This is a genomic window from Nocardiopsis sp. NPDC057823, assembly GCF_042797335.1.
In the GTDB taxonomy this organism is placed as follows: domain Bacteria; phylum Actinomycetota; class Actinomycetes; order Streptosporangiales; family Streptosporangiaceae; genus Nocardiopsis; species Nocardiopsis changdeensis.
Genome location: NZ_JBHVLR010000020.1, coordinates 1 through 112061, shown reverse-complemented (window position 1 = coordinate 112061; position 112061 = coordinate 1). Strand labels below are relative to the sequence as shown.

The 112061-nt window shown below is 74.8% G+C and carries 103 protein-coding genes and 1 pseudogene (1 of these 104 running past the window's edge); 60 read left to right on the top strand and 44 right to left on the bottom strand.

Translation table 11 applies throughout. The annotated features are described in order from the left end of the window. From ACFVNO_RS26135 to ACFVNO_RS26095, 9 genes are all read left to right on the top strand, one after another. A protein-coding gene (locus ACFVNO_RS26135; protein ID WP_355257203.1) for a gala protein crosses the window boundary here: on the top strand, positions 1–416 show its end. Its footprint begins 721 nt before the window's first position; only the last 416 of its 1137 coding nucleotides appear in the window; its start codon lies off the left edge, out of view; the stop codon is at positions 414–416. Beyond that, positions 413–2155, top strand: coding sequence for an ankyrin repeat domain-containing protein (locus ACFVNO_RS26130; RefSeq protein ID WP_378896418.1), 1743 nt, complete (start codon positions 413–415; stop codon positions 2153–2155). The genes ACFVNO_RS26135 and ACFVNO_RS26130 overlap by 4 nt, the downstream gene beginning before the upstream one ends. Then, complete coding sequence (locus ACFVNO_RS26125) at positions 2152–3855, top strand: ankyrin repeat domain-containing protein (protein ID WP_378896415.1); 1704 nt, start codon at positions 2152–2154, stop codon at positions 3853–3855. Before ACFVNO_RS26130 ends, ACFVNO_RS26125 begins: the two co-directional genes overlap by 4 nt. A 9-nt stretch (positions 3856–3864) precedes the next feature. Next, on the top strand, positions 3865–5565 hold the full coding sequence (locus tag ACFVNO_RS26120; RefSeq protein WP_378896412.1) for an ankyrin repeat domain-containing protein: 1701 nt from the start codon (positions 3865–3867) through the stop codon (positions 5563–5565). Between the two features lie 9 nt (positions 5566–5574). Next, entirely contained in the window at positions 5575–7275 is a 1701-nt protein-coding gene (locus tag ACFVNO_RS26115; RefSeq protein ID WP_378896409.1) for a hypothetical protein, read from the top strand. Positions 7276–7522: 247 nt separating this feature from the next. After that, on the top strand, positions 7523–7696 hold the full coding sequence (locus ACFVNO_RS26110) for a hypothetical protein (RefSeq protein WP_378896406.1): 174 nt from the start codon (positions 7523–7525) through the stop codon (positions 7694–7696). A gap of 137 nt (positions 7697–7833) precedes the next feature. Further along, on the top strand, positions 7834–9603 hold the full coding sequence (locus ACFVNO_RS26105; protein ID WP_378896403.1) for a hypothetical protein: 1770 nt from the start codon (positions 7834–7836) through the stop codon (positions 9601–9603). Positions 9604–9784: 181 nt separating this feature from the next. Next, entirely contained in the window at positions 9785–11344 is a 1560-nt protein-coding gene (locus ACFVNO_RS26100) for an MFS transporter (RefSeq protein ID WP_378896400.1), read from the top strand. A gap of 169 nt (positions 11345–11513) precedes the next feature. Continuing rightward, a complete protein-coding gene (locus ACFVNO_RS26095) occupies positions 11514–12281 on the top strand; it encodes a hypothetical protein (RefSeq protein WP_378896397.1) in 768 nt (255 codons plus the stop codon). Between the two features lie 30 nt (positions 12282–12311). Here the strand turns inward: ACFVNO_RS26095 and ACFVNO_RS26090 are convergent, their stop codons facing one another. Together ACFVNO_RS26090 and ACFVNO_RS26085 are read right to left on the bottom strand one after the other, a co-directional pair. After that, positions 12312–13403: a HAMP domain-containing sensor histidine kinase gene (locus ACFVNO_RS26090; protein WP_355257226.1), complete on the bottom strand. Its 1092-nt coding sequence runs from the start codon at positions 13401–13403 to the stop codon at positions 12312–12314. Then, the gene (locus ACFVNO_RS26085; RefSeq protein WP_378896393.1) at positions 13396–14127 is read right to left on the bottom strand and encodes a response regulator transcription factor; all 732 of its coding nucleotides are present in this window, start codon (positions 14125–14127) and stop codon (positions 13396–13398) included. The genes ACFVNO_RS26090 and ACFVNO_RS26085 overlap by 8 nt, the downstream gene beginning before the upstream one ends. 86 nt (positions 14128–14213) lie before the next feature. Here ACFVNO_RS26085 and ACFVNO_RS26080 point away from each other — a divergent pair, with 86 nt between their 5' ends. Both ACFVNO_RS26080 and ACFVNO_RS26075 read left to right on the top strand, forming a co-directional pair. Continuing rightward, entirely contained in the window at positions 14214–14951 is a 738-nt protein-coding gene (locus ACFVNO_RS26080; protein WP_378896390.1) for a M15 family metallopeptidase, read from the top strand. Positions 14952–15070: 119 nt separating this feature from the next. Continuing rightward, positions 15071–16057: an endonuclease/exonuclease/phosphatase family protein gene (locus ACFVNO_RS26075; protein WP_378896454.1), complete on the top strand. Its 987-nt coding sequence runs from the start codon at positions 15071–15073 to the stop codon at positions 16055–16057. 20 nt (positions 16058–16077) lie between these two features. Here the strand turns inward: ACFVNO_RS26075 and ACFVNO_RS26070 are convergent, their stop codons facing one another. Both ACFVNO_RS26070 and ACFVNO_RS26065 read right to left on the bottom strand, forming a co-directional pair. Beyond that, positions 16078–16656 carry a dihydrofolate reductase family protein gene (locus ACFVNO_RS26070; protein ID WP_378896387.1) on the bottom strand — a complete coding sequence of 193 codons (579 nt, stop codon included), beginning with the start codon at positions 16654–16656 and terminating at the stop codon, positions 16078–16080. Between the two features lie 143 nt (positions 16657–16799). Beyond that, positions 16800–17339 (bottom strand): class IV adenylate cyclase, encoded by a 540-nt coding sequence (locus ACFVNO_RS26065; protein WP_378896384.1) that lies wholly within the window; start codon positions 17337–17339, stop codon positions 16800–16802. Between the two features lie 199 nt (positions 17340–17538). On the opposite strand from ACFVNO_RS26065, the gene ACFVNO_RS26060 reads away from it, so the two are divergent. The 6 genes from ACFVNO_RS26060 (at position 17539) to ACFVNO_RS26035 (ending at position 26665) form a co-directional block, all read left to right on the top strand. After that, on the top strand, positions 17539–19269 hold the full coding sequence (locus ACFVNO_RS26060) for an ankyrin repeat domain-containing protein (protein WP_378896381.1): 1731 nt from the start codon (positions 17539–17541) through the stop codon (positions 19267–19269). Then, on the top strand, positions 19266–20984 hold the full coding sequence (locus tag ACFVNO_RS26055; protein WP_378896378.1) for a hypothetical protein: 1719 nt from the start codon (positions 19266–19268) through the stop codon (positions 20982–20984). Before ACFVNO_RS26060 ends, ACFVNO_RS26055 begins: the two co-directional genes overlap by 4 nt. Continuing rightward, complete coding sequence (locus ACFVNO_RS26050) at positions 20981–22744, top strand: ankyrin repeat domain-containing protein (protein WP_378896375.1); 1764 nt, start codon at positions 20981–20983, stop codon at positions 22742–22744. The genes ACFVNO_RS26055 and ACFVNO_RS26050 overlap by 4 nt, the downstream gene beginning before the upstream one ends. Then, positions 22741–24168: an ankyrin repeat domain-containing protein gene (locus ACFVNO_RS26045; RefSeq protein ID WP_378896372.1), complete on the top strand. Its 1428-nt coding sequence runs from the start codon at positions 22741–22743 to the stop codon at positions 24166–24168. The genes ACFVNO_RS26050 and ACFVNO_RS26045 overlap by 4 nt, the downstream gene beginning before the upstream one ends. A gap of 117 nt (positions 24169–24285) precedes the next feature. Further along, positions 24286–25476, top strand: a complete 1191-nt coding sequence (locus ACFVNO_RS26040; RefSeq protein ID WP_255646987.1) for an AAA family ATPase — start codon at positions 24286–24288, stop codon at positions 25474–25476. A gap of 4 nt (positions 25477–25480) precedes the next feature. Further along, a complete protein-coding gene (locus ACFVNO_RS26035; protein ID WP_255646986.1) occupies positions 25481–26665 on the top strand; it encodes a VWA-like domain-containing protein in 1185 nt (394 codons plus the stop codon). A gap of 43 nt (positions 26666–26708) precedes the next feature. Here the strand turns inward: ACFVNO_RS26035 and ACFVNO_RS26030 are convergent, their stop codons facing one another. Then, positions 26709–29483, bottom strand: coding sequence for a glycoside hydrolase family 3 C-terminal domain-containing protein (locus ACFVNO_RS26030; RefSeq protein WP_378896368.1), 2775 nt, complete (start codon positions 29481–29483; stop codon positions 26709–26711). 196 nt (positions 29484–29679) lie between these two features. On the opposite strand from ACFVNO_RS26030, the gene ACFVNO_RS26025 reads away from it, so the two are divergent. Genes ACFVNO_RS26025 through ACFVNO_RS26015 form a run of 3 tightly spaced genes read left to right on the top strand, consistent with a single transcriptional unit; the run spans position 29680 to position 33234 of the window. Beyond that, entirely contained in the window at positions 29680–31335 is a 1656-nt protein-coding gene (locus ACFVNO_RS26025) for an extracellular solute-binding protein (RefSeq protein WP_355257253.1), read from the top strand. Beyond that, positions 31328–32326: a sugar ABC transporter permease gene (locus tag ACFVNO_RS26020; RefSeq protein WP_255646985.1), complete on the top strand. Its 999-nt coding sequence runs from the start codon at positions 31328–31330 to the stop codon at positions 32324–32326. The genes ACFVNO_RS26025 and ACFVNO_RS26020 overlap by 8 nt, the downstream gene beginning before the upstream one ends. Further along, positions 32323–33234 carry a carbohydrate ABC transporter permease gene (locus tag ACFVNO_RS26015; RefSeq protein WP_220564498.1) on the top strand — a complete coding sequence of 304 codons (912 nt, stop codon included), beginning with the start codon at positions 32323–32325 and terminating at the stop codon, positions 33232–33234. Before ACFVNO_RS26020 ends, ACFVNO_RS26015 begins: the two co-directional genes overlap by 4 nt. Before the next feature lie 42 nt (positions 33235–33276). Here the strand turns inward: ACFVNO_RS26015 and ACFVNO_RS26010 are convergent, their stop codons facing one another. From ACFVNO_RS26010 to ACFVNO_RS25995, 4 genes are all read right to left on the bottom strand, one after another. Next, positions 33277–33576 (bottom strand): type II toxin-antitoxin system RelE/ParE family toxin, encoded by a 300-nt coding sequence (locus tag ACFVNO_RS26010; RefSeq protein ID WP_378896363.1) that lies wholly within the window; start codon positions 33574–33576, stop codon positions 33277–33279. After that, entirely contained in the window at positions 33573–33854 is a 282-nt protein-coding gene (locus tag ACFVNO_RS26005; protein ID WP_378896360.1) for a type II toxin-antitoxin system Phd/YefM family antitoxin, read from the bottom strand. Before ACFVNO_RS26005 ends, ACFVNO_RS26010 begins: the two co-directional genes overlap by 4 nt. Before the next feature lie 123 nt (positions 33855–33977). After that, positions 33978–36680: a cellulose binding domain-containing protein gene (locus ACFVNO_RS26000; RefSeq protein ID WP_378896357.1), complete on the bottom strand. Its 2703-nt coding sequence runs from the start codon at positions 36678–36680 to the stop codon at positions 33978–33980. 71 nt (positions 36681–36751) lie between these two features. Next, positions 36752–39055 carry a glycoside hydrolase N-terminal domain-containing protein gene (locus tag ACFVNO_RS25995; RefSeq protein WP_378896354.1) on the bottom strand — a complete coding sequence of 768 codons (2304 nt, stop codon included), beginning with the start codon at positions 39053–39055 and terminating at the stop codon, positions 36752–36754. 84 nt (positions 39056–39139) lie between these two features. Between ACFVNO_RS25995 and ACFVNO_RS25990 the strand changes: the two genes are divergently transcribed. Then, entirely contained in the window at positions 39140–41173 is a 2034-nt protein-coding gene (locus ACFVNO_RS25990) for a beta-galactosidase (RefSeq protein WP_355257264.1), read from the top strand. A gap of 46 nt (positions 41174–41219) precedes the next feature. Next, positions 41220–42377, top strand: a complete 1158-nt coding sequence (xylA, locus tag ACFVNO_RS25985) for a xylose isomerase (protein WP_355257267.1) — start codon at positions 41220–41222, stop codon at positions 42375–42377. A gap of 256 nt (positions 42378–42633) precedes the next feature. Here the strand turns inward: xylA and ACFVNO_RS25980 are convergent, their stop codons facing one another. Further along, positions 42634–44625: a TIM-barrel domain-containing protein gene (locus ACFVNO_RS25980; protein WP_378896350.1), complete on the bottom strand. Its 1992-nt coding sequence runs from the start codon at positions 44623–44625 to the stop codon at positions 42634–42636. Positions 44626–44759: 134 nt separating this feature from the next. Further along, positions 44760–45746: a LacI family DNA-binding transcriptional regulator gene (locus ACFVNO_RS25975; RefSeq protein WP_355257930.1), complete on the bottom strand. Its 987-nt coding sequence runs from the start codon at positions 45744–45746 to the stop codon at positions 44760–44762. Between the two features lie 201 nt (positions 45747–45947). Here ACFVNO_RS25975 and ACFVNO_RS25970 point away from each other — a divergent pair, with 201 nt between their 5' ends. The 4 genes from ACFVNO_RS25970 to ACFVNO_RS25955 are packed head-to-tail and all read left to right on the top strand — an operon-like array spanning position 45948 to position 47935. Further along, the gene (locus tag ACFVNO_RS25970; protein ID WP_378896348.1) at positions 45948–46484 is read left to right on the top strand and encodes a hypothetical protein; all 537 of its coding nucleotides are present in this window, start codon (positions 45948–45950) and stop codon (positions 46482–46484) included. A 30-nt stretch (positions 46485–46514) separates the two neighbouring features. Beyond that, on the top strand, positions 46515–46934 hold the full coding sequence (locus tag ACFVNO_RS25965) for a hypothetical protein (RefSeq protein ID WP_220564489.1): 420 nt from the start codon (positions 46515–46517) through the stop codon (positions 46932–46934). Beyond that, a complete protein-coding gene (locus tag ACFVNO_RS25960; RefSeq protein WP_355257275.1) occupies positions 46931–47284 on the top strand; it encodes a hypothetical protein in 354 nt (117 codons plus the stop codon). Before ACFVNO_RS25965 ends, ACFVNO_RS25960 begins: the two co-directional genes overlap by 4 nt. 9 nt (positions 47285–47293) lie before the next feature. Beyond that, a complete protein-coding gene (locus ACFVNO_RS25955) occupies positions 47294–47935 on the top strand; it encodes a hypothetical protein (protein ID WP_378896345.1) in 642 nt (213 codons plus the stop codon). Positions 47936–48008: 73 nt separating this feature from the next. Here the strand turns inward: ACFVNO_RS25955 and ACFVNO_RS25950 are convergent, their stop codons facing one another. The 5 genes from ACFVNO_RS25950 to ACFVNO_RS25930 form a co-directional block, all read right to left on the bottom strand. After that, positions 48009–50495, bottom strand: coding sequence for a PEP/pyruvate-binding domain-containing protein (locus ACFVNO_RS25950; protein WP_378896342.1), 2487 nt, complete (start codon positions 50493–50495; stop codon positions 48009–48011). 200 nt (positions 50496–50695) lie between these two features. Then, positions 50696–51064, bottom strand: coding sequence for an STAS domain-containing protein (locus tag ACFVNO_RS25945; RefSeq protein WP_220564485.1), 369 nt, complete (start codon positions 51062–51064; stop codon positions 50696–50698). A gap of 273 nt (positions 51065–51337) precedes the next feature. Then, the gene (meaB, locus tag ACFVNO_RS25940; RefSeq protein ID WP_378896338.1) at positions 51338–52471 is read right to left on the bottom strand and encodes a methylmalonyl Co-A mutase-associated GTPase MeaB; all 1134 of its coding nucleotides are present in this window, start codon (positions 52469–52471) and stop codon (positions 51338–51340) included. Positions 52472–52571: 100 nt separating this feature from the next. Then, positions 52572–54782, bottom strand: a complete 2211-nt coding sequence (scpA, locus tag ACFVNO_RS25935) for a methylmalonyl-CoA mutase (protein ID WP_378896335.1) — start codon at positions 54780–54782, stop codon at positions 52572–52574. Further along, positions 54779–56641, bottom strand: coding sequence for a methylmalonyl-CoA mutase family protein (locus ACFVNO_RS25930; protein WP_378896332.1), 1863 nt, complete (start codon positions 56639–56641; stop codon positions 54779–54781). The genes scpA and ACFVNO_RS25930 overlap by 4 nt, the downstream gene beginning before the upstream one ends. A 253-nt stretch (positions 56642–56894) precedes the next feature. Here ACFVNO_RS25930 and ACFVNO_RS25925 point away from each other — a divergent pair, with 253 nt between their 5' ends. After that, positions 56895–57596, top strand: a complete 702-nt coding sequence (locus ACFVNO_RS25925; protein WP_378896329.1) for a DUF4184 family protein — start codon at positions 56895–56897, stop codon at positions 57594–57596. Positions 57597–57606: 10 nt separating this feature from the next. Here ACFVNO_RS25925 and ACFVNO_RS25920 read toward each other — a convergent pair whose 3' ends face one another. Next, a complete protein-coding gene (locus ACFVNO_RS25920; protein WP_378896326.1) occupies positions 57607–57924 on the bottom strand; it encodes a hypothetical protein in 318 nt (105 codons plus the stop codon). Positions 57925–58221: 297 nt separating this feature from the next. Here ACFVNO_RS25920 and ACFVNO_RS25915 point away from each other — a divergent pair, with 297 nt between their 5' ends. Then, the gene (locus ACFVNO_RS25915) at positions 58222–59208 is read left to right on the top strand and encodes an L-threonylcarbamoyladenylate synthase (RefSeq protein ID WP_378896323.1); all 987 of its coding nucleotides are present in this window, start codon (positions 58222–58224) and stop codon (positions 59206–59208) included. Positions 59209–59250: 42 nt separating this feature from the next. Here the strand turns inward: ACFVNO_RS25915 and ACFVNO_RS25910 are convergent, their stop codons facing one another. Both ACFVNO_RS25910 and ACFVNO_RS25905 read right to left on the bottom strand, forming a co-directional pair. Next, positions 59251–59487, bottom strand: a complete 237-nt coding sequence (locus tag ACFVNO_RS25910) for a hypothetical protein (protein ID WP_220564470.1) — start codon at positions 59485–59487, stop codon at positions 59251–59253. 149 nt (positions 59488–59636) lie between these two features. Beyond that, positions 59637–59927: a hypothetical protein gene (locus tag ACFVNO_RS25905; protein WP_378896320.1), complete on the bottom strand. Its 291-nt coding sequence runs from the start codon at positions 59925–59927 to the stop codon at positions 59637–59639. An 89-nt stretch (positions 59928–60016) separates the two neighbouring features. On the opposite strand from ACFVNO_RS25905, the gene ACFVNO_RS25900 reads away from it, so the two are divergent. From ACFVNO_RS25900 to ACFVNO_RS25850, 11 genes are all read left to right on the top strand, one after another. Further along, positions 60017–60778 (top strand): Scr1 family TA system antitoxin-like transcriptional regulator, encoded by a 762-nt coding sequence (locus ACFVNO_RS25900; protein WP_355257305.1) that lies wholly within the window; start codon positions 60017–60019, stop codon positions 60776–60778. Beyond that, the gene (locus ACFVNO_RS25895; RefSeq protein ID WP_220564468.1) at positions 60775–60942 is read left to right on the top strand and encodes a DUF397 domain-containing protein; all 168 of its coding nucleotides are present in this window, start codon (positions 60775–60777) and stop codon (positions 60940–60942) included. The genes ACFVNO_RS25900 and ACFVNO_RS25895 overlap by 4 nt, the downstream gene beginning before the upstream one ends. A gap of 112 nt (positions 60943–61054) precedes the next feature. Further along, positions 61055–61228, top strand: coding sequence for a DUF397 domain-containing protein (locus ACFVNO_RS25890; RefSeq protein WP_355257308.1), 174 nt, complete (start codon positions 61055–61057; stop codon positions 61226–61228). Positions 61229–61347: 119 nt separating this feature from the next. Then, on the top strand, positions 61348–61515 hold the full coding sequence (locus ACFVNO_RS25885) for a DUF397 domain-containing protein (RefSeq protein WP_355257311.1): 168 nt from the start codon (positions 61348–61350) through the stop codon (positions 61513–61515). Positions 61516–61622: 107 nt separating this feature from the next. After that, positions 61623–61796: a DUF397 domain-containing protein gene (locus ACFVNO_RS25880; protein ID WP_220564465.1), complete on the top strand. Its 174-nt coding sequence runs from the start codon at positions 61623–61625 to the stop codon at positions 61794–61796. A 112-nt stretch (positions 61797–61908) separates the two neighbouring features. After that, entirely contained in the window at positions 61909–62082 is a 174-nt protein-coding gene (locus ACFVNO_RS25875; RefSeq protein WP_378896314.1) for a DUF397 domain-containing protein, read from the top strand. 112 nt (positions 62083–62194) lie between these two features. Further along, a complete protein-coding gene (locus tag ACFVNO_RS25870; protein ID WP_355257319.1) occupies positions 62195–62368 on the top strand; it encodes a DUF397 domain-containing protein in 174 nt (57 codons plus the stop codon). A gap of 40 nt (positions 62369–62408) precedes the next feature. After that, positions 62409–62642 (top strand): DUF397 domain-containing protein, encoded by a 234-nt coding sequence (locus tag ACFVNO_RS25865; protein WP_378896311.1) that lies wholly within the window; start codon positions 62409–62411, stop codon positions 62640–62642. Between the two features lie 85 nt (positions 62643–62727). Next, entirely contained in the window at positions 62728–62895 is a 168-nt protein-coding gene (locus ACFVNO_RS25860) for a DUF397 domain-containing protein (RefSeq protein ID WP_378896308.1), read from the top strand. Between the two features lie 338 nt (positions 62896–63233). Beyond that, entirely contained in the window at positions 63234–63725 is a 492-nt protein-coding gene (locus ACFVNO_RS25855) for a hypothetical protein (protein WP_378896305.1), read from the top strand. Then, positions 63722–64153 carry an ATP-binding protein gene (locus tag ACFVNO_RS25850; RefSeq protein WP_378896301.1) on the top strand — a complete coding sequence of 144 codons (432 nt, stop codon included), beginning with the start codon at positions 63722–63724 and terminating at the stop codon, positions 64151–64153. Before ACFVNO_RS25855 ends, ACFVNO_RS25850 begins: the two co-directional genes overlap by 4 nt. A 66-nt stretch (positions 64154–64219) precedes the next feature. Here ACFVNO_RS25850 and ACFVNO_RS25845 read toward each other — a convergent pair whose 3' ends face one another. Beyond that, the gene (locus ACFVNO_RS25845) at positions 64220–64792 is read right to left on the bottom strand and encodes a DUF3592 domain-containing protein (RefSeq protein ID WP_378896298.1); all 573 of its coding nucleotides are present in this window, start codon (positions 64790–64792) and stop codon (positions 64220–64222) included. 57 nt (positions 64793–64849) lie between these two features. Beyond that, entirely contained in the window at positions 64850–65620 is a 771-nt protein-coding gene (locus ACFVNO_RS25840) for an MBL fold metallo-hydrolase (RefSeq protein WP_378896296.1), read from the bottom strand. A 622-nt stretch (positions 65621–66242) separates the two neighbouring features. Between ACFVNO_RS25840 and ACFVNO_RS25835 the strand changes: the two genes are divergently transcribed. Continuing rightward, positions 66243–67430, top strand: a complete 1188-nt coding sequence (locus ACFVNO_RS25835; protein WP_378896293.1) for a calcium/sodium antiporter — start codon at positions 66243–66245, stop codon at positions 67428–67430. 39 nt (positions 67431–67469) lie between these two features. Here the strand turns inward: ACFVNO_RS25835 and ACFVNO_RS25830 are convergent, their stop codons facing one another. The 3 genes from ACFVNO_RS25830 to ACFVNO_RS25820 all read right to left on the bottom strand — a co-directional run bounded on the left by ACFVNO_RS25830 (position 67470) and on the right by ACFVNO_RS25820 (position 70062). Beyond that, positions 67470–67868 (bottom strand): spore-associated protein A, encoded by a 399-nt coding sequence (locus ACFVNO_RS25830; protein ID WP_378896290.1) that lies wholly within the window; start codon positions 67866–67868, stop codon positions 67470–67472. A 23-nt stretch (positions 67869–67891) separates the two neighbouring features. Then, a complete protein-coding gene (locus ACFVNO_RS25825) occupies positions 67892–69508 on the bottom strand; it encodes a serine/threonine-protein kinase (protein ID WP_378896287.1) in 1617 nt (538 codons plus the stop codon). 311 nt (positions 69509–69819) lie between these two features. Beyond that, positions 69820–70062: a hypothetical protein gene (locus tag ACFVNO_RS25820; RefSeq protein WP_378896284.1), complete on the bottom strand. Its 243-nt coding sequence runs from the start codon at positions 70060–70062 to the stop codon at positions 69820–69822. 373 nt (positions 70063–70435) lie between these two features. Between ACFVNO_RS25820 and ACFVNO_RS25815 the strand changes: the two genes are divergently transcribed. The 5 genes from ACFVNO_RS25815 (at position 70436) to ACFVNO_RS25795 (ending at position 75433) form a co-directional block, all read left to right on the top strand. Next, positions 70436–72814, top strand: coding sequence for a serine/threonine protein kinase (locus tag ACFVNO_RS25815; RefSeq protein WP_378896281.1), 2379 nt, complete (start codon positions 70436–70438; stop codon positions 72812–72814). Between the two features lie 465 nt (positions 72815–73279). Further along, positions 73280–73714: a hypothetical protein gene (locus ACFVNO_RS25810; protein WP_355257355.1), complete on the top strand. Its 435-nt coding sequence runs from the start codon at positions 73280–73282 to the stop codon at positions 73712–73714. A 52-nt stretch (positions 73715–73766) separates the two neighbouring features. Further along, entirely contained in the window at positions 73767–74117 is a 351-nt protein-coding gene (locus ACFVNO_RS25805; protein ID WP_355257358.1) for a hypothetical protein, read from the top strand. Positions 74118–74135: 18 nt separating this feature from the next. Further along, positions 74136–75008 carry a hypothetical protein gene (locus ACFVNO_RS25800; RefSeq protein ID WP_355257361.1) on the top strand — a complete coding sequence of 291 codons (873 nt, stop codon included), beginning with the start codon at positions 74136–74138 and terminating at the stop codon, positions 75006–75008. 17 nt (positions 75009–75025) lie between these two features. After that, on the top strand, positions 75026–75433 hold the full coding sequence (locus ACFVNO_RS25795) for a hypothetical protein (RefSeq protein WP_378896276.1): 408 nt from the start codon (positions 75026–75028) through the stop codon (positions 75431–75433). Between the two features lie 73 nt (positions 75434–75506). Here ACFVNO_RS25795 and ACFVNO_RS25790 read toward each other — a convergent pair whose 3' ends face one another. From ACFVNO_RS25790 to ACFVNO_RS25735, 12 genes are all read right to left on the bottom strand, one after another. Continuing rightward, positions 75507–75986, bottom strand: a complete 480-nt coding sequence (locus ACFVNO_RS25790) for a DUF4913 domain-containing protein (RefSeq protein ID WP_355257367.1) — start codon at positions 75984–75986, stop codon at positions 75507–75509. A 71-nt stretch (positions 75987–76057) separates the two neighbouring features. Next, on the bottom strand, positions 76058–77602 hold the full coding sequence (locus tag ACFVNO_RS25785) for a hypothetical protein (RefSeq protein WP_378896273.1): 1545 nt from the start codon (positions 77600–77602) through the stop codon (positions 76058–76060). Between the two features lie 40 nt (positions 77603–77642). After that, complete coding sequence (locus tag ACFVNO_RS25780; RefSeq protein ID WP_355257373.1) at positions 77643–78608, bottom strand: hypothetical protein; 966 nt, start codon at positions 78606–78608, stop codon at positions 77643–77645. Positions 78609–78690: 82 nt separating this feature from the next. After that, positions 78691–79893 carry a hypothetical protein gene (locus ACFVNO_RS25775; protein ID WP_355257376.1) on the bottom strand — a complete coding sequence of 401 codons (1203 nt, stop codon included), beginning with the start codon at positions 79891–79893 and terminating at the stop codon, positions 78691–78693. A gap of 3 nt (positions 79894–79896) precedes the next feature. Further along, positions 79897–81732, bottom strand: coding sequence for a type IV secretory system conjugative DNA transfer family protein (locus tag ACFVNO_RS25770; protein WP_355257379.1), 1836 nt, complete (start codon positions 81730–81732; stop codon positions 79897–79899). A 3-nt stretch (positions 81733–81735) separates the two neighbouring features. After that, positions 81736–83283: a hypothetical protein gene (locus ACFVNO_RS25765; RefSeq protein ID WP_220564443.1), complete on the bottom strand. Its 1548-nt coding sequence runs from the start codon at positions 83281–83283 to the stop codon at positions 81736–81738. 9 nt (positions 83284–83292) lie between these two features. Beyond that, complete coding sequence (locus ACFVNO_RS25760; protein ID WP_355257385.1) at positions 83293–84762, bottom strand: SCO6880 family protein; 1470 nt, start codon at positions 84760–84762, stop codon at positions 83293–83295. Then, positions 84763–86397 carry a hypothetical protein gene (locus ACFVNO_RS25755; protein WP_378896267.1) on the bottom strand — a complete coding sequence of 545 codons (1635 nt, stop codon included), beginning with the start codon at positions 86395–86397 and terminating at the stop codon, positions 84763–84765. It abuts the gene before it with no gap. Between the two features lie 65 nt (positions 86398–86462). After that, on the bottom strand, positions 86463–87326 hold the full coding sequence (locus ACFVNO_RS25750) for a hypothetical protein (RefSeq protein WP_378896264.1): 864 nt from the start codon (positions 87324–87326) through the stop codon (positions 86463–86465). A 31-nt stretch (positions 87327–87357) separates the two neighbouring features. After that, positions 87358–87699 carry a hypothetical protein gene (locus tag ACFVNO_RS25745; protein WP_355257394.1) on the bottom strand — a complete coding sequence of 114 codons (342 nt, stop codon included), beginning with the start codon at positions 87697–87699 and terminating at the stop codon, positions 87358–87360. Continuing rightward, on the bottom strand, positions 87699–88037 hold the full coding sequence (locus ACFVNO_RS25740) for a hypothetical protein (RefSeq protein ID WP_355257397.1): 339 nt from the start codon (positions 88035–88037) through the stop codon (positions 87699–87701). The genes ACFVNO_RS25745 and ACFVNO_RS25740 overlap by 1 nt, the downstream gene beginning before the upstream one ends. Positions 88038–88046: 9 nt before the next feature. Next, on the bottom strand, positions 88047–88565 hold the full coding sequence (locus ACFVNO_RS25735; protein ID WP_355257400.1) for a hypothetical protein: 519 nt from the start codon (positions 88563–88565) through the stop codon (positions 88047–88049). A gap of 491 nt (positions 88566–89056) precedes the next feature. Between ACFVNO_RS25735 and ACFVNO_RS25730 the strand changes: the two genes are divergently transcribed. From ACFVNO_RS25730 to ACFVNO_RS25700, 7 genes are all read left to right on the top strand, one after another. After that, entirely contained in the window at positions 89057–89710 is a 654-nt protein-coding gene (locus tag ACFVNO_RS25730; protein ID WP_355257403.1) for a hypothetical protein, read from the top strand. After that, a complete protein-coding gene (locus tag ACFVNO_RS25725; RefSeq protein ID WP_378896259.1) occupies positions 89707–91224 on the top strand; it encodes an NlpC/P60 family protein in 1518 nt (505 codons plus the stop codon). The genes ACFVNO_RS25730 and ACFVNO_RS25725 overlap by 4 nt, the downstream gene beginning before the upstream one ends. 52 nt (positions 91225–91276) lie before the next feature. Then, on the top strand, positions 91277–91672 hold the full coding sequence (locus ACFVNO_RS25720) for a hypothetical protein (RefSeq protein ID WP_220564438.1): 396 nt from the start codon (positions 91277–91279) through the stop codon (positions 91670–91672). A 114-nt stretch (positions 91673–91786) separates the two neighbouring features. Continuing rightward, complete coding sequence (locus ACFVNO_RS25715) at positions 91787–92758, top strand: MoxR family ATPase (RefSeq protein WP_220565464.1); 972 nt, start codon at positions 91787–91789, stop codon at positions 92756–92758. Continuing rightward, the gene (locus tag ACFVNO_RS25710) at positions 92758–93885 is read left to right on the top strand and encodes a DUF58 domain-containing protein (RefSeq protein ID WP_378896256.1); all 1128 of its coding nucleotides are present in this window, start codon (positions 92758–92760) and stop codon (positions 93883–93885) included. Before ACFVNO_RS25715 ends, ACFVNO_RS25710 begins: the two co-directional genes overlap by 1 nt. Then, positions 93873–96128 (top strand): DUF3488 and transglutaminase-like domain-containing protein, encoded by a 2256-nt coding sequence (locus ACFVNO_RS25705; protein WP_378896253.1) that lies wholly within the window; start codon positions 93873–93875, stop codon positions 96126–96128. Before ACFVNO_RS25710 ends, ACFVNO_RS25705 begins: the two co-directional genes overlap by 13 nt. A gap of 55 nt (positions 96129–96183) precedes the next feature. Beyond that, positions 96184–98319, top strand: coding sequence for a hypothetical protein (locus ACFVNO_RS25700; protein ID WP_378896251.1), 2136 nt, complete (start codon positions 96184–96186; stop codon positions 98317–98319). A 3-nt stretch (positions 98320–98322) separates the two neighbouring features. On the opposite strand, the gene ACFVNO_RS25695 is transcribed toward ACFVNO_RS25700, so the two are convergent. The 4 genes from ACFVNO_RS25695 to ACFVNO_RS25680 all read right to left on the bottom strand — a co-directional run bounded on the left by ACFVNO_RS25695 (position 98323) and on the right by ACFVNO_RS25680 (position 103434). After that, positions 98323–98751, bottom strand: a complete 429-nt coding sequence (locus ACFVNO_RS25695; protein WP_378896249.1) for a spore-associated protein — start codon at positions 98749–98751, stop codon at positions 98323–98325. Further along, positions 98751–101072: a fibronectin type III domain-containing protein gene (locus ACFVNO_RS25690; RefSeq protein ID WP_355257421.1), complete on the bottom strand. Its 2322-nt coding sequence runs from the start codon at positions 101070–101072 to the stop codon at positions 98751–98753. The genes ACFVNO_RS25695 and ACFVNO_RS25690 overlap by 1 nt, the downstream gene beginning before the upstream one ends. A gap of 162 nt (positions 101073–101234) precedes the next feature. Beyond that, positions 101235–102701: a PQQ-binding-like beta-propeller repeat protein gene (locus tag ACFVNO_RS25685; protein ID WP_378896246.1), complete on the bottom strand. Its 1467-nt coding sequence runs from the start codon at positions 102699–102701 to the stop codon at positions 101235–101237. Positions 102702–102813: 112 nt separating this feature from the next. Continuing rightward, positions 102814–103434 carry a YigZ family protein gene (locus ACFVNO_RS25680; RefSeq protein ID WP_220564431.1) on the bottom strand — a complete coding sequence of 207 codons (621 nt, stop codon included), beginning with the start codon at positions 103432–103434 and terminating at the stop codon, positions 102814–102816. A 92-nt stretch (positions 103435–103526) separates the two neighbouring features. On the opposite strand from ACFVNO_RS25680, the gene ACFVNO_RS25675 reads away from it, so the two are divergent. From ACFVNO_RS25675 to ACFVNO_RS25665, 3 genes are all read left to right on the top strand, one after another. Next, complete coding sequence (locus ACFVNO_RS25675) at positions 103527–104192, top strand: helix-turn-helix transcriptional regulator (protein ID WP_378896244.1); 666 nt, start codon at positions 103527–103529, stop codon at positions 104190–104192. 33 nt (positions 104193–104225) lie between these two features. Beyond that, on the top strand, positions 104226–104693 hold the full coding sequence (locus ACFVNO_RS25670) for a DUF3291 domain-containing protein (RefSeq protein WP_378896242.1): 468 nt from the start codon (positions 104226–104228) through the stop codon (positions 104691–104693). Positions 104694–104771: 78 nt separating this feature from the next. Further along, entirely contained in the window at positions 104772–105389 is a 618-nt protein-coding gene (locus ACFVNO_RS25665; RefSeq protein WP_378896240.1) for a superoxide dismutase family protein, read from the top strand. A gap of 336 nt (positions 105390–105725) precedes the next feature. On the opposite strand, the gene ACFVNO_RS25660 is transcribed toward ACFVNO_RS25665, so the two are convergent. Beyond that, positions 105726–106445: a YidC/Oxa1 family membrane protein insertase gene (locus ACFVNO_RS25660; protein ID WP_355257434.1), complete on the bottom strand. Its 720-nt coding sequence runs from the start codon at positions 106443–106445 to the stop codon at positions 105726–105728. Positions 106446–106548: 103 nt separating this feature from the next. Continuing rightward, complete coding sequence (locus ACFVNO_RS25655; RefSeq protein WP_378896238.1) at positions 106549–106827, bottom strand: DUF6412 domain-containing protein; 279 nt, start codon at positions 106825–106827, stop codon at positions 106549–106551. 229 nt (positions 106828–107056) lie between these two features. Between ACFVNO_RS25655 and ACFVNO_RS25650 the strand changes: the two genes are divergently transcribed. Next, a complete protein-coding gene (locus ACFVNO_RS25650) occupies positions 107057–107374 on the top strand; it encodes a hypothetical protein (RefSeq protein ID WP_220564426.1) in 318 nt (105 codons plus the stop codon). On the opposite strand, the gene ACFVNO_RS25645 is transcribed toward ACFVNO_RS25650, so the two are convergent. Further along, the gene (locus tag ACFVNO_RS25645) at positions 107364–108305 is read right to left on the bottom strand and encodes a sugar kinase (protein ID WP_378896235.1); all 942 of its coding nucleotides are present in this window, start codon (positions 108303–108305) and stop codon (positions 107364–107366) included. The genes ACFVNO_RS25650 and ACFVNO_RS25645 overlap by 11 nt on opposite strands. Next, the gene (locus ACFVNO_RS25640) at positions 108302–109924 is read right to left on the bottom strand and encodes an amidohydrolase family protein (protein ID WP_378896233.1); all 1623 of its coding nucleotides are present in this window, start codon (positions 109922–109924) and stop codon (positions 108302–108304) included. Before ACFVNO_RS25640 ends, ACFVNO_RS25645 begins: the two co-directional genes overlap by 4 nt. A 265-nt stretch (positions 109925–110189) precedes the next feature. Here ACFVNO_RS25640 and ACFVNO_RS25635 point away from each other — a divergent pair, with 265 nt between their 5' ends. The 4 genes and pseudogenes from ACFVNO_RS25635 to ACFVNO_RS25620 all read left to right on the top strand — a co-directional run bounded on the left by ACFVNO_RS25635 (position 110190) and on the right by ACFVNO_RS25620 (position 111898). Further along, positions 110190–110570 (top strand): RidA family protein, encoded by a 381-nt coding sequence (locus tag ACFVNO_RS25635; RefSeq protein ID WP_220564423.1) that lies wholly within the window; start codon positions 110190–110192, stop codon positions 110568–110570. Between the two features lie 184 nt (positions 110571–110754). Beyond that, a pseudogene (locus ACFVNO_RS25630) lies at positions 110755–111105 on the top strand (GvpL/GvpF family gas vesicle protein); the annotation flags it as partial. Further along, positions 111102–111404 (top strand): gas vesicle protein, encoded by a 303-nt coding sequence (locus ACFVNO_RS25625; RefSeq protein WP_355257464.1) that lies wholly within the window; start codon positions 111102–111104, stop codon positions 111402–111404. The pseudogene ACFVNO_RS25630 and the gene ACFVNO_RS25625, both read left to right, overlap by 4 nt. A gap of 29 nt (positions 111405–111433) precedes the next feature. After that, the gene (locus ACFVNO_RS25620; RefSeq protein WP_355257467.1) at positions 111434–111898 is read left to right on the top strand and encodes a gas vesicle protein K; all 465 of its coding nucleotides are present in this window, start codon (positions 111434–111436) and stop codon (positions 111896–111898) included. The last annotated feature ends 163 nt before the right edge of the window (positions 111899–112061 follow it).

Genomic DNA, 112061 nt, shown 5'->3' with positions numbered 1-112061 from the left:
CCGTCGCCGGGCTGGACCGGCCGGTCACCCTGGGCCTGGGCGGCAACGGCATCGGCGCCGACGGCGCGATCGCCCTGGCCGAGGCGCTGGGCGGCATCGAAGCACTCGACCTGGGCCGCCCGCCCTCGCAGCGGGCGCTGGGCGCGCCGTCCAACGAGCTGGGCGACGCGGGTGTGACGGCGCTGGCCGAGGCGATCCCCGCCAGCCCGCTGCGCCGCCTGGAGGTGCGCCACACCGGGTTCGGCTACCCGGCCGCGCGTGCGCTGTCGGAGGCGGTGGCCCGCAGCGGCCGCATGGAGTACGCGGGGCTCGGGCCGGGCCTGCCGCGCCGCACCAAGCGGACGATCGCCGGGCACCTGCGCCCGGCCCGCCGGGTGCACGAGGACATGCGCGCGATCGCGAGCCTGTACCGGTGACGCCTTCGGACCTCTCCCGCTCGGCGTCCCACCGGCCGATGCGGGCGGCGGGACTGCGCAAGGGCCGGCGCTACGGGATCTCGCGCGAAGCGATCGACCGCGCCACCGAGCGGCGCCTGGCCGGGGACTGGGAGGGCGCCTGCGAGGCCGCGGGGGTGGAGACCCTCCTCGACGTCGAGATCGACGACCTGCGCGACCAGCACGGCTCCGAGTTCGCCGACCGGCTGCTGGACGACCTGCACCACCTGGTCCCGGACCTGGCGCGGCTGCACATGCCCCGGTTCTGGAACGGGTCGGGCACGCTGGTCCCCAAGCAGGCCGTCCTGCTGTCGCGCCCGGGCGGGGACGAGGGGCCGTGGCTGACGCTGCGGCCGCGGGGCTGGAAGATCCACGGGGACCAGCGGTTGGTGCTGGCGGTGGAGGAGGTGTTCCTGCGGGAGTTCCTGCCGCGCTCCAACCGGGTCCCCTACGCGGCGCACTGGTCGGGCGCCGCCCACGTGTGGGAGACCTCCCGGCACCTGTGGGACTCCCGGCACGTCCACGAGATGCGCGTGCGCTGGGGCGGGGGACCCGACCGCGCGCCGTTCCTGAACGCCGACGGGACGCCCCGCGCCGCCGGGGAGCTCCCGACGGGGGACCCCGGGCCCGGCGACCCCGCGGCCCGGACCGAGTGGATCGACGGCCTGCACCAGGCGGGAGAGGCGGTCGCGGCCTTCGCCGCCGCGGGGATCGTCCTCGACACCGCCCCGGCGGAACTGGACTGGGGCGACCCGGCCGACCCCGTGGAGACGGCGGCACAGCTGCCGTTCTCCCCGGCGCGGCTGCTCGGCGAGGCGCGCAGGCTGGCCGACGCCGGGTTCGGCACGCGGTTCCGGATCCCGTTCACCATCCACGAGTCGGTGATCCTGGACCTGGAGGGGGACGCCCCGCGGCTGGGGATCGAGGAGTACATGCTCTGGGAGGACGACGAGCCCCCGGTGCTTCCGGAGGTGTGCTGGACCCGCCCGCCGGACGTCGACGTGCTCCGCGACGGCATGCCCCCCGAGGAGCTGCACCCGCTGGTCCGCGAGGCCCTCGCCCCGGCACGGCCGCCCGCCGACCGGCGGCCCGGCCCCGCGGGGTTCGATCCCGGAGGGTTCGGCCCCGTCCGGGTGCGCTGCCGCGACGGGGAGTGGCACACGGTGACCCCCGTCGGCGACGGCCTGGACATCCCGCACACCGCGGAGGAGCTGGAGCGCGAGACGGCGCTGCGGGCGCTGGGCGGCGCGAGCGGCGGCTGCTTCGCCGCGCGCGACGCGTGGAGCACCGGGCGGGGGCGGCTGCCCCGCAGGCTGCGGGAGCCCCGCGACGAGCTGTTCGAGCGGGCCCGGCACGGCGACACCGGCGCGGTCCTGCGGTACCTGGACGCGGGCGGCGACCCGAACCTGCGCGACCGCAACGGGAGGACCCTGCTGCACCACCTCTCCATGGTCGACCACGAGGCGGTACTACCGCGCCTGCTGAAGGCGGGCGCGGACGTGGACGCCGCCGACCCGGAGGAGCGCACGCCGCTGTTCTACGCGGTGGCCGGCAGCGGGACCGCCGAACTCGCGCGCGCCCTGGTGGAGGCGGGTGCGCGGACCGAGGACATCGGGAACGGCGACGACCTGGTGGACGTGATCGACCAGCGCTCCGGCGAGGACTCCGAGGAGAGGGGCATCGCCGGGCAGGACTGGGAGAGCCTGCTGGAGGAGGGGTGAGCGGGGCCGACGGGCGCCGGCGCCCGTCGGCCTCGCACGAGCCGTGGCGCGCGGCGGGGCTGCGCAAGGGCCGACGCTACGGGATCTCACGCCAGGCGATCGACCGCGCCACCGAGCGGCGGTTGGCCGGAGACTGGCGCGGCGCCTGCGCGGCCGCCGGGATCGACGTCGAACTCGACCTGGACGCGGTCCGCAACGAGTACGGCACGGAGTTCACCGAACAACTGCTCGACGACCTCCACCACCTCGTCCCCGACCTGGCAAGACTGCACATGCCCCGCTCCTGGAAAGGACTGGGACTCCTTCTACCAGAGCAGCCCGCACTGCTCTCCCGCCCCGGCGGCCCCGACGGCCCCTGGCTGACACTCGGGGTAGGGCCCCACTACCACCCCTGGCTCCGCGGGCCCGTCCTCAAGGTGGGACGAATGAGTGTCATACCCGACTACAACCCTCATCATCCGATGCGGGAACAACCGGCCCTGGACCGTTGGAAAATCTCGTCCTTCACCGCGCACTGGGCGGGGCTCCCCCATGTCTGGGAGACCTCCCGGCACCTGTGGGACTCCCGGCACGTCCACGAGATGCGCGAGCGCTGGGGCGGGGGACCCGACCGCGCGCCGTTCCTGAACGCCGACGGGACGCCCCGCGCCGCCGGGGAGCTCCCGACGGGGGACCCCGGGCCCGGCGACCCCGCGGCCCGGACCGAGTGGATCGACGGCCTGCACCAGGCCGGGCAGGTGGTCGAGGCGTTCACCGCCGCGGGGATCGGATTCGACCCCGGTCCGGTATCAGTGGAGGCCGCCGCACGACTGCCCTTCTCCCCCGCCCGCATCCCCGGCGAATTCCGACGGCTCGCCACGGCCGGGCTCGGCGACCGCTTCCAGATCCCCTACGACAAGCACACCACGGTCCTCATCGCCCTGGACAAGGGCACCGTGCGAGTGGAGTTCGCCGAATTCGACCTCGACACGGCGTCGGGGATACCGGCCATGTCCGAGGTGTGCTGGGCCCGACCGCCGGACATCGACGTGCTGCGCGACGGGATGTCACCCGACGAACTTCATCCGCTGGTCCGCGAGGCGATCGCTCCGGACCACGTCCCCGGCGCACCGCCTGAACCCGCCTTCGCCGACCGTTCCCCGGTGCGGGTTCGCTGCCGGGACGAATGGCACGAGGTCATCCCGTCACCCGTCGGACTGCGGATCCCGCACGACGACGAGGAGACGAACCGCGAAGCGTCCCTACGGGCACTCGGCGGCAACAGCACCGGCTGCTTCGCCGTCCGGGAAGCCTGGTCCACCGGCGAAGGACGTTTGCCCCAGGCCCTGCGGAAACGGCGCGACGACCTGTTCGGGTGGGTGAGGCAGAGGGATACCCGCGCGGTGCTTCACTACCTCGACAGGGGAGGCGACCCCGACATCCGTGATGGGAAGGGCCGGGCGCTACTGCACCATCTCGCCTTTCTGAACCATGAGGTACTGCTGCCGCGCTTGCTGGAGGCAGGGGCGGATGTGAACGCCGAGGATCGCGACGGCCGTACGCCTCTCGATGTATTCGATCAGGTCGCCGGTGGTCTTCGAGAGGACACCGTCGCGAGGAGGACACTCGTGGCCGCCGGTGCGGTGGCGAAGGACCCGGAGGAGTTCCAGGCATGGCTCCTCCGTGCTTCGGCGGGATCCAGTGATGATCCGCCCTTCTAGGAGTCGGCCGTGAAGACCTCGTCCGAATACCGGCGCCCGTCGGCCTCGCACGAGCCGTGGCGCGCGGCGGGGCTGCGCAAGGGCCGACGCTACGGGATCTCACGCCAGGCGATCGACCGCGCCACCGAGCGGCGGTTGGCCGGAGACTGGCGCGGCGCCTGCGCGGCCGCCGGGATCGACGTCGAACTCGACCTGGACGCGGTCCGCAACGACCACGGCACGGAGTTCACCGAACAACTGCTCGACGACCTCCACCACCTCGTCCCCGACCTGGCAAGACTGCACATGCCCCGCTCCTGGAAAGGACTGGGACTCCTTCTACCAGAGCAGCCCGCACTGCTCTCCCGCCCCGGCGGCCCCGACGGCCCCTGGCTGACACTCAAGGTCGAGCCCTGGTACGAACGCAGGAGCCGCAGACCCGTCCTGACGGTTGAGCAGGCCGAGACCCACCCCGGGCACTATCTGGAAGCCGGCAGGTATGAATATCCTTCGCTCCACCGCTACAACCTGTCGTCCACGACCGCGCACTGGGAAGGTGTTCCTCACGTATGGGAGACATCCCGGCACCTGTGGGACATCAGGCACGTCCATGAGGCACGCGAGCGCTGGGGAGGTGACGCCCACCGCATCCCCTTCCTGAACCCCAACGGAACCCCGCGCGCCCTGGATGAGTTGCCAGGCGAAGATCCCGGGGCCGACGCCCCGGTCGCCCGCGCCGAGTGGATCGACGGCCTGCACCAGACCGGACAGGTGGTAGAGGCATTCGCCGCCGCAGGGATCCGGTTCGACGCCGGCCCGGTACCGATGGAGGCCGCGGCGCGCCTGCCCTTCTCCCCCGCCCGCATCCCCGGTGAACTCCGACAGCTCACCGCAGCCGGGCTCGGCCACCGCTTCCAGATCCCCTATGACAAGGACTTCCTGGTGGTGTTCTCGATGGACGGAGGCGTCGTGCGGGCGGGCTTCGTCGATCTCGACGTCGACACGTCGGGGATCACCGCCATGCCCGAAGTGTGCTGGACACGTCCGCCCGACATCGACGTGCTCCGGGACGGGATGAGCCCCGATGAACTCCATCCCCTGGTACGAGCCGCAGTCGCTCCTGGGCATGCGCCCGGCGAACTCCCCGCCCCCGTCTTCGTCGACCGCGCTCCGGTCCGGATCCGTTGCCGGGGCGAATGGCACGAGGTCATCCCGTCACCCGTCGGACTGCGGATCCCGCACGACGACGAGGAGACGAACCGCGAAGCGTCCTTGAAAGTGCTCGGTGGGCGCAGCAGCGGGTGCTTCGCCGTCCGGGAGACCTGGGCGACCGGAGCCGGACGGCTGCCACGAGAACTGCGGCGACGCCGCGACAACCTGTTCGAGCACGTGAGGCACGGAGACACCGACGCCGTACTCCGTTACCTCGATGAGGAAGGTGACCCCCACATCCGTAGTGCGGGCGGGCAGACCCTGCTGCACTACCTCTCCCTGTTGGACCACAGAGTACTGCTGCCCCGCCTGTTGGAGGCGGGCGCGGATGTGAACGCCGAGGACCTCGATGGCCGTGCGGCTCTCCGCTTCGTCAGCGGGCGGTTGCGCGGTGACAACGGCGAGAACACCGCAGTGGGGCGCGCACTCCTGGCCGCAGGAGCGGTGGCCGAGCTGCCGTTCCCGGGACGGCCGGTTGGTGTGGACGGCTCCGAGTTCAGTGACTCCCCGCCCTTCTAGGAGGTGGCCGTGAAGACCTCGTCCGAACACCGGCGCCCGTCGGCCTCGCACGAGCCGTGGCGCGCGGCCGGGCTGCGCAAGGGCCGACGCTACGGGATCTCACGCCAGGCGATCGACCGCGCCACCGAGCGGCGGTTGGCCGGAGACTGGCGCGGCGCCTGCGAGGCCGCCGGGATCGACGTCGAATTCGACCTGGACACGGTCCGCAACGACCACGGCACGGAGTTCACCGAACAACTGCTCGACGACCTCCACCACCTCGTCCCCGACCTGGCAAGACTGCACATGCCCCGCTCCTGGAAAGGACTGGGACTCCTCCTGCCGGAGCAGCCCGCACTGCTCTCCCGCCCCGGCGGCCCCGACGGCCCCTGGCTGACGCTCAAGGTCGAGCCCTGGGACGAACGCAGGAGCCGCAGACCCGTCCTCGGGCTGCGAGCGGAGGGGCCGGTGCCCGAGCACTGGCTCTCCTACACCCCGCAGGGGAAACTGTTGCCGTACCTGCGCTTCAATGTCTCGCCCTCCGTCGGCCATTGGGGGCACATACCCCACGTCTGGGAGACCTCCCGGCACCTGTGGGACATCAGGCGCGTCCACGAGGCCCGCGAGCGCTGGGGCGGGAACTCCCGCCGGGCCCCGTTCCTGAACCCCGACGGCACTCCGCGCCCCTTGGAGGAGATGCCCGGATCGGAACCCGCCGACCCCGCCGCCCGCTCCGAGTGGATCGACGATCTGCACCAGGCCGGGCAGGTGACCGAGGCGTTCGCCGCCGCGGGGATCGAGTTCGCCGCCGAGACGGCGCCGGCGCCGGAAAGCCGGTGGTCGAAGACGCGCGCCGGGTCCATCGACCCGGTGGCGGCGGCCGCACGGCTGCCGCTGTCCCTCGCCCGTGTCCCCGGCGAACTCCGTCAACTCTCCCTGGCGGGCCTGGGAACCGAGTTCTTCATCCCCTACAGCGGGGAGCACCGGCTGCTGTTCGTTCTTGCCGGGGACACCGTGCGAGCCGGGTTCGCCGAGTTCGACATGGAGGCCGCAGAGGAAACACCGGTGCTTCCGGAGGTGTGCTGGGCGCGGCCGCCGGACGTCGACGTGCTCCGCGACGGCATGTCCCCCGACGAGCTCCACCCCCTGGTCCGCGAGGCGATCGCCCCGGACCACGTCCCCGGCACGCCGCCGGAACCCGCCTTCGCCGACCGCACCCCCGTCCGCGTCCGCTGCCAGGGCGAATGGCACGAGGTCACCCCCACCCGGACCGGCCTGGAGATCCCGCACGACGGAGCGGAGCAGACCCGGGAGGCCTCCCTGCGGGCATTCGGCGGGCGCGCGAGCGGTTGTCACGCTGTCCGGGAGACCTGGGCGACCGGGGGCGGGTGGCTGCCCCGGGCGCTGCGGGAACGCCGGGACGACCTGTTCGAGCGGGTCGGGCACGGCGACACCGACGCGGTCCTGCGGTACCTGGACGGGGGCGGTGACCCGAACGTCCGCAACGCGGGCGGGCAGACCCTGCAGCACCACCTTGCCCTGCTGGACCACGCGGTGCTGATCCCCCGCCTGCTCGCCGCCGGCGCGGACTTCCGCGCCGAGGACCTCAGCGGAGAGGTCCCGCTGGACCGCATCGGCAGGTGGAACGCCGACCCCGACCTGAAGAAGACCCTGCTGGACATGGAAGGCGGAGCGACGCACGGCCCGGTGCAGTGGCCGGACTGGGCCTGACCTCCGGCTGAACAGGACGGACGCCATGGGCGCCTCCCGCCGGAGGCGTCTCCTGGAAGCGGCCGCGGAGACCTCTCACGGACCGGTTTCCCCGTTCGCCTGGGCCGGGCGTACGAGCGCCCTTATGCTGCGCGGCCGGCGGTGATCCTGGTCGCGGGCGGCATGCCCGACCGGTGGAGCGACAGGTATCGCGACAGGGCCCCTGTCACGAACAGGGTGCCCTTGAGCACGGAAAGGACGGTAGCGGGTGAAGGCTCGCCATTGGCTGGAGATCCTGACGGAGGTCGAACGGCTCGACCCGTGGCTCCTCTCCCCTGAGGCGGACACGATCGCTGCCGCCGATACCGCACGTATAGAGGCGGAACGGCAGGGCGCCCTGGCGGCCCTACGTGAGGAGGGCGGCACGGCGGCGGACCCGTGAGTACGAAGACGGGTACCGGCGTTGCCCATGCACGACGCCGACCTCTGGGTGTGAGCCCGGGGCGGGTGGCCGGAGAACCGGACGGGCGCCGGGAGCGTCTCCCGGGGGGAGCGAACCCCCCGCCATTGGAGGCCGCCATGAAGACCCCTTCCCGTTCTTCCCGACACCGGCGCCCGTCGGCGTCGCACGAGCCGTGGCGCGCGGCCGGGCTGCGCAAGGGCCGCCTGTACGGAGTCCCGCGCGAGGCGATCGGACGGGCGGAGGAACGCCGGCTGGCCGGAGACTGGCGCGGCGCCTGCGCGGCCGCCGGAGTGCACGTGGACCTGGACCCGGGCGCGCTGCGGCGGGCCCACGGCTCCGAGTTCACCGAACGGCTGCTGGACGACCTGCGCCACCTCGTCCCCGACCTGGCGCGGCTGCACCTCCCCCGGTCCTGGAAGGGGGTCGGGCTGGTCATCCCCGGGCACGACGCCCTGCTCTCCCGCCCCGGCGGCCCCGAGGGGCCCTGGCTGACGCTCGGGCTCCGGGACGCGCGCATCATCGGGGACCAGCGGCCCACGCTCGCCGTCCAGGAACGGCGGACGGGCCCCGACCTCGCGTACTCGCCGCAGGGGCGGCCGTTCATCCCCCGCACCGCCCGGTCCTCGCCCACCGGCCACTGGCGGGGGCTGCCGCAGGTCTGGGAGACCGCGCGGCACCTGTGGGACTCCCGGCACACGGGTCGGGCGCGCGAGCGCTGGGGCGGGGACGCGCACCGCGTTCCGTTCCTGGACCCCGACGGCACCCCGCGGAAGGACCTGCCCTCCGGCGACCCCGGACCGGGTGATCCGGTCGCGCGGGCCGAGTGGATCGACGGGCTGCACCAGGCCGGACGGGTGCTCGAGGCCTTCGCCGCCGCGGGGATCGGGTTCGCCGAAAAGGTGGTCGCGGCCCCCGGAGGGGAGGGCCCGCCCACGATGGATCCGGTGGCGGTCGCCGCCCGGCTGCCCCTGTCGCCCGCCCGGCTGGCCCGGGAGGTCCGCCACCTGGCCGCGACCGGCCTGGGGACGGGCTTCCAGCTCCCCGTCGACACGCACACGACGCTGGTGGCCTCGCTGGACGGGGACACCGTGCGGGTCGCGTTCACGGAGTTCGCCGACGGCTTCTCGGCAGGGCTCCCGGTGCTGCCCGACGCGTTCTGGACGCGGCCGCCGGACGTCGACGTGCTCCGCGACGGCATGTCCCCCGAGGAGCTGCACCCCCTGGTCCGCGAGGCGATCGCCCCGGCCCGCGTACCCGGCGCACCGCCGGAACCCGCCTTCGCCGACCGCACCCCGGTCCGCGTCCGCTGCCAGGGCGAGTGGCACGCCGTCGCGCCGGCCGACGGCGGGCTGGACGTCCCGCACACCGACGAGGAGTGGCGGCGGGAGGAGTCCCTGCGGGGGCTCGGCGGGAGCAGCAGCGGGTGCTTCGCCGTCGCGGAGGCGTGGACGTCCGGGAGGAGGCGGCTGCCCCGGGAGCTGCGGCGGCGCCGGGACGACCTGTTCGAGCGGGTACGGCACGGGGACACCGGCGCCGTGGTCCGGTACCTGGACGGGGGCGGGGCGCCGGGGATCCGCGACGCTTCGGGGAGGACGCTGCTGCACCACCTGCGCTTCCTCGACCACGAGGTGCTGCTGCCGCGCCTGCTCGCGGCGGGACTCGACGTGGACACCGAGGACGACCTGGGGCGCACGCCGCTGTACTACGCGGCGGTGGAGAGCACGCAGACCGGGCCGGCCCGCTCGCTGGTCCGCGCCGGGGCCCGGACCCGGGACCTCGGCGGCTTCCCGCCGGCCCCGGGCCCGATGTTCTGCGGGAACTACTTCGACTACTGGTTCGAGGAGCTGGACGCCCTGCGGGACACGCCGGCCACCGGCGGTCCGTGATACCGGTCACGCCGGGCTGCGCGGGCCTCCCCGGCACCGCGGCATCCGGGGAGGTCACAGCGGTGGGCGGCACGGGACGCCCGGTGCTCCGAACACGGGGAGGACGGCATCCACTTGACCTCAATAAATGTTGAGGTCCGATGCTTCCCGGTAGGACACACCGCCTCCAGAGGAGCCCCACATGCCCCACCCCCAGACCGGCCTGGCGGCACCGCCCCGGGCCGGCGCACGCGAGTGGACCGGACTGGCCGTCCTGTCCCTGCCCACCATGCTCCTCACCATGGACCTGACGGTCCTGCACCTGGCCGTCCCCCACCTGAGCGCCGACCTGCGCCCCAGCGCCGCCCAACTGCTGTGGATCACCGACGTCTACGGCTTCCTCATCGCCGGGTTCCTCATCACCATGGGCGCGCTGGGCGACCGCATCGGGCGGCGCCGACTCCTCCTGACCGGGGCCGTGGTGTTCGCCGCGGCCTCGATCCTGGCCGCCTACGCGCCCACCGCGGTCACGCTCATCGCCGCCCGCGCCGTCCTGGGCGTGGCGGGCGCCACCCTCATGCCGTCCACACTGGCGCTGATCCGCACCATGTTCCAGGACCCCGCCCAGCGCTCCGCGGCGATCGGGGTGTGGATGGCCGGTTTCATGGTGGGCGGCGCGATCGGCCCGCTGGCCGGGGGCGCGCTGCTTGAGCACTTCTGGTGGGGCTCGGTGTTCCTGCTGGCGGTGCCGGTCATGGGCCTGCTCCTCGTGCTGGGCCCCGTCCTGCTGCCCGAGTACCGCGCCTCCGACCCCGGACCGGCCGACCCGCTCAGCGCGCTGCTGTCGCTGACCGCGGTCCTGGCCGTCGTCTACGGGATCAAGGACGCGGCGGCCCACGGTCCGGGCTGGACGTCCGCGCTGGCGGTCGCGGCGGGCCTGGCCGTGGGCGCGGTGTTCGTGCGCCGCCAGCGCACGCTGGAACGCCCCATGGTGGACCTCCGCCTGCTCGCCGACCGGTCCTTCTCCACCTCGATCGGCGTGATGACGCTGGGCAGCTGCCTGATGATGGGCATCAACCTGTTCGTCGCCCAATACCTCCAGATGGTGCTGGACATGTCCCCGTTCCAGGCGGGCCTGTGGACCCTGCCCATGGTGGGCGCCATGCTCGTGGGAACGGTCCTGGCCACCGTCGCCGCCCGCCGTATCCGGCCCGCCTTCGTCATGGGCGCGGGCCTGGGCGTGGCCGCCGTCGGATTCGCGGTCCTGGCCTCGGCCGACGGGGCCGCCGGGCTGACGGCGGTGGTGGCGGGGACGGCGGTGTTCGCCGTGGGCCTGGCGCCGGCGAGCGCGCTGGGCACCGACATCGTCGTCGGCGCGGCCCCGCCCGAGCGGGCGGGCGCGGCCTCGGCGCTGTCGGAGACCGGGAACGAACTGGGGGGCGCGCTGGGCATCGCCGTGCTGGGCAGCATCGGCGCGGCCGTCTACCGCACCTCGATGGAGGGCGCCCTGCCGCCGGGCCTGTCGGCCGGGGCGGCCCAGGACGCGGGCGCCACCATCGGCGGGGCCGTGGCAGCGTCCGAGCTACTGACCGGTCCGCAGGCGGCTGCGGTGCTACAGGCCGCCCAGGAGGCGTTCGCCGACAGCATGCGCACCGCGGCCCTGGCGGGGGCGGTGGCGCTGGCGGCCGGCTCGGTCCTGGCCGTGGCCCTCCTGCGCCGGGTGCGGCCCACCGCGCACGGCGCGGCCGAACCGGCCGTCTGACCCCGCCCGTCCACCCCGGCGGGACGAACGCGCGGGAGCCCCCCGGCCGTGCGGCCGGGGGCTCCCGCGCTCGGGAACGGGCGTGCCGCGCGTGCGCCGAACGCGGCGGTGGCCGGAACAGGCCGTACACGGCCCGGCCGCCGCCCCCGGCGCTGGCTAAAGTACGCACATGCACGAACACGGCGCTCCTCGGCCGCAGGACCCCCGCTCCCCCCGGCCCTCCGGCCCGCAACCCCCCGCCGGCCCTCCACCCGGGCAGCCGCAGGGGGGACCTCCCCAGGGCCACCCCGGGCAGCCCCACCCCGGGCAGCCGCCCGCCAAGAAGAGCTCGGTCGGTAAGACCCTCGCCTGGATCGGCTGCGGCTGCGGCACGCTCCTCCTCCTCGCCACGGCCGGCATCGGGTTCGGCGGCGCCTACTACCTCGGCTGGTTCGGCCCGGAGGACGTCTACTCCGCCCCGCAGGACCCCTGCGCGGTCCTGGACACCGAGGCCGCGAGCGAGATCGCCGGGAACGGCGAGAACCTGGAGGTCTTCGACGCGGACCACTCCTACGCGTACGGCGCCGAGGGCCTGGAGTGCGTGGTCCACCCCGGGTGGGGTGCCACCTCCGGCCACGAGGTGGACCTGCGCGTCATCGTCTTCACCAGCCGGGTCGACGGGCTCAGCAAGGAGAACGGCACCGAGGCCGCCCAGGCCTACTACTACTCCTCCCGCCCGGAGTCGGACGGCTCCGAGTCGCCGGACTGCCCGGGCGTCGGGTTCCCGCTCACCGGCACCCGGGACGGCTCCGGCCACGCCCTCCACCGCATGGACAACCTCGTCCTGGAGGTCGAGGTGAAGCCCGCGGAGCCGGACGTCCAGGAGACGCTCGACGAGGCCGGCCGCACCCAGGCGGCGCTGGACCTGCTCTGCGACGCCGTCCCCCGCGTGGAGTGAGGGCCGCGCCCTCCTCCGGCCCGGCCCCCTTCAGGTGCCGGGCCTGGCCTCCGCCGGGAATTCCACGACCGCGCGGAGGCCGCCCGCGGGCCGCGCCGTGAGGGTGAGCGCCCCGTCGTGCGCCCGGGCGATGCTCTGGACGATGGCCAGCCCCAGCCCGACTCCCGCGTGGTCGGTGTGGACGCGCTCGGTCCCCCGGCGGAACGGCTCGGTGAGGGTCGCGACCAGCTCCGGGGCGAGCCGCTCTCCGGTGTTCTCGACGGTCAGCACCGCCCCTCCCCCCGCACCCGCCCCGGTACGGACCCGCACCTCGCCGTGCTCCGGGAGGTTGTGGACGATCGCGTTCTGGACGAGGTTCGTGGTCAGCAGCAGCAGGAGCGCGGGCGAGCCGGACACCGGGGCGATGTCTCCGTCGGCCTCCAGGGCGACCCCGCGCTTCTCCGCCAGGGGCAGCAGGGTCTCGGCGGCCTCCTCCGCCACCAGGGACAGGTCGACCCGTTCCCGCGCGAAGGCCCGCCGGTCGGCGCGGCCGAGCACGAGCAGCGCCTCGGTGAGGTCGATCGCCCGGGTGTTGACGACGTGGAGGCGGTCGACGAGCTCACCGGGGTCGTGGCCGGGGTCGGTGCGCGCCACGTCCAGGAGCGCCTTGGAGATCGCCAGCGGGGTGCGCAGCTCGTGCGAGGCGTTGGCCGCGAACCTCTGCTGCTCGGCGACGTGGGCCTCGATCCGCGCGAGCATGGAGTCGAAGGCGTCGGCGAGTTCGCGGAACTCGTCCGCGCGCCCCGGCAGCCGGATCCGGTGGGAGAGCGACCCGGCCGACGCCAGCCGGGTGGCGTCGGTGATCCGCCTCAGCGGCGCCAGCATGCGACCGGCCAGGATCCACCCTCCCACCAGGCCGAACACCAGCAGGAACGCCATCACCCCGACCGTCGCCGGCAGGTAGGAGCGCAGGAGCACGGCGCTGATGGGCGTGAAGTCGCCCGGCGCGTGCGACACCACCTGCACGTCGCGCAGCAGGAACACCCACACGGTGGCGAGCAGCAGGGCGCCCGCCACCATGAGGAACCCGGCGTAGGTGAGGGTGAGCCTGAGCCGGACGCTCGGCCCCGGCGCCCTATCCACGAGCCCCTCCCCCGCCGTCTTCCGCACCGCCTCCCCGGTCCGCGCCCCGGTCCCCTCCCCCGGTCCCAGTGTCGATGCGGTACCCCACCCCCGGCACGGTGGCGATGACCCAGGGCTCCCCCAGGCGCTTGCGCAGCGCCGAGACCGTGATGCGCACCGCGTTGGTGAACGGGTCGGCGTTCTCGTCCCACGCCCGCTCCAGCAGCGCCTCGGCGCTGACGACCCCGCCCTCCGCCGCCATGAGGACGTCGAGGACCGCGAACTGCTTGCGGGTGAGCGCCACGTAGCGGCCGTCCCGGTGGACCTCGCGGCGGAACGGGTCCAGGCGCAGCCCCGCGATCTCCCGCACCGGCGGCCTGCTGTGGGCGCGCCTGCGGTCGAGCGCCCTGAGGCGGAGCACGAGCTCGCGCATTTCGAACGGCTTCGTCAGGTAGTCGTCGGCGCCGAGCCCGAACCCCGAGGCCTTGTCGTCGAGGCGGTCGGCGGCGGTGAGCATCAGGATCGGCATGCCGCTGCCGGAGGCGACGATGTGCCGGGCGACCTCGTCGCCGGACGGCCCGGGGACGTCCCGGTCCAGGACGGCGATGTCGTAGGCGTTGACGTCCAGCAGCTCCAGGGCCGTGTCGCCGTCGCCGGCGACGTCCGCGGCGATCGCCGCCAGGCGCAGACCGTCGCGGATGGCCTCCGCCATGTAGGGCTCGTCCTCGACGACCAAGACTCGCATGTCCCCAGGTTAGGAGCCCGAACATATCGTCGGTGTATCCGGAACCGCATACGCGCCGGCAACACCGCACCGCCTTGACTCGGGACATGGCCCGAACACGAACAGCGCCCCGAGGACCCGCCCGCCCGACCGGCTCCGGCCGGACCGTTCCCGGCCCGGCCGCGGTCGGCCTGGTCGCCCTCGTCCTGGTCACCGCCCTGGCGGTGGCCGCCGCGGTCCACGGCTTCCGGGAGCCGCGGGCCTCGCTCCGGTCGTCCTCCGAGCCCGCCCTGCCCAGTGCCTCCCCTTCCGCGTCGTCCTCGCCGGCACCCTCGCCCTCGACCGCGGCGGAGCCCCCGGACACGCCCCGCGGTGACGGCCGCGACGGCCTCCGAGCGGCCGACGGCCTCGTTCCCGCCGGGACGACGGTGTTCGACGACGGGGTCCCGGCCGTGTCCGGGCTCGACCCGGAACTCCTGGAGGCCCTGCGCCGGGCGACGGCGGACGCAGCGGACGCCGGTGTCGTGTTCCACGTCAACAGCGGGTGGCGCTCCCCGGCGTACCAGGACCTGCTGCTGCGCGAGGCGGTCGCCGAGCACGGCTCCGAGGAGGAGGCCGCCCGCTGGGTGGCCACCTCCGCGACGTCCCCCCACGTGGCCGGGGAGGCGGTCGACCTGGGCCCCTCGGCGGCGACGGCCTGGCTGTCCGAGCACGGCGCGGGATACGGGCTGTGCCAGGTCTACCGGAACGAGCCCTGGCACTATGAGCTGCGCCCCGAGGCCGCCGACCGCGGCTGCCCGGACATGTACGCCGACCCCGCCCAGGACCCGAGGATGCAGCGGTGAACGACATCGAACACGAACCGGCACGCGCGGACGCCGCGCGGTCGGACACCCCGGCCGCGGCCGCCCCGGACACGGCCGCTCCGAAGGACGGCGGCGGCCGGAGCGCGGGCGCGCTCCGGGTGTTCCGCGGCCTCCTGACCCCGGCGCCGTGGCGGCGCGGCCCGGTGCTCACGGCCTCCGCGCTCGTCCTCGGCCTGCTCCTGCTGTTCCACGCGCACGTCCCCAACCGGATCGGGGGCCTGGGCAGCCTGGTCGAGAGCTTCCTGCCGTGGCTCGGCCTGCCGGTCCCCGTGCTGCTGGCCGGGGCGCTGTGGCGCCGCTCCGCCTCCGCCGCGGTCGCGCTGCTGCTCCCGGTCGCGGTGTGGCTGAACCTCTTCGGCGGGCTGCCCGGCGACAGGGCGCAGGAGGGCGGCGACCTCACCGTGGTGAGCCACAACGTCGGCGCCGACAACCCCGACCCGGCCGGCACCGCCCGGGACCTGGCCGCCTCCGGCGCGGACGTGCTGGCCCTCGTGGAGCTGACCGGGCCGGCCGGGGGCGTGTACGAGGAGGAGCTGGCCGACGAGTACCCGTACCACGCCGTGCTGGGCACGGTCGGGGTGTGGAGCAGGCTGCCGCTGTCCGACACCCGCCCGGTCGACACCGCGATGGACGCCGGGCCGCTGGGGGAGGCCAAACCCGACGAGGTCACGATGGCGTACAACCGCGCGCTGCGCACCACGGTCGCCACGGACCGGGGGCCGCTGGAGGTGTACGTGGCCCACCTGGGGTCCGTGCGGCTGACGCCCCGGACCGGGTTCTGGACGGACAGCCGGGACCGCAACGCGCAGGCGCTCGCCGAGGCCCTCGCCGCCGAGCCCGGCGAGCGGGTGGTGCTGCTCGGCGACCTCAACGGCACCGTGGACGACCGCGCGCTGTCCGGTATCACCGCGCTCCTGGAGCCGGTCCAGGACACGGCCGGGGACGGCTTCGGGTTCAGCTGGCCCGCGGCGTTCCCGGTGGCGCGGATCGACCACATCCTGGTCCGGGGCGTCGAGGCGGAGGGCTCGTGGGTGCTGCCGGCCACCGGGAGCGACCACCTTCCGGTGGCGGCCGGGCTCCGCTGACGGCGCCCGCGGACCCGGGCTCAGCCATGCGGGACGGGCCGGTAGACGAGCTCCTGGACGCGGCCGTCGAGTGTCCGGGTCCCGATCAGTTCGAGGTCGAAGTCGGCCGCACCCCGGAAGACCGGGTCCAGCCCGGTCCTGCCCGTGATCACCGGGAAGAGCGTCACCTGGACGCGGTCGACGAGCCCGGCGGCCATCAGCGCCCGGTTCATCGACAGGCTGCCGTGCGAACGCAGCGGCACTCCCGACTCCTCCTTGAGACGGGCGACCACGTCCACGGCGTCCCCGGCCGCGAGGGTCGCGTCCGGCCAGTCCAGGGGGCCGGTGAGCGTCGCCGACACCACTGTCGCCGGGAGGTCCCGCATCCGGACGACCCACGGGTCGCGGACCTCGGACCCCTCCGTGCCGGAGGCCCACATCTGCGCGAACGCCCGGTACGTGACGGCTCCGAAGACCATCCTCTGGTCCTCCTCGTACAGGGCGAGGCGGTGATCGAGCAGCTCGGGTCCCTGTTTCCCCCAGTATCCGGTCCAGTCGCCGCTGGCTGCGCCGAAGCCGTCGAGGCTGGAGAAGACGTCGAAGGTGTAGGTGGCGGTCATCATGCCCTCCCGGAACACACCGGCGGCCGCGGCCCTGTCACCGGCGGCCTTACGAGTGCGACCTACCCCCGACGCCCCGTATCCGACCACACCCGTCCCGGGCACACGGCGCGGGCCGGGAGCGCGGACGGCCGGGGTCCGGTTCAGGCCGGGGTCCGGCGGGCCAGGGTGTCGTAGGTGTCGGTGGTGCGCTCCAGCTCCACGCCCAGGCCGCGGGCCCAGGCGTCGAGCCCGGCCTGGGCGGCCCGCCCGTCGCGGTCGTCGTCGACCACCAGCTCCAGCTCCAGGAACACCCCGGCCCCCGCCATCTCGTCGACGCACACGCCGATCGGCCCCGCGGTCCCGGTTCGGCGGGTCTTGACGATGCGCACGCTCGGGACGTAGCCGAGCGCCGTCAGCACACCGTGCATCGCCTCCCGGTCGGCGACGGCCGTCTCGTGCTCGACGCACTCCATGGCGTTCGCCACGGGGGTCTTGGTCGTGACGGTGTGCGTCCGGCCCTGGGTGCGCAGGCGGGCGAAGGTGAACCCGGCCTTCCCCTGGGACGGGTCCCAGCCCCGGGGGGCGTAGGCCTGGTCGTCCTGGCGGGCCGGGGCGCCGAGCTCGACACCGGCGGCCGCCAGCGCGGCGAGCAGGGCGTCGGGGTCGCGCACCCGGTACTTCGTCTCGATCTCCCGCGCCATCACAGGCCTTCCCGGTCCGGGTGTCACCGTCCCGGGGAGGCTACCGCTGCGGGCCGGACCGCGTCCGGGAAACCGGGGGATCGGCCCGCATCCGCGAACGCGGTGCCCGACGGCGCTCGGGCCGCCTCCCCGTGCGGTGCGTCCGGGGCTTCTGGAAAGCTGTGCCGGAAAGGTCCGGATCGGTGAAGGAGAACGCCGCGTGAACCCCTCGAAGGCGCATCGGCCGATGCGCGCCGCCGGGCTGCGCAAGGGCCGCCGACACGGCGTCCCGCGCACCATGATCGAACGCGCCGCCGAGCGCCGCCTGGCCGGGGACTGGCTCGGTGCCTGCGCCGCAGCCGACGTGGCGGTCGACCTCGACCTGCGGGCGCTGCGGCGCGAACACGGCGCGGAGTTCACCGACCGGCTCCTGGACGACCTCCACCACCTGGTGCCCGACCTGCTCCGCTGGCACTTCCCCCGGTTCTGGCACGGCGACGGCCGGCTGCTGCCCGGCCAGCGGCTGCTGCTGTCCCGGCCCGGCGGCGCCGACGGCCCCTGGCTGTCGGTCCACCGGACCGACCCGCACACCTACGGCCACCGCCGCCTGGTCCTGAAGGTCGCCGGGCACTCCTGGTCGGACGTCCTGCTGGAGCGCTGCGAGTCCGCCATGCGGGTGAACCACTGGGAGAACCTCCCGCACGTGTGGGAGACCTCCCGGTACCTGTGGGACGCCCGGCACGTGCACGAGGCCCGCGAACGGTGGGGTGGTAGCGCCGAACGCGCCCCCTTCCTGAACCCCGACGGCACCCCGCGGACGTCGGACGAACTGCCCGCCACCCACCCCGGCCCCGGCGACCGGGCCGCCCGCACCGAATGGATCGACGGCCTGCACCGCGCGGGACGGGTCGCCGAGGCCTTCGCCGCCGCCGGGATCGTGTTCGACCCCGCCCCCGTGGAGAGGGAGTACACCGGCCCGGTGGACCCGGTCGAAGCGCTCTCCTACACGCCCCTGGCCGTGTCCCGGCTGGCCGGCGAGGTCGAGCGGCTGGCGGAGGCCGGGCTCGGGAGCGTGCACTGGTTCCCCTACGACGCGGACGGCCGCTTCGTGGTCGAGCGCTCCCCCGACGGGTCCACGTCGTTCCGCCTGGAGGCGTGGAGGTCCTGGGAGAAGGACGGCGACGGGGCGATCCTCCCCGAGGTGTGCCGCCTGCCCCCGGTCGACGTGGACGTGGTCCGCGACGGCCTGTCCCCCGACGAGCTCCACCCCTTGGTCCGCGAGGCGCTGGCCCCCGCCCGTCCGCCCGCCGGGGGCCCGGTCGGCCCTCCCCCGCCCCTGTCCCCCGGACCGGTGCGGGTGCGCTGCAACGGCGAGTGGCACACCCTCTCCCACGCCGGCGGCCGCCTGGCCCTCCCGCACACGGATCAGGAACAGGAACGCGAGGCCGCGCTACGCGCCCTGGGCGGAGCGGCGACCGGCTGCCACGGGGCCCGCGAGGCGTGGACCACCGGCCGGGGCCGCCTGCCCCGGGCGCTGGCCCGCCTGCGCGACGACCTGTTCGACCGGGTGAAGCAGGGGGACACCGACGCGCTGCTCGCCTACCTGGACGCGGGCGGCGACCCGCGGGTCCGCGACCGGGGAGGCCGGACCCTGCTGCACTACCTGCACCTGCTCGACCACGAGGCCCTGCTGCCGCGCCTACTGGCCGCCGGAGCGGAGGTCGACGCCCGGGACGGCGAGGAGCAGACCCCGCTGTTCCGCACCACCCGGCTGGGCGGTCCGCCGGGCCTGGCCCGGGCGCTGCTGGAAGCGGGCGCGCGGACGGAGGACATCGGCGGCGACGACCGGCACGGCGAGACGTTCGAGGACGCCGTCGACGTGCGCTGGGAGGCCGACGGCTCCGACCCGGCCTGGCAGGAGCTCATCGGCGCAGGAGAGGAAGAGGAATGAACGCCGGACCACAGGACACAGCGGGGAACGCGCGGACCGGGGGGCGGACCGACCTGGCGCGGTACCTCCGCCGCCATCCGGTGCCGTGGACGATGATCGAGCGCGCCACCGAGTGCCGCCTCGACGGTGACTGGGAGGGCGCCTGCGAGGCCGCCGGGGTCGACGTGTGGATCGACCTGGACCGCGTGCGCCGGGACCAGGGCGCGGAGGCGGCGGACGCGGTCCAAGAGGATCTGCTCCATCTCGTCCCCGACCTGCTGCGCTGGCACTTCCCGCGGGCCCTGTACTCACCCGCCGCGCTGGTCCCCGCGGACGGCTTCGAGCTCTCCCGGCACGGCGACGGCCGGGGCCCACGGATCACGGCCCGGCTCCGGTGGGACGACGCCGGCACGCCGGAGGGCGTCATCCTGGACGTGGACACCGATGCCGAGCCGGACCGCGGCCGCGGGGAGGAGGTCCTCCGACAGGTGTCACGGCACCTGTGGGACGCCCGGTACGTCCACGAGACCCGCGAACGGTGGGGCGGGAGCGCCGAACGCGCCCCGTTCCTGAACCCCGACGGCACCCCCCGCACCGTGGCCGAGCTCCCCACCGCCGACCCCGGCCCCGGCGACCCCGCCGCCCGCACCGAATGGATCGACCACCTCCACCGGACCGGACGGATGGCCGAGGCCTTCGCCGCCGCCGGGATCGTGTGCGATCCGGGGGACTTCCCCGGGGGGACCGTGCCCGACCTCGCGTTCCTGTCCCCGGCGCTCCTGTCCGCCGGGTTCTCCCGGCTGACCGCGGCGGGCGGCCCGGAACGGGCCTGCGTCCGCCTGCGCGAGGACTGGGACTCGCCCCGGTTGGAGGTGCGCCGCGACGGGGACCGCATCCGGCTCGGACACCTGGACCGGACGGACGACGCCCCGCTGCTGCCCGAGGCGCTGTGGAAGAGGCCCCCGGACCTGGACGTCCTCCGGGACGGGCTGTCCCCCGACCACCTGCACCCCCTCCTCAGGGAGGCGCTCGCCCCGGCCCGGCCGCCCGTCGGCGGACCCGTCGGTCCGCCCCCGTGGGCACCGCTGGAACCGTTCCGGGTCCGCTGCGGCGGGGAGTGGCACACCGTCGAGCTCTCCGGCGGCCGCCTCAACGTTCCGCACCGGGACGAGGACCTGGCCCGGGAGACCGTGCTGGGCGCGCTGGGCGGGCCGGTGTCGGGCTGCCTCCCGGTCCTGCGGGCGTGGGAGACCGGGTACGGGCGGCTGCCCAAGGCGCTGCGCCTGATGCGGGTGGACCTGTTCAGGCGGATCCGCAGCGGCGACACCGACGCCGTCGTGGCCTACCTCGCCTCGGGCGGGGACCCCCGGATCCGCGGCGGGCAGGGGGACACCCTGCTGCACCTCCTGCACCTGCTGGACCATAGGGCCCCCGTGCCCGGACCGTCGGGCGCGGACGGCCCCGGGGACGGGGTCCCCCTGCTGCGGGCGCTGCTCGACGCGGGACTCGACCTCGACGCCGTGAACGACGAGGGGTTCACCCCGCTGGGCACGGCCGTGTGCTCCGGCGGAGTGCTCTCGCTGCTACGGGCGCTCCTGGACGCGGGCGCGCGCACCGAGGGCATCGCGCCCGAAGAGGACGACGGCCCCGGCCTGCGGGACCTGGACGACCTCGTCGAGGAGCGGGCGGCCTCGACCCACCCGGCCAGGGCCCAAGCGCTGAGGGAACTGCTGTGACCGTCCCCCGCCGCCCGTCCTCCGCGTCGCACCGCCCGGAGCGGGCGGGCGCGCTGATGCGGATCCGCCGCTTCGCGGTGCCGCGGGAGATGATCGAGCGCGCCACCGAGCGCCGCCTGGCCGGAGACTGGCGCGGCGCCTGCGCGGCCGCGGGCATCGACGTGCGCCTCGACCCGGAGCAGGCGCGCCGGGAGCACGGCGCGGAGTTCGCCGACGCCCTCCTGGACGACCTGCGCCACCTCGTGCCCGACCTGGTCCGCTGGCACCACCCCCGGCAGGCCGACGACCGGACCGGGGTGGAGGAGCACCTGTTCCCGGTGCTGTCCCGCCCCGGGGGCGACCGGGGCCCGTGGCTGACGGTCCGCTCCCCCCGGCGGCGCACGAGCCGGTACGAGGGGGGTCCCTGGTCGCAGCGCCTCGTGCTGGGGCTGACGGCCCACGAGGAACTGACCCTCGACGCGTCCCCCGGGCGGACCCGGCTGTACGAACCGCAGCTGTGGTCCTCGTCGCGGTACCTGTGGGACGTCCGGCACGTGCACGAGACCCGCGAGCGCTGGGGCGGCGGCCCCGACCGCGCCCCCTTCCTGAACCCCGACGGCACCCCCCGCACCGTGGCCGAGCTCCCCACCGCCGACCCCGGCCCCGGCGACCGGGCCGCCCGCACCGAATGGATCGACCACCTCCACCAGACCGGACGGGTCGCCGAAGCGCTGCGCGCCGCCGGGGTCGAGGCCGCCGATGAGGGGACGGTCCGGGTCCTGGAGCGGATACCCGTGTCCGCGGGACGGTGGCGGGCGGAGCTCGGCGGCCTGGCCGCCCTCGGGTACGGGGCGGCCGCCGGGTTCCCCGACTCGTACCACCTCAGGATCACCGTCCGGTACGACGGACACCGGGTCCGGGTGGCCATGACCCCGTACGGGGGCGCGGAGCCGGATCCGGCACTGTCCCTGCCCAGGGCCTGCTGGGCCCGGCCGGAGGACGTCGACGCGGTCCGGGACGGGCTGTCCCCCGACCACCTGCACCCCCTCCTCAGGGAGGCGCTCGCCCCGGCCCGGCCGCCCGCCGACGGACCCGTCGGCCCGCCCCCGTGGGAACCCGTCGCACCGGTCCGGGCGCGCTGCGGAAAGGAGTGGCACACCCTCTCCCTGCGGGACGGGCGCCTGGTCACCCCGCACACCGGGGAGGAGCAGGCCCGGGAGCGGGCGCTGTCGGCCCTGGGCGGCACCGTCAGCCCCTGCTTCCGCGCCGCCGAGTCCTGGCGTACCGGACGGGGGTGGCTGCCCAAGGGGCTGCACGCCCGGCGGGCCGAGCTCTTCGAGCGGATCCGGCACGGCGACACCGGCGCCCTGGTCGACTACCTGGACACCGGCGGCGACCCCCGCGTCCGCGACGGCGAGCTCAACACCCTGCTCCACGAGCTGTACCACCTCGACCACACGGTGCTGCTGCCGCGTCTGCTGGAGGCCGGGCTCGACGTGGACGCGGAGAACGGGCTGCGCTCGACCCCGGTCCACCGGGCGCTCCGCTACGGCGGGGACCCGTCCCTGGTCCGGGCGCTGATCGCCGCCGGGGCCCGCACCCGGGCCATCGCCTACGACCGCTCCCGTCCCCTGGACCTGCGATCGGAGCTGGAGTCGGTGTCGGGCCACCGCGTGCCCGCCGACCCGGAACGCTGGCGGGAACTGCTGGAGGAGCTGCGCGGGCCGGAGGGGCCGGCCGCCCCCGGAAGAGGACTCCCCCGGCCGAGGAGGGACCCGTGAGCCGGTCCGACCGCGCGAACCACCTGGCGCGGCACCGCCGCTTCTCGGTGACGCGGGAGATGATCGAGCGCGCCACCGAGCGCCGTCTGGCCGGGGACTGGCGCGGCGCCTGCGAGGCCGCCGGGGTCGACGTCCGGATCGACCCCGACCGGGTCCGCGGCGAGCACGGCGCGCAGGTTGCCGACGCCCTCCTGGACGACCTGCGCCACCTCGTCCCGGACCTGGTCCGCTGGCACTTCCCCCGCGCCCCGGTCCGGGACCGGCCGGAGCTGCGGGCCTCCGCCGCCGTGACGCTGTCCCGTCCCGGGCCCGGGCTGCGGCTGGCCGTCCTGTCCCCCGCTCCCCTGGGCGCGCCCGGTCACCGGCTCGTGCTGGAGCTCGCCGACGGGCCCCTCACCGGTGACCGGGGCGCCTACGGGCGCGGCATCCGCCGGTACGTGGAGCCGTGGGAGGGGAAGCGGTACCTGTGGGACGCCCGGTACGTCCACGAGACCCGCGAACGGTGGGGCGGGAGCGCCGAGCGCGCCCCGTTCCTGAACCCCGACGGCTCCGTGCGCGGCCCCCACCTGCTCCCCTCCGAGGACCCCGGCCCCGGGGGCGACCCCGCCGCCCGCTCCGAGTGGGCGGCCTCCCCGGGCCGGGGAGGGTCCGGCCCGCACCCGGGCGCAGGAGCCCGGCGGGTGCCCGACGACCTCCACGCGGTCCGGATCGGCCTGCCGCCGGACCACCTGCACCCCGTGGTCCGGGCGGCGCTGGCCCCGGCCCTGCCGCCCGCCGACGGCCCGGTGGGGCCGCCGCCCTGGGAGCCGCCGGAGCCGGTCCGGGTGCGATGCGGCGGCGCGTGGCACCTCGTCTCCCTGCGCGACGGGCGGCTCGCCGGACCGCACACCGACGCGGAGTACGCCCGGGAGTCGGCGCTGCGAGCGCTCGGCGGCCGGAGCCACGGGTGCTTCCGGGTGGCCGGGATCTGGCGCACCGGCGGGAGGGGGCTGCCCTGGCGGCTGCGCGACCACCGGACGGAGTTCTTCGCCCGCGTCCGGAACGGCGGCACCGACACCGTCCTGCGCTACCTGGCGGCGGGCGGGGACCCCCGGATCCGCGACGGGGCCGGGCTGACCCTGCTGCACCACCTCGCCCACACGGACCACGCGGTGCTGCTCCCCCGGCTGCTCGCCGCCGGGCTCGACGTGGACGCCGAGGCCGGGCCGGGGGTCACCCCGCTGTACTCGGCGGTCAGGCACGGCGGCGACACCGCTCTGGTCCGGGCGCTGATCGCCGCCGGGGCCCGCACCGACGGGCTCGGCGTGGGGAGGCACGCCCCGGAGTCGCTGGCGTCCATCGTCCGCCGGCACACGGGATGGGGCCTGTACCCCGACGCCGGGCCGTGGGAGGAACTGCTCGCGGAGCTGTCGGCCGGGGAGTGACCGGGGCCACCCCGGCCCCGGACCCGTTCCGTCACCCCCCTTTGGGAGGATCCACGCACGAGCGCGGGAGGAACCGCGGTGCGAACTCCGAGCCCCCGACGACCATCGGAAGAAGACGTGACCATCACCGACACACCGGCGCCGCTCGCGGCCGCCGACGACCTCACCCGGCAGCTCCTCGACCGGCGGTCCGAGCCCGCCGAGAACCCCCAGCTGGAGGCACTGGCCCTGGCGGTCACCGCCAACCTGCCCGTCCTGCTGTGGGGGGAGCCCGGCATCGGCAAGTCCGCCGGACTGGAGCGCCTCGCCCTGGAGCTGGGGCTGCCGCTGGAGACCGTGATCGCCAGCGTCCACGAGCCCTCCGACTTCTCCGGCCTGCCCGTGGTCGGCGACGACCCGGCCCGCGACGGGGTGCCCATGGCGCCCCCGGCGTGGGCGGTGCGGCTGGCCGCGCGGGGCACCGGGCTGCTGTTCTTCGACGAGCTGTCCTCGGCTCCGCCCGCCGTGCAGGCCGCCCTGCTGCGGGTGGTCCTCGAACGCCGGGTCGGGAGCCTGGAGCTGCCCCCGGCGGTGCGGATCGTGGCCGCGGCCAACCCGCCCTCCAGCGCCGCCGACGGCTGGCACCTGGCCCCGCCGCTGGCCAACCGGTTCGTGCACCTGCGCTGGACCCACGACCCCCGCACCGTGGCCCGCGGCATGACCGGGGTGTGGCCCGCCGCGTCGATGCCGCTGGTCGCCCCGGACCGGGTGTCCACGGCGATCGCCCAGGCCCGCGGTGTGGTGTCCGGCTTCCTCACCGCCCGTCCGGGCCTGGCGCACAGCCTCCCCGAGAGCGCGGAGGGGCGGGGCGGCGCCTGGCCCTCGCCGCGCACCTGGGAGATGGTGCTGCGGCTGCTGGCCACCGGGGGCGCCGCCGGCGCCTCCCGGCAGGCGCTCTCGGAGGCGGTGGTCGGCGCCATCGGCGACGGGGCGGGCCTGGAGCTGCTGTCGTACATGGAGCAGCTCGACCTGCCCGACCCGAACCGGGTGCTCGCCGACCCCAAGGCGTTCGCGCTCCCCGAGCGGGGCGACCGCCAGCTGGCGTTCCTGACCGCGGTGGTGTCGGCGGTGCGCAGCGAGCCGACCCGGCGCCGCTGGGAGGCGGGCTGGCAGGTGCTGGCCAAGGCCGTGGAGGCGGGGGTGCCCGACGTGGCCGCCCGCGCCGCCACCGACCTGGCGATGATGCGCGACCCGGCCTGGCCGGTGCCCGAGGACATCGACGCGTTCGTGGACCTGCTGCGGCTGTCCGGCGCGCTGCCGGGGAGCTGACCCGGTGGAGACCGGGGAGGACGTGGTCCGGCTGGACCGGACCAAACTGCTGGCGGCCCGGTACCGGGCCGCCCAGGACCGCCCCTACCTGGCGGCGGCACTGTACTCGCTGACCGTCGTGGAGACCCGGCAGGTGCCCACGATGGGGGTGGACCGCCGGTGGCGTTGCTACGTGTCGCCGGAGTTCGTGGCGCGCACCCCCGTCCCGGAGCTGGCGGGCGTGTGGGTCCACGAGGTGTCCCACCTGCTGCGCGACCACCACGGGCGCAGCGACCGGCTGCCCGCCGCGGAGCAGCGCGACCACATGCGGGTCAACATCGCCCAGGACTGCGAGATCAACGACGACATCCTCGCCGACGGGCTGCCGCTGCCCGAGGGGACGATGAGCCCCCAGCGGTTCGGGATGCCCGAGGGGCTGATGTTCGAGGCGTACCTGCGGCTGCTGCCCGAAGACGTCAGGAGCCACGACTGCGGGTCAGGCGCGCACGGCGTGGGGCGCCCCTGGGAGGAGCCCGGACCCGCGGGCGGGGTCGGCGACGTGGAGGCGGGGGCGCTGCGCCGGTCCACCGCCGAGGCGATGCGCTCCCACCAGCGCACCCGGGGTTCCCTTCCCGGGGGCTGGAAGCGGTGGGCGGAGGAGATCCTCCAGCCCACCGTGGACTGGCGCCGGGTGCTGGCGGGCGCGGTGCGCGAGGCCCTGGCCTGGGCCGGGGGCGCGGTGGACTACACCTACGCGCGGCCCTCGCGGCGCAGCGGGGCGATGCGCGGGGTGATCCTGCCGAGCCTGCGCCGCCCGATGCCGCGGGTGGCGGTGGTGGTGGACACCTCCGGCTCCATGTCCGAGGACGACCTGGCGGCGGCCCTGGCCGAGGTCTCCGGCGTGCTCAAGGAGGTGGGCGTCGGCAAGGAGCGGGTGGCGGTGCTGTCCTGCGACGCCGACGTGCAGGTGGTCCGCCGGGTGACCTCCGCCGACCAGGTGGAGCTGCTCGGCGGCGGCGGGACCGACATGCGGGTGGGCATCGAGGCGGCGCTGCGCGCCCCGCAGCGCCCGCAGGTGGTCATCGTGCTCACCGACGGGTACACGCCGTGGCCGTCCGAGCCCTCGGCGGCCCGGGTGGTCGCGGCGCTGATCGGCGACGCCCCGCCGGACCCTCCCCCGTGGATCGAGAAGGTGTACGTCACCGGCTGACGCCCGCGGGTGTCCGCGCGGCGCCCCGGCGGGGCGCCGCGCGTCAGTCCAGGGTGACGGCGGCCACGGCGGCCCCGGGGACCTCGCAGACCAGGTACAGGTCGCGTACCCCGGCGGTGCCCGGCGCGAGGGCGGCCACGGCCTCGGCGAAGTCGTGGGGGCCCGTGCCCGCCGGGACGCGCAGCACCGCCGCGGGCCCGGTGTCCGGGCCGTCCAGGTGCACCCGCAGCTCGGTGTCCCGGTCGGCGTTGGCGAGCACCCGGATGCCGCTCGCCCCGGTGAGGTCCGTGTCGCGGAACAGCAGGCGGGCGCCGGGCTCCGTGAAGCGCACGGCGTCGCCGCGTTCGGGGGTGAGCGGGCACAGGGCGGTGCCGCGCTGCTCCTCGTACCCGGCCGCCGACCAGGTGCCGCGGCGGACCGCGGGCGGCTCCCCCGGGACGTCCAGGGGCGCGGTCCCCCGGATGTCGGCGGCCGAGCGCCCCACCAGGACCTCGCGGGGGGCGTCCTCCACGGTGAAGCGCTCGCGGACGGTGTCCCAGCGGGCCAGGTCGGCGGCGTCGAACCCGATCTCGGCGACGGCCTCCTCCCCCGGTCCCAGCCGCAGCCGGGCGAAGCCCCGCAGCGCCCGCACCGGGACCCGCACCCGGGAGGAGAGCTGGCGCGTGTAGACCTGGACGACCTCCTCCAGCGGCCGGTCGCCCGGGTTGGCCACCGGCACCCGCACGGTCACCCGGCCGCCGTCGACGACCGCCTCCGGCTCCCCGTAGACGGGTTCGGCGTACCCCAGCCCGTGGCCGAACGGGTACAGGGGCTCGCCCTCGAAGTACAGGTAGGTGGCCCCGGACCCGATGACGTCGTAGTCGAGGAGGTCGGGCAGGTCGTCGGCGGACCGGTACCAGGTCTGGGTGAGCCGCCCGGACGGTTCGGCGTCGCCGAACAGGACGTCGGCCAGGGCGCGGCCGTACTCCTGCCCGCCGTGCGCCGACCACAGGACCGCGGGGACGTTCTCGTCGGCCCAGGTGACCGCGAAGGGGCAGCCGCTGCTGATCACCAGTACCGAGGCGGGGTTGGCCGAGCGCACCATGCGGACCAGGTGCCGCTGGGCTGCGGGGAGTTCCAGGTCGGCGCGGTCCTCGGTCTCGCGCCCGTTGACCATGGGGTGGTCGCCGACGACCACCACGGCGACGTCGGCGGCGGCCGCGGCCCGGGCGGCCTCCAGCGCTCCGGAGGACACCCGGTCGATCCAGAACGGGCAGCCGTCGCCGGGTTCCTCCACCAGGGCCAGGACCCCGTCCGCGCGGACGCCGACCCGCCGCCCCGTGTGGACCTGGACCAGGTGGTAGGGGCCCTCCGGGCCGCCGGCCGGGTTGGCCGCCTCCAGGCGCAGGGTCTGGCGCACCTCCCAGCCGCCCGGCCCGGGCGCGGTGCAGGCCAGGGTCCCGTCGGGGCCCTCGTCCAGGTGCAGGCCGGTGCGCTCCGAGCGCAGGGTGAACGCCCCGCCGCCCCAGTCCAGCAGGGCGAACACGTCGCCCTCTCCACCGTCCAGGCGCAGCGGTTCCCCGGACACGGGTTCGGCGACCGCCGTCACCAGCGAGGTCAGCCGGATCCGGTCGGCGCCGTCGTGGTGGACGACCTCGACGCGCTCGGCGACGCCCTCCTTCGCGGTGACCGCGTAGGGCGGGGTCCCGCTGTACCAGTCCGTCAGGACGGTGTCGGCGAGCGGGCCCAGGACTGCGACCCGGCGCACGTCCCGCAGGGGCAGCACCCCGCCCTCGTTGCGGAGCAGGACCAGGGAGCGGGTGGCCGCCTCCCGGGCCAGGGCCCGGTGGGCGGGGGTGTCCAGGGAGCCCTCGGGGGCGGGGCCGGGGTCGAACTCGCCCAGGCGCAGCCGCACCGAGAGCACGTGGCGGACCGCCCGTTCCAGGTCCGCGTCGGTGAGCAGCCCGCGCCGCAGCGCCTCCCGCAGGTGGTCCAGGGTGGCCTCGGGCCGGTCGTCGTCCTGGGTGAAGGAGTCCAGCCCGGCCCGTACGGCGTGGGCGTAGGCGGTGGGGCCGTCGGGGTGGAAGCCCTGGAGGCCGAACAGGTTGCCGGGGGCCATGGCGTCGCTGACCACGAGCAGGTCGTCGGGGGCGGCCGCGCGCAGCACGTCCTCGATCAGCGGGCTCAGGTGGGCGGGCCTGCCGTTGACCAGGTTGTAGGAGGGCATCACCGCGACGGCCGCGCCCGCGCGCAGGGCGGGCAGGTGGGCGGGCAGCTCGTACTCGTGCAGCACCCGCGGCGGCAGGCCGCTGGAGGTGGTGCAGCGGTCGGTCTCGTTGTTGTAGCCGAGGAAGTGCTTGAGGGTGGGCGCGGTGCGCAGCCGGGGCCCGTCCCCGGCCAGCCCCCGGGCGTAGGCGGTGGCCAGCAGCCCGGTGAGCCAGGGGTCCTCCGACCACCCCTCCTCGTTGCGGCCCCAGCGGGGGTCGCGCAGCGGGTTGACCACCGGCGCCCAGACGTTGCGCCCGGCGCCGCGGTCGCGGGCGGCCAGGACCTCGTCGGCGACGGCCTCGCCGACCCGGCGTACCAGCTCCGGGTCCCAGGTCGCGGCCAGGCCCAGGGCCTGGGGGAACACGGTGGCGGTGCCCAACCAGGCGAGGCCGTGCAGGGCCTCGGTCCCGGTGCGGAACCCGGCCAGCCCCAGCCGGGGGACGGGTGCCTGGTACTGGTGCAGCAGCCCGATCCGCTCCTCGGTGGTGAGCGCGGCGACCAGGGCCGCCAGGCGCTCCCCGTCCGTCCGGGACGGGTCGGTGTGCACGGGGTCTGTGACCGGGTCGCTCATGGGGCTTCCGTCCCTCGTGGGTGCCAATGTCCACCGAAATCGAAACGCTTCGACTTCGTTCGCCGCAGAACCCTTGTGCAGCAGATCACAGTGGACTAACTTGCTTTTTCCAACGGCCGAACAATTCATAGCAAAATGGCCGCTCGTTTCCTACCCCCCGGACCATGCGGCTCCGACCGCACGAAGGAACGACGCTATGCCCCTCCGCCCCCCTCCCCCGTCCCGCCGCCGCTTCCTCGGGCTCGCCGGCGCAGGCGCGCTCGCCGCACTGTCCCCCGCCGTCCTCACCTCCTGCTCCTCCGGGGGCGGCGGGGCGGGCAGCGGCTCCGCGGCCGAGGCCGGCTCCCTCGACTCCCTCATCCCCACCCACATCCCCTTCGAGGGGGTCGTCCCCGACATCGAGGGGATGCACGGCGCCCCCGACGGCTTCACGTCCTACCCCACCGAGTTCGTCCAGGCCGTCCCCGAGCCCCCCGGCCGGGGCGGTAGCTACACCGCGATGACCCCGCTGTGGAGCCCCCTGCCGCCCGGCCTGGGGAACAACTCCTTCTTCGACCACGTCAACGGCCGCCTGGGCACCACCATCGAGTTCAACTTCCAGGACGGCAACACCGTCATCGACAAGATGAACGCGGTGGTCGCCGGGCGCGACGTCGCCGACCTCACCATGTTCCCGGACTGGGTCATCAACCTGATGCCGCAGTTCAACCGGGCCGTCGGCGAGCTGTTCGAGGACCTGACCCCGTACCTGGCGGGCGACGCGGCCGCCGCCTACCCGCTGCTGGCCAACCTGGACAGCGACGCCTGGCGCTGGAACGTGTTCAACGAGCGCCTCCAGGGCGTGCCCTGGCCCGCCGAGCCGTTCGGCAACTGGGTGCTGTACCGGCGCGACCTGCTGGAGGAGTACGGCCTGGAGCCGCCCACCAGCCCGGACGACCTCTTCGCCATCGGCGAGGAGATCAACGACCCCGACAACGGCCGGTGGGCGTTCGGGGACTTCAACCTCAGCATGCGGCAGGTCTTCGGGGCGCCCAAGCAGTGGCGCTACGCGAACGGCGAGCTGACGCACATGTTCGAGACCGACGAGTGGCGGGCCAGCATCGAGTTCATGCGCAGGATCTTCGACGCCGGGCTGGTCCACCCCGACATCGTCGCCCTGGGCGACAACTCCAAGGAGCTGCTCAACTCCGGCCGGATCGTGTTCAACCAGGACGGCATCGGCGCCTGGCACGAGGCGTACGGCCAGATGCTCGGCGACTCCCCGGACTTCCGCCTGGACCTCATGCCGGTCTTCGGCGCCGACGGCAACGACCCGGTCATGCACCGGTCCGACCCCTCCGCGCAGTCGGTGTTCGTCCGCAAGGGCATGGAGCCCGAGCAGATCGAGGAGCTGCTGGGCGTCATGAACTTCTGCGCGGCGCCGTTCGGCACCCGCGAGTACATGGACTACCGCTACGGCGCCGAGGGGACCCACCACGAGCTGAACGACGACGGCGCACCGCAGCTCACCGACCTGGGCGCGGGCGAGGTCAACGACGGCTACTACTTCATCAGCGGCCGGCCCCCGGCGATCACCGAGAGCCAGTACCCGGACTTCGTCCAGTGGAAGACCGACTGGTACAACCACGCGGCGCAGTTCTCCGAGGACGACCCGTTCGCGGGCATCCGCATCCAGCGGCCCGAGCGGTTCGCCGGGGCCGAGACCCCGCTCACCGACCGGGTGGAGGACATCATCCGCGGCCGGGAGGACCTGAGCGCGCTCGACCAGGCCGTCGCGGACTGGCGACGCGACGGCGGGGACGAGGGACGGGAGTTCTACCTCGGCGTACTCCAGGAGCACGGCCGTGACTGAGCGGTCGACCGCGGTCGCCCCCGCCCCGGACCGGGACCCCGCGCCGCCCGCCCGGCGGCGGGCGGCCCGCCCGGGGCGGGGGCCGTCCCTGCGGGCCCGGTGGCGGCGCGACCGCGCCCTGCTGCTGATGACGCTGCCCGCGATCGGCCTGCTCGCGGTGTTCCACTACGTCCCCACCTTCGGGAACATCATCGCGTTCCAGCAGTACAACCCGTGGGACGGGGTCCTGGGCAGCCCCTGGGTGGGCTTCTACCAGTTCGAGCGGCTGTTCACCGACCCCCGGTTCTGGAACGCGGTGGGCAACACGCTGGTCATCGCCGCCGTCCAGCTGGTGTTCTTCTTCCCGGTGCCGATCGCGCTCGCGATCCTGCTCGACAGCGTGCTCACCCGCCGGCTGCGGCTGGTGCTCCAGAGCATCGTGTACATGCCGCACTTCTTCTCGTGGGTGCTGGTGGTGACCCTGTTCCAGCAGATCCTGGGCGGGGCCGGGCTCATCTCCCAGGCCCTGCGGGGCGCCGGGTACGCGCCGCTGGACATGATGACCGACCCCGACGCGTTCCTGCTGGTCGTGACCTCCCAGATGGTCTGGAAGGACGCCGGCTGGGGCACGATCATCTTCCTCGCCGCGCTGGCCGCCATCGACCAGAACCTCTACGAGTCGGCGGCCGTGGACGGGGCGAACCGGTGGCGGCGGATGTGGCACATCACTCTGCCCGGACTGCGGCCGGTCATCGTGCTGCTGCTCATCCTCAAGCTCGGCGACATCCTCAACGTCGGCTTCGAGCAGTTCTACCTGCAACGGGACGCCTTCGGGTCGGGGGTGTCGGAGGTCATGGACACGTTCGTCTACCACCAGACGCTCGTCACGGGGAACTTCAGCGCGGGTGCGGCGGCGGGGCTGCTCAAGGGGGTCGTCGGACTCGTACTGATCCTGGTCGCCAACAAGATGGCCCACCTGATGGGCGAACACGGGGTGTACAAGCGCGCATGAGCACACTGTTCGAGAGCCGCCCGGTCTGGGCGGAACGGCCGTCCCTGCCCGCCCGCGCCGCGAAGAACACGGTCCTGGCGGCCGTCGCGGTCGTCATCCTGCTGCCGATCTACGTCGTGGTCCTCACCAGCCTGTCGCCCGCCTCCGCGGTTACAGCCGCGGGCGGCCTGGTACTGGTTCCCAGTGGGATCTCGTTCCAGGCGTACGCCGACCTGTTCTCGGGGGGCGTGGTCACCCGGGCGGTGCTGGTGAGCCTGGGCGTGACCGCGGTGGGCACCCTGGTGAGCCTGGCGGCGACGGTCCTGGCCGCCTACGGGCTGTCCCGGCCGGGGTCCCTGCTGCACCGGCCGCTGCTGTTCGCGGTGCTGCTGACGTTCCTGTTCGCGCCCGGGATGATCCCGCTGTACCTGCTGGTCAGCGATCTCGGGATGATCGACTCCTACGCCTCCCTGATCCTGCCCACAGCGGTGAACGCGTTCAACCTGGTGGTGATGCGGGCGTTCTTCATGAACCTGCCCCGGGAGATCGCCGACAGCGCCCGGATGGACGGGGCCGGGGAGTGGACGATCCTCACCCGCCTGGTGCTGCCGATGTCCAAGGGGGTCACGGCGGTGGTGGGCCTGTTCTACGCGGTGGGGTACTGGAACGCGTTCTTCAACGCGATCCTGTACCTCAACGACAACGCCAAGTGGCCGTTGCAGCTGATCCTGCGCCAGTACGTGCAACAGGGGCAGCAGCTGAACTCCAGCTCGCTGATCGGCGACGCCGTGCAGGGCACCGCCTCGGCGCCCAACCTGGCGGTGCAGATGGCGATCGTGGTGGTCGCGCTGGTGCCGGTGACGGTGATCTACCCGCTGGTGCAGAAGCACTTCACCAAGGGGGTCATCATCGGCGCCGTCAAGGGCTGAGGTGCCGGAACGCCGTGATCGGACCCGGTCCACCGGGTCCGGTCACCTGTTCCGGTCGTAGATGTCCCGCCGGTCTCCGACCCCGAGGACCCACACCCAGATGATCGGCTGTCCGTCATCGTCCTTGTCGATGACGTAGACGACCCGGTAGTCGCCGACCCTCAAACGCCATCGACCCTGGTGCCCGCTCAGAGGCTTGATGTCGAAGGCACCTGTGTCGCCTTCGTCGAGAGCGCTCTGCAACTCGGCCAGCCGGTGCAGGATCCTTACCGCTTCGCTGCGGGGTATCCGCCGCATCTGGCGTTGAGCGGCTGCGGTGAAGCGTGTGACATGCCGGTTCACTCCTCCCTCCGGGCGAGGTCACGGGCCATCTCCTCCAGCGAAACGGAGGGCTCGCGCCCTTCCCGCTCGGCTTCGTCCGCCAGACGGTTGAGCCATTCGGCCTCGGCGGCCTCCTCGATGGCGAGCAGCCGCCTGTACTCGTCGGCGTCGATGAGGACGGCCGTGGTCCTGCCCCGCTGGGTGATGAAGGTCGGTGTGTGATCGTGGCGCGCGCGGTCGATCGTGTCGGCGAGATGCCGTCTCACCTCGGACATGGTCGCGGTCACTGGTTCGCTCATACCACCAATGTACCTGATGTACATCTGTTGATCTTTCGCGCGGCCGCTCCGGCGTCGTCAACGCCCCGAACGCAGGGGCGGGTCCGGTCGGCCCCCACCGGCCGACCGGGCCCGCCGCCGGCCTCAGTCGCAGGGGGAGCCGTTGAGGCTCAGGGCCTCGGGGGTGCCGGGCTCGCCGTCGGCGAACCCGTTGAACCCGACCGTCACGGACTCCCCGGCCGGGATCCGGGCGTTCCAGCCGGAGTCGGAGACGACCACGGACGCGCCGTCCTGGCGGTGGGTGGCGTTCCACAGGCTGGTGATCTCCTCGCCCGCGGTGAAGTCCCAGGCCAGGTCCCAGCCGTCCACATCCTCCGAGCCCGTGTTGGTCACGGTGACCCGGGCCTGGAAGCCCCCCGGCCAGGTGTTGTCGACCGAGTAGTCCCACGTGCAGTCGGCGGTGCCGGGCTCGGTCGGCTGCCCCGTGGGCTCTCCGGTGGGCTCCTCCGTGGGCTCCTCACTCGGCTGCGGGTCCGGACCGCCGCCGGCGGGGTCCCCGTAGACGATCCCGCGGCCGTTGGTGCCGATGTAGACGCGCCCGTACACGTCGGGGTCGCCGGTGATCGCCGCGCCGGTCCAGGCCCACTGGTGGCGGTCGTCGTTGATGCGCACCCAGGTCTCCCCGGCGTCGTCGGACCGGAAGATCCCGCGCACGCCGTCGATCCTGGAACTGGTGTACACCGCCGGGTAGTCGGCGCCGGGCGCGGGCGCGCCGAAGCCCACCGAGTCGCCCTCGTCGACCCCCGCGACCGCCGTGAAGGTCTCCCCGGCGTCGGTGGTGCGCCACATCCCGTAGTGGTCGCCGGTGCCGCCGGCGACCCACACGTCGCCGGTGTGCCCGGGCACCGCGCCGAAGCGGATGTTCCCCTCGGCGGGCAGCCCGTCGAACCGGGCCTCGAACGTGGCCCCGCCGTCGGTGCTGGTGTAGAAGGTGCCGCCGGAGACCGCGTAGAACACGTCCGGGTCCACCCGGTCCGCCTCCACCCGGGCGCCCGCCGGGACGCCGGAGGACGGGCTCCAGGACGATCCCAGGGTCGTGGACGCGTGGACGCCGGTCCCCTCCGGGCTCCAGACGATCCGGGAGCCGTCGGCGTTGACCGCGACGGTGCCGCCGCCGGTGACCCCGCCCGGCGCCTGGCCCGCCCACCAGGAGTCGCCCCCGCTGGTGGAGATCCCGATGGAGCCGACCCCGTCGGCGCCGCCGGTGCGCACCAGCGTGTCGGGCGACAGCTCGGCGAAGTCGAGCGAGGAGCCGTGGTCCCACGAGGGCTGCTGGAACATCCGGTCCGGGACGGTGCCGGGGTCCTCGTGGGTGAACCCGCCCAGGTCGAGCAGGGCCGAGTGCAGCGGCGCCCCGTCGCCCGGCGGGCTGACGAGGTCGTTGACCGCGGTCTCCTCGATGCCGTGCGCCTTCACCTCGATGGTGAAGGGCGTGTCCGTGTCCCAGTTCGTCAGCTCGTCGGAGCCGTACACGGTGGCGCCGGTGCCGTACAGGAACCGGTCCGAGTCGAACGGGTCGATGGCCATCGCCTGGGTCATCCAGCCCAGCTTGGGCTGGGTCTCGGGCGGGGTGCCCTGCCCGCCCCAGTCCAGCCAGGGCGCGGTGGAGATGTCCATCTCGTAGCGGGTGGTGCGCTCGGGGTAGGCGCCCCAGTCCCAGGCCCGCGTCCAGGTCTCCCCCGCGTCGGTGCTGCGGAAGATCTGGATGTCGGGCCACCACGAGATCTGGGTGGCGACCATGAGGGTGTCCGGGTCCTGCCGGTCGACGGTCAGTCCGCCGTACCCGAAGTAGGAGTCCTCGCTCGCCTCGGGCACCGGGCTGATGTCCGTCCACTCGCCGGTGCCGGTGTCGAGCCGCCACACCTCCCCGGCGTCGCCGTCGTAGGGCCCGGGGGTGCTGGTGGTGGCCAGGTACAGCCGGTCGTTCTCGTGGTCTAGGACGCCGTGCGCGGGCAGGAACCCGGTGGGCGCCCCGGGGACGGGCTCCCAGGTCTCGCCGCCGTCGGTGCTGCGGTAGAGGGGGTCGTCGAGGTCGGCGACGCCGGCGTAGACCTCCTGCGTCGGGGAGCCGGGCGAGCCGGTGTCGGGGTCGAAGGCCACCCAGGTGACGCCGATGACGTCGTCCAGCAGACCGTTGGGGTCGTCGGGGTCCTGCACGTAGTCGCCGGGGTTGGGGAAGGCGGTGACCTCGGACCAGGTCTCGCCGTGGTCGGTGCTGCGCCACAGGCCGTGGCCGCCCCGGGCGCCGAAGTACACGACCGAGTTGTCGTTGGGGTCCACGGCCAGGCGCTCGCCCAGGCCGCGGCCGGGCATGTTGCCGCCGAGCTTGAAGGGCAGCTCGGTCGCCTCCCAGGTCTCCCCCCGGTCGTCGGAGCGCAGGATCGCGCCGTTGTCGGGGTCCCAGTCGTTGGTGTAGGTGCCCACGGCGGCGTAGACGCGGTCCGGGTCGACGGGGTCGGTGGCGATGGACACGACGCCGGTCCACCCCCACCGGTCCCAGCCGACCCAGTCGAGCAGGGGGACCCAGCGCTCGGTGTCGGGGTCCAGGCGGTAGGCGCCGCCGATGTCGGTGCGGGCGTAGGCCAGGCCGGGCTCGGACTCGTTGAACACGATGCCGGGGACGAAGCCGCCCCCGGCGATCTGGACGTTGTCCCACTCGTAGTCGGCCTGGGCGAGGGCCGGGGCGGGTGTGGCCGCGCCGACGGCGGCGAGCGGTAGGGCCACGGCCAGGGCGGCCAGGAGGGCGAGGGGCCTCCGGTGCGGCGGTCTCGGGGGGCGGGTGGGCATGCGGGGCTCCTGAAATCGGGGGGTCACGCCCTCCCGGGGATTCCGGGCCCCGGGAGGACGCCAATTCCCGATCAGTGTGAATACCCTTCGGGTGCCCGGCAAGAGGGGTCCGGGCAACTTTTCGAAGCGCTTCGACTGCGGGCATGGAGGAAAGTCTGAAATCGCAGCGAAATGGCCTGCCGGGGACCGCAGTCCACCCGGCTCCGGGTCCCGTCCGGGAACGCGACCACCAGGCTCCGGGGCTCCGCCGACCGCAGCCGGGCGTGCGCCCGCCCCCGCTCCCACTCCAGGACGTCGACGACGAGCCCGCCCCGGCCGCGCAGCCCCTCCACCCGGCCCGCGGTCCACGTCCCCGGCAGCGCGGGCAGCAGGTCGGCGCGGCCCTCGGTGGAGCCGAGCAGCATCGCGGCGACGACCGCGGGGAGCCCGCCGCCGATGTCCACGTTGAACAGCTCCCCCCGGTTGTGGGTCGGGGTCAGGGTGGGCCGCCAGTAGCGGGAGGCCAGCATCCCGAGGGCCGCGTGCGCCTGCTCCGCCTCCCCCAGCCGGGCCGCCGCCAGGCCGAGCTGGACCAGTCCGAACGCCATCTCGTCGGACTCCTCGCCCCGCCACCAGTCCAGACGGGCGCGCACCGCCGCCGCGGCGGCCGCCCGCAGCCGGGGCGCGGCGAGGGCCGGGTCCGGCTCGTACCAGAGCGGGTACAGGTGGGAGGCGTGCCGGTGGGCGTGCTCCTCGGCCTGCTCCAGCGGTCCGGCCGGGCCCGCCCACTCGGCGAGCTCCCCGCCGGGCGCGACCCGGTACGCGGGCAGGCGGGCGGCCAGGGCGGCCCACCGCCGCCCGCCGGGCAGGCCCAGGACCCGGTGCGCGCGCATGAGGTTGCGGCACAGGTCGCGGACGGCTGCGACGTCCATGGTGGCGTTGACGCAGGCCTGGCCGCCCGCTCCGGCGGGGGTGTTCTCCGGCGAGTACGACGGCACGAACCCGTCGGCGGTGAGGAAGTCCTCGTGGAACAGGGCCGCCTCGGTGAGGAAGGGCAGCGCCCGGTCGCGCAGGAAGGCCCGGTCGCGGGTGTGGGCGTAGTGGTCCCAGTACAGCCGCCCCGCCCAGGCGGCCCCGGCGGTCCAGCAGGTCAGGCACCACACCGGGCCGAAGTGCTGGTGGCGGCCGGAGGTGGAGGCATGCGCGGGCACCAGGATCCCCCGGCAGCCGTACAGGCGGCGGGCGTTCTCGCGCAGGTCGCCGAGCATGCCCTCCAGCAGGTCGAACACCGGGGTCATCAGCTCGGGGGTGCCGGTGGCGTGCAGGGCGGCCACCGCGGAGAACAGGTTGCCGTCGAAGGTGTAGCCGGACCGCCAGGGCGGGTCGTAGGTGCCGCTCCACACCCCCTGGAGGGTGGGCGGCAGGTCGCCGCAGCTCGACACGATCGCGTACCGCCCGGCGTCCACCAGCCGGGCCAGGTGCGCCGGGGCGGTCCCCTCGGCGGGCGGGCCGTCCAGCCCGATGCGGAACCGGTCCATGAGGCGGCCGTGCAGCGGCGCGTGCCGGGCCAGGACCCGGTCGAACCCGGTGTCCCCGGGCGGGGCGGGCGGGGCCGCCGGGGTGTCCCCGGGCGGGTCGACGGTGATCCGGACGACGGCCTCCAGGCGCCGGACCCCGCGCAGCTCCAGGCCGCCGGGGACTGGCCGGGCCGTGCCGCCGGCCGCGGTGAGCGCGCACTCGACCGTGTACCCGGCGGGCGCGGCGGCCGGCGCCCCGGCCGGGCGGTCCGGGAAGCGGACGGCCAGCCGCAGCAGGCCCGGGGCCGCGGCTGGCTCCGCGGCGATCCGCACCGGCGGCGGGCCCTGCGGCGGGTCCAGGCGCAGCGTCCCGTCCAGCCCCGCGGCCCGGGTCAGCTCCACGGCGACCACCGCGTCCGCCCGGGAGGCCACCGCCCGGTGCCGGGTCCCGTCCGGCAGGGTCTCGGCGACCACGCCGGTGGCGAAGTCGCACTCCCGCAGCGGGTCGCCCGGGGCCGGGGAGCGGGGGGCGAACGAGAGCACGGCCGCGGGGACCAGCGGGTCGATCCACCGGGTCTCGGCGTACCCGGGGTCCTCGGCGGCCGCGAACCCGGCGATCCGCTCGGCGGCCTCCCTGGAGCGGCCCGCCAGGAGCAGGGCGCGCAGCTCCGGCAGGACGCGCGCGGTCTCCGGGGCGGGCAGGGCGTCGGCGGCCGGCAGGAAGAGGCGTTCGTGGCCCAGGGTGAGGCGGACCAGGCCGGCGGTGGAGTGGACCAGCGCGCCGACCCGGCCGCCCCCGGTGACCAGGGCGTCCTCCCAGGAGGAGGCGGGGTGGCGGGTTCGGACGCCGCGGCGGGGGGCCGTACGGGGGTGGGGCATGTCGCTCCCGGGAGGTGGGGGGTGCCAAGGGCGGGGGGTTCTCGCCATACTTCGTTCGTCCGCCCAACCTAAGGAGTCCCCCACATGGCCGCCCAGACCCCGCCGCACGCCCTGTCCCACCGGAGGCTGTGGTTCGGCGGAGACCACAACCCCGAGCAGTGGCCGGAGGAGACGGCCGCCGAGGACGTCGACCTCATGCGGCGCGCGGGCGTCAACCTGGTCACCGTCGGGGTGTTCGCCTGGTCGCGGCTGGAGCCGCGCGAGGGCGAGTACGACTTCGCGTGGCTGGACCGGGTCCTGGACCGGCTGCACGGGGCGGGCGTCCAGGTGGCGCTGGCCACCCCCACCGCGTCGCCGCCGCCGTGGTTCTCGCTGGCCCACCCCGACGCCCTGCCCGTGAACGCCGACGGGGTCCGGCTCACGCACGGCAGCCGCGACACCTACGACGTCTGCTCCCCCGACTACCGGCGGGCCTCGGTGCGGATCGTGCGGGCGCTGGCCGAGCGCTACGCCCACCACCCGGCGCTGGCCATGTGGCACGTGCACAACGAGTACGGGACCTGGACCTACTCCGAGCACGGCGCCCGCGCGTTCCGGGACTGGCTGCGCCGCCGCCACGACACCCTGGACGCGCTGAACCGGGCGTGGACCACCGAGTTCTGGGGCCAGCGGTACGGCTCCTGGGACGAGGTGCTGCCGCCCCGCTCCACGCAGTACCTGGCCAATCCGGCGCACGTCCTGGACTTCCGGCGGTTCCTGTCCGACGAGATGCTCGACCACTTCCTGGACCAGCGCGACGTGCTGCGGGCCGCCTCCCCGGACGTGCCGGTCACCACCAACCTGGCGTTCGGCGACTGGGTGCCGGTGGACCCGTGGCGGTGGGCCGAGCACGTGGACCTGGTGTCGGTGGACGACTACCCGGACCGGGCCGGGGAGGGCGGGGACGAGCAGACCGCGTTCGCCGGGGACCTGGCCCGCTCCTGGGCCGACCGGGTCCCCGGGGGCGGTCGGCCGTGGCTGCTGATGGAGCAGGCGGCCGGGGTGGTCTACGAGAAGGGGCTCATCCGCCCCAAGGCGCCCGGGGAGATCGCCCGGCACAGCCTGGCGCACGTCGCGCGGGGGTCGCGGGGGGCGATGTTCTTCCAGTGGCGGGCCTCCCGGGGCGGCGCCGAGCAGTGGTACTCGGGCATGGTGCCGCACGCCGGCCCGGACTCGCGGATCTTCCGGGAGGTGTGCGAGCTGGGCGACGTGCTGGGGCGCATCTCCGAGACCGCCGGGGCGGACGTGGTCGCCGACGCGGCGGTCGCCTGGGACCCGGAGAGCTGGTGGGCGATGGGGGCCACCACCCTGCCGTCGGACCGGGTCGACTACCTGGAGGCGGTGCGCCAGGTGCACCGGGTGCTGTGGCGGTCGGGGCGCACGGTGGACTTCGTGCGCCCGGACCGGGACCTGCCCCGGGTGCCGCTGCTGGTGGTGCCGTCCCTGTACCTGCTGTCCGAGCAGGCCGCCGAGCGGCTGGCCCGCTACACCGAGTACGGCGGAACGCTGGTGGTCACGTACCTGAGCGGCATCGCCGACCCCACCGGGACGGTGCGCACCGGCGGCCACCCCGGCATGCTGCGCGACCTGCTGGGCGTGCGGGTGGAGGAGTTCCACCCGATGGCCGAGGGCGAGAAGGCCGGGGTGGACGTGGGGATGGTCCGCGAGGAGGTGACCCTGTGGAGCGAGCACGTGCACCTGGAGGGCGCCGAGACGGTCGCGCCCTACGCGGGCGGGGCGCTGGACGGGCTGCCCGCGGTGACGCGGCGCCGGTACGGGGCGGGCGAGGCCTGGTACGTGTCCGCGCACCTCAACGACCGGGGGCTGGGCCGGGTGATCACCGAGGCCGCCGGGCAGGGCTCCTTCCCCGAGGAGGGGCTGGACGTGGTGCGCCGGGTGGGGCCTGAGGGGGCGTGGGTGTTCCTCACCAACCACGGGCACCGGTCGGTGCGGATCGACCCGGCCCGGCTGGGGCTGGGCGCCGGCGCGGTGGACCTGGTGTCCAAGGCGTCCGCCGAGGGCATGCACCTGCCCGGAGGGGGTGTGGCGGTGCTGCGCGGGCACCCCGTTGACAATTAGTTGTGATCCTAGACAAACTGAGGCCCCCGACCCCAGGAGGCTTCCCATGACCGCGTACCGACCGACGCCCGAGGACCGGTTCACCTTCGGGCTGTGGACCGTGGGCTGGCGCGGCGTCAACACCTTCGGCGACGCCGTGCGGCCCGAGCTCGACCCCGTCGAGGCCGTGCACCGGCTCGCGGAGCTGGGCGCCTACGGCATCACGTTCCACGACGACGACCTGATCCCGCCCGGCAGCGGCCCCGCCGAGCGCGAGGCGGTCCTCAAGCGGTTCCGGGGAGCGCTGGACGAGACCGGCCTGGCCGTGCCCATGGTCACCACCAACCTGTTCACCCACCCGGTGTTCCGCGACGGCGGGTTCACCTCCAACAGCCGCGACGTGCGCCGCCACGCCATCCGCAAGGTCGTGCGCAACATCGACCTGGCGGTGTCCCTGGGCGCCACCACGTACGTGTGCTGGGGCGGCCAGGACGGCGCCGAGACCGAGGCGGGCAAGGACGACGCCGCCGCGCTGGACCGGCTGCGCGAGGCGTTCGACATCCTCTGCGGGTACGTGCGCGAGCAGGGCTACGACCTGCGGTTCGCCATCGAGCCCAAGCCCAACGAGCCGCGCGGCGACGTGCTGCTGCCCACCGTGGGCCACGCCCTGGCGTTCATCAACTCGCTGGAGCACCCCGAGATGGTGGGGGTCAACCCGGAGGTCGGGCACGAGCAGATGGCCGGGCTGAACTTCGCGCACGGGGTCGCCCAGGCGCTGTGGGCGGGCAAGCTGTTCCACATCGACCTCAACGGCCAGCGCGGGGTCAAGTACGACCAGGACCTGCGGTTCGGCGCGGGCGACGTCAAGGAGGCGTTCTTCCTGGTCGACCTGCTGGAGGGCGCCGGGTACACCGGGCCGCGGCACTTCGACTTCAAGCCGCCGCGCACCGAGGACATGAGCGGCGTGTGGGTGTCCGCCGAGGCGTGCATGCGCAACTACCTGATCCTCAAGGAGAAGGCCGCCGCGTTCCGCGCCGACCCCGAGGTCCGCCGGGCCCTGGAGGAGTCGCGGGTGCCGGAGCTGGCGGTGCCCACGCTGGGCGAGGGCGAGAGCCTGGCGGAGCTGCTGGCCGAGGAGTTCGACGCGGACGCGGCCGGCGGGCGCGGCTACCACTTCGAGCGGCTGGACCAGCTCGCCCTGGAGCACCTGCTGGGCGTGCGCTGAGCCGGGGCCGGCGGACCGGCCCGGGAACGACGACGGCCCCGCCGGGCGTGTGCCCGGCGGGGCCGTCCCCCGTCTGTGCGGGACGGTGCGGCGGTCGCCTCACGGCGGAGTGCACAACACGGCTCCGAGGCCGCCCGAGGGCGCGGTATTCCGTGAAGGCTTCGGTTGAGCCCGGGGGACACTTTCTACCGCACCGTCCCACACGGGGTGCAACGAGCGGCCCCCGTCGGAAATTCCTGTGCGGACGTGACGGCGGTCACCCGGCGATCGGCACCTCGGCCCCCTTCCGGACCAGGACCGGGGCCCGGTCCAGCGGGGCGTCCAGGACGACCTCCGCGCCGCCCGGGTGCGTCTCCCCCGTCCAGGGGTCCGTCCAGTCGGTGCCCTGCGGCAGGTACACCCGCCGCGAGCGGGCCCCGTACTCGGTGACCGGGGCGACCAGCAGGTCCGGGCCGAACAGGAAGGCGTCGCCGACCTCCCAGGCGCGCGGGTCGCCGGGGTGGTCGACGAAGAGCGGGCGCATCGGCGGCAGCCCGCGCTCGTGGGCGACGCGCATCTGCTCCATGACGTAGGGGCGCAGCCGCTCGCGCAGGAACAGCAGCTCCCGCAGCCGCCCGTACACCTCCTCCCCGTAGGACCACACCTCGTTGGGGCCGCCCGTCATCTCCGGGTACAGGGCGTGCGAGAAGGGCTCGCGGTACCCGTGCAGCCGCAGCAGCGGGCAGAACACCCCGTACTGGAACCAGCGCACCAGCAGCTCCCGGTACTCCGGGTCGTCCTGGTCGCCGCCGTGGAACCCGCCGACGTCCGTGGTCCACCAGGGGATCCCCGACATCGCCACGTTCAGCCCGGCGCGGACCTGGGCCCGCAGGGACGCGAAGGTCGGGGCGATGTCCCCCGACCACAGGGCCGCCCCGTACCGCTGGGAGCCCGCCCAGGCCGAGCGGCACAGGGTGATCACCTCCTCCTCGCCCGCGGCGAGCATCCCCTCGTGGAAGGCGCGGGCGTGCTCGCGCGGGTAGATGTTGCCGACCTCGGCGCCCGGGCCCGCGTGGTAGCGCAGGTTGCCGGGGTGGCCGGGCTTGAGCTCGGGCTCGCAGGCGTCCAGCCACCACACCCGGATGCCGAGGGAGTGGTAGTTCTCGCGGATCCGCTCCCACAGGTAGGCACGGGCCTCCGGCTTGGTGGGGTCGTAGAACGACACCTGCACGTGGGCGTCCACGCCCTTGTCGGCCCAGTCGGCGTGCACCGGCGGCCCCTGCTCGGTGGCCACCAGGTGGCCGGCCTCCAGCATCGGTTTGTAGTTCTCGCTGAGCGGGCTCACCGACGGCCACACCGACACCATCAGCTCCACCCCCATCTCCCGCAGCTCCTCGACCATCGCCGCGGGGTCGGGCCACTCGGCCGGGTCGAACCTCCAGTCGCCCAGGTGGGTCCAGTGGAAGAAGTCCGCGACGATGACCGACAGCGGGAGCCCCCGGTCGCGGTACCCCCGGGCGACCTCCAGCAGCTCCTCCTGGGTGCGGTAGCGCAGCTTGCACTGCCAGAACCCGGAGGCGAACTCCGGGAGCATCGGGGTGTGCCCGGTGGCGTCGGCGTAGCGTTCCAGGACCGCCGCCGGCTCGGGCCCGGCCGTGATCCAGTAATCGATCTGGCGTGCGCTGTCGGCCGCCCACCGGGTGCCGTTGGCGGCGAACTCCACCCGGCCCACCGCCGGGCTGTTCCACAGCAGCCCGTAGCCGCGGGAGGAGACCACGAAGGGGACGGTCACCTCCGCGTTGCGCTGCACCAGGTCCACCACCGCGCCCTTGTGGTCGAACAGGCCGTGGGTGTGCTGGCCCAGGCCGTACAGGCGCTCCCCGTCGTAGGCGCGGAACCGCTGCTCGATCCGGTAGTAGCCGTTGCCGGTGGAGGAGTACACGCGCGGGCCCGGCCACCAGAAGTGGGCGCGCTCCTCGGCGAGCAGCTCCTCGCCGGGCACCCCGTCCTCCACCCGCAGGAAGCGGAGCATGCCGGAGGCGTCGATCTCGGCGGCGATCGCGCCGTTGACCAGCAGTGCCCGGTCGCCGTCCAGGGTCGGCCGGGGCGCGTCCCCGGTGGGCGGGGGCGCGTCCAGCGCGCCGGGCAGGTCCTCCCGCAGGACGGACAGCCCGGCCTGGACGCGCAGGCCGTCGGCGCCCCAGGCCCGGACCCGGACGACCTGGTGGCCGCCCCGCCACTCGACGCCGTCCTCGATCTCGTTGAACATGTCTCGTCCTTCCGGTCGGGGGGTGGGACCGCACGGTCGGCGCGGTCACGATCGGTGTGTGCTTGTGCACGTGTCAGTCGAAGCGCTTCGACGATACGTGCGGCGGAACGCCGGACGGCCCGCGCCCGGCGGGGTCAGCCCGTCGGCGGGGCCGTGCTCCGGCCCGGGACGACCCGCGGCTCCAGCAGGGTGACCTCGGTCCGCCCGGGGTCGTCGATCAGGTCCATGAGCAGGGACACCGCGCGGGCGCCCAGCTCCTCGGCGGGCAGCTCCACCCGGGTCAGGTCCGGCGCCCCCGGCGGCAGCGACCCCAGGGCGACCACGGAGATCTCCGGCGGCACCCGGCCGTGGTCGGCGAAGGCGTCCAGCAGCGGGGCGAGCGAGGCCTCGTTGTGGACGATGAGGCCGGTGAGCCCGGGCCGGTCCCGGACCAGTCCGGCCACCAGCTCCCGGGCGCCCGCCGGGTCGCAGGGGTGGGAGGTGGCCCGGACGCCGCGTTCGAGGGCGGCGGCCTCGAACCCGGTGAGGGTGCGCTCGGCGAACCCGGTGCGGCGCTCGTACACCGAGGCGGGCTGGCCGACGAAGGCGATGTCGCGGTGACCCAGGTCGGCCAGGTGGTGCACGCAGGCGGCGCCCGCCGCCGCGAAGTCCAGGTCGACACAGGTCAGGCCCTCGGTGTCGGCGGGGACGCCGATGAGGACCGAGGGCAGGTCCAGGGAGCGCAGCACGGGGACGCGGGCGTCGTCGGTCTCCACGTCCATGACGACGATCCCGTCCACCATGGCGCTGCCCGCCACCCGGTGCAGGCCCGCCGGGCCCTCCCCCTGGGTGAGCAGGAGGACGTCGTGGTCGTGGGCGCGGGCGGCGGTGACCACCGAGACCGCGAACCGCATCGCGACGGGGACGTGCACGTCCTCGCGCAGGGGGACGACCAGCGCCAGGACGTTGCTGCGGCGGCTGGCCAGGGACCGGGCGCCCGCGTGCGGGCGGTAGCCCAGGGCGTCGATGCTGTCGAGCACCCGGCGGCGGGTGGTCTCGGAGATCGAGCGCTTCCCGCTGAGGACATAGGAGACCGTGCTGGGCGACACACCTGCGTGCCGGGCCACATCGGAGATCCGCACGGTGCCGTCCCGTCCGTTGTCGAAGCGATTCGATGAGATGTTACGCACGACACCACCCTGGCGCAATGCCCGTTCCGGGCACCAGAGTAGAGACCCCCCGACATGCGAAACCGGGGTGGCGGATCCGGCGTCTACCAGGTCACGGGGAAACCGCCCCGTCCTCGCGACCGTCCCCCGGACCCCGCTTCCCGAAGGAGAACCGTGGGCTTCAATCCACTCTTCCTCGTCTTCCCCGTGGTCTCGCTGCTCCTGAGCCTCGCGGCCCTGGTCATCGGGTTCACCGCCCCCTACGGGCGGCGGGCGCTCACCGCCGTCGGCGGCGGCCTGCTGCTGGTGGGCTCGGGCCTCCTCCTGCTGCTGACGTTCGCGAGCGCGTCGATCCACGAGGCCGTGAGCGCCCTCAACGGCGGGCGGACCGCCTCCATCGTCCTCGACGTGCTCGGGGGGCTCTCCGACCTCCTCTGGGCGACCGGCCTGCTGCTGGTGGCCGTCGCCGCGACCAAGCGCCGTCCGCGCCCCCGCGCCGTCCCGGCGCCGCACGCGCCCTACGGGGTCCCGCAGGGCGCGCACCAGGCCGGACCGCACCAGGGAGGGCCGCACCAGGCCGGACCGCAGGGCGCGCCCGCACCCCACGCGGGACCGCGGACCGGCCCTCCGCAGGGCGGGCCGCAGGGTCCCGGGCCCCGACCGGGCGGCCCCGGCCAGGACGGACCGCGCCCCCCGCACACCCCCCGCTGACCGCCCACGAGACCCGGAGACGACACGGACATGATCGGCCTCATCGCCACCTTCCTCTTCGCCTGTCTGCCGCCCGTCGTGGTCGGCGCCATCGCCCTGATCCGCTCCTTCGGCGCCCCCTCCGGCAAGGGGGCCGCCGCCGCGGGCGGGGTGCTGCTGATCCTGTCCGGGCTGGTCACGACCGGCTGGCAGATCTACCTGAGGTTCTTCCTCTCGCCCGACCCCTTCTTCGACCCCGGCTTCCTGCCCGTCCGCCCCGGCGTCATGGAGACCGTCTTCCTCGGCAGCGGCGCGCTCGGCGCGGGCGGCCTGGCCCTGCTGCTGGTCGCGGTGCTGAGCGCCCGGAAGTTCAAGGACGGGCCGCAGGGTCCGCCCGCGCCCCCCGCTCCCCCCGCCGCCCCGGGCCGGTGGCAGCCGAACGCCGCCCCCTCCACGGAAGGACCCCGATGATCTCGGCACCCGACCTGACGCCCCTGGTGTCCCTGCTGCCCTCGCTGCTGTTCGTGCTCGTCGAGATCGCCCTGGGCGTCGCGGCGATGGCCGCGGCACCCCGCCTGGCCCCCGACCGCCGGTCGGCCGCCATGGTCGGCGGCGTCCTGGTGGCGGTGGGCGGGCTCCTGACGGGGGGCTACCAGGTCCTCACCCTCTTCCCCCCGACGTTCCCGCTCGCCCACGCCCCCGTGCTGGGCCTGCTGGGCGCGGTGCCCCCGCTGGTGTTCGCCGGCGGGGCCCTCACCCTCGTCCTCGCCGTGACGAAGGCCCCCGCGCACCCCGCCCCCCACCCGTACCCCCGCCGTTAGGAGGCGACCGTGCCATCGAGCGACCCCGGCCTCATCGTCGGCATCCTGACCAACACGCTGATCTTCTCCCTGCCCCTGTTCGCGATCGCGGCCGTCGCCCTGATCCGCGCCCGGAACGCGGCCGCGCCCGGCCTGGTCCGCACCTCGGCCGTGCTGTTCCTCTGCACCGGTCTGTTCACCGCCCTCTTCCAGGTGGTGTGGGCGGTGTTCCCGCACGCCGTCTCCGACCCGCTGGCGGTCCTGCCCCTGATCGGCCTGGTCCAGGGGGTGCTGATCGGCCTGCTGACGACCGGCGCCCTGCTCTGCCTGGTCCTGGCGCTGTGGCGCGCCCGGACCCCGGCGCGCCCGGTCCCCGCCCGCGGCGGCCACGGCGGTGACGGGTACGTCCCGACGGGCGCCGACACCGCCGCTCCGGCCCACTACGCGGGCGACCACGGGCACCGCTCGGACGGCCCCGGGGCCCCGCCCGCGCACGGTCAGCCCGGCGACCCCGGCGCCGCGCCCTCCCACGGCTCCCACGGCTCTTCGGGCTCCTCCGGCGGCGGCTTCTGGGGCGGCCTGTTCGGGGGCGACTCCGGTGGCGGCGGCTGGGGCGGCGACTCCGGCGGAGGTGGCGGTGACGGCGGGGGCGGAGGAGGAGGCGGCGACTGAGCCCCTCCCCCGTGAGCGCACCGCGGCGCGGCCGGTCCCCGGCCGCGCCGCACGCGTACGCACCCCCGCGGGGTCAGGTGTCGGCGGCCTCCCGGTCCCCCTCCAGGCGGACGACCCCCGCGGAGCCGTCGATGGTGATCACCGCGCCGTCGGGCACCTTCTCCGTCACCCCGGGGACGCAGATCACGCAGGGGATGCCGTACTCCCGGGCGACGGTCGGCCCGTGCGCGACCGTCGAGCCGGTCTCCACGACCACACCGCCCGCCGTCATGAACAGCGGCGTCCACCCGGGGTCGGTGGTCGGGGCGACGAGGATGTCCCCCGGCTCGATCGATGCGCCCGCCGGGTCGTGGACCACCCGGGCGCGCCCGGTGGCCTCGCCCGGCGAGGCCGCCACCCCGGTCAGGACCCCCGGCCCGTCCGCCCCCGCATCGGGCGGCAGCGTCACCTCCACGTCGGTGCCGTCCGACAGCAGGACCGGCGGCACCCGGCGGCGCCGCTGCTCGCGGCGGTGGAACCCCCTGCGCTCGGCGATCACACCGCGCAGGTCCTCGCCGTCGAGCAGGTCCCGCGCCTCCCGGAAGTCGACGAACATGATGTCGTCGGGGCGCTCCAGGCGCCCCTGTCCGACGAGCTCCTCCCCCACGGCGAGCAGTTCCCGGCGGCTCGCCGCGATGGCGTACAGCCACACGAACTTGGGGTACTCGCGCATCCCGCCGAGCGCGCGGGCCCGGTCGAAGAGGAGGTCGGCGACCCTGGCGCGCACCGGGCGGCTCGCGCGCGCACGGGCCACGAGTCCGGCCCGCGTGCGCTCGGCCTCCGCGGCCGCGCGCTCGAACCTCCGGTCCGGGGCCTGGTCCCGGTCGTCCACCCGCAGGTACCCGGCGATCGCGGCGAACAGCGGCGCCGGGTCCTCCGACCAGCGGGGGACCCCGAGGTCGACCTCGGCCGCCGCCCGGTGGCCGTACCGCTCCAGGAAGGCGCCCAGGCCGATGTCGGGCAGGTCCCCGGACGCGTACAGCTCCGCCAGTCGCTCCGGCGGGGTCTCGGCGAAGACCTCCCGGTGCGCGGCCGCGGCCCGCGCGACGCCCCACAGCTCCAGGTCCATGGTGGTGGTGACGTTGTGGGGCATGCCCCGCAGGACCGCGGCCACCTCCGCCGGGGTCGCGATGCCCCGCAGCAGCCCCTCGGGGATCCGCCCGGCGAGGATGCCGACGTACAGCGGCCCCAGCATCGGTGTCATGAACTCGGCCAGCACGGGTGCCTGGACGTGCTCGGCGTACTCCAGGCGCTCGTGCGCGGTGGCCCCGGGCCCGGGGCCGCGGGACACGGCCCGGCGCGCCTCCTCGCCCGCCCGCAGGATCCGCTCCCGGGCCGCGGCGGGGTCCCGCAGCGCCGCGACCGTACCGGCCGCGAGCCCGCCGGCCATCGGGAGCACCCCGGCCGCGGTGCGGACCGCGCCGAGCAGCGCGCCCGCTCCGGGCAGCCGCATCCGGCGCGGGGCGAACCGGGGGTCGTCCAGCAGGGACCGGACCGCCTCCCTGGCCCGCGGCCCGTACAGCTCCACGGCCTCCGGCAGGGTCCCGCGGATCCACCGGTTGCGGACGAAGGGCGTCAGGTCGAGGTAGAAGCGCCCGCCGATCTCGGTGAGGAAGCCGGTCCGCGCGTACGGGTCGATCCGCACCCCCACCGTCCGGAACCAGTCGGCGGCGGCGACCTTGAGCCCGGACATGCCCATGGGCGTGCAGGGGCGCAGCAGGCCCTGCATGTGGCCGCCCTCGAAGTACACGCGCGGGCCGTCCGGGTGCTCCGGCGGCCGGGGGAACAGCGTGGTGACCGCCCTGGACTGGAGGGTCCACAGGACGCCGTCGGCGTCGATCGCCCACTCCACGTCCTGCGGCGCCCCGAAGTGCTCCTGGAGCCGCAGTCCCAGCGCGTGCAGCTCCTCCACCTCGGCCACCGACAGGCAGCCGCCGGCCGGGGCCGTGACGCCGCCGTCGGGACGGACCGTGTAGTGGTCGGGCTCGGCGCTGCCGTCCACGACACCGGTGCCCAGGCCGGGCACGGCGTCCACGACGGTCTCGCCGCGGGTGCCGGTGACCGGGTTCGCGGTGAAGAGCACCCCGGCGGCCCGGGGCCTGACCATGCGCTGGACGACCACCGCCATGTGGACGGACGCGTCGTCGATGTCCCGGTCGCGGCGGTAGGCGACCGCCCGGTCCGTCCACAGGGAGTCCCAGCAGCGGCGGACGGCGGTGACCAGGTCGTCGACCCCCTCGACGTCGAGGTAGGTGTCCTGCTGCCCGGCGAAGGAGGCGTCGGGCAGGTCCTCGGCGGTGGCGCTGGAGCGCACCGCCACCGGTCCCCCGCCCAGGGCCTCGTAGGCGGCGGCGACCTCGTCGGCGGGGACGGTGCCGTCGCGGTGGGCCTCGGTGGTGACACAGAAGCCCCCGGGGACCCGCACGCCGGCGGCGATCGCCCCGGCCAGCCCCACGGCCTTGCCGCCCGCCAGGTCGCCGTCACCGGCGCCGATCCGTTCCAGGGGCAGAACAACCGGCATTCCGCCACCTCCCTCTTCCGCGGTGGTGTCCTGCCGGTCCTTGTGCCCGCGGGGAGGTCGGCCAACCGCCGCCGGGGCGGCGCGTACCGGCGTCCTGCCGCACGGACGCCCGGGCAGACGTCACGGCCGGACGTCGTGGGGCGTCCGGCCGTGCGGGTCCGTCGGTGTGCGGCTGTCGGTGTGCGGCTGTCGGTGCGGGGTCAGCCGGCCTGGCGCTTCTCCAGCGCCTCCATGGCGGCGACGGCGGTGGCCACCGTCTGGTGGACGGGGACCTGGCGGTGCAGGCCGACCAGGCGGACGACCTTGGTGACGCGTTCGTTGAGGGCCGCCAGCGCCAGCGCCCCGTCCCGCTCGCGGACGGTGCGGTAGGCGTTGATGATGACGTTGAGGCCGCTCGAGTCCATGAAGTCGAGCCCCGACATGTCCAGGATCAGCCACGGGCCGTGGTCTTCGATCGCGGACCGGACGTGCTCCTGGAGGTCGTTGGTGGTCGCGATGTCGAGCTCGCCCTCGACCGCGACGATGACGCTGCGGCTTTCCACCCTTGTGCTCAGTCCGAGCCTGTGCACGTTCACTCCTCCCGACCCCACGTTGAGAAGGCGAGGGGTCCCTTCGCTTAACCATACGCAGGCGCGCGGGCCGCGCCCACCGGGTCCGCCCCCACTCCCACGGGGCCGGCCGACCGGGGAGGGAAGCAACGTGCGCGTCCGCGTGTCCGGTAAGTCGTTGGACACACACGGTATAAGCCGCGCGGGCGTTCGGGAATGGCATCTCGGAAGAAATTTTCGCCTCGGGGGCACGAACCCTCCGCGGCCTGCCCGGAATCGCCCGTTGACTCTAGGTCATTTCACGATATGAGACCCATTACTCCCGAAGCTCCCGGAGCCCGGCTCCGCGGACCGCCCGGCGGCCCCCGCCCCGGGCTCCGCCGGCGGTTCCGCCGCCCCTCCGGCATCACTCTCGGTGAACAGCGAGAGGAGCCCGTCGGCCGCGAGCGTGGCCGTGGTCTCCCCCGACCGCACCTCCCGCTCCAGCTCCGGGATGCGCGCCGCCACCTCCGGGTGCCGCAGGAACGCGTCCATCAGGCGGTCGCGGACCCGGTCCCACATCCAGCTGACCCGCTGTCCGCTGCGCCGCTCGGCCAGCGCCCCGTCGTCCTCCAGCACCTTGCGGTGCTCGCGGACGGTGTCCCACACCTCGCCCAGGCCCTCGCCGGTGAGCCCGCTGCACGTGAGCACCGGCGGCCGCCACCGCGGGTGGACCGGCTGCAGCAGCCGCAGCGCCCGCGACAGCTCCCGGGCCGCCTTGCGGGCGTCCTCGGCGTGCGGGCCGTCGGCCTTGTTGACCGCGACCACGTCCACCAGCTCCAGCACGCCCTTCTTGATGCCCTGGAGCTGGTCGCCGGTGCGGGCCAGGGTGAGGAACAGGAAGCAGTCGACCATCGCGGCGACCGCCACCTCGGACTGGCCCACCCCCACGGTCTCCACCAGCACCACGTCGAACCCGGCCGCCTCCATGAGCAGCATGGTCTCCCGGGTCGCCCGCGCCACCCCGCCCAGGGTCCCGGCGGTCGGCGAGGGGCGGATGAACGCGTTCGGGTCCACCGCCAGGCGCGCCATCCGGGTCTTGTCGCCCAGGATGCTGCCGCCCGAGCGGGTGGAGGAGGGGTCCACGGCCAGCACCGCGACCCGGTGGCCCTCCCCCGTCAGCCGGGTGCCCAGCGCGTCGATGAACGTGGACTTGCCCACCCCCGGCACACCGGTGATGCCCACCCGGTGGGCGCCGCCGGTGTGCGGGAGCAGGCGCACCAGCAGGTCCTGGGCGTCCCGGGCGTGGTCGGGGCGGCGCGACTCCACCAGGGTGATCGCCCGCGCCAGGGTGGGCCGGTGCCCGGCCAGCACCCCCTCGGCCAGCGCGGCCACGTCCACCGGCCTGCGCGGTCGTGTCCGCCGCACGCCCGCCTCCTCGTCTGTCATCGGTTCCGCGTCCCCGTCCGACCGTCGTACCCCGGACGCCGCCCGCGACTCCGGCCGGCCCGGGCGGCCCCGCCGGCGCGCCCTGCTCCGGGAGCGCCGCTCACTCCTGCTCCAGCCGGGCCTCCAGCCGGTCGAGCAGGTCGACGGCCGCCTCGGCGATGACCGTGCCCGGCGGGAAGATCGCCGCGGCCCCGGCCTCGCGCAGGGCGTCGAAGTCCTGCGGGGGGACGACCCCGCCGACCACGATCATGATGTCCTCGCGGTCCAGTTTGGCCAGCTCCTCCCGCAGCGCGGGCACCAGCGTGAGGTGCCCCGCCGCCAGCGACGACACCCCCACCACGTGCACGTCGGCCTCGACCGCCTGGACGGCGACCTCCTCCGGGGTCTGGAACAGCGGGCCCACGTCCACGTCGAAGCCCAGGTCGGCGAACGCCGTCGCGATGACCTTCTGGCCGCGGTCGTGGCCGTCCTGGCCCATCTTCGCCACCAGGATGCGGGGGCGGCGCCCCTCGTCCTCGGTGAACTCCTCCACCCGGCGGGTCACCCGCTCCATGAGATCCGCCGCGTCCGCGCTGCCCGCCGCCTCGTTCCGGTACACACCCTGGATGGTACGGATCTGACCGGAGTGGCGGCCGAACACCTTCTCCATCGCGTCGGAGATCTCGCCGACGGTGGCCTTGGCGCGGGCCGCGTCCACGGCCGCCGCCAGCAGGTTGCCGGTGAGGTCGGCGTCGGCCCTGGACTCGCGCCCGGCCGCCGCGGTGAGGGCGTCCAGGGCGGCGCGCACCGCGTCCTCGTCGCGTTCGGCGCGCAGGCGGCGCAGCTTGTCGAGCTGGCTGGCGCGCACCCTGGAGTTCTCGACCTTGAGGACGTCGATGGCCTGCTCGCTGTCGGGCCGGTACTTGTTGACGCCGATGACGGGCTGGCGCCCGGAGTCGATGCGCGCCTGGGTGCGGGCGGCCGCCTCCTCGATGCGCATCTTGGGCAGCCCCGCGTCGATGGCCGCGGCCATGCCGCCCGCCTTCTCGACCTCCGTGATGTGGCCCCAGGCCTTGGCCGCCAGCTCCTGCGTGAGCCGCTCCACGTAGTAGCTGCCGCCCCACGGGTCGACCGACCGGGTGGTGCCGGACTCCTGCTGGAGGAGGAGCTGGGTGTTGCGGGCGATGCGCGCCGAGAAGTCGGTGGGCAGCGCCAGCGCCTCGTCCAGGGCGTTGGTGTGCAGAGACTGGGTGTGGCCCTGGGTGGCGGCCATCGCCTCCACGCAGGTGCGGGCCACGTTGTTGAACACGTCCTGGGCGGTCAGCGACCAGCCCGAGGTCTGGGAGTGGGTGCGCAGGCTCAGCGACTTGTCCCGGACCGCGCCCAGGTCCCTGACCAGCCGCGCCCACAGCAGGCGGGCGGCGCGCAGCTTGGCGACCTCCATGAAGAAGTTCATGCCGATCGCCCAGAAGAACGACAGCCGCGGCGCGAACACGTCCACGTCCAGGCCGGAGCGCTGCCCGGCGCGGATGTACTCCACGCCGTCGGCCAGCGTGTACGCCAGCTCCAGGTCGGCGGTGGCCCCCGCCTCCTGCATGTGGTAGCCGGAGATGGAGATGGAGTTGAACCGCGGCATCCGCTGCGAGGTGTAGGCGAAGATGTCGGAGATGATCCGCATCGACGGCTGCGGCGGGTAGATGTAGGTGTTCCGGACCATGAACTCCTTGAGGATGTCGTTCTGGATGGTCCCGGACAGCTTCTCCGGCGGGACGCCCTGCTCCTCGGCGGCGACGATGTACAGCGCCAGGACCGGCAGGACCGCGCCGTTCATGGTCATGGACACGCTCATCCGGTCCAGCGGGATGCCGTCGAACAGCCGGCGCATGTCGTAGATGGAGTCGATGGCCACGCCCGCCATGCCCACGTCGCCCGCCACGCGCGGGTGGTCGGAGTCGTAGCCGCGGTGGGTGGCCAGGTCGAAGGCGACCGACAGGCCCTTCTGCCCGGCCGCCAGGTTGCGGCGGTAGAAGGCGTTGGACTCCTCCGCCGTGGAGAAGCCCGCGTACTGGCGGATGGTCCACGGCTGGTTGACGTACATGGTCGGGTAGGGGCCGCGCAGGTACGGCGGGATGCCGGGGAGGCCGTCGACGAAGTCCAGGCCCGCGCGGTCCGCCGGGGTGTAGAGCGGCTTGACGGCGATGCCCTCGGGGGTCTCCCACTCCAGGGCGTCGGGGGCCTTGCCGGTGGCGGCCTCGACGGCGGCGGCCCAGGCGGCGCCGTCGCCGGAGGGCTCCGGCTCGCCGGGGGCCACGGTGGACAGGTCGGGGATCATGCTTCCTCCCCCTTCGGGGCCGTCAGGTCGACGAGTTCGGTGAGGAGGGCGACGGCGTCGCACCCCTGGTGCAGGAAGGCGTCCACCCCGAGTTCGCGCGGGGCGCCCGCCAGCAGGACGCGTTCGGCGCCCGCGTCCCGCAGTGCCGCGACCACGGACGGGGCGTGCTCGGCGTAGAGCTTCTCGGAGGAGCACAGCACGGCCACCCGCAGGCCGGACTCCGCGAAGGCGCGCGCGGCGTCGTCGGCGGACTCCAGCGGGCCGGGCTGGTGGGCGGCGATCCCGCCCGCGGCCAGCAGGTTGGCGGCGAAGGAGGCCCGGGCGGTGTGCGCGGCGACCGGGCCCAGGGTGGCCAGGAACGCGGTGGGCCGGTCGGGGGCGGCGTCCGCGCGGTCGCGCAGCTCCTCGAAGTCGCCCGCGTAGCGGCGCAGCGGGAACCAGGATTCGTGTTCGGGGAGGGGTTCGCGCTCCAGCGGCTCCTCGGCGAGGTTCGGGAACTCGCTCACCCCGGTCAGCGGGGCGCGGCGGTGCGCCAGGTCGGCGCGGCGGCGCTCCCAGATACCGTCGACGCGTTCGCGCAGCCAGCCGTCCTCGACGACCTCGGCGGCGCCGCCGCAGGCCTCGATCTCCTGGAGGAACGCCCATCCGGCCAGGTAGAGGTCGCGGGTGAGCGCCTCCACGTGGAAGGAGCCGCCGGCGGGGTCGGCCACCCGGGCCAGGTTCGACTCCTCGATGAGGAGGGCCTGGGTGTTGCGGGCGACCCGGCGGGCGAAGTCGTCGGACAGGCCCACAGCGGCGTCGTAGGGCAGGACGGTGACGGCGTCGGCCCCGCCGACCCCGGCGGCGAAGCAGGCCACGGTGGTGCGCAGCATGTTCACGTGCGGGTCGCGGCGGGTCAGCATCGCCTCGGAGGTGACCGCGTGGACGCGCATGGTGCGGCGGTGGGCGGGGACGCCGCCGACCTCCAGCACCCGGTTCCACATGGCGCGGAGGGCGCGGAGCCCGGCGATGCCCGCGAACTGGTCGGCGTTGACCGCGATCCGGAACTCGATGCGCCCGGCGGCGTCGGCGACGTCCATCCCGGCGGCGGCCAGGGCGCGCAGCAGCGCGGTCCCGGAGGCGACGGCCCAGCCCAGGCTCTGGCCGTCGGAGCCGCCCGCGTTGTGCACGAGGGTGGCGTCGGCGGTCACCAGGCCCAGGCCCGGGCGGTCCCGGGCGCGGTCGGCCGCGAACCGGGCGGCGTCCATGACGTCGGGGCGGGCCCCGGCGCGGGCGGCCGCGGTGAGGGGGTCGATGCCCAGGTGGGAGATGATCCGGGCGTCGGGGACCCCGGCGTCGGCGTGGACGCGCAGCAGGGCGTCGGCGGCCTCCCGGTAGGCGGCGCCGGGCTCCAGGACCACGGGGGCGAGGTCGAGGTAGACGTCGGTCAGGGCGGCGTCCAGGCGGTCGGCGGGCAGGTGGCCGTCGCCGACGGCGATCCACAGGGAGGAGACGCCGTTCATCAGGTCGGTGTGGGCGCGGCGGCGCAGCACCTCGGGGTCGGACTCCAGGTAGCGGGCGCGCACGTCCCAGCCGCCGGCGGCCGCCGGCCGGTAGCCGCGGGTGAAGGGGGCCAGCCCGGGGTGGCCGGGGTCGGCGGCGGGCGGCTCGGAGGTGGCCAGGGGCGCGATGTCGAAGCCGTCGTAGGTGCGGGTGGCCAGCACGGCCTCGGGGCGGTCGGCGAGGTGCTCCTCGGGCACGCCGCTCTTGCGCAGTACTCCGGCGACCAGCTCCCGCCACCGGTCAGGGGTGGCGACCGGGAAACCCTCGGCGAGGTCGGGGGCGCCGGATCCGGCGGCGCCGCTCTCTTGGACGTCCATACTCCGGATGGTAGAGAACGGGATTCGGTGACGGGGCGCCGGGGTGTGGCCCAGGGCACGTGCGGACGCAGACGTGACCGTTGCCCGGGCATTCGATGACCGGAGGGCGGTGCCCCCGTGTGAACCGGCGGGGCGGGCCCGGCGTTATACCGCTGGAAAGAACGGTGCCCGGCCCGGGACCGGCGGAGTCGGAGGAGCGTGCGGCGATGGCCTGGAACAGAACCCGTCCGCGGGCGTCGGCCGAGGGCCGCTGATGCCCTTCACCCCGGCCCACGTGGCGGCCGTCCTGCCCTTCGCCCGCACCCGGCTGCCGACCGCCGCGCTGGTCGTCGGCGCCATGGTGCCCGACCTCCCGTACTACCTGCCGGTGCCGGTGGGGGCGTCCACGACCCACTTCCCGCTGGGGCTGCCGCTGGTCGTGCTCCTGGGCGGGGCGGTGTGGGCCTGCTGGACGTACGCGCTGCGGGCGCCCCTGGCCGCGCTGGTCGGGCGCGAGGCGGGGCCGCCGCCCGCCCCGAGCGCTCGGGGCGCGGCCCGGGGCGCGGCGGCGATCGCGGTGGGCGCGCTCACGCACATGGTGTGGGACGCGTTCACGCACCCGGGCGGCGCGGGGGTCCAGCTCCTCCCGGTGCTCCAGACGCCCGTGGTGGAACCGCACAAGCTCTACAACGTGCTGATGTACGCCAGCTCGGTGCTGGGGCTGGCGGCGGTCGCGTGGTGGGTCCTCCGGGACCGGCCGGCCGTCCGGGCCCGCTGGGTCCCGCTCGCGGCGATCGCCGCCTGCGCCCTGGTGGGCGGCGCGGTGTCCCGCCTGGCGGCGGGCGACGCGCTCGCCAGTGGCTACGACCTCGTGCGGGTCGTCCTCCTGGGGGCCGTGCCGGGCGCGGGGGCGGGGGCGGCCGCCTGGAGCCTGTACTGGTGGGCCCGCCGGTGGCGGGAGCGAGGGAACGCGTGAGCCCCCGGGATCACTGCCGGGGGCGCTGCCTCGGCGTGTACGAGGTGGTGAACCACACCCCGGCCAGTAGGGCCGCCCCCATCACGACCAGCGCGATCGCCCACGAGGCGACCGGGGCCGTGGCCGCCTCGCACATCTCGTGCGGCAGGACGGCGGGCATGCCCGAGCCGTCCAGGGACGAGTAGCCGAACCACCCGTAGGAGGTCCCGTCGCCGTACAGGGGCGACCACCAGCCCGCCCCGCACCGGCCACTGGGGATCAGCCCGAGGGCCGCTCCGCCGGCGATCAGGGCGGCGGCCACGGTGCGGACGATCTGGGTGGGGGTCATGGTTCTCTCCTCGGAGCCGGGGGGTGGCACCCCGTACTCTTCCGCATTCCGGTCGGGGAGGGGGAAACGAGGTGCCTGCGGGCGCCACCGGGCACCACCGCCCCGGCCGGCTCCCCTCCGGACCGGCCTGCCTCCGGGACGGCCGGGAACGGGTTCCACCTGCTTGTACCCTGAAGCGGAGCGTCGGTCCCGGCACCGCCGCCCCGCCCCGTCCCCCGGACCCGAGCCCGCAGGCGCACGCCGCGCGGCCGTCCGCGGAAGAGCCGGGGCCGCCACGGAACAAGGGGAGGTACAACGGTGACCACGTGGAGCACCGCCGACATCGAGGAGGCGGCTCGCGTGCTGCGCGCCGGCGGACTGGTGGCGCTGCCCACCGAGACCGTCTACGGTCTCGGCGCGAACGCCGAGGACCCGGACGCCGTCACGAGCACCTTCAAGGTGAAGGGGCGCCCTCCGTCGCACCCGCTCATCCTCCACATCGGTTCCGCCGCGCGGCTCGGCGACTGGGTCCGGGAGGTCCCGGACACGGCCCGTGTGCTGGCCGAGCGCTTCTGGCCGGGACCGCTCACGCTGGTCCTGAGGCGGGGCCCGCGCGTGCCCCTGGAGGTGACCGGCGGGCTGGAGACGGTGGCCGTCCGCGTGCCCGACCACCCCGCCGCGCTCGCGCTGCTCGACGCCTTCGGCGGGGGCGTCACGGCTCCGTCCGCGAACCGCTTCGGCTCGGTCAGCCCCACGACGGCAGGGCACGTCCGCGAGGAGCTGGGGTCCGACGTCGGCTTCGTGCTGGACGGGGGCCCCTGCCAGGTGGGCGTCGAGTCGACCATCGTCGACGTCACGGGCGGGACGCCGAGCATCCTGCGGCCGGGAGGTGTCACCAGGGAGGCCCTCGAAGAGGCGCTGGGGCGCCCGGTCGCGGCGCCCTCGGCGAGCCCGGTGCGGGTGCCGGGCCAGCACCCCTCGCACTACGCGCCGCGCGCTCGGGTCGTCCTGGTCGCGCCGGACGAGGTGGCGGGGGAGGCCGAGCGGCTGAGGGAGCAGGGGAACGGGGTCGGGATCCTGCTGCCCCCCGGGGCCGGGGAGGCCCCCGCCGGGGCGCACGCCGTCGTCGCCGTCCCCGGTTCCATGGACGAGTACGCGCGCGGCCTCTACGGGTTCCTGCGCGAACTCGACGGGAGCGGGTGCGACGTCATCGTGGCCTCCCTGCCGTCCGAGGAGGGGCTGGGGTTCGCGATCGCCAACCGGCTGCGCCGCGCCGCCGGGCCCCGGCCGTCCGCACAGGGGTGAACGCCCCCGGCGGCCGGACCGGCCGCCGGGACACCCCCGCCGTCAGTGGCGGGCGTCGCGCCAGGGCTGGGGGAGGGCGCCGCCGCGGCTGAGGTGGCGGTGCAGGGCCTCGAAGGCCCGGTCGGCCGCGCGGAGCAGCGCGGCGGTGTCGGCATCGGGGTCGGCGGCGTCGCGGAGGAGCGAGGAGAGCAGGTCGAAGAGTTCGTCGGCCCGCTCCCTCTGGAGGCGGGTGGCGGGCCGGCCGCACCGGGCGGGGCGGGTGTCGGTGTGGGCGGGCATGACGGGCTTCCTTCCGGGGTCTTCGGGTGCAGAAGAGCGTCGGCGCCGGGGCAGCGGGGGCTGTTCCGCCGGGCGCGGGCGCGGGATCGGCGGTGTGCGGGGGCGGGTGAGGCGGATGAACTCGGCCCAGGTGAGGGGTTCGTCGGCGTTCACAGCCGCCCCAGGAGTTCGGAGACGAGTCGACGGGCGAGGTCGTCCTCGGCGCCCTGGCGGGCGAGGGGGATGGTGATGCCCGGTTCACCGGGCATCGGCCGCCACCACTGCTGATCTGTCAGGCGGACGGTGACCCGCCTGCCGTCGTAGTCCGCGCGAACGGAGAGGGGGAGGTCGCCGTCCGTTGAGGCGATCCCCCGGCGGCGCAGCGCCGAACGCAGCGCCAGCACTGCCACTTCGTTGTCCGAGTCCAAGTGCCCTGCGACGGGCCTGTGGGTTCCGATCATGAATCCAGCGTCGGGTCTCCCAGCCTGGTCTCACAGCGAATTCCAAGAATCCCAGATGCTCCCGGCATCCCTGCCGGTATCTTTCCTGCATGACCCCCGGCATATTCGCAGAGGCTTTGACCGCTGCTCGGGAAGCGGCGGGATTGACGCAGACCCAGCTCGCGAGATCAGCTAATTTGTCGCTTTCCTCCCTGAATAGGTGGGAAAACTCGGGCTCACTGCCCAAGCGGGAGAACGCCGAGGCACTCGACCGCATCCTGGGATGCGATGGCACCCTGCTGGCCAGGCACCAGGAGGCGAAGGACGGCTTCAGCATCCCGGTTTGGGCGAGGTCGTTGTCTCGCATCGAGCCGGAGGCACGCGCTGCCACGGTCATCTCCCCAGGCATGGTTCCCGGCTACCTCCAGTGCCCCTCGCTAGCGTCGTTGCTGTTCCGCGCCGCACGCCCCTGGATGACCGAAGAGGAGGTAACGAGACTTACTGCACTTCGATGCGAACGACTGCACCAACTGCCGAAGCTTCGGGTGACAGCCGTCTTTCCTCTCTTTGTGTTGGACGCACTCCCCCGAGAGATTCAGGTCGAACAAGCAAAAGCCCTGCTTGACTGGATCGAGACGGGTCGAGTGATCGTGCACCTGGTGCCCCGCGGCTCCATCCTGCTCGTACCAGGTAGCGCCACAACGGTCTTCCATCTGGCCGGTGATGACGTGGCGGTCGTCGGGGACTGGTCACGCGGTACGGTGATCGCTGAGCGGAGTGATCATTCGGCGCTGCTCGGCATGGTCTCCTCGGCACTCGCCGCCGCTCTCCCCTCCCGGGAGACCACCGCAGCATTGAAGGAACTACTGTGAACGACTCTTGGTTCAAATCGACTTATTCGGGTGACTCCCCCAACTGCGCGGAGTGCCGGATGCAGTCGGACATGGTGGCTCTACGGGACACGAAGAATCGCGAAGCCGGACACCTCACCTTCCCCTCCTCGGAGTGGCTCGCGGCCCTCGCCGCTGAAAAGTAACCACCCCCACGCAAGGCCCCGGGCGACCACTCGGGGCCTTCGCCATGCGTGGACGGCCACTTGTGGGGGGATACTCCAGGCGACCCGCATACCCCCTCCCTCTGGAGCGTCGATGAAGTCCTCGACCGACTGGCACAAGAGCAGCTACAGCTCTACAGGGGCGAACTGCGTGGAGACCCGGGAGCACACCTGCGGTGCGGATGTCCGCGACACCCAGAACCGAGCCGCCGGACACCTCACCTTCCCCTCCTCGGAGTGGCTCGCGGCCCTCGCCGCTGAGAAGTAACCACCTCCGCACACCAGGAACCGCCCTCACCGAAGCACCACAGCGTGTCAGGTAGACGGTAGCCACACCTTTCCCTGCAGTACTCGTCGAAAGTCCGAGGCCTCTTGAGAGGTACACCGATGAACGAGATCTGGAAGAAGTCGCCGTACAGCCCGAACAGTGGGAACTGCGTCGAGTGCAGGTGGACTGCGGAGGCAGTTGAGGCACGCGACACCAAGAACCGCGAAGCCGGACAGCTCTCCTTCGGCCCCTCCGAGTGGCTCGCGGCCCTGGCGACCGAGAAGTAACCACGCTCATGCAAGGCCCCGGGCGACCGCCCGGGGCCTTTGCCAAGCGTGGATGGCTGCCTCCAAGGGAATACTCCAGGTGGCCCCACACCCCCCTTGGAGCGGCGATGAAGTCTTCGCCTGAGTGGCACAAGTCGAGTTACAGCGGAGCCTCCGCGAACTGCGTGGAGATCCGCGAGTCCTCCGAACGCATCGATGTCCGCGACACCCGGAACCGCGAAGCAGGCCACCTCACCTTCCCTTCCTCGGAGTGGCTCTCAGCCCTGGCAGCCGAGAGGTGACCACCCCCGCACAAGTCCCCCGGGCACCGACACGGGGCCTTCGTCATCCGTGGATGGCCACCCAGGAGGGGATGCCCCGGACAGCCCGCATTTCCCACCCTCTGGAGCGCCAATGACGTTCTCGGCCGAGTGGCACAAGTCCTCGTACAGCAGCGGCAACAACGAATGTGTGGAGACACGGGAACATGTAGCGGGTGCTGACATCCGCGACACCCGGAACCGGGACACCGGGCACCTCACCTTCCCCTCCTCCGAATGGGTCGCGGCCCTCGCCGCTGAGAAGTAACCACGCTCATACAAGGCCCCGGGTGACCAGCGTCCGGGGCCTTTTCCAAGCGTGGATGGCCGCCTGCAAGGGAATACTTCAGGTGGCCCCGCCCCCTCTCCTTGGAGTGGCGATGAAGTCTTCGCCCGAGTGGCACAAGTCGAGTTACAGCGGATCCTCTGCGAACTGTGTGGAGGTTCGCGAGTCCTCCGAGCACATCGATGTCCGCGACACCCAGAACCGGGACACCGGGCACCTCTCCTTCGGCCTCTCCGAGTGGACGGCGGCCGTGGCAGCCGAAAGGTGACCACATTCGGGTAACAGCACGAAGCCTTCGTCATGCGTGGATGGCCACCCTCAAGGGGATGGCCCAGACAGCCCACACACCCCCTCCCCCTGGAGCGGCAATGAAGTCCTCGATCGAGTGGCACAAGTCGAGTTACAGCGGCTCGTCTTCAAACTGCGTGGAGACACGGGAACATGCAGCGGGCGCCGACGTCCGCGACACCCGGAACCGCGACGCCGGACACCTCACCTTCTCCTCCTCCGAGTGGCTTGCGGCCCTCGCCGCTGAGAAGTGACCGCCTCCGCACGCCGGGCAGATGGTCGCCCCACCTTTCCGCGCCGCACTCGCGGAAAGCCCGAAGCCTCCCGAGAGGTACACCGATGAACGAAACCTGGAAGAAGTCGACGTACAGCCCCAACGGTTCCGACTGCGTCGAATGCCGCTACGGGGACGGCGCAGCCGGGATGCGCGACACCAAGAACCGGGACGCCGGACACCTCACCTTCGGCCCCTCCGAGTGGGTCGCAGCCCTGGCGGCCCAGAAGTAGCCACCCAGCACAAGGCCCCGGACGGCCGTCCGGGGCCTTTGCCATGCACACGCCTTCGCGAAACCACCCGGGACTTCACCACGACCACGCACATAAAGATCAAACCGGACTTATTTCGCCTATCCCCGAAAAAGCTCTCCCCTCTCCACCAACAACCCCCTGACCTGCGCCAATACCAAAGCGCACAACTTCTTCGGCAATCCGTCCGAAAAATGTGCACGCAGCCCTCAGGTTGCCCTATTCTGGCCCCACAACCGAAAAACCCGTGACCCCGCGACGCCTACAAGCGCCCGGGGTCGTGGCCAGCAATTCACACCTTGAACCAAAGGATTGCCAGCGTGAGCCAGTTTAGTGCCGCGCTCTTCCGGGCTGCCCTCGGGCTCCTGCGAGCGCTGTTCACCTCTCCCTGCGGCCGCCACCACCGGCGCCGCTCCTCCCGGGTCCGCCGTTACGCCGCGAACCCCGGCCCCGCCGTCCGCCCCCGGCCGTCCGCCGCACCGCGCCTGGCCGAGCCGCGCGAGACCTTCCCCGCCGACGACCTCCCCCTCGTCAGGCCCTACTACACCGCCCACGAACAGGCCCGTGCCCGGTCCCGCGCCCGCTCCCGCGCCCAGGCCGAGGCAACCGCCCGGCTGGAGCGGTGGACCGCACCCCGCATCCCCGCCCCCAGAATCGGAGAGGGCGACCTGCTCGCCCCCACCCCGCCCCCGGTCACGTTCGACGACCTCGCCGACGCGGTACGGCGCTGGCAGGCCCAGCAGACCCGGCAGGCCCAGCAGACCCATCCGGCCCCTCAGGACCGCAGGAGCACCGCGGGGGTGGGCGCATGACCCCGGCACGGCTGTGGACCCACCGCCTCTACCCCGGCGACCTCGCCCGGCTCTCCCAGGTCCGCCGCGACCTGCGGGCCGACCTGCACGGCTTCGACCCCGACACGGCCGACACGCTCGTCCTGTGCGGCAGCGAACTGTTCGCCAACTGCGTCAAGTACACCGCCTCCGGCCGGGACGGCGGAGTGATCCGGACCCTGTGGTCCGCGGACGACCGCTCGCTGACCCTGGGCTTCACCGATGACGGGCTCGGCGGCGGCGTCCCCGCCATCCCCCGGGCGCGCACGTCCGACGAATGGGACCGGGCCGAGGGACAGCGCGGCCTCCTCATGGTCGAGGAGTTGTCCACAGCCTGGGGATACTCGCCGGTCTGCCCGTTCGGCGACCTCGGCACCCACACCTGGGCCACCTTCACCCTCGCACGGTGACCCCGCGCACGGGCTCCCCGCACGCCGGGGAGCCCGGTGCCGCCGGGCCGCCCCGACCGGCGGTGCTCACCGGCCCTTCCGGCCCGGGCCGCCCTTCCCGCCTTTCCCGCCCGGCCCGCTCTTCCCGCCCTCCGCGGGTCCCGTCCTCCACAGGCCCGGGTTCCGCCAGGCGAAGCGCCCCAGGAAGGCCAGACCCATGAACACCATGAGCCCGAAGTACCCGGTGAGGGCCAGCCGCAGCCTCCCGCCCTCCGGGTCCCCGGCCAGGTCCGGGGACGCCGCCCGCCCCGGCTCGGCGGGGTCGTAGGCGACCGTGACCCGCTCCCCCGCCTCGGGCTCCGGCTGGAGCACGCCGGCCACCGCGGAGGTGTACCGCGCACCGTCGACCGTGTAGACGACCTCCACGGTGACCTTCGGGCCGCCCATCCCCGGCTGCCCGGACCCGGCCTCCGTCCGGACCCGCACCACCTCCGCCTCCGCCCGGCCGGAGTAGTCGGGATAGGCGCCCGTGTCCGGTGTGTTCACCCACACCGCCAGGGCGACCGCCAAGGCGGCCACCACCAGCACGGGCACGATCGCGAGCAGCCGGTCGCGCGTGCGGAACTCTCGTCCGGGGGGTTCGAGGGGTTCGGGAGGCATGACCTCCGCCGTGCCCCCGCACTCCGGGCCGAAACCCGTGGCACCGCGCGGGCGCGGTCAGAAGGCCAGGACCTCCCCGTCCTCGGGCACCAGGACCCTGTCGGCGATCCCGTGTGCGGCCACCAGGGACCGCACCTCGGCCCGGGTGACCGGGCAGTGGTTCAGCGCCTCCAGGTGCACGGCCACGATCCGCGCCCGCGGGGCCGGCCGGTGGACCTCCACCACATCCCGGGCGCCCATGATGAGCGGGCCGACGGAGCCGATCCACCCCTCCCCGGTGTTGAGCACCACGACGTCGGGGTCGTGCCGCTCCAGGGCCGCGGGGACGTCGTCGGTGAGGACCGTGTCCCCCGCGAAGTACACCACCGGCTCCCCCGGGTGGCTCACCACGACGCCCATGACCTGGCCGAGTTCCTCCCCGATGGCCTCCATGGCCTCCTCCGAACCGTGCCTGCCGCCGGTGCGGGTGAAGACGGTGCCGTCGACCGTGACCGGCTCGTCGAGGATGCGCACGTCGGTGAAGCCCTCCTTCGCGATGGTCCCTGCGTCCGCGGCGTGCTGGACCAGGACGGGGACGCCGCGCGGCAGCAGTGCGGCGGCCGCGGCGTCCCAGTGGTCGGAATGGGTGTGGGTGACCACCACGACGTCCGGGGACAGCAGGTCGGCCAGGGGCACGACCAGGTCCACGAGCGGGTTGCGCTCGGTGCCGCCCCTGCTGTTGGGCACCCCGTCCCTGGACCCCCGGGCCCCCGGCATCGGGTCGACCAGGACGGTCTTCCCGCCCGCCCGGAGTACGGCCGTGGCGTTGCGGACGTGGGTCATCTCCATCGCTTCACGTTCCCTCTCCCGGACGCGGGCTGCTTTTCCGTGCAGAAGTTAGGGCAAGACGAGGGGAAGGACAACGTGTCACCGCGGGCCCGGTCCGGCCACCGGGCGCGGGCGGCACCGCCGCTGCCGCTCGCGCCCGGCGCCGGGGAGCCCCCTGCCTCGGGGAACGCCCGGCCCCGACCCCGGGGGACCCGCGCCCGCCCCTGCCGGCGGGAGGGTGGGCGACGCCCCGGAGACGCCCGGGGCGGCGCCGGCGCGCCCGGTCGAGCGCGGACCCCGCCGGGAGCGGACCGGCCGCTGCGGGAGCACGGCCCCCGGGTCGCCCGGCTCGCGCATCCGGGTGCGCGAGCCGCTCCGCGCGACCGTGGCCGACGGCCCGTCCGGCGCCGCCGAGCGGGTCCGGTCCCCGGAACCCGTCGGTGCGGGAGCCGTCCGACCGGTCCGTGACCGGGAATCGAACTCTCCCCGGCTCCGAGGAGAACCCGCCCGTTCCCGTGCCCGGCGCGGGCGGGGTTCCGGAAGACTCATGGCGGGCCGGTGGAAAACCGGGTGGCCCGCCGGGGGAGGCCCCGCGTCGGCGGGTATGCCGTGCTCGACTCGGTGGAGCGATCGGAAGGCTCACGTGAACGCGCTGGTGGTCGCCGCCCTGGTGGCGGGATTCGTACTGTTGGTCGCAGGAGGGGAGGCACTCGTCCGGGGTGCGGGCTCACTGGCCCGGACACTGGGGATGTCGTCGCTGGTCGTGGGCCTGACCGTGGTGTCGTTCACGACGTCGGCACCGGAACTGGCGGTCAGCACCGACGCCGCCCTGACCGGCTACGCCGGGCTGGCCGTGGGCAACGTGGTCGGCAGCAACATCGCCAACATCCTGCTCGTGCTGGGCGCGTCGGCGCTGTTCGTGCCCCTGCTGGTGAACTCCCAGGTCGTGCGCGCCGACATCCCCGTGATGGTGGTGCTGTCGGTGGTGGCACTGCTGATGGCGCTGGACGGCAACCTGGGCATGCTCGACGGCGCCCTGCTGTTCGCGGCCCTGGTGGTCTACGTGGCCGTCACGGTGGTCGCCTCGCGCAGGCGCGCGGCCGAGGACCCGGAGCCCGGGCGGGAGGGCGCCGAGGACGCCGAGGACCCCGAGAACCCCGAGAACCCCGAGGGCACGGTCCGCACGGCGTCGCGCGCGCGGTCGGTCGTGCGGGACCTGGTGCTGGTGGTCGTGGGAACGGCCCTGCTGGTGGTGGGGGCACGGCTGCTCGTGTACGGGGCGAGCGCGATCGCGACCGCGCTGGGCGTGAGCGACCTGCTGATCGGGCTGACCGTGGTGGCGGTCGGCACGTCGCTGCCCGAACTGGTGACCTGTGTCGTCGCCGTGGTGCGGGGCGAGCGCGACATGGCGGTGGGCAACATCGTGGGCAGCAACGTGTTCAACCTCGGCGCCGTGCTCGGCCTGGCGGCCGTGGTGGCCCCCGGCGGGATCGAGGTCGCGGCGTCGGCGCTTCGGTTCGACCTGCCGGTCATGGTGGCGGTGGCCCTGGTGCTGCTGCCGATCGCCCTGACCGGGTCGGACGTGTCCCGCTGGGAGGGGGCGCTGCTGGTCGGCTTCTACATCGCCTACATCGCGTACCTGGTGTTGGCGGCCACGGAGCACGCCGCCCTGGAGCCGCTCAGCGCCGCGATGCTGTGGTTCGTCATCCCGCTCACCGTGCTGTGGCTGGCGGTGGCGGCGGTCCACGAGCTGAAGAGGCGGCGCGGGAAGAGGAGGGCCGCGAGCGCGCCCGACCCGCAGGACGGGGTGGCGGCGCCGGAACCGCGGTGACCGCCGGGGCGGGGAGGCGGCGCCCTCCCCGCCCGGCGGTCAGCCGCAGTTGGTGCCGTTGCGGACGATCCAGTCGTCGCCGATCCGGCCGCCCCAGTCCACGCACTGGCCCGCGGCCGAGAGGTACACCGGGCCCGCGTACTCGGTGAAGTCGCCCGGGTCGGTCTGCCAGGAGGTGCCACCGCTCTGCTTGAGCGCCGCGTCCATGGCGATCCGGGAGCCCGGGGAGGAGCGGACCACCACCACGCAGTTCTTGCCGTTGGACCCGTTGTAGGTGAGGAACACCGTCCCGCCCGGGATCGCCGCCTCGTTGACCTTGCCGTACCCGCTGCCGCACTGGCCGCCGTAGGCGACCGCGCCGACCGGGGCCGGACCGGCGACGGTGGCGACCAGGGCCAGCCCCAGCGCGGCCGCGACGCGGCCGGTGATCTTCTTCATCGTTCCTCGCTCGTTCGCCCGGGTCACCACGGCGGGGTCCCGGTGCCGCTGGTCCGGTGCTGCTCGACCAGGCGTGTGATGGTGACGGTGCCGTCGGCCGCCGTCGTGTAGGTGACCTCGGCCCTGACGGTCCGGCCGCCCTGGTTCGCGTAGCCGGTGAGCGCGGACGGGCTGGAGGGCACCGACCCCGCGCTGCCGTTGCCGACGCTCCCGCCCTGGCTCTGGCAGAAGCTCCAGGCGCACACCACGTCGGCGCCGTCGAGCCGGGCGTACACGGCCGCCCCGCCGTCCGGCTGGAACGCGACGACGTGCTCCCCGGAGGGGCGCGCGCCCGCGGCGGCCACCCCGGCGCCGACCAGCCCGGTGGACGTGGCGGAGGTGCCGCCGCCCTCCTCCTCTTCCCCGCCGCCGTCCCCTGCTTCGGCCTCCTCCGACGGGGACTCGGACGGCTCCCCGGACGGGGACTCGGAGGGCTTCGGCTCGTTCCCGGCCCCCGGGCGGCGGTCGCCGCCCGTGCCCGCCTCCTCGGCCGGGACGTCGTCGGCGACGACCTGTGTGTCCCAGCTCCGGGCCAGCACCACCCCGCCGAAGGTCGCGCCGGCGAGCAGCAGCAGGGCGCCCGCCACCGCACCGGCGACCGCGAGCCCGCGCTTGGCCCGCCCGCCGCCCGGCCTCGGGGCGATGGCGAACACCTGCTCCGGGGCGGCCGGCACCCCCTGCCAGTTCTCGTCGACGACGGTGGCCATCGCGCCGTCCACCGCCTCGGGCGTCCCCGCCGGGGGCCTGCCCCGGCCCGGACCGCTGAGGGCGAACACCGCCTCCACCAGGCGCATCGCGTCGGGCCGCTGCCCCGCCTCCTTCGCCAGGGCCCAGCGGGCGAGGTCGGCCAGCGGCCCGGTGAACCCGTCCATGTCGGGCTCGCCGCTGATCACCCGGTGGGCCACCACGGCGGGGTCGCCGGTCCCGAACGGCTGCCGCCCGGTGGCGGCGAAGGCCATCAGCGCCCCCCAGGCGAAGACGTCGTCGGCGGTGCTGGCGGGCCTGCCCCGGTAGTGGTCCGGGCTGATCCACCCCGGCGAGCCCACGATGGACCCGGTCCGGGTGAGCGCCGTCTGGTCCACGGCGCGGGCCACCCCGAAGTCCAGCACGCGCGGGCCCTCCGGGGAGAGCACGACGTTGGCGGGCTTGAGGTCGCGGTGGGCGATGCCCACCGCGTGGATGCGCACCAGGGCCTCGGCGACACCCGCCGCCAGGCCCAGCAGCAGCCGCTCCGGCAGGGGGCCGTGTTCGCGCACGTAGTCGCCGAGGGTCAGGCCCCGCACCAGGGGGGTGACCAGCCAGGGGCGCTCGGCCGCGGTGTCGGCGGCCAGCAGCGGCACCGCGCAGGCGCCGCCGACCCGGTGCAGCAGCTCGACCTCGCGGGCGAACCTGGCGCGGAAGTCGGGGTCGGCGGAGTACTCGGGATGGATGAGCTTGACCGCGACCAGGCCGCCCGCGGCGTCGTGGGCCGCGTAGACCACCCCCATGCCGCCGGCGCCCAGCCTCTTGAGGGGCCGGTAGGGGCCGATCCGCTCGGGGTCGGCGGGGGTCAGGTCGGTCGCGGTCGCGGGGAGCGAGGCGACGTTCTGTGCAGAGCGCATGGGATCCACGGGTGAAGGGAGAGTGGGGACACGTCCCACACGGGCACCAGGAGGCTCAGGGGTACCGGGTGGACATGTGACCACCGCATCTTAACCACCGGGTCCGACCCGGACCGTGACGAGTGCGGACGGAACGAACGGATCCCGCCTCGGTGACCGAAATCGGTCACCGAGGCGGGGTCCGGGGCGGGGTCCGGGGGCGGGGGACGCCGGTCAGGGGCGGAGATCTCTTTCAGGGGGCTCGCGGCCCTTCTCCGCGCCGCCGCCCGATCCCCTCGCGGTGCACACACGCGGCCGAGTCGGGGCGCCGGTCAGGAGGGGCTGCTCCCCTTGCGCCGTTCCTGCACCCGGAAGACCCGGCTTTTCTCCGCGTTCTTCCGGGCGTTCGGGTCGACCTCCGCGTTCGCGTACCTGGTGAACTCGCGGAGCGGGGAATCCTCGCTCACCACCTGGCGACCGGACTTCGGGTAGATGACCGACGTGGGCGGGTCGCCCAGGTCCTCCGCACCCCTGCCGGCCTCTTCTCCGCCACCGCGCTTACTACCTCGTGCCATCTCCCCGTTTCCTTTCTGAAGAGCCCGGTCGAAGGGGCTTCCCCCGGGGGCAGGCGGGGTCGGCCGTGCGGCCGGTGCGGCCGGTGCGGCATGCTAACAGGGCGCCGATTCCCTTGGGGAGAGACGGAGACGGGTTTTGAGGAACCTCTGAGCTCCGTCCGGTGACCGGTCCGCGCTTCCCCGCTCAGCGGGTGTGTACTAGGCTCGCCGCAGCGTTGCCGGGCACCGTGCCCCGCCCCGGAACCACCTCCCCCTCCCCGCCCGCGCAGCGGTCGGCCCGCGCAGGCGTCGCCCCGGGCCGCCCGGGTCCCGACCCGATCCCCCTCCGCGCGCCGCCGGTCGGAGGGGACCGCCGCCGTCCAGGAGGGACCCCATGCTCGGTCAGGGCCGCCGCCGTGTGCCGCCACCCCCGGTTCCCGGGATGCGCTCCCTGACCACCATCCGCCTCGGCGACGCCTCGCTGCTCTGGCAGGCCGAGCCCGAATCGGGCGAGCCGCCCTTCGCGGTGAAGCTGCTGCGCCCGTCGCCCGACACCGGGCGGCCGGACGAGGTGGGCCTGTGGGAGGAGTTCTCCGCCACCGATGGCGTGCAACCGCTGCTGTTCTCCGGTGTCACCGACGAGGGCCGCCCCTACGCGGTGACGGAACTGCGCCCGGAGGGCGACTACGGCCAGGCCCTGGCGCGCGGCGAGCACCTCTCCGTGGACGAGGTCGTGGCCGCGGGCGAGGCCGTGGCGGGGGCGCTGGCCGCGATGCACGCCGCCGGGTTCCTGCACCACGCGGTGCGCCCGGACCACATCCTGCACGGCGAGCCGGGTCCCGCCCTCGTGGACTTCGGCTCGGCGCTGCCCCTGGACCACCCGTTCCCGCCGGTGTACTACACGCGCCGGGACCTGCACCACACGCCGCCCGAGGAGCTGCGCGGAGAGGCGCCCTCGCCGGCGTCCGACGTGTTCCGGCTGGCCTCGACCCTGTGGACGCTCCTGGACGGGCGGCCCCCGTTCGACGCGGACGCGGACGGGGAGGAGCCCCTGTCGGAGTACCGGGACCGGATCCTGTCCGCCGCCGTCGCGGACATGCGGCGGGAGGATGTCCCGGAGTGGCTGCGGGCGGTCCTGCGCCGGGCGCTGGACCCGGACCCCGCGCTGCGCACGGCGACCGCGGAGGAGTTCGCGGCCGCGCTGGCCGCGCGCCAGGCCCCGCTAGGCGGGGAGGCGCCGGAGGCCGCGGACGGCGACGGCCACCCGAAAGAGGCCGGAGGGGCCGCTGTCCCGGAAAGCGAAGGGGCGCAGGGGGCCGACGAGGCACAGGAGACACCAGAGCCCCGCGCGACGACGTCCGACGCGGACGACGGATACCCGGATGAGGCGGAGGCGGAAACCGCTCCCCTGGCTGCTGAGGAACCCGCCTGGTGGGAGGAGGACGAGGAACCGCACCCCCTACAGTCCCCCGCCGCCCGAGCGGACGCAGCCTCCCGGGCGGAGTCCGCTCCCGACCCCGACGCCGACGACGGGTACCCCGACGAGGCGGAGGCGGAGACCGCTCCCCTGCCCGCCGAGGAACCCGCCTGGTGGGAGGAGGACGAGGAACCGCAATCCCTGCCGTCCCCCGCCACCGGAACGGAAGCACCCACCCGGACGGAGCCCGATTCCGACCCCGACGATGACGGCTACCCGGACGACGGGTACCCCGACGACGACACGAGCGCGGAGGCCGGAGTCCCCGGGACCCTCCGCGCGCGGCGGGCCGCCGTCCTTCCGGAGGCCGATGGGCCCGGCCCCGCCGACCAGGAGGAGACGGAGCCGCTCGGCGCCCTCGGCACCGCGAGCGGTCCCGCGCGGCCCGACTCCGGCACGTCGGCGACGGGCGCCCCCCGTCCGCCCGCGCCGCCCCGGCCCCCGGCCGCCGCCACCGGGCCTTCGACGGCCCCCACTGCGGCGTACAGCGCGCCCGCGCCGAGCACCGGTACGAAGGCGGACGCCCCCGCGTCGACCACTCCCCTCAGCCCTTCGACGGCCCCCGCCGCAGCGCACACCACGCCCGCGCCGAGCGTCCGGCCGTCCGTGTCCACTCCGGCCGCCCCCGCTCCTACCGCCCCACTGTCGGGCTCCCCCGCGCCGACGCGGCGCGACCCGGGGCCTGCTCCGGCGCCGCCGTTCCGGCCGTCGCCGGCTCCCCGGCCCACCGCACCCCCCGCGCCCGCCTTCGGCACCGGCGGCCCGGACCGCTTCGCGCCGCCGTACCCCGACCTGGCTCCGGAACCGCCGCGGGAACGCCGGTTCGGCGCCCTCGTCGGACCGGTCCTCGTCGGCCTGCTGGCCGTCGTGGTGGTGGCGGCGGGCATCACCGTGCTGGTGCGGGGCATGGGCGGGGACGACTCCCCGTCCGCCTCCCCGGAGGCGGGGGCGGCGTCCTCCGGCGGCCCGGAGCCCGGGGCCTCGGCGCCCCCGGCCGACGACCCCGCCGTGGCGCTGGCCCCCGCGGACGTGGCGCTCACCGACGACCTCGTGGCCGTGTCGCTGACCTGGACGGACAACACCGGCGGCGAGAGCGCGCACGTGGTGGTCGGCGGCCCCGCCGACACCCGGGGAACGTCGATGGCCCGCACCGAGGCGGGCGAGTCCTCGGTGGAGATCTCCGGCCTCAACCCGGAGGTGGAGTACTGCTTCCAGGTGGTCGCCGTCCACTCGACCGAGGTCCTGGCCCCCTCCGAGGAGGTCTGCACCGACCGCGCCGCGGGCGACGGGGCCTGACGGCCCTCCCGTGACAACGAGCGCCCCCGTGCCCGGGCAGACCCGCAGGAAGCCCGCCGATCCGGAACCGCACAGCGAGAAAAAACCGCATTCCCTCACTTTCCGAGACCCCTTTCGCCTTCGCGAAATGGGCGGCGGCTCCCGAGGGATCTCCATCGCGGTGTGATCAGGTCATCGGCACATCCCACAACGGGGGCGAAAACGCTTCGACCAGGCCGAACCCTGCACACCGACATAGAACAACCCATTGCGTGACGCGCATCACATTCTACCCCTGGCGCCGCGGCTCTAGGCTGTCCCGGTGTACAGCGGCGATCGGATCCGGGGAACGAGGAGGCCATGGGTGCACTGATCGGCTCACTGCCGAGCTGGCTGCAAATGCTCTACCTTTCCTACGGCATCATTTCCGGGATGTCGCTCATGATCGTTTTCACGATTCGGTCATCGGTCGACGCCAAAACGGACATGAGCAAGAAGCTCCTGGTCAACGGGCCTCGGAAAAGGGACAAGAAGAAGAACTTCCCTGGCACCAAGACCAAGATCGGCTCCATGGACATCGTCCCCAAGAAGGAGCTGGACGAGCTCAAGCGCCAGGAGCAGGAGAAGAAGAGCGCCCTGCGCACCATGGAGGAGGAGAACAAGCAGGTCCAGCGCCACGCCGCGGACGCGAAGAACCAGGCCGCGGTCGTGGAGGGTGTCCTGAAGCGCTACCAGGGCGCCCAGGAGGACGGCAAGGCCCTGGAGAAGGAGCTGGGGCTGGACGCCCCCGCCGCGACACCCGGCGGGCCCGGCCTCGTCGTCGTCCGCGGCAAGAACCAGGCGAGCGCCGTGCGGGCGGCACGGCAGGGCCCCCACCCCGAGGCCCCCGGCAGGAACCGCGGCGCGAGGCCCTCCCCGTGACCGGCCGGAGAACCGGCGTCCCGCGCCGCTCCGAGAACAAGGAGTGACCCCCATGCTCGATGAGCGCGTCCTGGCCCTGGCCGGTGTCGCCGCCCTCGTCCTGGTCGTGCAGGGCCTCCTGCACGCCTTCATGGCCGGACGCCGGGTCCACCTCCCCGAGGGAAGGCGCCTCCAGGACTTCCCGGATTCATCCGATGACCGGGAGAAACTCGACGCATACGCGGCGCACCTGCTGGAAAGGAGCCGCGCCCTCTCGGAGGGCGCCGCTCCGGAACCCGGCCCCGAGGCGGCCGCGCGCGTCCGCCCGCCCTCGCCCGCCCCTCTCCCCGGAGCCTGGTCGGGCGCCTGGGTCTGGGCCGGCCTCGTCCTGTTGATCGGTGTCTGCGCCCTCGCCGGGTGGTAAGAGGAGAAGATCGGAACATTGGGCACTCTGTTCACCGCACTCATGACGGTGGCCTTCACCGTCCTCATGGGGAGCATCACCACCCAGCTCCGGAACACGCTGAAAATGGCGGCGACGAGGCGCCAAGAGAACTACCTCGCCGCGCTCAACAGCCCCACCGAGAAGCGGCAGATCCAGGACAGGATCGAGGACCTGGACCGCAAACCGGAGGAGATCGCCGCCGACAACCGGGCCAAGCTGGACGAGCAGTCGGCCTCCACCAACAAGCTCTTCCAGATGGGCAACGAGATCGAGCGGGTGCGGGAGTCCCACCACGAGAGGATCGCGAAGCTGGAGGGCAAGGGCGTCGCCAGGGTCGTCTTCGACCTCACCGACGCGGGTGTCCGGATGGACTCGGCCTCCGGGACCATCCGGAGCGCCATCGACGACCGGAACCGCCGGGCCGAGTCGGGTCAGGACACCTCGCAGATCGACCTCGAACTGCGTGCGCAGGCCGCCATCGGCCTGGTGTCGGAAAGGTACGAGCTGCGGCCGGACGCCCCCCTCTCGCCCCAGGGGAAGATCCGGGCCGAACGGTACCTGCGAGAGCTGAACAACCTGAACCCCGTCAGCGACGACCTGCTCCGCGACGCCCTGGAGGTGCGGCCCGAGCGCGTCGCCCGGGCGCTGGCCCGGCACGGGCTCACCGACTCGGTCAGCCGGAGTGTGACGACGTCCCCGCAGATGGGCACCCGTTCCCGGCTCGGTCCGGCACGCGGTGTCGTGGCGGCGCTCCAGCAGAACTCCGGCGCCTCGACCGACCCCGCCGCCATCCCCCGGCTGCCCACGTCCACCACGACCGCGCGGACCACCGGTCAGGGCCCCGCCTCCGGGCGGACCGCGACCCCCTAGAGGAACGAACGCACGACATGGCTCTACTTCTCTGCATCCTCGCGGGCGCCCTCGTCTTCACCCGGTCGGTGCGGCGGATCCTGGACCACGGCCTGGACGTCCCCGAGGCGCTCACCCGGCTGGAGGCCGAACGGGCGCGGACGGAGGCGTCCCTGGCCGCGCTGGGCCGGGCCGAGGCCCTGCTGAACGAGGCGGCCTCCTCCGCGGCGAACGGCGCCGCGGCGGCCGCGGCGCTGGAACGCGCGGACCGGGAGCTCGCCGCCTACCCGGCCGAGGGGGACCGGGCGGCCGAGGCCGTGGCGGCACTGCTGCCCGGCAGGCACGCGGCCGCGCGCCTCGCCCGGGTGGCGGACTTCGTCCTGGCCGCCGCGGGGGCGGCCCTGGTGGTCGTCGGCGGGGTCCTGGGCTTCGTCCTCATCCCCTAGCCCCTCCCCGCCCGCCGCGCCCGGACCGGACGCCGTCCGCACGCGGCGGGCGGCGTCCGCGGAACGCGCGGGTCTACCACTCGTCCTCGAACCAGCCCTCGGGGGCGGGGTCGGCGGGCAGGGGCCGGGGCTCCTGGTGGCGGCGCGAGGTGCACTCGCGGAACGGCCCGTTGTCCCCGAGCAGGATGCCCATCTGGAAGTCCAGGTGGTCCCGGTACCAGATGGCCATGCCGGTGCCCGCCTCCCAGCGCAGCACCTCCCAGGCGTGCCACAGCGCCTGGAAGCGCGACACCGCCTCGGCGTGGCGCCACCACTCCTTGCACCACCGGAACTGGCCGCCCTCGGGGCGGACGTAGACCGGCAGGAAGCGCAGCCGCACGAACTCCTCGACGTTCCGGAACACCGGCTCCGGGGCCGGGTCGCCCTCCTCCCCGTCCCCGGGGACGTCCACGCCGTCGAGGGCCTCGGAGACGTCGGGGGTCTCGTCCTTCAGCGTCCCCCCGGCCCCGGGGAGCAGGGCCCCGTCCGGCCGCTCTTCCTGTTCGGTGTCCATCGGTGTCCTGTCTCTCCTTGTCGTGGTCGTGTGCCGGGCCGCGGCCCCTTACCCGGCCCGGGGCCGCCCCGTCAGCGGCCGGCGGCCGACCGCCGGGTCAGGGTGCTCAGCTCGTTGCGCTGGCGCCGGTGGACGACGGTCGCCCGCCGGACCGCCGCGTTCGCCTGCACCCGGGTGCGCGGCAGCCCGACGCCGTCGCGGCGGACCGCGTCGGTCCGGCCCGCCCGGTAGGCGGCCCGCTGCTCGCGGGCCTGCTGTACGCGCTGCCGGTTCCGGTCGCGGCGTTCGTCGAGATTTCCCTGCTGTGCGCGGTCCAGGCGGGTGGCGGGGGTCCGGGCGACCGCGCGGCCGTTGGCCTCCACCGCGCGCTCCGCCTGCCCCCGGTTCTTCGGCAGGCGCGCGTCGGCCAGCTCCGGGCGCCGGTCGGGGGCGCCGGTCCCGGCCCCGGCGCGCAGGCGGGCGGCGTCCCCGTTCCCCGCCGCCACCACCTCCTCGCGGCCCTGGCGCGCCTCGTTGACCGGGAAGTCCCTGCCCCTGTCCAGCGCGTAGAGGACGGCGTCCCCCTGGGGAAAGCCGCTGCCGGTCCCCGCGCGGGCGCGCTCCTCGGCGAGCGCCAGGCCTTCGCGGTAACGGGCGTCGAACCCGGGCAGGTTCCGCCTGGCGTTGTCGATGAGCGCGGGCACGGAGCCCGCGGGGGCCCTCCCGTCGAGGGCGGCGGTGATGACCGACTCGGCGGCGTCGCGCCGCCAGTTGGGGTCGGTGCGGGCGTCCTTGAACCGGGGGACGGCCCTGACCAGCCACTCCTCCATCGGTACGGGGCGTTCGTCCGCCGACCACACCGCGCCGGCCACGGCCGTGTTCTTGTCGAGCCGGGCGGAGTGCGGGTCGCCCGCGAAGGCGCGGTCCTGGACGAGGCCGCGTTCGACGGACGCCGCGAGCTGGGGGTGCCGCTCGGCCAGGGCCTCCAGGACCCGGGCCTCGGCCTGCCGGGCCTGCGGCCCGGTGGCCTCGGCCGCGCTGAGGTAGAGCGCGCCGAGGTCGCGCGGGCGCAGCCTGCCCAGGTCGGAGCCGTCGAGGGCGCGCCGCCAGGACTGCTCGGGCGGCGTCCCGGGGTCGATCCCCTTCTCCTGGAGGGCGGCGTGCGCGGTCCTCTCCAGGTTCCCGCTCACCAGGTCCCTCTCCAGGGCCTTGGCCATCGTCGCGAAGTCGAGCCGGTCGCGGGCCTCGCGGACCTGCCGGGCGTCCGCCCCGGGCAGCGCGGCCGCCGCAGCGGCGGGGTCGGCGCCCCGGGCCAGGTGGAGGGCGGCCTGCACGAGGGCCGGGGAGCCCGCCACGTGGGTCTCGGGGAAGAACGCCTCGCCGCTGCTCTGGAGCCGGCGCCTGCGCAGGTGGCCGTGGAGGGAGGCCATGGCGAGCCAGCCGGAGTTGGTCATGCCGCCGCGCGCGATCGGTGCCCGCATGGCGGCGGCCAGGAGGGCGTCGGCCGTGTCGAGCCGTCCCCCGCCGGAGTCCGATCCCCCGCTCTCGCGGGGGCCGGTCGGCTGTTCCCGGGTGCGGCGCCGGGAACGCGCCTCCTCGTCGTCCCAGCGGCCGACGCCGCCGTTCCGTTCGCTCATCCCCTGCCTCCCGGACGCCGTCGTCCCCGTCGCGGAACCATCACACTCCATGCCCCCTTCGTTCGGACCGCTGCTCGCCCGCCCGCGACGGGGAGCCGCCCGGTGTCGGGGCCGCCTCCCCGCGGTAGGCGCGCGCGATCGCCCCGCGGAGCCCCGTCGCGGCATCCGGCCGACGCCGGCCGGGCACCACGGCCTCCGACGCGGGCGCGGGGGCGGGAGCGGTGCCGCCCGCCCCGGAGAGCCCCGCCCGCCGTTCCGCCGCGGCGAGCCGGCTCTCGAACCCGGCGAGGCTCGCCCGCTCCCGCCCGCGGTCCTCCCGGAGGAGCGAGCGCAGCTCGCCGCGGGGCATGCGGGCGCCCAGCAGGCCCTGAAGCGCTTCCTTCCTCCGGCCGAGCTCCGCCAGGCGGTCCGCTCTGGCCGCCTTGACCTCCGGCCGGGCGGCGGCCGCGTCCGCTTCGGCCTCGGCGGACGCCTCGGCGGACGCGGCCTCGATCCGGCGCACCTCGGCGGTGCTGTCGGTGCGGGCGCGGTCGACGAGGGCGCTCCCCTGGGCTGAGGCGAGGCCGACGCCCCGCTCCCCTTCCTTCCGGGCGGCCCGCATGTGCCCGGCGGCCTCGGCGGGGGCGAGGGTGAGCGCCCTGTTCTCCGCGTCGCGGACCAGTGCCCTGCCGGTGCCCTCCGCGCGCTCCACGAGCCCCTCGGCCTCGGACCGCGCGTGCCGGACCGCTTCCGCTCCGCGCGCCCGCGCGGCGCGGACCCGGGCCTCGCCGTCCCGGCGGACGCGCTCCACGTGCTCATCGATCCTGATGCTGCTGCCCACGCCCGCTATGTACGCCTGTGTCCGGGACTCCTCGACCTCCTTGAGCCGTCTCCTGATCCCCAGGTCCCGCATGGGGCTGCCCTCGGCGTCCCGGCCGTCGCCGGCGCCCGGCGGGAGCCCGTGCGGGGGACGCGCCCGCTCCGCGGAACCCCGCTTCAGAAGCGGTCCTGCTTCGCCGTCTGCCATGGCCTGGTCCTTCCGTGGGGGGTGGGTTCGGGCGGGCGCCGCCGTGCTCCGGCCCGCGCCGGCCGGCGGTGCGTGCGGACGTTCACGAGCCGCCCGCCCTTCTCCTGGGGGCGGGGACCCGCACCGGGGCGCGGCGCTGCGCGGGGACCGCCCTCCCCCGGTTGCGTCCGACCGCCCCGCCGAGCCTCAGGCCGGGGCCGCGTCCGGCCGCGCCGCCCAGCCGCAGCCCGGGGATGCGCGGGCGGGGCGCCGGGGTCGCGGCCGGCGAACCGGCCGGCGCGGGGCGCACGGGCGCCGGAGCGGGCCCCAGGCTCTGCTCCGCCGCCGCGATCCTGCCCCGGAACCGGCGGGTCGCCTCCCGCCCCTGGCGGTGGTCCGCGCGCAGGCGGGCGTGCAGGGCGCGCGGCGCCAGGCGCTGCCCGCGCAGGTCCCGCACCTCGGAGGCCCTGCGGTCGAGGTCCGCCAGGCGCTCCGTGCGCGCGGCGTCGATCTCCCGCAGGGCCGCACCCGCACGGGTCACGGCCTGCCGGTTGTCCCGGTCGCGGTCGGCCCGGGCCCGGACCACCTCGGCGTCGGCGGACGCGCGGACGCGGTCCACGACGGCGTCGCCGCGCTGCCGCGCCCGGTCGACGCGCCGGTCGCGGGCCTGCTCGGCGGCGCGCACGCGCGCGTCGGCCTGCGCCGGGGGGAGGTTGCGCGCCTCCCAGCGCGCACGCCGGACACCGGCCTCGCCGGTCCGGCGCGCCTGGTCGGTGAGCCGACCGGCCCGCTCCCGGGCCTCCCCGACCCGGGCGGCCCGGCGCCGCACGGCCTCCCGGACCCGGGCGTCGCCGTTCTCCCGGACGGCGGCCACGCGGTCCTCGACACGCCCCAGGGCCTGTTCGGCCTCCCGGTCCGTCCTCTTCTTCGCGCGTTCGATGCTCGCGAGCCGGGCCCTGATCCGCCAGCGCTGTACCGGGCGGCCCCGCCGGAGCGACCAGCGCAGCACGAGGAAGGAGACCCGGAGGGCGAACCGCGAGAGCCGGGACACCGCTTCGGCCAGGGCCCTGAGCACGGCCCCCAGCAGTTGGAGGATCCAGTCCGCGAACCTCTTCAGGCCCTCGAGCGCGGCGAGGGCCTCCGGGGCGACCTGCCCGCCGCCGTCCGGGAGCCCGGGGGCGGCGGGGGCGCCCCCGGAGGGCCGGGGGGTCAGTCCGGCGGCCTCCTGGGCCAGGGAGGAACCGCTGCGCTCCCGGTCGCGGGAGCGCGTGTGCTCGGGCGGCTGCGCCGCGTCGGCTCCGGCCATGTCCTACTCCTTCTCCGCGACGGCCGCACCGCTGCGGCGGCCGCCGTAGCGCTTGCGGGCCCCGCTGGTGATGAGCGCCTCTGCGGCCTTGATCTCGGCGGAGATCAGGGGGGCGCGGCGGTCCCGGTACCACGGGAGCATCCGCAGGATGGTGGGCTTGGCGGCGGTGGCGAAGAGCAGGCAGTCGCCCTTGTCGATCCGGCGGATGTCCGAGCCCTGGAGGATCTCCTGCCGCCGCAGCTGCACCGAGTGGTTGCCCTTGCCCTCGCCGTAGCTGAAGGACGTGGTGGACACGTCGTGCTGGCCGACGAGCTTGGAGAGGGCGTCCACGATCTTGTGGTCGTCGAGTCCGGCGCCGAACACCTTGACCGTGGCGGCGGACCACATCGCCTCCATGCCGTTCTCCGTCCACACCCGCACGCCCTGGCGGTGGCTCTGGAGGATGGTGACCGGCACGATGCCCCGCGACCCCAGGTGGGAGTACATGTCGGGCAGGTCGGCGATCTTGCAGATGTTCGCGGCCTCGTCCAGGACCGCCACCAGCGGCGGGTCCAGGCGGCCGCCCTGCGCCTCGGAGGCCTGCTCGCCGGCGAGGAAGATCGCGTCCGTGAGCGCGGCGATGAGCGGCGCGGACGCCGCCCGGGACTTGCTGAGCAGGTGCAGGGTCTGCCGGGTGGTGACGAAGGAGCGCGGCTGGAACTCCGGGAAGGGGTCGCCCTCCTGGGGCGTCACCCACCGCATGATCTCGGGGTCGTCCAGGCAGCGGGCGGCGGTGCGCGCCGTGGTGTAGATGCCGTCGCGGGTCTCCGCGACGATGTTCTGCGTCTCGCGCAGGGCCTCGGCGTAGGCGGTGAACCCGTGCTCGAACAGGATGTCCACCGGCTGGGGCAGCTTGGTGTCGTGGAGCCACTCGCCGACCTCCCGCAGCGACCGGCCGTCCAGGGCGGCGGCCAGGATGAGCTGGGAGAGCAGGGCGCGGGCGGCGGGCCCCCACATGTCCTTCTTGGAGTCGTCGTCGATGGTGAGGACGAAGTGCCCGGCGAGCCGGTAGGCGTCCTCGACGCCGCGCACCTCCGCCAGCGGGTCCCACCAGAACTCCTGCTCCTGGTGGGTGATGTGCTGGGGGTCGAACAGCCACACGCGCTCGCCGGTGGTCCGCTGCCGGATGGCCGCCGTCGCCGACCAGACGTCGGCCTTGTTGCTGGTGGCCAGCGCCGCGCCGGGCGCGTCCAGGACGTAGGGGATGGCCATCGCGGTGGTCTTGCCCGCCCGGGGCGCCATGAAGGCGAGGACGGTGTCCTCCCACGAGGCGAACAGGCGCTTGCCGACCCGCTCCCCTCCCATGCGGACGTCCCCGAGGGCCAGGCCCACGTCGGCGTCCCCGAGCGACCGCCCCCGGGACCCGGCCAGGGAGCGCCGCCGCAGGCGGACGGCCTTGTCGGCGGCCTCGGGTCGGGCCAGCTCCGAGACGGTGTCGTTGTCCTTGTTCAGAGCGCCGACCGCGTCCGGCTGCCCGTACAGGGCGTCGCGCAGGCGGGCCAGGGCCCACCACACCGCCGTGACGGACGCGGCGGCCAGGAGGGTGAACACCACGAGGACCGGGACCGTGGGCACGCCCGGCCACACCGCCGCGGTGTCCCGCATCAGGAGGGAGTAGGCCCACAGGGGGCCGAAGGGGGTCACCGTCCCGCCCAGCACCGCCGCCACGAGGCGGGCGGAGAGCCAGAACAGGAAGAACAGGCCGACCACGCCCCAGAGCGCGAGCAGGACCAGCAGGGGCGGCGCGCCCGCCGCGGCCACCCCGCCCTTCACCTGGTACTTCGGACGTTCACGGGCCACGGTTCACTCCCTCCGGATCGCCTGGTCGGTGTCGTACAGGGCGAGCTCGTCACGGGTGAGGGTCATCTGCACCGGGATGCCCAGGCGCTCCGCACCGGTCTTGATCAGGTACTTGCCGCGGCCCGGGTGTCGGGCCCCGGGCTGCCAGGAGTCGGGTGAGGACCAGGAGGAGACCAGCCCCTGTTCGGGGGCGGTCATCGGGGTGATGCGGTTGACGGCCGCGAGCTCGCGCGGCGGCAGGCCCGCCAGGACGGTGATGGCGGAGCGGTCCACGAACCCGCGCGCCTTGGCCCGGTCCTCCTCGGTGGCCAGGGCCTCCAGGTCGTTGAGGGAGTGCGTCACCATGACCGAGGCCATGCCCTTGGAGCGGTTGAGCCGGGTGAGGGAGTCGGCGAACTCCACCAGGCCGGGGGCGCCGCGCAGTGCCCGCCACAGCTCGTCCATGACCCCGATGTAGGAGCGGCGCCGGATGACGCCGTGCTCGGACAGGACCGCGGCGGCGTCCACCATCCCGAATCCGTAGCTCCACGTGCAGAGCATGGCGGCGGTGAGGAGCTTGTCCCCGGCCGCGCCCACGCGGGAGATGTCGACGCTGATCCCCGGGGCCTCCAGGTCGAGCGGTGTCGTGGTCTCGCCGTCGAAGACCCCCGCCAGGGAGCCCGTGCACAGCAGGCGCAGCGTGAAGACGAGGTCGTCGACGCGCTTGTCGTACTGGTCCCGGGTGTCGGCGCGGGCGAACGACCGCAGCGAGTCGGGCCCCTCCTCCACGACGTTGAGCACGTCGATGACGGTGGGCTGGCGCAGGCCGGCGAGCCGCTCGTCCAGCAGGTCGATGGCCGCGCCGAGCACGACCTCCTCGGAGTTGGCGATCCGCCCTTCGCGGACCAGGGTGCACAGCGCCATGAGCAGGGAGATCCGGCGCGAGCGCACCTCCCAGCGCAGCTTCTCCCGCTCCATGTCGGTGAGCCGCCCCATGACCTGGCCCAGGGGCCCGGCGTCGAGCGGGTTGATCCGGTCCAGGCCCCGCCCGATGCGCACCACCTGGCCGCCCAGGTGGGCGATGAGGTCGCTGTAGTCGGGCTTGGTGTCGCCCAGGATGATCGCCTGGGAGCCGAACGACACGGCGCCGGTGACCAGCCGCTTGACGAACGTGGACTTGCCCGTGCCCGGCTGGCCCAGGACGAAGCACCCGGGGTTGGTGATCAGCCCCGCGCGCAGCCACGCCATCGGGTCCAGGCAGACGACCTCGCCCGAGAGCAGGTCGCGGCCGATGGGGGTGCCGATCGCGGGCGGCTTGCTGCTGGTGACGAAGGGGAACAGCCCGCACGCCTGCGCGGTGGTGGCCTGGTACTCCACGACGTTGGGGATGTTGGGCGAGGCCCCGCCGCCCCGGTGGCGCCAGCCGAGCAGGGGGGCGATGACCTCGCGGTCCCGCTCCGCCGACCGGTCGGGCGCGGCCGTCTCCCGCTGCTTCTTGCGCTTGAGCCGCCTGCGCTCCTCGCGCTGCTGGCGGCGCTCCTCCGCCCGGCTCTGCCTGTCGACGATCGCCATCGGTGTCTCCTAACCCATACCGCGCTGGACGAGGAACGGCGGGCACACGCCCAGGGGCAGGGTCGTGGCGAACGCGACGTCCTGGCTGCCCCAGGCCCGGCGCAGCCGGATCCGGGAGGTCTCGGCCGCCGACTCCGTGTGCGCGATCGCCTGCTGCATCTTCTGCTCGTCGTCGACGGTCGCCGTCGTGTACAGGCTCACCTGCACCAGGCCGGCGCCGCGCGTCTCCTCCTGCGCCGCCTGCCGCGCGTAGGCCAGGTCCTGCCGGTCCCGGGCGCTCACCCGGTGGCGCACCCGGAAGGACAGCTCGCTCTTGTACTGGGCGGCGGCGTTCTGCGCCTCCAGGGCGCGGGCCGCCGCGGCCGCCGGCCAGGGCCGGAACAGCAGGGTGGTGCGCTTGACCCAGCGGGTCGGCGAGAGCAGCTCGGCGAGCACCGTGCTGGTGACGTGGGTGCGCGGCGCCTCCTGCCAGATCCACGAGACGCTCGTGCCGCTGTCGTGGGTGTAGCGGTCGTGGTGCGCCTCGGCCTCGACCGGGGTGGCGTCCGTCCAGTCGACGCTGCCGATGCCCTCGGGGGTCTTCTGGAGCAGGGAGCTGAGGTCGTTGAGCGCCGTCGGGTCGTAGGCGGAGCGCACCATCGCGACGAGCTGCTCCGGGGTGGCCCGGCCCAGGACCGAGACGCCCGAGCCCGCCAGGGAGGTCTCGATCTGGTTCAGGTACCCGTTGATCTCGACCGCGGCCTGCATGCGGTCCTTGGGGGCGGTGGGGAACCTCCGCGGGTCGTAGGTGATGCTGACCCGGGTCTCCACCTGGGCGCTGACGGTGGGCGCGTTGACGACGAGGTCGTGCATGATCTTGCGGGCGGCCTCGGGGGAGGCCGGGTCGATCTCCGCCTCGACGCGGTGGCGCAGCGTGCTGCCCGGGTCGGGCCGGGACTCGACCGTCACCGTCACCCACTGGACCCACGGCATGTACCCGAGGGAGGCCAGCCACTGGTGCCAGCCCGCCACCCAGGTGTCGACGTCGGAGGGCTCGGCGAGCCACACCGAGTTGGACGACACCAGGACCGTCGCGGTCATGTGGCCCAGGCGCCGGTTCCAGGCCAGCCCGAACCGGCCGCCCCGGCCGTCCTCGCAGGAGAGCAGGGTGACGGGGGCCAGCACGCCGGGCAGCTGGAAGGCGCGCGGGTGCTCGACCATGACGCCCGCCCGGTAGCGGGTGTGCCCGAGCGCCTTGGCCCACCACCAGCGCAGCCGGGTGAGCAGGAAGCTCAGCAGGGACTCGCCCTGCACCGGCACCGCGGCCAGCACGAACGCCACCGCCATGACCGGCAGCAGGTACAGGGCCAGCCCGGGGGCGAACAGCCCGGCCAGCATCAGCAGGATGAGCCCTGCGAAGAGGACGAGGGTGGCGGTGAGGCCGAGCCCGAAGAGCCCGATGCTGCGGCGCTTGCGCCACCCCCCGTACGTGCGGACCACCTAGACCATCCTTCCGTCGGCTCCGGTGGGCGCGTCCGCGCCCACCGCTCCCCCGGGGCCGGCGGTCGACACCGAGCCCCCCGTGTCCAGGGACGCGCCCTCCGAGACGCTCCCCCCGTACGAGTCGCCGCCCCCCGCGTAGGAGGCGCCCGAAGCGCCGGGGTCGGCCCCGCCGCCCCCGCCGCCCTCGACCGCTCCCGAGGCGGAGACGTAGGACGCCTCGGAGGCCGAGGTCGTCGAGCCGACCGACTCCGACGCGCCCGGGGCCGCCGATCCCGAACCGCCCGGGAGGGCCGAGTCCGCGCCGGCCTGCACCGCCGAATCGCCGCCGGTCCCCTCGGGGAGCCCGGCGTCGCCGGTCCCGTCGAGGGCGCCCCCGGCCTCGGGGGCCCCGGCCGCGGCGAGCCCGGCCGTCGCGGCCGTTCCGGCCCCGGTACCGCCCTGGCCGCCCAGGGTCCCCAGGGCGCCCCGGTCCGCGGCACCGGTCGCCGGGCCGGAGTCGCCGGCCTGCTGCACCCCGCCCCCGCTCCCCCCGTCGAGGTTGCGGGCCACCCCGGAGGCGCGCTCGTTGGCCCCGGCGGCGGCCGCCTGGAGGCCGCCGGACCCTCCGGAGTACGAGGCCGGGGAGCCGTCCGTGCCCCCGCCGGCCCCGGCGGAGGAGCCGCCGCCCTCCGAGGCGCCGCTGCCGCCGCCCCCGCTTCCGCTCCCACCGCCGCCGCCGCCGGTGATGGAACCGATGCCCCCCGCGGTGAGGGCGACCATCCAGACCCCGGCCGAGCCCATCAGGCGCATCAGCACGGGGAGGGAGCCGGTGGCCAGGAGCATCACACCGGCGCCCACCAGGTACGTGGACAGCCCGTTGCTGCTGTCGTCGCCGGTGGTGCCGAGGAGGACCAGCCCGACCAGGTAGATCATCAGCAGCAGCGGCTTGTACAGGATGCAGGCGAACAGCCAGCCGATGACCTTGGGGAAGATCCGCAGGCCGGGCACCATCGTGCTGGCCGCCGCCAGCGGCAGCAGGCAGGCCAGGAGGTAGACGATCGCGTTCAGCACGGACAGGATGACCATCTGCGCGATGAGCCCGAGGATCACGGCGAGGGAGACGAGGTTGGTGAACGCCTGGCGCGCGGCGTCGTTGTCGAACCCCAGGGCGTCCTCGTCGGCGCCCACCCGCATGATGCTGGGGTAGACCTCCCGTGCCGACGAGAGGAGGTTGACCGGCCCCTCGCTGTTGTTCAGGTGCGGCCGCTGCCCCTGGTAGGTCGGCGCGTCGATGATCATCTGGGTCAGCGCGCTGCCGAAGGCCATCAGGACGTAGACGAGGAAGAGCCCGGCGAAGGTCGTGATGATCACCGACAGCAGGCCGCGGACCAGGTCCATCATCGGGTCGAGGCGGCGGGTCCAGAGCAGCCGGACCGCCGCCAGCAGGATGCCCAGGGTCGCCAGGAAGAGCACCAGGGGGTTGAAGATGTTCTGGATGTGGAGCACGCCCTCGTCGACGACGAGCAGGCCGCCCGTGGGCGGTCCGTTCGCGTCGGCGCCGATGGGCGGCCTGCTCCCGCCGAGGATCAGCAGGTCGAACATCCGCTCGGTGACGCCCTGAAGGCTCTCACCGACCCATTCGTCCATGTTCATTCGCCTCGCCCCCTCTCCTCCAGCCGCCCCGGTCCCTCCCGGTCGCGCCGGCCCTCATTCGTCCGTCAGTCCGGGCAGTAGTCCTGCGGGAAGTCGCCCACCTCCCGGTTGGCCTCCACCCAGGCCGGGTACTGCGTGCAGATGTAGTAGCGCTTGACGGCGCCCTCCCCCCGGCCGGCGGCCAGCTGGTACTTGCGCGGGACCTCGTCGAAGTCGTCGATGGCGTCCTTGCACGACTTCGCGGTCTCGTTCAGCAGGCTCGACGGGAGGTTGGCGCAGTGGTAGGTCGCCCAGATCCAGTCGGACCTCCCCATGAGGTCGCGGTCGTCCCCCCGGGGGGTGCAGGGGGAGTGCTCGAAGTTGTTGTGCACGTCCGCGAAGCCCGTGACGAAGCAGTACTCGTAGCAGTCCGCGGCCCCGTCGTAGGTGCACCGCACGTCGTCGGCGCCGGTCAGGGGGAGGGTGTGCGAGAGCTCGGTCCACCGGTCGGAGTCGGGGCAGACGTACGTGCTCGTGTCGGGGTCCCTGAGCCCGCCCTCGCAGGAGCTCTCCTGCTCCCTGGCGGCCTGCTCCTGGACGACGCGCTCGACGAGGTTCCCCAGGTCCTCCTCGGTGTCGTGCCGTGACCCCTGGAGGAGCACCGCGGCCAGGGAGCCCGCGGCGATGAGCAGGATGATCCCGAGGATGACCCAGGGGAGCTCGGCCATGCCGCGCGCGGCGATCCAGGGGTCGCCGGTGAAGTTGGCGTGGATCATCCGCCCGCCGATGATGATCAGCGCGAGGACCCCGACGACCGCGCCGAGGCCGACGACGTAGCCCAGCAGCTCGTTGCCCGCGCGCTCGAACTGCACCAGGGCCGCGGCGGAGTCGATGCCCGTGGCGGCGTCGGAGGCCGCCCGGTCCGAGAACCGGTACGCGGAGTACGTCATCACGTCTTTCCCGTCGTCATGACAGTGCGGTTCACACCCCGAGCAGCGTGGTCACGATGGGGACGGCGACGAGCATCAGCGAGACGCCCATGATGGTCCACAGGGCGCCGCTGACGCCCTCGGCGGCCATCTCGGAGCGGCCCAGCCTGCCGGCGGCCATCTTCCCCGCGGAGTACAGCAGCCCGATGACCCCGACCACGACGACGACCCCCTGGGCGAAGTTGAGCAGTCTCCCGATGGGGTTCCCCGAGGGGTTCTGTTCGCCGTTCTGCGACCAGGCCGGCATCCGGGGTTCGGGGTCCCAGGTCACTTCGAGGGGGAGGGAGGCGGCCAGGTGGGCGGCGTCCGCGAGGACGGCGAGCGCACCCGCCATCAACCGCCGCCCACGTTGGCGACGGCCCGGATCACGGGCACGGCGACGAGCATCAGGGAGATGCCCATGATGGTCCAGACGAGGCCGCCGACACCGTCGGCGGCCAGGTCGGAGCGGCCGAACTTGCCGATGGCCATCTTCCCGGCGGCGAAGAGCACGCCGATGATGCCGATGACGACGATGATGCCCTGGCCCCAGTTGATGGCGGTGCCGATCGGGTCGTCGCCCTCGTCGAAGTCGGGCAGTTTGGGGTCGGTGGTCCACCCGAAGTCCATGGGGACCATGGCCAGGTGGTTGGTCAGGTCGGCCGCGACCTGGAGGTATCCGTCCATGCTCATCCGTTCTCGTCAGCCTGCGGGGTGGGGGGTCCGGACCCCGGCCGCCGCCGTGATCCGGGCCAGGGCCCGGGACGCCTTGCCCGGCAGCTTCACCCTCGCCGCCTCGGCCGCGTCGACGTAGCGCAGGCCCGGGACGAAGGGGAAGCGGATCGGGGGCCCGGTGCGCTCGCCCACCAGGCGCAACCGCGCCGAGGACTCGGGGGGTTCGGGGCCGGAGCCGTCGGCCACGACCACCAGGGCGGCGGGTCGCAGCCCGTTGTGCTCCAGGACGTTGACGACCTCCGCGAGCCGCGTCGTCGCGGTGATGCCGTCCCGGGTGACGAGGACCAGGGGGCGGCCGAAGACGGAGATCAGGTCGCGGTCGGGCGTGTAGGCGCCGAGGTCCCAGGGGGTGCCGAGCAGTGCGGCCAGGGTGGTCGCGCCCGCGCCTCCGTGGCAGCCCAGGACCACGGCCTCCCCGAGACCGCTCCCGGAGGACGCGGTGGAGGCGCCGCGCACGTCATCGGCGTCGATGGGTCGCCTCCTCATCTGGTCCTCCCCGGGTCGCTCGGTCCGTTCCGCCGGAAGGGACGACGGGTCCGACGGGGTTCGGAGAACGTCCCGTCACTCGGAGCCTCGCCATTCGCGACGTCCGAAAATCGGCGTCCGCGGACAGGAGATAACGGACGGTGATGCCGCTGGGCCGGGGCGGGGGTCGAACAGCAGGCCATATATACCGCAAAGGCATAAAACCCCTCAAGTGACCAGTGTCACATTCGTCACTTTGAGCAATGGACCGCATGGACTCTCCGTCGACAATGCGAAAAACAAGCCCCTTTTCTCGGTCACCATACGGAATTCGGAAACTCCGAACCGTGATCGCGCTTGGTCGACCACAACCTTTCGCCAGGAGATCCATTCGGGACTTCTTGCCCGCGAACAATGGAACACTCAAGGGTTTATCTAAAAGTTATCCTCGTTCACGCTGCGTCACCATATCCGGACGCCGTAATCCATTGCCGTACCGGAACGCCCTCTGTATGGATGTACCGGATGTCCAGGAGCGGAACGGCGGGTCCAGCATGAGCGACTTCACCAGCGGTTCACGCGAGAAAACGATCGTGATCGCGATCATCGCGGCCCTGGTCGTCGCCCTCGTCCTGCTGTTCCGGCAGCTCTCGGGCGGTTCCGACGCGGAGGAGCCCGACCCCGGACCCGGAGCGGAGGCCCCGGCGACGCAGGCCCCCGGCGAGCCCGTGGACGACGTCCTGGCGCTCATGCCCCACTCCGAGGACGAGCTCCGCGCCGGCGCCGAGAGCGCTCGGAGCTTCGTCGCCGCCTACACCGAGGTCCGCCCCGAGGAGACCGACGAGGAGCGCCTCGCCCGGCTCTCGCCCCTGGTGTCCGAGGAGTTCTTCGGAGCCGTGGAGGCCCTCGTCATGGGCGCCCCCACCAGCGCCGTCCCCCGGGGGAACCCCCAGGCGCTGCGGTCGGACGCGGTGGTCACCGGCATCCGCAACATCGGGGAGGGATCGGTGATCTTCGAAGTGGAGGCGCGGTTCATGACCGACACCGGGGACGACGGGGGGAACGAGCCCGTGTCGTACGCGGTCACCATGGTCCCCGAGGAAGGGGGCTGGGCCGTGTACGCCTTCCAGGGAGCCGCCGTCGGGGACATCGCGGAGACCGGATGAGCACCCGGGCGCGTACACGGGCGAAGGCGCTGTGGTCCCGGCTGGTCACCCTCGTCCTGCCCGCGGGCGGACGCGACGGCGACCGGGGGTCGGCCGCCCTGCCGCAGGGCGGCGGGGCCGCCCGGGTCGGCGGGGGCGTCACCGCGCTCGCCGTCATGGGGGGCATCGCCTACGCCGCCACGATGTGCGGCCCCACAGGGGCGACGAGCACCGCTGCGGGCGACTTCGGCGCAGCGGCCACACCGGGTGGTGTGATCCAGGCTTCCGCTTCGACCGACTGCTACCGTCCCGCCCCGTCGACGCCGACGACCATCACCATCAGCGCGCACGGGGAGCCGGGCTCCTCGACCAAGACCGTCCGCGTCGACGTCCCCGCCGACATTCTGCGCATACACCGGAGCGCGGCAGAGGCGTACGACCTCCCCTGGGAGCTGATGGCGGCCATCGGGGCCATCGAGACCCAGAACGGCAACTATGTCTCTACCGACCCCCAGTGGCACTCAGGGCTGTGCTGGGGCCAACGCAACCCCTACGGGGCCGCGGGGATCGTGCAGTTCGGTGTCCAGGACCCGGTGACCGGGCAGGTCGGCGGCCGGCTCGGTAACGCGAGCAACGCCTGGGGTGGCAAGCCCGATGAACCGGTCTCGGCGCGCGTGCCCTACGACTACGAGGTCGGCGCGATGCCGTCGAACCCCCGGTACTTCGGTATCGACGGCAACGGCGACGGCACGGTCAACGTCTGGGACCCGTGGGACAACATCACCTCCGGGGCCTTCCGCATCGCCTACTACGCCCGCCAGGCCGAGGAGAAGGGCTCGTCCGCCGTCTGCGGACGGAGCGACCTGACTCCCATGGAGTGCACGGTCTACAAGCACAACCCCACCAAATACCCCCTCAGGTGGTACGTCGACCAGGTCTTCGAGGTCGCCGAGTACTACCGGGACTCGGGGATCGCCCCGACCTCGCCCTCCCTGAACATCGTCCAGGCGTCCTCGGGCTCCTCCGACCGGGAGTGCGAAGGCGGGGGCGGCGCCACGCAGGCGGCGTTCCTCGGGGACGTCGGCGAGGCGCACCGGAGGGCGGTGGAGTTCGCCCGGGCCCAGCTCGGCAAACCCTACGTCTGGGGCGGTCGGGGCCCCGACTCCTTCGACTGCTCCGGGCTCACCCAGGGGGCGTGGCGGGCGGCCGGGGTGCAGATCCCCTGGGTGACGACCACCCAGTGGAACCCGGACCATCCGGACTACCGGGGAGGGACGGCCGAGCGCGTCCAGGAGGGCAGCCTGGACGTCTCCGTCCTCCAGCCCGGCGACCTGCTCTTCTTCCACACCAACCCGGGCGCGGCCAGCCCCTCCCATGTCGGCATCTACGCCGGCGGGGGCATGATGGTCCATGCGGCGAACTCCCGCAAACCCATCGAAGAGGTCCCCCTGGACTCGCAGTACTACCGCTCCTCCTACATCGGCGCCGTGCGGATCACCCCGGACGGCGACGGACCGGACTCCATGCAGGTGTGACCCCCCGCCCCCGCTCCCCGCAACCGCACCCGATCACAAAGGACGATCCGCCATGGCCTTCTTCGTACCCCTCCTCGCCGCCGCGGGCGGCACCGCCCTGCGGGCCGCCGGCGGCCGCGCCCTGAGCTTCCTCGGCAGCCGGGGGGCGAGCTGGCTCGCCGCCCGCGGCGGCTGGGGCGGCCTGGCGAAGGGCATCGGCAGCGGCGCGCTCGGCTTCGGCCTGGGCGCCCTCAAGCTCGGAGCGAGCGCCCTGCCCGCCATGGCGGGTATGGCCATGAGCGCCGGGGCCACCGTGCTGGGCGCGGCCGGGGCCGCCCTCGGCGGCGCCACCAGCCTGCTCGGAATGCTGGCGAGCGCCTTCGAGGGCGCGGGGTCGGGACAGTCGTACGGCATGTCGGGTCCGGCGCTGAGGGGCAAGGGCAAGGGGGCCACACCGCTGCACGCCTGAATCCGGCCCCGGCGCGCCCGCGCCGGGGCCGACACCTCCGCCTCCCTCCCTCACCACCCCGGAAACCGCACTGTGAACACGCACGCCGCCACGGCCCCCGCCCTCCCGCTGACCATGGACGACGCGGTCATCCGCGCCGACCTGTTCGACGGTGTCGCCGCCTCGGTCGAGACCGCCCTGCTGGGCAAGTCCGAGGTCGTGCGCCTGGCCCTGGTCGCCATGCTGTGCCAGGGGCACGTCCTGCTGGAGGACGTGCCCGGCACCGGCAAGACCACGCTGGCCCGCGCCGTCGCCGCCGTCGCGGGCGGCGACTGGCGCCGCGTCCAGTTCACCCCCGACCTGCTGCCCTCCGACGTCACCGGGGTGACGATCTTCAACCAGGCCACCCGGGAGTTCGAGTTCCGGCCCGGCCCGGTCTTCGCCAACGTCGTCGTCGCCGACGAGATCAACCGGGCCTCGCCCAAGACGCAGTCGGCCCTGCTGGAGGTCATGGAGGAGCAGGCGGTCACGGTGGACGGCGAGCGGTACGCGGTGCCCTCCCCGTTCCTGGTCGTGGCCACCCAGAACCCCGTGGAGATGTCGGGCACCTACCGGCTGCCCGAGGCCCAGCTGGACCGCTTCCTCATGCGCCTCTCCCTGGGCTACGCCGACCCGGCCGCGGAGATCGCCATCATGCGCGGGGAGACGCTGACCTCCCCGGACGACCTGAAGCCCGTCCTGAGCGCGGAGGAGGCGGAGCTGCTGCGCGGGGACGCGCGGCGGGTGTTCGTCCACGACTCGATCTACGAGTACATCCTGCGCGTCGCCCACGCCACCCGCGACCGCGCGGAGCTGAGCGTGGGCCTGTCCACCCGGTCCACGGTGGCGATGGCGCGGACGGCGAAGATGTTCGCGCTCGCCTCCGGGCGCCCCTACGTGGAGCCCGAGGACGTCAAGTACCTGGCCCGCCCGGTCTGGGCGCACCGGCTGGTCCCCTCCCCGGAGGCGTCGATCGGCGGCCGGGGCGGCGCCGACGTGCTGGAGGAGATCCTCCGCGACACCCCCGCGCCCACGCCCGGCCGTCCCGCGGGCCCGGCGGCCGGCTGATGCCGACAGCACGGGGCCTGGCCGTCGCCGGGACCGGTGTCCTGCTGCTCGTGCTCGGCGTCCTGTCCGAGTACCAGGAACTGGCCCTGCTCGGCGGCGTGGCCGTGGCGGCGGTCGTCCTGGCCGTGGTGGCGGTGGGGCGGCCGGCGGCCGTGGCCGTCGAGCGCTCCCCCTCCGCGGTCCGCACGTCCCCCGGCGCCGCCGTGGACGTGCGGCTCTCCCTGCGCAACGCCGGGCGGCGGGCCGTCCGCGCCGCCGACCGCGTGGGCGGCCACCGGGGCGAGCGGCCGGTGCGGCCGCAGCGGCTGGCGGGGCGGGCCGCCGCCGAGGTCCACTACCGGTTCCGGCCCGGCCGCCGCGGCCTCGTCCGGCTGGGCCCGCTGCGCGCGGGCCGCTCGGACCCGCTGGGGCTGGCCGCGGCGTACCGCGACCACGGGGACACGGACCTGGTCTGGGTCCACCCCCGGTGGGAGCCGCTCGGCTCGGTGCCGGTGGGCCGGCGCGCCGACCCCGACGGCGAGGCCGACGGGGCGCCCTCCGGGGCCCTGACCTTCCACACCCTGCGCGACCACGTCCCCGGGGACGACCTGCGGCACGTCCACTGGCGCAGCTCGGCCCGGCTGGACCGGCTCGTGGTGCGGGAGTACATCGACGTCTCCCAGCCGCGGCTGCACGTCATCGTCGACGACCGGCCCGCCCCGGGCGGCGAGGACGCGCTCGACGAGGTGGCGAGCGTGGCCGCCTCCCTGGTGGGGACGGGGGTGGGCGCGTCCATGCACTGCGAGCTGTGGCTGGTGAGCGGCCGGGGGCGCGACTCCGCCGGCGGGCTGCCGCCGATGCTCGACCTGCTCGCCGAGGCGGTCCCCTCCCCGGACGCCGACCTGGAGGGCGCCCTGCGCCTGGCCCGGTCCCGGCCGGCCGGGGACACAGCGATCCTGGTGGGGGGCGCGCTCGGCACCGCCGACCTGCGGTCGTTCGGCCGGCTGGAGCACCACTACTCCTCCCTGGTCGCGATCTCCGTCGGAGCGGCGGAGCGGCCGGCGGCGCCGCCGTCGGTGACGCTGCTCTGCGCCGGGGACGCGCGCGGTTTCGCGGAACGCTGGAACGGAGCCCCATGGTCACGCTAACGCGCGAGCGCGCGGACGCCTCCCCCGGCGGGACCGGCGGGGGGCGCGCGGTCCCGCGGACGCTCCTGGCGGCCGCGGGCCTGGTCCTGGCCTCCTCCGCCGGAGGCGTGGCGCTCGCCCCCGGGTACGCGACGCCCCTGCCGGTGCAGGTGGTGCTGCCGGCGTGCGCGCTGCTCGCCGTGCTGGTGACGCTGGCGGCCCGGGCCCGGCTGCGCCCGTCCCTGGTGGTCCCGGCCGGGCTCCCGCTGCCGCTGGCGGCGGTCGTCGTCTGCGCCGTCCTGCTCCCGGGCCAGGGGACGGGCGTGGTCGACTCCACGGTCGAGGCGCTGGTCCACTCCGGCGCCCGGATCCTGACCAGTGCCGCGCCCACGCCGCTCAGCGTGGACACGCTCACGGCTCCGCTGCTGGCCACCTGGCTCGCCGGGGTCGGCTCGGTGCTGCTCTGGCACGGGCGACGGCCCGCGCTGGCGATCCTGCCGGGGCTGCTGTGGCTGGTGGGCGCGGTGGTGCTCAACGGGCCGGTGGCCCCGCCCGGGTTCCCCTCGATCGGGCTCGTGGCGGTGGCCGCGGTGCTGCTGATGTCCGCGGTCTCCGCCGAACGCCCGCCGCCGGGGGCGGACGGTCCGACGGCCGCCGACCTGGTGGTCGAGGACGGCACCCCGGAGGGAGCGGCGCCGGGCGGGCGGGCCGGCCGGTTCCTGACGACGGTGCTCGTCACCGTCCTGGCGGCCGCCGTCACGGTGTTCGGCGGCCCGGTGCTCCTCGCGGACTGGGAGGCCCGGCCGCGCGACCCGCGCGAGGCCCTCACCCCGCCGCTGGCCCCCGAGGCCGCCCTGAACCCGCTCGGCCACCTCTCCGAGTGGGCCGCCGCCCCGGACGTCCCGCTGCTGACGGTGCGGTCCGAGGAGCCCGTCGAACTGCGCTGGGTCGCCCTGGCGGACTTCACCGGCACGACGTGGCTGCCGGAGGGGGGCTACCGGGCCGCCGGAGAGGTGCTCCCCGCGCCGGTGCCCGCGCCGCCGCACGCCGTCCGCGGCAGTGCGGAGGTGGCCGTGGGCGAGGAGCTGCCCGGCGGGTGGGTCCCGGTCGTCGGGGCCCCGCGCACGATCGACCTGCCCTCCGTGGGCCACGACGCCCGGTCGGGGGTGGTGGTGCTCCGGGAGGGCCCGGTCGCGGGCACGGAGTACACGGTCACCGGGGACGTGGGCGACTGGCGGCCCGCGGAGCTGGAGACGGCGCACGTCCCGGCGGGCCCGGAGTTCGACCGGTACCGGGAGCTGCCCCCGGGGGCTCCCCCGGTCCTGAACGACGTGGTCGCCGCGGTCTCCGGCCAGGGGCCGCCCTACGAGCGGGCCCGGCTCATCGCCGAGTACCTGCGCGAGTCGCACCACTTCTCCGCAGAGTCCCCGGGCGGCCACGGGTACGCCCACGTCGCGCGGGTGCTGGCGCCGCCCGGGGAGCAGGGCGGCGGGGGGACCTCCGAGCAGTTCGCCAGCGCCTTCGCCCTGCTGGCCAGGGCCGCCGGGCTGCCGAGCCGGGTCGTCGTCGGCTTCGGCCCGGGGGACGGCGCCGAAGACGGCGCGCACACGGTGCGCACCGGCGACGCCGTCGCGTGGGGCGAGGTGTACTTCGAGGGCTTCGGCTGGGTGCCCTTCTCCGTGACCCCCGGCGAGGAGGGCGAGGAGGCCCCCGAGGAGACGTCCGCCGGCACGGCCGGCGACGAGGACGGCCCGGAGGCGGAGAGCCAGGGGGCGCAGGGCGGCGGGGCCCAGGGGTCGCAGGAGCGGCCGCCGGAGCGCGAGGACGCGTGGACCCGGCCCGCGCTGTTCGCGGGCACCGCGCTGCTCGCGGCGGCGGTGGCGGTCCCGGCGGCGCGGCTGGCCCGGAGGTGGCTGCGGCTGCGGACCGGGTCCCCCGAGCGCCGGGTGCTGGGCGCCTGGTGGGAGCTGCGGGACACGCTGCGCCAGTGCGGGGCGCCGCTCCCGGCCGGACGGACGGTGGGCGAGACCCTCGCCGCGGTCGACGGCCTGCTCCCCGCGGGGGCGGGCGTCGGGCTGGACCGGCTGGGCCGGGCGGTGAACTGGATCGGGTTCGCCGAGAACGCCCGGGTGAGCCGGGAGGCGGCGGCCGACGCCGCCGCAGCAGTGCGGCGGTACTCGTCCGGGCTGCGCCGGACCCGCGGCCGGGCGCGGCGGGCGCTGTGGTGGTTCGACCCCCGGCCGCTGTTCTGGCGGGCCCGGTGAGCGCCGCCGCGGTGGGGGGCTTCGTGGACGGACCGGTCGTGAGGAGGTACGGGCGATGGACCGGATGACGTCCGGCGGCAGCCTCGTGGAGGGGTTCCACTCCCTGGAGGTGCTGCACCGGGGTGCGGCCGCCACCGTCTACCGGGCCGTCCCGGACGGCGGCGGCGACCCGGTCGTCCTCAAGGTGGCGCGCACGGCCGGCGCCGCGCCGGAGCGGGCGCGGGTGCCGGAGGACGTGCCCGGGGCGGTGCGGGTGCTGGCCGCCGGGAGCACGCGGTCGGGGCGGCCCTTCGTCGCCATGCCCCTGTACGGGGACGGCGACTACGCGGGGGTGCTGGACCGCCGCCACCCGCTCCCCCTGCCGGAGGTCGCCCGGGTCGGGTCGGTCGTGGCCGGGGCGCTGGAGGCGCTGCACGCGGCCGGGCTGGCGCACCACGCCGTGGAGCCCTCGCACGTCCTGCTCGGCGGCGGGGAGGTCGCGCTCACCGGCCTGGACCGGGTGCTGCCGCTGGGGACACCCGGGCCCGCGCCGGACGCCGCCGCCCTGCCCCACACCCCGCCGGAGGCGGTGGACGGCCGGGCGGCGACCCCGGCCTCCGACGTGTACCGGCTGGCCGCCACGCTGTGGACGCTGCTGGCCGGGCGCCCGCCGTTCGCCGACGGCCCCGCGGACCTGTTCTCGCTCCGGGAGCGGGTGCTCGCCGAGGTGCTGCCGCCGCCGCGCGCGGACCTGCCCGACGCGTGGTGGTCGGTGCTGTCGCGCGGCCTGGCCAAGGACCCCGCCCTGCGCCACCCCGACGCGGCCGCCTTCGCCGCCGCCCTCCGAGCCGCCACCCCGGGCGCGGTGCCCGTGCCGCCCGCACAAGAAGCCCTACCTGCGACGCCCGCACCCCCCGTGGCCCCCGAGGAGCCCGCGCACCCTGCTTCCCCTGTGGCACCCGCGACAGAAGCCCCGCCTGAGGTGCCCGCGCACCCTGCGATGCCTGCGCCACCTGTGACGCCCGGGGGCCCTGCGGCACCTGTGGCACCCGCGACGGAAGCCCCGCCCGCAGAGGTGGCAGCGGCCCCCGGCGTGCCTGTGCCTCCTGCGACACACGTGACCCCTGCGAAGGAGGACCCCTCCGAGGTCGAGGCGACGCATGCAGAGGCAGCATCGGCCCCGAACCCGGCGTCCACGCCCCCTGGTGCCCCTGCGGTACCCGCAGAGAAGACGGTGCCCCTTACGGAGGCGGCGGCCTCAGACGCGGCACCCGCGATGCCTGCGGCGCCCGCCGGGGAAGAGCCGGGGGCGCCGCCTGTGGTGGAGGCGCCCGGTGAGGCGTCCCCGGCTGCGGCGGAGCCGACGGTCGGGTCCGGGCCGCGCACCGACCCCGCTCCCCCTCCGGCGGAGCCCCCTGCCCCCGCGAGGCCGACGACCGCTCCTGTGTCGCCCACCCCCCGGTCACCGGTCCCGGGCACGCCCTCCGAGACCCGGGGCGGCGCCGTGGAGCCGACCGCCGCAGCGCCCCTCCCGGTGAAGACGGATCCCGTGCCCCGGGACCCCTGGCACGGCATCGTCGACCGGACCCCGTCGACGCCCCCCGTCGTCGCCCGGCAAGCGGCGCCGCCGCCCGGCGGGCGGCCCCCGGGCGGCGCCCCGCGCGACCCCTGGCACGGCCTGCTGGAGCCGGGTACCCCCGGCGCCGGACCGCGACCGGAGCCGGACGAGGGCGCACCGCGCTGGGGCGCACTCCGGATCGTGGTCGCGGCGGCGTCCGTCCTCGTCATCGTCCTGGGCGTGGCGACCTTCCTCAACCCGGGCCCGGTGGCGGCGGTGCTGGGCGCGGTGGGCCTCATGTCCCGCGAGGAGGCGCCCCCTCCGGGGGCCGAGCTGCCGGAGGCGTCGGAGGTCCCCGGCGCCGCCATCGACCCGGAGTCGGCGCCCGCGGACGTGGCCCTGGAGGACTCCGGCGAGGCCGTGGTGCTGACCTGGACGGCGGCCCCCGGCGCGGAGTCCGCCCCCCATCACGTCGTGGGCGGCCCCGCGGGCGACACCCCCGCCTCGCTCGCCGACGCGGCGGCGGGCACGGCCGAGGCCCGGGTGGAGGGGCTCGACCCGGAGACGGAGTACTGCTTCATCGTCATCGCCGTCCTTGGCGCGGACACCATCGCCCACTCCGAGGAGGTCTGCACCGAGCGCGGCGCGGGCTGAGGGTCAGCTGCCGCAGTTGGTGCCCCAGACGGTGTGGGACCGGCCGCCGGAGGAGCCGGTGACGTCGACGCAGACGCCCTTGGCCCGCACGTACACCGGGCCGGTGACCCCGTTCCCGGTGCTCCACTGCGCCCCGCCGCCGCCCGAGACGCGCAGGCCGATGTCCACGGCGCCGGAGCCGACGGTCACTGCGCAGTTCTGGCCGAGATTGCCCTCGTAGTAGAGGTACATCATCCCGCCACCGCCGGGAATGGACTTGGGCCATCCGGCGGCGTTCTGTGTGTACGTCAACGCCCCCTCCGCGCTCTGCGAGTTGCAGATGGCGACCGGGTCGGCCGCCTGTACGGCCGAGGTCGGGGACAGCAGCACCGCCGCGACGGCGGCCGCCAGGACCCCGGCCCAGGAGGCGCGGGTCCTCGTTCGACGACGCATCACCGGAACTCCCTTTCGCATCTGGAGGGACCGCTGGTCGAGGACTGCGCGACCGTGCCGTCCTCCGCCACCGCGACCACGGTGAACCCGTAGCAGCGCCCGGTCGACCCGCGGGCCATGGTGTGGGACACCGATCCGCCCCCGGCGGAGGACCCGGCCACCGTCACCGGCTGGATCCCGCCGTCGCCGCGCGGCGTGATCGTGTACCGCGCCGCGCCCTCCACCGCGGTCCAGGTGACGGTCACGTTGCCGCCCGAGACGGTGTGGCTGACGCTCGCGGGAGCGCCCAACTCCGGCTTGGGCATGGTGAGCGGCTCGCTGCTCGTCGAGCCGCCGCTCACCCCGCCCTCGGTCCGCGCGGTGACGGTGAAGGTGTAGGTCCCGCCCGGCGTCAGCCCGGAGACGTCCGCGGACGTCCCGGTGGAGGTGCGGTCGGCCGGGTCCGCGCCCGAAGCCGCGTCGATGGTCAGCAGGTAGTCGTGCGCCCCGTCCACCGCCTCCCAGGAGACCGTGGCGCTCCCGCCCCCGGTGGCCGTGGCCGTCACGGAGCCGGGGGCGCCCGGTGCCCGCTCGCCGGGGGTGACCTCGGTGCTCTGCGCCGCCGGGCCGGGCCCGTTGGCGTTGGTGGCCCGGACCCGGAACCGGTAGGTGGTGCCGTTGACCAGGCCGGAGATGTCGGCGGAGAGCTCGTCGCCGCCGACGGTCAGCTCACCGTCGTCCCAGGTGATCAGGTACTCCTCCACCGGCGCGTCCGGGGAGTAGGCCTCCGGCCAGCTCAGGGAGACGGAGCCGTCCCCTGCGGTGGCGGTCACCGGGGTGGGGGCACCGGGCGGCGCGCCCTCGGGCTCCTCCGGCTCCTCGGGGTCGGGACTGGGGTCCGGACTCGGGTCGGAGCTCGGGACGGGCGGAAGCGGCTCTCCGGGGCCGTCCCCCTCGCCCGCGCCGTCGCCCTCGCCGCGGCCGCCCTGGCCGTCGCCGGACTCGTCGCCGGGGCCGGGGAGGTCCGGCAGGTCCGCCGGTCCGTCGTCGCCGGGCTCGTCGGCGGCCTGGCCGGTGCCGGGGTCCGTGCCGGGCTGGTCGTCGGGCTCGCCGGTGTCGCCGGCGTCGGGGGAGCCGGGCGCCGGGGCGCCGTCCTCCTCGTCGCCGGGGCCGGGAGGCGGGTCGGACTTGTCGACGATGGTGGCCGTGCCGTCGGGGTCGACCACCGCGGCGGTCCCGGTGCGGGGCGAGTTGATGAACAGGCGCCCCTCCCGGACCTCCAGCTCCAGCGGCCCCTCGGCCTCGGGCAGGGTGACCGGGTTGAGTTCTCCGCCCTCGGCGTCGAAGACCCGCACCGTGCCCTCGCCGGCGAACGGCACGTAGACGCGCCCCTCGTAGGCGACGGCGGCGCCGGCGTCCTCGCCGACCGGGAAGTGCGCGATCCCGGCCGCGCCGTGCGGGTCGGTCACCGTGAGGACCTCTCCGGCGCCGGGCAGGGACACGGCGACCAGGTCGCCCCGGGTCCGCGCGGGCAGTTCGGCGTCCTCCAGCGGCACCGGGGAGTCGACGGCCTCCGTCTCGCCGCCCGCGTCCAGGGTGACGAGGCGGTCCCCGGTCCGGTCGACCGCGAGCGCCCCCTCGTCCAGGACCGTGAGGGCGAGGTCGGCGCCGGGTTCGGCGACGGCGGCGGTCCGCTCGATGACCGCCTCGTCCTCGGGGATCTCCACGCCCACGACGGTGCCCTGGGAGGGCACCCCCAGCCAGAGCGTCCCCTCGTCGTCGAAGGCCCCGCCGACCAGCGGTGCCGGGATCTTCAGCGTCTCCCCCGTGGGCTGGAGGGTGGCGGGGTCGACCGCCTTCACCTCGCCGGAGGCCCGGTCGATCACCGCGGCCGCGTCCTCGCCGAGCACCAGGTCGAAGTCTCCGGAGCCCAGTTCGAGGACGCCGGAGAAGCCCATCCGGCGCAGGTCCACCGAGGTGACCTTGCCGGTGACGGGGTCGTAGAGGAGCAGGTAGTCGTCGTTCTGGACGACACGGATATCGGTGCCCGCCGACTCGGGCAGGCCCGCGACCAGGTCGACCTCGCCGCTGTTGCCGTTGACGCGGGCGGCCTCGCCGAGGGGGCTGGTCCACAGCCACACGGCGCCGTCGGACATCTCGTCGGCGCGTCCGAGGGCCCCGGTGCCCAGGACGGTGCTGACCAGGGCGGCGGTGAGGAGGACGACCGTCAGTCCGGAGGCGTGGGCGCGGGCCCGGTTCCGGAGGGAACCGAACAGGCGGGCCGCGCGGCCCTGGCGGGCGGGGCGCCCGGGGGGCGCGGTGGGTTCGGTGGAGGGGGCCACGATGCTGCTCTCCCTCTGACGGGGTGGCGCGTGCGGGCGGGCACCGAGAAGGGGCCGGGGGCGGGGGGTCGGCACGGGGCATGGGCCGAGCAGAGGACAGGCAATTGTCTACCAGCCCCTGGGAAACCCGTCAATGCGGAATTCCCACCACGAACCACACCGTCAGCTCGCGTCGTCGCCGGGGGTTTCGGAGGGGCTCGCGGACTCCTCCGGCTCCTCCTGTGGGGGCGGCCCGTAGACGAAGCGCTGGCGGCCCTGGACGAGGATGGCGTGCCCGCCCTCGGTGACGGCCTCGACGTGGGCGTCCAGGTCGTCGGCGGCCACGTCCATGTCGAGGGCGTCCAGCACCACCTGGGAGTCGGACTCCCCGCCGCGGTCGGCGCCGTAGACGAACCCGGCGTGGGCGAAGGCCGGGGAGAACGCGCCGTCCTCCTCCTCCAGGCCCCACAGCACCTCCCCGGCGGCCAGGTCGACGGCGACGGCGGTGGCCGTGCCGCTGGCCTGGGGCAGCAGGAAGGTGCCGGTGGCGGTGTCGTAGAGACCGCCCGCGGGCCCGGCCGGGTCGTAGGCGCCGCCGACGGGGTTGGGGCCGGGCTCCTCCAGGGTCCACAGCAGAGCGCCGTCGGCCGGGTCGTGGGCGGAGAGCACCGAAGGGGACTCGGCGCTGCTCCAGCGCACCAGCAGGACGTCGTCGCCGGGCTCGCCGGCCTCCTCCCCGTCCCCGGTCGCGTCCTCCTCCGGGGCGGGCAGCGGGAACAGGCCCAGCACGTGCGGGACGGGCAGGGGGGCGAGGTCGGCCAGCCCCAGGTCGTCGTCGGCCCCGGCGTCCAGGGTCCACAGCTCCCCGCCGGGCTCGTCGGGGTCGAGGGAGCGGGCGTGCAGGGCGCCGCGGCCGGAGTCGAGCAGGACGGCCCCGTCCCAGGCGGTGACGGGCACGCCGAGCCCCTGGGGCTCCTCCCCGGGCTCCCGCGCGTCCTCGTCCTCGTCCGCGGACCCGCCCTCCCCGGCGCCGTCGGAGGGCTCGTCGGAGGGCTCCTCCGGCGGGGCGGCGAACTCGTAGGTCCACAGCTCCCCGCCGTCGGCGTCCAGGACCGTGTACTCCCCGTAGGGCTCCTCCGCCGACCACTCGGCGGGGCGGCGCACGCCGATCCCGTCCAGGTAGAGGTCGCCCTCCTCGGCGGGCTCCCACAGGACGCCGCCCCCGGCGTCCAGGACGAAGGGGCGGTCCCCGTCGGACATCAGCAGCACCGGGTCGCCGTCCAGGTCGGCGTCGAAGCCGCGGAAGCGCGCCTCGCCCTCCCACAGGTCGGCGCCGGTGGCGGCGTCCTGGAGCAGGTGGCGGTCCTCGCCCCCGGAGCTGACCAGGAAGGCGTCGCCGACGGGGCTGATCCGCACGCCCAGCGGGTCGGCGAAGATCTCGTGGACGTCGGCGCCGTCACCGTGCAGGACCCGCAGCACCTCGCCCTCGATGCCGGGCGGGGCCTGGCCCTCGAACGCCGTGGGCACCGGCGCGGGCTCGCTCTCCTGCCCGGACGGCCCGGGCCCGGGGTCGGGGTCGCCGCTGCACGCCGCGAGCAACAGGACCGCGAGGCCGCAGGTGAGGGCCCCAGGCGCCCGTGAGCTGCGCATGAACGGTTTCTCCCCACGAACGATGACGTTTACGGCAAATCCTAAGCCGGGTGTCGGCGTGCCGATACACACGGCCACCGGTCGTTACGCCGCCGTGAACCGGGCCGTCCGCTCAGGGCTCCACATCCACGACGGTGCTGCCGCGCACCTCCGCCTCGGCCCTCCCGCCGGTGAGCTCGGCGAGGAGGACCTCGAACTCCGGGAGCTCCGCCTCCGGCAGGGCCACCTCGACGCGTACCCGGGCCCCGTAGTCGACCTCGCGGACGTGGAAGCGGGAGTCGCGCAGGTCGCTCTCCAGCCGCCCGCCGATCACGTAGTCGGCGAACACGTCCACGAGGAGCAGGCGGCGGCGCTCCAGCACCCCGACGGCGTCGATCGCGGCGGACACGGCGTTGCCGTAGGCGCGGATCAGGCCGCCCGCGCCGAGCTTGACGCCCCCGTAGTACCGGGTGACGACGGCGACGGTGTCGGTCATCCCCCGGTGGCGCAGCACCTCCAGCATGGGCACGCCCGCGGTGCCGGCGGGCTCGCCGTCGTCGCTGGAGCGCTGGATTCCGCCGTCCTCGCCGAGGATGTACGCGGTGCAGTTGTGGGTCGCGCTCCAGTGCTCCCTGCGCCGCCGGGCGATGAACTCCCGGGCGGCCTCCTCGTCGGCCACGCGGGCCAGGGCGCAGAGGAAGCGGGAGCGCTTGATCTCCAGCTCGTGCTCGCCGTCGCGTCTGATCGTTCGCATGTCGCCTGTTCGGACGGGGTCTGGTGGGCCCGTCCAGTGTCCCACCCGCCTCCGCGCCCGCCGCACCCGCGGCGGGCGCGGACAATGGGGGCATGGACGACTCCTCGATCGACGCCGCCGGGGCCCTGGCCGACCCGCTGCGGCGCAGGCTGTACGAGTTCGTGGTGGAGTCGGGCGGCGAGGTGGGCCGGGCCGAGGCCGCGCAGGCGCTCGGCATCCAGCGGACGCTGGCCGCGCACCACCTGGACCGGCTGGCCGAGGCGGGGCTGCTGGAGACCGCGCACCGGCGGCTGAACGGCCGGGAGGGGCCGGGGGCGGGGCGTCCGGCCAAGCTGTACCGGCGGGCCGACCGGGAGCTGTCGGTGCACCTGCCGCCGCGCGACTACGGGCTGGCGGCGCGGGTGCTGGCGGAGGCGGTGGAGCGGCACGGCGCGGAGGAGGCGCTGCACGCGGCCGCGCGCGAGGAGGGGCGGCGGATCGCCCGGGGGTCGGCCGCGGAGTCCCTGGAGGGGCTGCTGCGCGAGCGCGGCTACGAGCCGGAGGAGGTGCCGGGCGGGGAGCCCGGGGAGAGCGGCCTGCGGTTGCGCAACTGCCCGTTCCACGCGCTGGCGCGGGACTTCCCGCCGCTGGCCTGCGGTCTGAACCTGGAACTGCTGCGGGGGATGCTGGAGGCGGCCGGGGAGGACGGCGGCCGGGCCCGGCTGGACCCGGCGGCGGGCCGGTGCTGTGTGGTCATTTCTAAAAACAAAAAAGATTGACATAGAAGCCGGGGCCGTGGTGCGATACCTCGCATGAGCGACCCCCGCCCCGGCCACCAGCTGGCCCAGTTCAACATCGGCCGCCTGAAGGCCCCCCTCTCCGACCCCTCCATGGAGGGGTTCACCTCACAGATCGAACCGGTCAACCTGATGGCCGAGAAGGCCCCCGGCTTCGTGTGGCGCCTGATCGAGGAGGGCAAGGAGGACGCGACCGGCCTGCGCCCGTTCGGGGACTCCTACCTGGTCAACTACTCGGTGTGGGAGGACCTGGAGACCCTGTGGGACTTCACCTACCGGACCGACCACCTCGAACTGCTGCGCGGGCGGCGGGAGTGGTTCGAGCGGTCGGAGGGCCCGCACCTGGTGCTGTGGTGGATTCCGAGCGGTACGATCCCGAGTATCGAGGAGGCCGGGAGGCGTCTCGACCTGTTGCGCGAACACGGCCCCTCCCCCGAGGCCTTCACTCTCAGGACGCATTTCCCTCCTCCCGCGACACCCTGAATCCGCACTCAAAGCGATGAATCCATTGCTTTGGGTAACCTTGCGGACGACCGTCGAGAAACCACCGGGAGTTCCGTCATGCGCACGCCACCGCTCACCGCCGGGGTCCTGGCCCTGACCGCGCTGCTCGCCACCGGCTGCTCCGGGGGCGCGGACGAGGGCGGGGCCGACTCCCCGCAGAGCCCGGCAGGCGTCCAGCCCACCGCCTCCCCCAGCGTGACCGCCGGGATCTTCATGGTCCCCGGGGAGAGCCGGGCCGCCATCACCTACGACGAGACCGCCGTGCCCGAGGGCGCCACCTCCGACGTCCAGGTGCGCACCCAGGAGGGCACGACGTTCGTGCAGTTCACCGGCACCGGGCTGGAGGCCGACCGCGACTTCGGCGCGCACGTGCACACCCGGCCGTGCGGGGAGAAGCCGGAGGACGCCGGGCCGCACTACCAGAACGAGCAGGACCCGGCCGCCGACGCGGAGACCCCCTCCACCGACCCGGCCTACGCCAACCCCGAGAACGAGATCTGGCTGGACTTCACCACCGACTCCGCCGGAGCCGGCACGGCCGGCGCGACCGTGCCGTGGGAGTTCCGCGAGGGCGAGGCCAACTCCCTGGTGCTGCACGAGCGGCACACCGCGACGGAGCACGGCGAGGCGGGCACCGCGGGCGACCGCCTCGCCTGCGTCAGCGTCGCGTTCTAGGCCGTGTCCTCCTGAGCCTCCGCTGCGCCGCGGCCCGCCGGGCACCCCGCCGGCCCCGGAGGCACAGGGGGCGTTCGGAGCACGGGCCCCGGCCCCAGGGCCTGCCCGGCGGATCATTCCGCCTCGCGGCCCCCGGGCCGACCCGCGCTCGTCATCTCGTGGGAGATCGCCCGGAGGCCGCCCGTGCTCCTTCGGCGCAGGCGCCGAACCGCGCGGGGGCATCCGCCGAACAGGTCCCGGTTCCCAGGGCGTGTTCGGCGGATCATTCCGGGTCGCGGCCGCTCCCGACATTCGGCGCAGGCGCCGAACCGCGCGGGGGCATCCGCCGGACACGCCCTAGCGGGCGGCGGGGACGGCGGGCTCGGGGAGCACCCGGCGCAGCAGCAGCCGCTCGCCGAGCGCCCACGCGCCCGAGGCCAGCAGGTACAGGCCCGCGGCCAGCGGCACGAACACCGCGACGACCACCGTCATGAACGGCAGGTACGAGATCGGGCCGCGGGCCATGCGCTCGGCCTCGGGGGTGACGGCGGGCATCGGGAGGTACCGGCGCGAGGCCCACGCCACCAGCGCCAGCAGGGCCAGCAGCGGGCCGAAGACCAGGGCGCCCGGCCCGCCCGCCGCCACCGGGGTGGCGCTCAGCGCCACCCCGGCCAGGGTGTGCTCCAACAGCCCGTCGCCGCCGGGGCCCTGGCCGATGAACACCCCGTACAGGGCGATGACCACGGGCAACTGCGCCAGCGAGGGCAGGCAGCCCGCCAGCGGCGAGGTGCCCGCCTCGGCGTAGAGCTTCTGCTGGGCGGCCACCATCTTCTGCGGGTCGTCGCGGTGCCGGGCCGTGATCTCGGCGATCCGGGGCGCCAGGCGCGTCCGGACCTTCTCGGCGCGCACCTGCATCACCCCCAGCGGCAGGAGCAGCAGGCGGACGGCGACGGTCAGGCCGACCACGGCCAGCGCCGCGGCGGGTTCGCCCGCCAGGGGCGTGAAGAAGGCGGTGAGCGCGGTCAGGACCGCGGTGAGCAGGGACATGACGGCCGAGATCGGCCACACGGAGTACACGGTGGAAAGGACCCTTCGTCCGGGGTGGAGAATGCGGACGTCGGGCCGCCCGGGGACGCCGAAGGGGCGTTCGGGAACGACGGGATCGGGTGTCGGGCGGCCGCTACAGGGCCGCGCCGGGCGCTCTGGGACGCGGTCTGCCCGCCGCGTCGGGGTCGCGCAGGGTCGGTACCGCCGACCGCTCCGAGCGGCGGCGCATCGCGCCCGTCCGCCCGGCCGTGGTGTCGCCCGCCGGGACCGCCGCGGGGCCGTACGCCAGGTACCAGACGACGGCGGCGGCGCCCACCGCGGCGAACAGCAGCGCCATGGGGGCGGAGGGCAGGGCGTCGGGTCCGGGACCGATGAAGAGGAGTTCGGCGAGGAACAGCAGCAGAGCGTGCACCGCGTCCCCTCCCCCGTGTCACCGGCCGTATCACGGCAAATCCTATCCGGCCCCGGCTTGTCCGTCGACGGATGCGGTCCCACACGGAGAAATCCGCCGACACTCCGGCCGCGCTCCCCTCGTTCGCCGCACGCGTGTAGCTAAATGACCCCTGTAGACACGTGACAGAGCGTGATCATGACCTCGTCGGGCGGCACGCCGGACGAGGCCGGCCGTGAAGGGGAGCCCCGTGCCGATTCGCCCCGCGAACCTCGCCACCATGTCCGCCACCATCGCCGGAGCCATCGCAGGGCTGTCCAGCCGGGAGGACCAGGCGCCCCCGGTGAAGATCACCTTCGAGTCCGGCTTCCAGCAGACGGTGGAGCAGGGCGGCTGCCGCGCGCTCAAGACCGGCCAGGGCGGGGTCACCGCGATCGCCACCGAGGCCAAGGTCAAGTTCGCGCTGTTCGCCGGGACCAGCTGCCAGGGCAGCCGCGCGCTCGCCTCCGGGCACGGCAGCGTGAGCTTCGGCGACCCCGTCCTGGCGGGCGCCATCGTCATCGGCTGACGGGACCGCCCTCCCGGATCTCCGCGACGCTCCGGGGCGGGTCCTCCAGGGTGTCGCCGCGCGAGCGCAGCACCTCTCCCGCCACCGCGTGCCCCAGGCGCAGGCGGCTCCGCACGGGCAGGCCGTCCAGCAGCCCGGACAGGAACCCGGCGGCGAACGCGTCGCCCGCGCCCACGGCCTCCACCACGTCCACCTCCGGGGACGGCTCGAACACCACGTCGGCGCCGGAGAAGCAGGTCGCGCCGTGCTCGGCGTCCTTGACCACCAGGGTCGGGACCTCCGGCAGCACCGCGCGCACGTCCTCCGCGGTGGGAGTGCCCCACAGGCGTTCGGCCTCGTCCCGGCCGACGAACACGATGTCCGCGCGCCGGGCCAGGTCCAGCAGGATGTGGGCGGCGGCCCGGGCGGGCCACAGCGCGGGCCGGTGGTTGACGTCGAAGGAGCGCAGGGCGCCGTCGTCGGAGTGCCCGGTCAGCAGGTGCTCGACCAGGGCCGCGGCCTGGGCGGACAGCGCCGGGGTGATCCCGGACAGGTGGACCAGCCGGGCCCCGAACGACCACACCCGGTCGGCGTCGACGGCGGACAGCGCCGAGGCGGCCGAGGAGGAGCGGTAGTACAGGACCCCGGCGCCGCCGGGCGCGGTGTCCTTGACGTACAGGCCGGTGGGGCGCCCGGGGTCCACGATCACACCGCTCACGTCCACACCCCGTTCGGCGACGGCGTCGGTGACGATCCGGCCGAAGGGGTCGTCGCCCACCCGGCTCACCCAGGCGGCGGTGTGCCCCAGGCGGGCCAGGGCGACGGCGACGTTGGACTCCGCGCCGCCGGTGCCCAGGGTCAGGCTCGCCCCGGCGGCGAGCGGCTCGGCGCTGTGCAGCACCGCCATGGTCTCGCCGACGCAGACCGCGTCGGGCCGGGTGGGTGTGCTCATCGCCGTTCCCTTCGGACGGAGCGGCCGGGCAGGCGGTCGGTCCGCCGCCCGTCGCGGACGGTGAACTCCCCGGCGACCAGGACGTGCTCGATGCCGATCGGGGGGAGCCGGGGTTCGTCGTAGGTGGCGCGGGCGTCGACGGTGTCGGGGTCGAACACCACCAGGTCGGCCACGGCGCCGAGCTGGACCACGCCGCGGTCGGCCAGGCCCAGCCGGCGCGCGGGGCGCGAGGTGAGGTGGCGGACGCACTCCTCCAGGCCGAGCACCCCGAGTTCGCGCACGTAGTGGCCGAGGTAGCGGGGGAAGGTGCCCCAGCCGCGCGGATGGGGCTTGGCGCCGACGAGGATGCCGTCGCTGCCGGCGGTGTGGGAGCTGTGCCGCATGATGGTGCGGATGTTCTCCTCGTTGCCGACCTGGAGCAGGCAGCCGCTGCGGAGCTCGTCCGCGATGAGCAGCTCCATGTACAGGTCGCCCGCCTCGCGGCCGCGGCGGGCGGCCAGCTCGGCGATGGACGCGCCGACCGCCCAGGAGAGGCCGGGGTCGGCGGTGCCGGTGACCACGATCGCGGACCAGTCCATGGGAACGCCGTGGTTGCCGTCCGTGCCCTCCACCTCGATCTCGTGGAGGATGCGGGCGCGGGCGGCCGGGTCGCGCAGGCGCTCCAGGGTGGCGGCGGTGCCGCCGGTCTGCGCCCAGCTGGGCAGCGGTGCGCCCAGGTAGGTGGCGCTGGCCCGGTAGGGGTAGGAGTCGAGCGTGACGTCGAGGCCGTGGCGGACGGTGGCCTCGTCGATGGCGTCCAGGACCTCGGGCGCCCGGCCCCGGTTCTGCGGGAAGTTGACGTGGCAGTGCGCCAGGTGCAGGGCCACCTGGGCGCGCCGGGCGACGTCCAGGCACTCCTGGTAGGACTCCACCACGCGGGAGCCGTAGTTGCGGTGGTGGGGGCAGTAGTAGCCGCCCGCCTCGCGGACGGGGGCCAGCAGCGCGACGATCTCGTCGTCGGTGGCGTACATGCCGGGGGTGTAGGTGAGTCCGGAGGAGAGCCCGTGCGCGCCGTCGGCCATGCCGTCGGCGACGATGGCGCGCATGCGGTCGAGCTCCGCCCCGGTGGGCGCGCGGTCCTCGCCGCCCAGGACGGCCATGCGGACGTTGCCCTGCGGGACCAGGTGGGCGACGTTGACGGGCGCCCCGGCGTCGACCCGGTCGAGGTAGCCGCCGATGCCGCGCCAGGTGTGGTCCAGGTCGGGGGTGCCGTTCCAGCCCGCGAGCTGGGCGCGCAGCTCCTCGACGGTGTCGTCGGTGACGGGGGCGTAGCCCAGGCCGTCCTGTCCGACGACCTCCAGGGTGACGCCCTGGAGGACCTTGGCCTCGTGCCCGGGGTCGGTCAGCACGGCGAGGTCGGAGTGGGAGTGCATGTCGATGAACCCGGGTGCGAGCACGCGCCCCGAGATGTCGACGACCTCGGCGGGTCCGCCGCCGCCGGTGCCGGTCATCCGCCGGCCGGCGCCGGGTGGGACGATGTGGACGATGCGGTCGCCGCGCAGCACGACGTCGGCGGGCCTGGAGGGTCCGCCGGTGCCGTCGACCACCCGTCCCCCGGCCAATACGGTCTCGGGCTGCACTGTGTCCTCCACTCAGGGGGTCGGTTCACCGCTCGGGGGACCGACCGGCCGGGTGTGTCGTCGACCGGATGTCGGTGAGGCCAAGATACGCTTCCGGGAACAAAATCGGTAACTTTGTTGCCAATAAGCGTGATCCAGGCCGCCCCGCCGTTCGACGTGTGCACCGGTGTGCGCATTCGCATGTGCATCCGTAAGCACATCGGTACAGGCATTATCGACGAGGCGGGCCCGGCACGCGAGACCCGCGACCACAAGGAGACCACGGATGTCCAAGAAGGCGGTCCGTACGGACAACGCCCCCGCCCCCGCCGGCGCCTACAGCCAGGGGATCGTCGCGGGCGGGTTCCTCTTCACCGCGGGCTTCGGCCCGCAGGACCCGGCGACCGGCGAGGTCGCCCCGACCGTCGGGGAGCAGACCGCGCAGGTCCTGGCCAACATCTCCGCCGTGCTGGCCGAGCACGGCCTGACCCTCGACGACGTCGTCAAGACCACGGTGCACCTGGAGCACCTCAAGCGCGACTTCGCCGAGTACAACGCGGTGTACGAGCAGCACTTCAGCGCCCCCTACCCGGTGCGCACCACCGTGGGCTCCGACCTCGCCGACATCCTGGTGGAGATCGACGTCGTCGCCAAGCTCCGCGACTAGCGCCCGTGCGGGGCGGCGCCTCCGGCGGGGGCGCCGCCCCGGTGCGTTCCCGGTTCCCGCCGCCCCGCCCCGCGGGCACCGTGCCCGCCTCCCCCTCCCCCTCCCCGCTTCCTCCCGCGCCCCCGCAGGCGCACGCGGCCCTGCGGCCCGCCCGGCGCGCGCCCCCGGACCCGCGGCCCCCCTCCCCGGGGAGAGCCCGGGCAAGGCGTATCTGCGCAGGCGCAGGGAGCAGCGCGACCGGCGCGACGACACGTGGGAGAAGGCGTCCGACCTGTGCGAGCGCGTGTCCCTGGCCCTGGAGCGGCACTCCCTCGCCCGGGTGCGGCACCAGCCGCAGAACGCGGCCCTGTCGGAGTCCTCCGGCGAGAACGTCATGAACAGCGCCTACCTCGTGGACCGGGAGCGGGCGGCGGAGTTCGTCGGGGCCGTGGAGGCGCTGGCGGCCGAGGCGCCGGAGGGCACCAGGGTGGAGGCCTCCGGGCCGTGGACCCCCTATTCGTTCGCGTCCCTGCGCACGGACGGGGAGGGGACGTGAGCCCGGCGCCCCGGGAGGGGGAAGGGGCGCCGGCGGACGGCTCCCCCTTCGGGGAGGCCCGCTCCCTGACCACGGTGCTCGACGAGGACCTCCCGCTGGCCGACCGCGAGATCTCCCTGGTCGACCTCCTCGACAGGGTCCTGGCCAAGGGCGTGATGATCACCGGGGACGTGACCGTGTCCATCGCGGACGTGGACCTCGTCAGGATCTCCCTGCGCGCACTGGTCTCGTCGATCAACGAGGACGTGCCCTCGCCCTGGGAGCACGGCCACCCCCTGAGCGGGTGGATCCGGCCATGACGGGAACCCGCCCGGGAAGGGGTGAAGCGATGTCGGAGACGGACGGACGCCCGCCGGGGACCGCGGCCCGCGCGGACCAGGACGAGGCGGGGGAGGCCGGCGCGAACGGTGTGGACGGCGTCCTCGCTCCGCTCCGGGACGTGCTGGACGCGACGGCGGAGCGGCGGGAGGCGGGCACGGGCGCGCACTCCGGTCCGGCCCGGCAGCGGCTCCGCCACCGCATCGAGACCGAGCCCGACACGGTCGAGCGCGACCTGATCAAGCTCGTGCTCACCGTGGTCGAGCTCGTGCGGCAGCTCATGGAGAGGCAGGCCCTGCGGCGCGTGGACCAGGGGGACCTCACCGAGGACCAGGAGGAGCGGATCGGCATGACCCTCATGCTGCTGGAGGAGCGCATGACCGAGCTGCGCGACCGCTACGGCCTCACCGCCGCCGACCTCAACTTGGACCTGGGGCCGCTGGGCTCCCTGCTTCCGCGCGATCCCGAGGGGTAGGGCCGCGGGCCGCCCGGCGAGCGGGCGAGCGGGCGCGCGAGGTCGCGGCACCCGGACGCAGGCTCCTCCGGGCCCCGGCGCGCGGCGCCCGGCGCCTCCGCCGCCGAGGCGGGCCCGGGGCGCGGTTCCGCGGCCGGGTACGGGTCCGCCCGCCGTCCGTGCG

Excerpts from the sequence above, each read along its gene's own strand:
- ACFVNO_RS25790 (WP_355257367.1), bottom strand. The coding sequence starts at position 75,986 with ATGGACACCGAACAGGAAGAGCGGCCGGACGGGGCCCTGCTCCCCGGG.
- ACFVNO_RS26030 (WP_378896368.1), bottom strand. The coding sequence starts at position 29,483 with ATGAGCGACCCGGTCACAGACCCCGTGCACACCGACCCGTCCCGGACG.
- ACFVNO_RS25990 (WP_355257264.1), top strand. The coding sequence starts at position 39,140 with ATGGCCGCCCAGACCCCGCCGCACGCCCTGTCCCACCGGAGGCTGTGG.
- ACFVNO_RS25865 (WP_378896311.1), top strand. The coding sequence starts at position 62,409 with ATGGCCACCCTCAAGGGGATGGCCCAGACAGCCCACACACCCCCTCCC.
- ACFVNO_RS25960 (WP_355257275.1), top strand. The coding sequence starts at position 46,931 with ATGATCTCGGCACCCGACCTGACGCCCCTGGTGTCCCTGCTGCCCTCG.
- ACFVNO_RS25780 (WP_355257373.1), bottom strand. The coding sequence starts at position 78,608 with ATGGCAGACGGCGAAGCAGGACCGCTTCTGAAGCGGGGTTCCGCGGAG.
- ACFVNO_RS25950 (WP_378896342.1), bottom strand. The coding sequence starts at position 50,495 with ATGCCGGTTGTTCTGCCCCTGGAACGGATCGGCGCCGGTGACGGCGAC.
- ACFVNO_RS25920 (WP_378896326.1), bottom strand. The coding sequence starts at position 57,924 with ATGACCCCCACCCAGATCGTCCGCACCGTGGCCGCCGCCCTGATCGCC.
- ACFVNO_RS25890 (WP_355257308.1), top strand. The coding sequence starts at position 61,055 with ATGAAGTCCTCGACCGACTGGCACAAGAGCAGCTACAGCTCTACAGGG.
- ACFVNO_RS25995 (WP_378896354.1), bottom strand. The coding sequence starts at position 39,055 with ATGCCCCACCCCCGTACGGCCCCCCGCCGCGGCGTCCGAACCCGCCAC.
- ACFVNO_RS25775 (WP_355257376.1), bottom strand. The coding sequence starts at position 79,893 with ATGGCCGGAGCCGACGCGGCGCAGCCGCCCGAGCACACGCGCTCCCGC.
- ACFVNO_RS25675 (WP_378896244.1), top strand. The coding sequence starts at position 103,527 with ATGGACGACTCCTCGATCGACGCCGCCGGGGCCCTGGCCGACCCGCTG.
- ACFVNO_RS25665 (WP_378896240.1), top strand. The coding sequence starts at position 104,772 with ATGCGCACGCCACCGCTCACCGCCGGGGTCCTGGCCCTGACCGCGCTG.
- ACFVNO_RS25965 (WP_220564489.1), top strand. The coding sequence starts at position 46,515 with ATGATCGGCCTCATCGCCACCTTCCTCTTCGCCTGTCTGCCGCCCGTC.
- ACFVNO_RS25905 (WP_378896320.1), bottom strand. The coding sequence starts at position 59,927 with ATGATCGGAACCCACAGGCCCGTCGCAGGGCACTTGGACTCGGACAAC.
- ACFVNO_RS25735 (WP_355257400.1), bottom strand. The coding sequence starts at position 88,565 with ATGAGGAGGCGACCCATCGACGCCGATGACGTGCGCGGCGCCTCCACC.
- scpA (WP_378896335.1), bottom strand. The coding sequence starts at position 54,782 with ATGATCCCCGACCTGTCCACCGTGGCCCCCGGCGAGCCGGAGCCCTCC.
- ACFVNO_RS25745 (WP_355257394.1), bottom strand. The coding sequence starts at position 87,699 with ATGGCGGGTGCGCTCGCCGTCCTCGCGGACGCCGCCCACCTGGCCGCC.
- ACFVNO_RS26100 (WP_378896400.1), top strand. The coding sequence starts at position 9,785 with ATGCCCCACCCCCAGACCGGCCTGGCGGCACCGCCCCGGGCCGGCGCA.
- ACFVNO_RS25765 (WP_220564443.1), bottom strand. The coding sequence starts at position 83,283 with ATGGCGATCGTCGACAGGCAGAGCCGGGCGGAGGAGCGCCGCCAGCAG.
- ACFVNO_RS25795 (WP_378896276.1), top strand. The coding sequence starts at position 75,026 with ATGGCTCTACTTCTCTGCATCCTCGCGGGCGCCCTCGTCTTCACCCGG.
- ACFVNO_RS26015 (WP_220564498.1), top strand. The coding sequence starts at position 32,323 with ATGAGCACACTGTTCGAGAGCCGCCCGGTCTGGGCGGAACGGCCGTCC.
- ACFVNO_RS25870 (WP_355257319.1), top strand. The coding sequence starts at position 62,195 with ATGAAGTCTTCGCCCGAGTGGCACAAGTCGAGTTACAGCGGATCCTCT.
- ACFVNO_RS25930 (WP_378896332.1), bottom strand. The coding sequence starts at position 56,641 with ATGGACGTCCAAGAGAGCGGCGCCGCCGGATCCGGCGCCCCCGACCTC.
- ACFVNO_RS25850 (WP_378896301.1), top strand. The coding sequence starts at position 63,722 with ATGACCCCGGCACGGCTGTGGACCCACCGCCTCTACCCCGGCGACCTC.
- ACFVNO_RS25725 (WP_378896259.1), top strand. The coding sequence starts at position 89,707 with ATGAGCACCCGGGCGCGTACACGGGCGAAGGCGCTGTGGTCCCGGCTG.
- ACFVNO_RS25885 (WP_355257311.1), top strand. The coding sequence starts at position 61,348 with ATGAACGAGATCTGGAAGAAGTCGCCGTACAGCCCGAACAGTGGGAAC.
- ACFVNO_RS26000 (WP_378896357.1), bottom strand. The coding sequence starts at position 36,680 with ATGCCCACCCGCCCCCCGAGACCGCCGCACCGGAGGCCCCTCGCCCTC.
- ACFVNO_RS25710 (WP_378896256.1), top strand. The coding sequence starts at position 92,758 with ATGCCGACAGCACGGGGCCTGGCCGTCGCCGGGACCGGTGTCCTGCTG.
- ACFVNO_RS25830 (WP_378896290.1), bottom strand. The coding sequence starts at position 67,868 with ATGAAGAAGATCACCGGCCGCGTCGCGGCCGCGCTGGGGCTGGCCCTG.
- ACFVNO_RS25740 (WP_355257397.1), bottom strand. The coding sequence starts at position 88,037 with ATGAGCATGGACGGATACCTCCAGGTCGCGGCCGACCTGACCAACCAC.
- ACFVNO_RS26070 (WP_378896387.1), bottom strand. The coding sequence starts at position 16,656 with ATGACCGCCACCTACACCTTCGACGTCTTCTCCAGCCTCGACGGCTTC.
- ACFVNO_RS25805 (WP_355257358.1), top strand. The coding sequence starts at position 73,767 with ATGCTCGATGAGCGCGTCCTGGCCCTGGCCGGTGTCGCCGCCCTCGTC.
- ACFVNO_RS25720 (WP_220564438.1), top strand. The coding sequence starts at position 91,277 with ATGGCCTTCTTCGTACCCCTCCTCGCCGCCGCGGGCGGCACCGCCCTG.
- ACFVNO_RS26055 (WP_378896378.1), top strand. The coding sequence starts at position 19,266 with ATGAACGCCGGACCACAGGACACAGCGGGGAACGCGCGGACCGGGGGG.
- ACFVNO_RS25785 (WP_378896273.1), bottom strand. The coding sequence starts at position 77,602 with ATGAGCGAACGGAACGGCGGCGTCGGCCGCTGGGACGACGAGGAGGCG.
- ACFVNO_RS25820 (WP_378896284.1), bottom strand. The coding sequence starts at position 70,062 with ATGGCACGAGGTAGTAAGCGCGGTGGCGGAGAAGAGGCCGGCAGGGGT.
- meaB (WP_378896338.1), bottom strand. The coding sequence starts at position 52,471 with ATGACAGACGAGGAGGCGGGCGTGCGGCGGACACGACCGCGCAGGCCG.
- ACFVNO_RS26105 (WP_378896403.1), top strand. The coding sequence starts at position 7,834 with ATGAAGACCCCTTCCCGTTCTTCCCGACACCGGCGCCCGTCGGCGTCG.
- ACFVNO_RS25645 (WP_378896235.1), bottom strand. The coding sequence starts at position 108,305 with ATGAGCACACCCACCCGGCCCGACGCGGTCTGCGTCGGCGAGACCATG.
- ACFVNO_RS25620 (WP_355257467.1), top strand. The coding sequence starts at position 111,434 with ATGTCGGAGACGGACGGACGCCCGCCGGGGACCGCGGCCCGCGCGGAC.
- ACFVNO_RS25815 (WP_378896281.1), top strand. The coding sequence starts at position 70,436 with ATGCTCGGTCAGGGCCGCCGCCGTGTGCCGCCACCCCCGGTTCCCGGG.
- ACFVNO_RS26085 (WP_378896393.1), bottom strand. The coding sequence starts at position 14,127 with ATGCGAGTCTTGGTCGTCGAGGACGAGCCCTACATGGCGGAGGCCATC.
- ACFVNO_RS25730 (WP_355257403.1), top strand. The coding sequence starts at position 89,057 with ATGGATGTACCGGATGTCCAGGAGCGGAACGGCGGGTCCAGCATGAGC.
- ACFVNO_RS26025 (WP_355257253.1), top strand. The coding sequence starts at position 29,680 with ATGCCCCTCCGCCCCCCTCCCCCGTCCCGCCGCCGCTTCCTCGGGCTC.
- ACFVNO_RS25705 (WP_378896253.1), top strand. The coding sequence starts at position 93,873 with ATGGTCACGCTAACGCGCGAGCGCGCGGACGCCTCCCCCGGCGGGACC.
- ACFVNO_RS25750 (WP_378896264.1), bottom strand. The coding sequence starts at position 87,326 with ATGACGTACTCCGCGTACCGGTTCTCGGACCGGGCGGCCTCCGACGCC.
- ACFVNO_RS25925 (WP_378896329.1), top strand. The coding sequence starts at position 56,895 with ATGCCCTTCACCCCGGCCCACGTGGCGGCCGTCCTGCCCTTCGCCCGC.
- ACFVNO_RS25670 (WP_378896242.1), top strand. The coding sequence starts at position 104,226 with ATGAGCGACCCCCGCCCCGGCCACCAGCTGGCCCAGTTCAACATCGGC.
- ACFVNO_RS25715 (WP_220565464.1), top strand. The coding sequence starts at position 91,787 with ATGGACGACGCGGTCATCCGCGCCGACCTGTTCGACGGTGTCGCCGCC.
- ACFVNO_RS26005 (WP_378896360.1), bottom strand. The coding sequence starts at position 33,854 with ATGAGCGAACCAGTGACCGCGACCATGTCCGAGGTGAGACGGCATCTC.
- ACFVNO_RS26095 (WP_378896397.1), top strand. The coding sequence starts at position 11,514 with ATGCACGAACACGGCGCTCCTCGGCCGCAGGACCCCCGCTCCCCCCGG.
- ACFVNO_RS25880 (WP_220564465.1), top strand. The coding sequence starts at position 61,623 with ATGAAGTCTTCGCCTGAGTGGCACAAGTCGAGTTACAGCGGAGCCTCC.
- ACFVNO_RS25695 (WP_378896249.1), bottom strand. The coding sequence starts at position 98,751 with ATGCGTCGTCGAACGAGGACCCGCGCCTCCTGGGCCGGGGTCCTGGCG.
- ACFVNO_RS25860 (WP_378896308.1), top strand. The coding sequence starts at position 62,728 with ATGAACGAAACCTGGAAGAAGTCGACGTACAGCCCCAACGGTTCCGAC.
- ACFVNO_RS25840 (WP_378896296.1), bottom strand. The coding sequence starts at position 65,620 with ATGGAGATGACCCACGTCCGCAACGCCACGGCCGTACTCCGGGCGGGC.
- ACFVNO_RS25685 (WP_378896246.1), bottom strand. The coding sequence starts at position 102,701 with ATGCGCAGCTCACGGGCGCCTGGGGCCCTCACCTGCGGCCTCGCGGTC.
- ACFVNO_RS25910 (WP_220564470.1), bottom strand. The coding sequence starts at position 59,487 with ATGCCCGCCCACACCGACACCCGCCCCGCCCGGTGCGGCCGGCCCGCC.
- ACFVNO_RS25810 (WP_355257355.1), top strand. The coding sequence starts at position 73,280 with ATGAGCAAGAAGCTCCTGGTCAACGGGCCTCGGAAAAGGGACAAGAAG.
- ACFVNO_RS25900 (WP_355257305.1), top strand. The coding sequence starts at position 60,017 with ATGACCCCCGGCATATTCGCAGAGGCTTTGACCGCTGCTCGGGAAGCG.
- ACFVNO_RS26065 (WP_378896384.1), bottom strand. The coding sequence starts at position 17,339 with ATGGCGCGGGAGATCGAGACGAAGTACCGGGTGCGCGACCCCGACGCC.
- ACFVNO_RS25700 (WP_378896251.1), top strand. The coding sequence starts at position 96,184 with ATGGACCGGATGACGTCCGGCGGCAGCCTCGTGGAGGGGTTCCACTCC.
- ACFVNO_RS25635 (WP_220564423.1), top strand. The coding sequence starts at position 110,190 with ATGTCCAAGAAGGCGGTCCGTACGGACAACGCCCCCGCCCCCGCCGGC.
- ACFVNO_RS26080 (WP_378896390.1), top strand. The coding sequence starts at position 14,214 with ATGGCCCGAACACGAACAGCGCCCCGAGGACCCGCCCGCCCGACCGGC.
- ACFVNO_RS25980 (WP_378896350.1), bottom strand. The coding sequence starts at position 44,625 with ATGTTCAACGAGATCGAGGACGGCGTCGAGTGGCGGGGCGGCCACCAG.
- ACFVNO_RS25825 (WP_378896287.1), bottom strand. The coding sequence starts at position 69,508 with ATGCGCTCTGCACAGAACGTCGCCTCGCTCCCCGCGACCGCGACCGAC.
- xylA (WP_355257267.1), top strand. The coding sequence starts at position 41,220 with ATGACCGCGTACCGACCGACGCCCGAGGACCGGTTCACCTTCGGGCTG.
- ACFVNO_RS25845 (WP_378896298.1), bottom strand. The coding sequence starts at position 64,792 with ATGCCTCCCGAACCCCTCGAACCCCCCGGACGAGAGTTCCGCACGCGC.
- ACFVNO_RS25875 (WP_378896314.1), top strand. The coding sequence starts at position 61,909 with ATGACGTTCTCGGCCGAGTGGCACAAGTCCTCGTACAGCAGCGGCAAC.
- ACFVNO_RS25755 (WP_378896267.1), bottom strand. The coding sequence starts at position 86,397 with ATGAACATGGACGAATGGGTCGGTGAGAGCCTTCAGGGCGTCACCGAG.
- ACFVNO_RS25680 (WP_220564431.1), bottom strand. The coding sequence starts at position 103,434 with ATGCGAACGATCAGACGCGACGGCGAGCACGAGCTGGAGATCAAGCGC.